This is a genomic window from Pedobacter sp. Leaf194 (assembly GCF_001423945.1).
In the GTDB taxonomy this organism is placed as follows: domain Bacteria; phylum Bacteroidota; class Bacteroidia; order Sphingobacteriales; family Sphingobacteriaceae; genus Pedobacter.
This window is the reverse complement of sequence record NZ_LMPU01000011.1, coordinates 1-115,343: the sequence shown is the minus strand read 5'-3', so window position 1 is coordinate 115,343 and position 115,343 is coordinate 1. Positions and strand designations below refer to the sequence as shown.

Annotated in this window: 96 protein-coding genes and 2 tRNA genes (1 of these 98 running past the window's edge); 40 read left to right on the top strand and 58 right to left on the bottom strand. The window is 39.2% G+C overall.

Translation table 11 applies throughout. The annotated features are described in order from the left end of the window. The 6 genes from ASG14_RS16540 to ASG14_RS16515 form a co-directional block, all read right to left on the bottom strand. On the bottom strand, positions 1–1,249 hold the start of the coding sequence (locus ASG14_RS16540; RefSeq protein ID WP_056872185.1) for a hypothetical protein. Its footprint begins 3,848 nt before the window's first position; 1,249 of the gene's 5,097 nt are visible here — the first part of the coding sequence; it begins with the start codon at positions 1,247–1,249; its stop codon lies beyond the left edge, outside the window. Between the two features lie 290 nt (positions 1,250–1,539). Further along, positions 1,540–1,743 (bottom strand): hypothetical protein, encoded by a 204-nt coding sequence (locus tag ASG14_RS16535; RefSeq protein ID WP_157274968.1) that lies wholly within the window; start codon positions 1,741–1,743, stop codon positions 1,540–1,542. An 87-nt stretch (positions 1,744–1,830) separates the two neighbouring features. After that, complete coding sequence (locus tag ASG14_RS16530; RefSeq protein WP_056872183.1) at positions 1,831–2,892, bottom strand: DUF2235 domain-containing protein; 1,062 nt, start codon at positions 2,890–2,892, stop codon at positions 1,831–1,833. Positions 2,893–3,234: 342 nt separating this feature from the next. Next, positions 3,235–5,226 (bottom strand): OmpA family protein, encoded by a 1,992-nt coding sequence (locus tag ASG14_RS16525; protein WP_056872182.1) that lies wholly within the window; start codon positions 5,224–5,226, stop codon positions 3,235–3,237. A 7-nt stretch (positions 5,227–5,233) separates the two neighbouring features. Continuing rightward, positions 5,234–6,235 (bottom strand): PorP/SprF family type IX secretion system membrane protein, encoded by a 1,002-nt coding sequence (locus ASG14_RS16520; RefSeq protein ID WP_056872181.1) that lies wholly within the window; start codon positions 6,233–6,235, stop codon positions 5,234–5,236. Positions 6,236–6,271: 36 nt separating this feature from the next. Beyond that, a complete protein-coding gene (locus ASG14_RS16515) occupies positions 6,272–15,661 on the bottom strand; it encodes a putative Ig domain-containing protein (RefSeq protein WP_082491656.1) in 9,390 nt (3,129 codons plus the stop codon). A gap of 225 nt (positions 15,662–15,886) precedes the next feature. On the opposite strand from ASG14_RS16515, the gene ASG14_RS16510 reads away from it, so the two are divergent. Further along, complete coding sequence (locus ASG14_RS16510) at positions 15,887–18,469, top strand: hypothetical protein (protein WP_157274967.1); 2,583 nt, start codon at positions 15,887–15,889, stop codon at positions 18,467–18,469. A gap of 6 nt (positions 18,470–18,475) precedes the next feature. Here ASG14_RS16510 and ASG14_RS16505 read toward each other — a convergent pair whose 3' ends face one another. Next, positions 18,476–18,676 carry a hypothetical protein gene (locus ASG14_RS16505; protein ID WP_056872178.1) on the bottom strand — a complete coding sequence of 67 codons (201 nt, stop codon included), beginning with the start codon at positions 18,674–18,676 and terminating at the stop codon, positions 18,476–18,478. A gap of 337 nt (positions 18,677–19,013) precedes the next feature. On the opposite strand from ASG14_RS16505, the gene ASG14_RS16500 reads away from it, so the two are divergent. Then, positions 19,014–20,021: an SDR family oxidoreductase gene (locus tag ASG14_RS16500; protein WP_056872177.1), complete on the top strand. Its 1,008-nt coding sequence runs from the start codon at positions 19,014–19,016 to the stop codon at positions 20,019–20,021. Positions 20,022–20,052: 31 nt separating this feature from the next. On the opposite strand, the gene ASG14_RS16495 is transcribed toward ASG14_RS16500, so the two are convergent. Continuing rightward, positions 20,053–21,585 (bottom strand): SulP family inorganic anion transporter, encoded by a 1,533-nt coding sequence (locus ASG14_RS16495; RefSeq protein WP_056872176.1) that lies wholly within the window; start codon positions 21,583–21,585, stop codon positions 20,053–20,055. Between the two features lie 62 nt (positions 21,586–21,647). Between ASG14_RS16495 and ASG14_RS16490 the strand changes: the two genes are divergently transcribed. Next, entirely contained in the window at positions 21,648–22,307 is a 660-nt protein-coding gene (locus ASG14_RS16490; protein ID WP_162238749.1) for a DUF4142 domain-containing protein, read from the top strand. Positions 22,308–22,309: 2 nt separating this feature from the next. Here ASG14_RS16490 and ASG14_RS16485 read toward each other — a convergent pair whose 3' ends face one another. Continuing rightward, positions 22,310–23,314 (bottom strand): LLM class flavin-dependent oxidoreductase, encoded by a 1,005-nt coding sequence (locus ASG14_RS16485; RefSeq protein WP_056872174.1) that lies wholly within the window; start codon positions 23,312–23,314, stop codon positions 22,310–22,312. Positions 23,315–23,454: 140 nt separating this feature from the next. Between ASG14_RS16485 and ASG14_RS16480 the strand changes: the two genes are divergently transcribed. After that, complete coding sequence (locus tag ASG14_RS16480) at positions 23,455–24,171, top strand: DUF481 domain-containing protein (protein ID WP_056872173.1); 717 nt, start codon at positions 23,455–23,457, stop codon at positions 24,169–24,171. Here the strand turns inward: ASG14_RS16480 and ASG14_RS16475 are convergent. Together ASG14_RS16475 and ASG14_RS16470 are read right to left on the bottom strand one after the other, a co-directional pair. After that, on the bottom strand, positions 24,168–24,848 hold the full coding sequence (locus ASG14_RS16475; RefSeq protein WP_235528609.1) for a competence protein: 681 nt from the start codon (positions 24,846–24,848) through the stop codon (positions 24,168–24,170). The two genes, ASG14_RS16480 and ASG14_RS16475, sit on opposite strands and share 4 nt — an antisense overlap. Then, positions 24,841–25,155, bottom strand: coding sequence for a hypothetical protein (locus ASG14_RS16470; protein WP_056095640.1), 315 nt, complete (start codon positions 25,153–25,155; stop codon positions 24,841–24,843). The genes ASG14_RS16475 and ASG14_RS16470 overlap by 8 nt, the downstream gene beginning before the upstream one ends. A 211-nt stretch (positions 25,156–25,366) precedes the next feature. Here ASG14_RS16470 and pxpB point away from each other — a divergent pair, with 211 nt between their 5' ends. From pxpB to ASG14_RS16445, 5 genes are read left to right on the top strand one after another with little or no spacing between them, the layout of a single operon-like run. Then, the gene (gene pxpB, locus ASG14_RS16465; RefSeq protein ID WP_056872172.1) at positions 25,367–26,095 is read left to right on the top strand and encodes a 5-oxoprolinase subunit PxpB; all 729 of its coding nucleotides are present in this window, start codon (positions 25,367–25,369) and stop codon (positions 26,093–26,095) included. After that, entirely contained in the window at positions 26,092–27,090 is a 999-nt protein-coding gene (locus ASG14_RS16460; protein WP_235528608.1) for a biotin-dependent carboxyltransferase family protein, read from the top strand. The genes pxpB and ASG14_RS16460 overlap by 4 nt, the downstream gene beginning before the upstream one ends. Before the next feature lie 10 nt (positions 27,091–27,100). Then, complete coding sequence (locus ASG14_RS16455) at positions 27,101–27,862, top strand: 5-oxoprolinase subunit PxpA (protein ID WP_056872170.1); 762 nt, start codon at positions 27,101–27,103, stop codon at positions 27,860–27,862. Beyond that, positions 27,859–29,040, top strand: coding sequence for an NRAMP family divalent metal transporter (locus tag ASG14_RS16450; protein WP_056872169.1), 1,182 nt, complete (start codon positions 27,859–27,861; stop codon positions 29,038–29,040). Before ASG14_RS16455 ends, ASG14_RS16450 begins: the two co-directional genes overlap by 4 nt. Before the next feature lie 10 nt (positions 29,041–29,050). Then, on the top strand, positions 29,051–31,618 hold the full coding sequence (locus tag ASG14_RS16445; protein WP_056872168.1) for a M1 family aminopeptidase: 2,568 nt from the start codon (positions 29,051–29,053) through the stop codon (positions 31,616–31,618). A gap of 20 nt (positions 31,619–31,638) precedes the next feature. Here ASG14_RS16445 and ASG14_RS20315 read toward each other — a convergent pair whose 3' ends face one another. Continuing rightward, positions 31,639–31,809 carry a hypothetical protein gene (locus ASG14_RS20315; RefSeq protein ID WP_157274966.1) on the bottom strand — a complete coding sequence of 57 codons (171 nt, stop codon included), beginning with the start codon at positions 31,807–31,809 and terminating at the stop codon, positions 31,639–31,641. Between the two features lie 175 nt (positions 31,810–31,984). On the opposite strand from ASG14_RS20315, the gene ASG14_RS16440 reads away from it, so the two are divergent. Then, positions 31,985–32,185: a hypothetical protein gene (locus ASG14_RS16440; RefSeq protein WP_056872167.1), complete on the top strand. Its 201-nt coding sequence runs from the start codon at positions 31,985–31,987 to the stop codon at positions 32,183–32,185. A gap of 5 nt (positions 32,186–32,190) precedes the next feature. Here ASG14_RS16440 and ASG14_RS16435 read toward each other — a convergent pair whose 3' ends face one another. From ASG14_RS16435 to msrA, 5 genes are all read right to left on the bottom strand, one after another. After that, on the bottom strand, positions 32,191–33,015 hold the full coding sequence (locus tag ASG14_RS16435; protein WP_056872166.1) for an ion transporter: 825 nt from the start codon (positions 33,013–33,015) through the stop codon (positions 32,191–32,193). 118 nt (positions 33,016–33,133) lie between these two features. Further along, positions 33,134–33,221: transfer RNA gene (locus tag ASG14_RS16430), tRNA-Ser, on the bottom strand. Positions 33,222–33,343: 122 nt separating this feature from the next. After that, entirely contained in the window at positions 33,344–33,610 is a 267-nt protein-coding gene (locus ASG14_RS16425; protein WP_056872165.1) for a hypothetical protein, read from the bottom strand. Positions 33,611–34,052: 442 nt separating this feature from the next. After that, positions 34,053–34,211 (bottom strand): hypothetical protein, encoded by a 159-nt coding sequence (locus ASG14_RS20440; RefSeq protein WP_200940360.1) that lies wholly within the window; start codon positions 34,209–34,211, stop codon positions 34,053–34,055. Positions 34,212–34,306: 95 nt separating this feature from the next. Then, the gene (msrA, locus tag ASG14_RS16420) at positions 34,307–34,795 is read right to left on the bottom strand and encodes a peptide-methionine (S)-S-oxide reductase MsrA (RefSeq protein ID WP_056872273.1); all 489 of its coding nucleotides are present in this window, start codon (positions 34,793–34,795) and stop codon (positions 34,307–34,309) included. 218 nt (positions 34,796–35,013) lie between these two features. Here msrA and ASG14_RS20070 point away from each other — a divergent pair, with 218 nt between their 5' ends. Continuing rightward, entirely contained in the window at positions 35,014–35,238 is a 225-nt protein-coding gene (locus ASG14_RS20070; RefSeq protein ID WP_082491654.1) for a hypothetical protein, read from the top strand. Positions 35,239–35,440: 202 nt separating this feature from the next. Here ASG14_RS20070 and ASG14_RS16410 read toward each other — a convergent pair whose 3' ends face one another. From ASG14_RS16410 to ASG14_RS16385, 6 genes are all read right to left on the bottom strand, one after another. After that, positions 35,441–36,874, bottom strand: a complete 1,434-nt coding sequence (locus ASG14_RS16410; protein ID WP_056872163.1) for a TolC family protein — start codon at positions 36,872–36,874, stop codon at positions 35,441–35,443. Continuing rightward, complete coding sequence (locus ASG14_RS16405; RefSeq protein ID WP_056872162.1) at positions 36,867–40,037, bottom strand: efflux RND transporter permease subunit; 3,171 nt, start codon at positions 40,035–40,037, stop codon at positions 36,867–36,869. The genes ASG14_RS16410 and ASG14_RS16405 overlap by 8 nt, the downstream gene beginning before the upstream one ends. Positions 40,038–40,060: 23 nt before the next feature. After that, the gene (locus tag ASG14_RS16400) at positions 40,061–41,143 is read right to left on the bottom strand and encodes an efflux RND transporter periplasmic adaptor subunit (RefSeq protein ID WP_056872161.1); all 1,083 of its coding nucleotides are present in this window, start codon (positions 41,141–41,143) and stop codon (positions 40,061–40,063) included. Between the two features lie 355 nt (positions 41,144–41,498). Beyond that, positions 41,499–41,894, bottom strand: a complete 396-nt coding sequence (locus ASG14_RS16395; protein ID WP_056872160.1) for a LytTR family DNA-binding domain-containing protein — start codon at positions 41,892–41,894, stop codon at positions 41,499–41,501. A gap of 22 nt (positions 41,895–41,916) precedes the next feature. Continuing rightward, a complete protein-coding gene (locus ASG14_RS16390) occupies positions 41,917–42,324 on the bottom strand; it encodes a response regulator (RefSeq protein WP_056872159.1) in 408 nt (135 codons plus the stop codon). A 3-nt stretch (positions 42,325–42,327) separates the two neighbouring features. Beyond that, positions 42,328–45,708: a PAS domain S-box protein gene (locus tag ASG14_RS16385; protein ID WP_056872158.1), complete on the bottom strand. Its 3,381-nt coding sequence runs from the start codon at positions 45,706–45,708 to the stop codon at positions 42,328–42,330. A gap of 423 nt (positions 45,709–46,131) precedes the next feature. On the opposite strand from ASG14_RS16385, the gene ASG14_RS16380 reads away from it, so the two are divergent. Further along, positions 46,132–47,226 carry an AI-2E family transporter gene (locus ASG14_RS16380; protein ID WP_056872157.1) on the top strand — a complete coding sequence of 365 codons (1,095 nt, stop codon included), beginning with the start codon at positions 46,132–46,134 and terminating at the stop codon, positions 47,224–47,226. A 234-nt stretch (positions 47,227–47,460) separates the two neighbouring features. Further along, complete coding sequence (locus tag ASG14_RS16375) at positions 47,461–48,024, top strand: hypothetical protein (RefSeq protein WP_056872156.1); 564 nt, start codon at positions 47,461–47,463, stop codon at positions 48,022–48,024. An 81-nt stretch (positions 48,025–48,105) separates the two neighbouring features. Here the strand turns inward: ASG14_RS16375 and tatA are convergent, their stop codons facing one another. The 5 genes from tatA to proS all read right to left on the bottom strand — a co-directional run bounded on the left by tatA (position 48,106) and on the right by proS (position 52,802). Next, positions 48,106–48,297, bottom strand: coding sequence for a twin-arginine translocase TatA/TatE family subunit (gene tatA, locus ASG14_RS16370; RefSeq protein WP_056872155.1), 192 nt, complete (start codon positions 48,295–48,297; stop codon positions 48,106–48,108). 179 nt (positions 48,298–48,476) lie between these two features. Continuing rightward, complete coding sequence (locus tag ASG14_RS16365; RefSeq protein ID WP_056872154.1) at positions 48,477–49,097, bottom strand: Crp/Fnr family transcriptional regulator; 621 nt, start codon at positions 49,095–49,097, stop codon at positions 48,477–48,479. A 101-nt stretch (positions 49,098–49,198) separates the two neighbouring features. Further along, a complete protein-coding gene (locus ASG14_RS16360; RefSeq protein ID WP_056872153.1) occupies positions 49,199–50,050 on the bottom strand; it encodes a TIGR02757 family protein in 852 nt (283 codons plus the stop codon). A gap of 73 nt (positions 50,051–50,123) precedes the next feature. After that, positions 50,124–51,311 carry a cystathionine gamma-synthase gene (locus ASG14_RS16355; protein WP_255352814.1) on the bottom strand — a complete coding sequence of 396 codons (1,188 nt, stop codon included), beginning with the start codon at positions 51,309–51,311 and terminating at the stop codon, positions 50,124–50,126. Positions 51,312–51,329: 18 nt separating this feature from the next. Continuing rightward, the gene (proS, locus tag ASG14_RS16350; RefSeq protein ID WP_056872151.1) at positions 51,330–52,802 is read right to left on the bottom strand and encodes a proline--tRNA ligase; all 1,473 of its coding nucleotides are present in this window, start codon (positions 52,800–52,802) and stop codon (positions 51,330–51,332) included. Positions 52,803–52,976: 174 nt separating this feature from the next. Here proS and ASG14_RS16345 point away from each other — a divergent pair, with 174 nt between their 5' ends. Next, a complete protein-coding gene (locus tag ASG14_RS16345) occupies positions 52,977–53,936 on the top strand; it encodes a hypothetical protein (protein WP_056872150.1) in 960 nt (319 codons plus the stop codon). A 23-nt stretch (positions 53,937–53,959) separates the two neighbouring features. Then, complete coding sequence (locus ASG14_RS16340; RefSeq protein WP_056872149.1) at positions 53,960–55,498, top strand: OmpP1/FadL family transporter; 1,539 nt, start codon at positions 53,960–53,962, stop codon at positions 55,496–55,498. 46 nt (positions 55,499–55,544) lie between these two features. Here ASG14_RS16340 and ASG14_RS16335 read toward each other — a convergent pair whose 3' ends face one another. The 3 genes from ASG14_RS16335 to ASG14_RS16325 all read right to left on the bottom strand — a co-directional run bounded on the left by ASG14_RS16335 (position 55,545) and on the right by ASG14_RS16325 (position 60,418). After that, positions 55,545–57,962: a hypothetical protein gene (locus tag ASG14_RS16335; RefSeq protein WP_056872148.1), complete on the bottom strand. Its 2,418-nt coding sequence runs from the start codon at positions 57,960–57,962 to the stop codon at positions 55,545–55,547. A 50-nt stretch (positions 57,963–58,012) separates the two neighbouring features. Then, the gene (locus ASG14_RS16330) at positions 58,013–59,848 is read right to left on the bottom strand and encodes a UbiD family decarboxylase (protein ID WP_056872147.1); all 1,836 of its coding nucleotides are present in this window, start codon (positions 59,846–59,848) and stop codon (positions 58,013–58,015) included. A gap of 90 nt (positions 59,849–59,938) precedes the next feature. Beyond that, on the bottom strand, positions 59,939–60,418 hold the full coding sequence (locus ASG14_RS16325; RefSeq protein WP_056872272.1) for a Dps family protein: 480 nt from the start codon (positions 60,416–60,418) through the stop codon (positions 59,939–59,941). Positions 60,419–60,691: 273 nt separating this feature from the next. Between ASG14_RS16325 and ASG14_RS16320 the strand changes: the two genes are divergently transcribed. Both ASG14_RS16320 and ASG14_RS16315 read left to right on the top strand, forming a co-directional pair. Continuing rightward, a complete protein-coding gene (locus ASG14_RS16320; RefSeq protein ID WP_056872146.1) occupies positions 60,692–62,221 on the top strand; it encodes a LysM peptidoglycan-binding domain-containing protein in 1,530 nt (509 codons plus the stop codon). After that, complete coding sequence (locus tag ASG14_RS16315; protein WP_056872271.1) at positions 62,214–62,858, top strand: uridine kinase; 645 nt, start codon at positions 62,214–62,216, stop codon at positions 62,856–62,858. Before ASG14_RS16320 ends, ASG14_RS16315 begins: the two co-directional genes overlap by 8 nt. Positions 62,859–63,268: 410 nt before the next feature. On the opposite strand, the gene ASG14_RS16305 is transcribed toward ASG14_RS16315, so the two are convergent. The 5 genes from ASG14_RS16305 to ASG14_RS16285 all read right to left on the bottom strand — a co-directional run bounded on the left by ASG14_RS16305 (position 63,269) and on the right by ASG14_RS16285 (position 69,020). Then, positions 63,269–63,931, bottom strand: coding sequence for a CoA transferase subunit B (locus ASG14_RS16305; protein WP_056872144.1), 663 nt, complete (start codon positions 63,929–63,931; stop codon positions 63,269–63,271). 155 nt (positions 63,932–64,086) lie between these two features. Further along, positions 64,087–64,788: a CoA transferase subunit A gene (locus ASG14_RS16300; RefSeq protein ID WP_056872143.1), complete on the bottom strand. Its 702-nt coding sequence runs from the start codon at positions 64,786–64,788 to the stop codon at positions 64,087–64,089. A 310-nt stretch (positions 64,789–65,098) separates the two neighbouring features. Then, positions 65,099–66,187: a sorbosone dehydrogenase family protein gene (locus ASG14_RS16295; RefSeq protein ID WP_056872142.1), complete on the bottom strand. Its 1,089-nt coding sequence runs from the start codon at positions 66,185–66,187 to the stop codon at positions 65,099–65,101. A 72-nt stretch (positions 66,188–66,259) separates the two neighbouring features. Continuing rightward, positions 66,260–68,638: an endonuclease MutS2 gene (locus tag ASG14_RS16290; RefSeq protein WP_056872141.1), complete on the bottom strand. Its 2,379-nt coding sequence runs from the start codon at positions 68,636–68,638 to the stop codon at positions 66,260–66,262. Between the two features lies 1 nt (position 68,639). Beyond that, the gene (locus ASG14_RS16285) at positions 68,640–69,020 is read right to left on the bottom strand and encodes a DUF4296 domain-containing protein (RefSeq protein ID WP_056872140.1); all 381 of its coding nucleotides are present in this window, start codon (positions 69,018–69,020) and stop codon (positions 68,640–68,642) included. A 71-nt stretch (positions 69,021–69,091) separates the two neighbouring features. Between ASG14_RS16285 and ASG14_RS16280 the strand changes: the two genes are divergently transcribed. The 4 genes from ASG14_RS16280 to ASG14_RS16265 all read left to right on the top strand — a co-directional run bounded on the left by ASG14_RS16280 (position 69,092) and on the right by ASG14_RS16265 (position 72,817). Next, complete coding sequence (locus ASG14_RS16280) at positions 69,092–69,793, top strand: YggS family pyridoxal phosphate-dependent enzyme (RefSeq protein ID WP_056872139.1); 702 nt, start codon at positions 69,092–69,094, stop codon at positions 69,791–69,793. Between the two features lie 7 nt (positions 69,794–69,800). Further along, positions 69,801–70,268 (top strand): GNAT family N-acetyltransferase, encoded by a 468-nt coding sequence (locus ASG14_RS16275; protein ID WP_056872138.1) that lies wholly within the window; start codon positions 69,801–69,803, stop codon positions 70,266–70,268. 3 nt (positions 70,269–70,271) lie between these two features. Further along, positions 70,272–71,537 (top strand): aspartate kinase, encoded by a 1,266-nt coding sequence (locus tag ASG14_RS16270; protein ID WP_056872137.1) that lies wholly within the window; start codon positions 70,272–70,274, stop codon positions 71,535–71,537. Positions 71,538–71,632: 95 nt separating this feature from the next. Then, complete coding sequence (locus ASG14_RS16265; RefSeq protein WP_056872136.1) at positions 71,633–72,817, top strand: hypothetical protein; 1,185 nt, start codon at positions 71,633–71,635, stop codon at positions 72,815–72,817. 61 nt (positions 72,818–72,878) lie between these two features. On the opposite strand, the gene ASG14_RS16260 is transcribed toward ASG14_RS16265, so the two are convergent. The 4 genes from ASG14_RS16260 to ASG14_RS16245 all read right to left on the bottom strand — a co-directional run bounded on the left by ASG14_RS16260 (position 72,879) and on the right by ASG14_RS16245 (position 75,730). Next, the gene (locus ASG14_RS16260) at positions 72,879–73,076 is read right to left on the bottom strand and encodes a cold-shock protein (protein WP_056872135.1); all 198 of its coding nucleotides are present in this window, start codon (positions 73,074–73,076) and stop codon (positions 72,879–72,881) included. Positions 73,077–73,283: 207 nt separating this feature from the next. After that, a complete protein-coding gene (locus ASG14_RS16255) occupies positions 73,284–73,919 on the bottom strand; it encodes a peroxiredoxin (protein WP_056872134.1) in 636 nt (211 codons plus the stop codon). A 141-nt stretch (positions 73,920–74,060) separates the two neighbouring features. Further along, positions 74,061–75,155 carry a S1C family serine protease gene (locus tag ASG14_RS16250; protein ID WP_056872133.1) on the bottom strand — a complete coding sequence of 365 codons (1,095 nt, stop codon included), beginning with the start codon at positions 75,153–75,155 and terminating at the stop codon, positions 74,061–74,063. 5 nt (positions 75,156–75,160) lie between these two features. Continuing rightward, complete coding sequence (locus ASG14_RS16245; protein WP_056872132.1) at positions 75,161–75,730, bottom strand: RNA polymerase sigma factor; 570 nt, start codon at positions 75,728–75,730, stop codon at positions 75,161–75,163. 202 nt (positions 75,731–75,932) lie between these two features. On the opposite strand from ASG14_RS16245, the gene ASG14_RS16240 reads away from it, so the two are divergent. The 5 genes from ASG14_RS16240 (at position 75,933) to ASG14_RS16220 (ending at position 78,956) form a co-directional block, all read left to right on the top strand. After that, a complete protein-coding gene (locus ASG14_RS16240; RefSeq protein ID WP_056872131.1) occupies positions 75,933–76,151 on the top strand; it encodes a hypothetical protein in 219 nt (72 codons plus the stop codon). A gap of 132 nt (positions 76,152–76,283) precedes the next feature. Continuing rightward, complete coding sequence (locus ASG14_RS16235; protein ID WP_056872130.1) at positions 76,284–76,502, top strand: hypothetical protein; 219 nt, start codon at positions 76,284–76,286, stop codon at positions 76,500–76,502. A gap of 141 nt (positions 76,503–76,643) precedes the next feature. Next, positions 76,644–76,841: a hypothetical protein gene (locus tag ASG14_RS16230; RefSeq protein WP_056872129.1), complete on the top strand. Its 198-nt coding sequence runs from the start codon at positions 76,644–76,646 to the stop codon at positions 76,839–76,841. A 129-nt stretch (positions 76,842–76,970) separates the two neighbouring features. After that, on the top strand, positions 76,971–78,317 hold the full coding sequence (gene purB, locus ASG14_RS16225) for an adenylosuccinate lyase (RefSeq protein WP_056872128.1): 1,347 nt from the start codon (positions 76,971–76,973) through the stop codon (positions 78,315–78,317). Positions 78,318–78,404: 87 nt separating this feature from the next. Beyond that, positions 78,405–78,956, top strand: a complete 552-nt coding sequence (locus ASG14_RS16220) for a NifU family protein (RefSeq protein ID WP_056872127.1) — start codon at positions 78,405–78,407, stop codon at positions 78,954–78,956. Positions 78,957–79,024: 68 nt separating this feature from the next. Here the strand turns inward: ASG14_RS16220 and ASG14_RS16215 are convergent, their stop codons facing one another. The 5 genes from ASG14_RS16215 to ASG14_RS16195 all read right to left on the bottom strand — a co-directional run bounded on the left by ASG14_RS16215 (position 79,025) and on the right by ASG14_RS16195 (position 84,411). Next, on the bottom strand, positions 79,025–79,813 hold the full coding sequence (locus tag ASG14_RS16215) for an inositol monophosphatase family protein (protein WP_056872126.1): 789 nt from the start codon (positions 79,811–79,813) through the stop codon (positions 79,025–79,027). Between the two features lie 57 nt (positions 79,814–79,870). Continuing rightward, entirely contained in the window at positions 79,871–81,022 is a 1,152-nt protein-coding gene (locus ASG14_RS16210; protein WP_056872125.1) for a prolipoprotein diacylglyceryl transferase, read from the bottom strand. A gap of 112 nt (positions 81,023–81,134) precedes the next feature. After that, complete coding sequence (mtaB, locus tag ASG14_RS16205) at positions 81,135–82,457, bottom strand: tRNA (N(6)-L-threonylcarbamoyladenosine(37)-C(2))-methylthiotransferase MtaB (protein WP_056872124.1); 1,323 nt, start codon at positions 82,455–82,457, stop codon at positions 81,135–81,137. Positions 82,458–82,545: 88 nt separating this feature from the next. Next, entirely contained in the window at positions 82,546–83,112 is a 567-nt protein-coding gene (locus tag ASG14_RS16200) for a UbiX family flavin prenyltransferase (RefSeq protein ID WP_056872123.1), read from the bottom strand. A 426-nt stretch (positions 83,113–83,538) separates the two neighbouring features. Continuing rightward, positions 83,539–84,411 carry an OmpA family protein gene (locus ASG14_RS16195; RefSeq protein ID WP_056872122.1) on the bottom strand — a complete coding sequence of 291 codons (873 nt, stop codon included), beginning with the start codon at positions 84,409–84,411 and terminating at the stop codon, positions 83,539–83,541. Positions 84,412–84,608: 197 nt separating this feature from the next. Here ASG14_RS16195 and ASG14_RS16190 point away from each other — a divergent pair, with 197 nt between their 5' ends. Then, entirely contained in the window at positions 84,609–85,025 is a 417-nt protein-coding gene (locus tag ASG14_RS16190; RefSeq protein WP_056872121.1) for a c-type cytochrome, read from the top strand. Positions 85,026–85,227: 202 nt separating this feature from the next. Beyond that, the gene (locus tag ASG14_RS16185) at positions 85,228–85,527 is read left to right on the top strand and encodes an RNA-binding protein (RefSeq protein WP_056872120.1); all 300 of its coding nucleotides are present in this window, start codon (positions 85,228–85,230) and stop codon (positions 85,525–85,527) included. 174 nt (positions 85,528–85,701) lie between these two features. On the opposite strand, the gene ASG14_RS16180 is transcribed toward ASG14_RS16185, so the two are convergent. The 4 genes from ASG14_RS16180 to ASG14_RS16165 all read right to left on the bottom strand — a co-directional run bounded on the left by ASG14_RS16180 (position 85,702) and on the right by ASG14_RS16165 (position 90,241). After that, positions 85,702–85,980, bottom strand: a complete 279-nt coding sequence (locus ASG14_RS16180) for a hypothetical protein (RefSeq protein ID WP_056872119.1) — start codon at positions 85,978–85,980, stop codon at positions 85,702–85,704. Positions 85,981–86,068: 88 nt separating this feature from the next. Then, entirely contained in the window at positions 86,069–86,842 is a 774-nt protein-coding gene (gene xth / locus ASG14_RS16175) for an exodeoxyribonuclease III (protein ID WP_056872118.1), read from the bottom strand. 157 nt (positions 86,843–86,999) lie between these two features. After that, positions 87,000–89,678 carry an alpha-L-rhamnosidase gene (locus ASG14_RS16170; RefSeq protein WP_056872117.1) on the bottom strand — a complete coding sequence of 893 codons (2,679 nt, stop codon included), beginning with the start codon at positions 89,676–89,678 and terminating at the stop codon, positions 87,000–87,002. A gap of 317 nt (positions 89,679–89,995) precedes the next feature. Beyond that, positions 89,996–90,241: a hypothetical protein gene (locus ASG14_RS16165; RefSeq protein WP_056872116.1), complete on the bottom strand. Its 246-nt coding sequence runs from the start codon at positions 90,239–90,241 to the stop codon at positions 89,996–89,998. Between the two features lie 307 nt (positions 90,242–90,548). Between ASG14_RS16165 and ASG14_RS16160 the strand changes: the two genes are divergently transcribed. Further along, positions 90,549–91,217, top strand: coding sequence for an oxygenase MpaB family protein (locus ASG14_RS16160; protein ID WP_200940359.1), 669 nt, complete (start codon positions 90,549–90,551; stop codon positions 91,215–91,217). Positions 91,218–91,365: 148 nt separating this feature from the next. After that, complete coding sequence (locus ASG14_RS16155; protein WP_056872115.1) at positions 91,366–91,584, top strand: hypothetical protein; 219 nt, start codon at positions 91,366–91,368, stop codon at positions 91,582–91,584. Between the two features lie 14 nt (positions 91,585–91,598). Here ASG14_RS16155 and rnhA read toward each other — a convergent pair whose 3' ends face one another. Then, a complete protein-coding gene (gene rnhA / locus ASG14_RS16150; RefSeq protein ID WP_056872114.1) occupies positions 91,599–92,072 on the bottom strand; it encodes a ribonuclease HI in 474 nt (157 codons plus the stop codon). 175 nt (positions 92,073–92,247) lie between these two features. Here rnhA and ASG14_RS16145 point away from each other — a divergent pair. Then, a tRNA-His gene (locus ASG14_RS16145) sits at positions 92,248–92,324 on the top strand. Positions 92,325–92,583: 259 nt separating this feature from the next. On the opposite strand, the gene ASG14_RS16140 is transcribed toward ASG14_RS16145, so the two are convergent. Continuing rightward, on the bottom strand, positions 92,584–92,772 hold the full coding sequence (locus tag ASG14_RS16140) for a hypothetical protein (protein WP_157274965.1): 189 nt from the start codon (positions 92,770–92,772) through the stop codon (positions 92,584–92,586). Positions 92,773–93,561: 789 nt separating this feature from the next. Between ASG14_RS16140 and ASG14_RS16130 the strand changes: the two genes are divergently transcribed. After that, positions 93,562–94,383: an alpha/beta fold hydrolase gene (locus tag ASG14_RS16130; protein WP_056872111.1), complete on the top strand. Its 822-nt coding sequence runs from the start codon at positions 93,562–93,564 to the stop codon at positions 94,381–94,383. A 124-nt stretch (positions 94,384–94,507) separates the two neighbouring features. Here ASG14_RS16130 and fbp read toward each other — a convergent pair whose 3' ends face one another. The 4 genes from fbp to ASG14_RS16110 form a co-directional block, all read right to left on the bottom strand. Further along, entirely contained in the window at positions 94,508–95,587 is a 1,080-nt protein-coding gene (gene fbp, locus ASG14_RS16125) for a class 1 fructose-bisphosphatase (protein ID WP_056872110.1), read from the bottom strand. A 19-nt stretch (positions 95,588–95,606) separates the two neighbouring features. Next, a complete protein-coding gene (locus ASG14_RS16120; RefSeq protein WP_056872109.1) occupies positions 95,607–96,098 on the bottom strand; it encodes a metallophosphoesterase in 492 nt (163 codons plus the stop codon). A 139-nt stretch (positions 96,099–96,237) separates the two neighbouring features. After that, a complete protein-coding gene (locus ASG14_RS16115) occupies positions 96,238–96,954 on the bottom strand; it encodes a tRNA1(Val) (adenine(37)-N6)-methyltransferase (RefSeq protein WP_056872108.1) in 717 nt (238 codons plus the stop codon). Between the two features lie 269 nt (positions 96,955–97,223). Next, entirely contained in the window at positions 97,224–97,607 is a 384-nt protein-coding gene (locus tag ASG14_RS16110; RefSeq protein ID WP_056872107.1) for a VOC family protein, read from the bottom strand. A 217-nt stretch (positions 97,608–97,824) separates the two neighbouring features. Between ASG14_RS16110 and purL the strand changes: the two genes are divergently transcribed. After that, entirely contained in the window at positions 97,825–101,484 is a 3,660-nt protein-coding gene (gene purL / locus ASG14_RS16105) for a phosphoribosylformylglycinamidine synthase (protein WP_056872106.1), read from the top strand. Positions 101,485–101,686: 202 nt separating this feature from the next. Here purL and ASG14_RS16100 read toward each other — a convergent pair whose 3' ends face one another. Continuing rightward, positions 101,687–102,526, bottom strand: a complete 840-nt coding sequence (locus tag ASG14_RS16100) for an energy transducer TonB (RefSeq protein ID WP_162238748.1) — start codon at positions 102,524–102,526, stop codon at positions 101,687–101,689. Between the two features lie 200 nt (positions 102,527–102,726). On the opposite strand from ASG14_RS16100, the gene ASG14_RS16095 reads away from it, so the two are divergent. Together ASG14_RS16095 and ASG14_RS16090 are read left to right on the top strand one after the other, a co-directional pair. Further along, positions 102,727–104,901: a glutamine synthetase III gene (locus tag ASG14_RS16095; protein ID WP_056872104.1), complete on the top strand. Its 2,175-nt coding sequence runs from the start codon at positions 102,727–102,729 to the stop codon at positions 104,899–104,901. A gap of 247 nt (positions 104,902–105,148) precedes the next feature. Beyond that, entirely contained in the window at positions 105,149–106,330 is a 1,182-nt protein-coding gene (locus ASG14_RS16090) for an AIR synthase-related protein (RefSeq protein WP_056872103.1), read from the top strand. Positions 106,331–106,381: 51 nt separating this feature from the next. Here the strand turns inward: ASG14_RS16090 and ASG14_RS16085 are convergent, their stop codons facing one another. Continuing rightward, on the bottom strand, positions 106,382–106,660 hold the full coding sequence (locus ASG14_RS16085) for a hypothetical protein (protein ID WP_056872102.1): 279 nt from the start codon (positions 106,658–106,660) through the stop codon (positions 106,382–106,384). Positions 106,661–106,796: 136 nt separating this feature from the next. Then, on the bottom strand, positions 106,797–110,210 hold the full coding sequence (locus tag ASG14_RS16080; RefSeq protein ID WP_056872101.1) for a TonB-dependent receptor: 3,414 nt from the start codon (positions 110,208–110,210) through the stop codon (positions 106,797–106,799). Between the two features lie 599 nt (positions 110,211–110,809). Between ASG14_RS16080 and lpdA the strand changes: the two genes are divergently transcribed. From lpdA to ASG14_RS16055, 5 genes are all read left to right on the top strand, one after another. After that, a complete protein-coding gene (gene lpdA / locus ASG14_RS16075; RefSeq protein WP_056872270.1) occupies positions 110,810–112,198 on the top strand; it encodes a dihydrolipoyl dehydrogenase in 1,389 nt (462 codons plus the stop codon). A 204-nt stretch (positions 112,199–112,402) separates the two neighbouring features. Then, positions 112,403–113,242: an MBL fold metallo-hydrolase gene (locus ASG14_RS16070; RefSeq protein ID WP_056872100.1), complete on the top strand. Its 840-nt coding sequence runs from the start codon at positions 112,403–112,405 to the stop codon at positions 113,240–113,242. Continuing rightward, positions 113,242–113,808: a GNAT family N-acetyltransferase gene (locus ASG14_RS16065; protein WP_056872099.1), complete on the top strand. Its 567-nt coding sequence runs from the start codon at positions 113,242–113,244 to the stop codon at positions 113,806–113,808. The genes ASG14_RS16070 and ASG14_RS16065 overlap by 1 nt, the downstream gene beginning before the upstream one ends. Positions 113,809–113,881: 73 nt before the next feature. Then, entirely contained in the window at positions 113,882–114,241 is a 360-nt protein-coding gene (locus ASG14_RS16060; protein ID WP_056872098.1) for a hypothetical protein, read from the top strand. Between the two features lie 171 nt (positions 114,242–114,412). Further along, positions 114,413–114,940, top strand: a complete 528-nt coding sequence (locus ASG14_RS16055; RefSeq protein ID WP_056872097.1) for a ferritin — start codon at positions 114,413–114,415, stop codon at positions 114,938–114,940. The last annotated feature ends 403 nt before the right edge of the window (positions 114,941–115,343 follow it).

Below are 115,343 nucleotides of genomic sequence, written 5' to 3'. Positions count from 1 at the left end.
TATCCCAAAGCTTATAATTTTCTTCAATTGTTTTAAAATCAGCTTTAAGTTCGTGGATAAGAAACAAACCCTGTTCTGCAAAAATAAACGGACTTAAAAGTTCTACAGGCAAACGATTATCAATGCCCTGCCAGCTGCAGCTAAGGCCCTGACTACAAAACAGCGCAAGAGCCCCATTATTTCGGATCGAGAACGGTTTAGTTACATCAAGTTCATTCAACGATAACGACCAAAACGATGCTTTTACTGACGATTCGCCATCAAGCTGAAAAAATGTCGACTTTACATCAACTGGTCTAAAGGATAAATTGCCGGTATCGAGTGGAATTAAAAGCTTATCAAGCGGGGCACTAAAAGTTGCTTGTTTATTGGTATATGTAAAACTTCTGCGGTCGCCGTAAAGCTGCCAGCCAGCATCGCCAATTCTCGTGATGGTGAATTTTTTGGCAGAATAAGTCATTGTTAACAGTTCTGGCATTTTGATATCCGCATTTCTTGAGTCAGCGCCATAAACACCATTGCCTTTTGAGGTAAAGGCATTATCGAGGTTTAACTCTAGTGAAAGAGATATCTCTGGAGTAATCTTTATCGAATCAGCAGCGATAGCGGTCGTCTTCGAAAAAATTATTTTGCCGGAAGTGATTTTAAATCCCGTGTATTTCGAGCTGCCTGCACCGGCTGCAAATAAATCGGCTCTTAACCAGATGCTTCCTTTTGTAAGCGAATAGGTTCCAGTCGGCCTGCTAACTAGCGACAATTTTACAGGAATCAGCATTAGTGGTTTTGCTTCGCCATTTAAATAAACGGGTATTAGTTTTTCGTAGTTGAAAAAATCGTACCATACCAAACGTCCATCATTAGCAGTAAATGGGCCTAAAGTTTTTGACGCCGAAGCAAGCGACGCCAGGCCACCTAGTGGTGAAAATGCGGTCCCGGGCGAAGCAGCACCGGATGGAATGGCAATGTTGCTTAAGGCAGAAAACGGGGTTTCCCGACGAACAACTAACTGCTCATTATCAGTTTTAGGGATTTTCGATTCTACAAAATCACTCAAGAACACATTTTTACGGATGTTCTCGGTTATCTGCGTTTTGCTTTCCGTTTTAAGGGGCCTCACACTTAGCGGAGATACATCAGATTTCTTAATCTGATTTAAAAGAGTGTCAATCTTTGCCGCATGAACTTCGGGTTGTGCTTTTAAATCGTGTATGAGCGTTACACGGCTCTTTAATGAGATAGTTTTAGCCATTTCAGGATTAATTATAGCACAAGTGCCAATTAAAAATTAAACGCAATGAAAAAAGAAACAATCGTGTATGTGCCGCTGTAAATAAGGATAGAGCAAAAAAGCAGGAAGCGCACAACCGGGCTTTGGTAGAAGAAAGCCGCTACAATAATCTGAATTTAAGATCCTGCAATGTAATTATACAAATACACGATGTAAATCTGCAATAAAAATCTCTAGGAAGGAATACCCGATTTACGGTATTCTTTGGGAACGGGCGTTAAAATTTGAGAGGTTTAAAAACGACAAGTTGTTTAACCCGCCACCGACCAGGCGTAATCCTGATTGATGCGAAGGGTCAAATCATATTTGGTAAGTTCATAATTAATCGCCATTCGCCTTAAGTTATTCAGCTCTAGAAGGTTATTACTAAGGTTTAACTCACTCATAGTATTTGTAAGAGCAGCGATGCGATTGATAACATTTTTATACTCAGCATCAGTTAAAATAGCTTCCATGTTTTGGCGTTTAATCTTTATGTTTTTATAAAACTCGAAAATTAAACACTTAAAGATTTCAAAAGTTTTTAACAATTGTGAAATAAATTATGGCCAGCGCCCATCTCGTTCGAGCGTATGCATAACGTGTACCAAATTTTTCGGGCGGTATTTTTCATTCAACGCCCATTTTTTAATTACTGAAGCATCTATTGTTGCACAATAATTTTCTTTTGAGCTAATTATGCGGTAAACCGGACCGAATAAATTAAATGGAAAAACAGAAGAATTGTACAACTTCCCGTCAATGCTCGGATGAAGATGGGTTTCGCAATAAGCATTATCTATGGCTAAGCCTACCGCTGCTGCTTTTTCTATTATCCAGTTGAGTGTAATATCGTTTAACCGGGCATCAGGATAGCCTCCTCCAATGTTGGAATGTACACCCGCAAACCAGCGCTGCTCCATAACCTGCGGAATTTCACGCTTGTGGGCATTTTTACTTTGCGACCAAAGCGTTGGTTTAAAGCTCTTTCTTTTTTCATCAATCGCCAGCGCATGATAAGCATAATCTACGTAGCTGCTTAGCGTAGTATCATGAAATTTATATTTGTTGCTGTTAAATAGCCGAAAAATACTCAATGGAATGCCTAGAGAGCCTACTGTGTCCCAAACACCAATAAATTTTACGGCAGTTTCTACGCTATGTTTAGCACGAAATGCTTTTGCATTTTTACCGTCAGGACTCCAATCGCCCTCGCCCCTGTTTCTGTAATGGTGATAAGCTTCGTTAATCAAGCCTAAATCATCATTTCGTATTATGCCGCAATTTCTAATTAGTCCGGCTACACTTCTTGCCGTGTATGCTCCCCGACTGAAGCCAAATAGATAAATTTCATCGCCTTTAACATAGTTCCAAACCAAAAATTTATAGGCACTGATAATGTTGTGATCTAAACCCCAACCCGTTGCACCATCTAAAATCTGCCTGGTTTTACTGCCAGAAGTGCCCACCCCTTCTATGTAATGCTTTATCTGGAATATCCCCTGCTCATCGATGTTGCAAACACCTTCGAACAGTTTTTGAACATTGGTTTTTATGGGCTCGCCGTCTTCTGTATCTCCGGGACTATTCCAGGTACCATCGCAGCAAATAATAATTCTTTTCATTGAGTAGTTAATAATGATGATTAGATGATTTTACCCTAAAGTTAATGTAATCAGTCTGTTATATCCAAATATTTCTTGTAATGAAGAAGCAGGCAACAAAAGTGATTTGCTACAGCGATGTTCCGTGTTGCAACAAAAACACAAAACGTGGCTGGTTATGAATTGCTCGATGAGGATACCGAACATAAGATGCTTCTTTATTTTGATGGGGCGGTACGGAGCCTTTTCGGGCTTTTTAGAGCAATAATGATTCGAGGTGATACTTCACCAAATCAGCAGACGTTAAAAAAGGCAGGAGCTGTAAAGCGCCTGCCTTTCATACTAAACTATGGATTGATAACGCTATTTCTTCGTTACCTTAAATTCTGTTCTTCTGTTTTTGGCACGGCCAGCCGGATTATCTTTGCCGTTTTTAAACTTGTTCGCCGCAACAGGGATACTTTCTCCATAACCTTTGGATGTCATTCTGTTTTGCGCTATATTCTTACTTACCAAATAATCAACGCAAGATTTCGCCCTTCTTTCTGATAAATCCTGGTTATAAACTGCCGTTCCGACATCATCTGTATGGGCACCAAGTTCTATCTCCATTTCAGGATTATCTTCCATAATTAAAACTAAGGCATCAAGCACTTTTTTTGATGGCTCTGTTAATTCCGCACTGTTAAACTCATAATAAATGTTATCTAAAACGATTGGCACATTTACTTTGAATGAATTCAGACAGTAATCGACGTTCATCAGCGTATCGGCTTTGGCAATTTCTTCGTATGTGTAACCCTTATTTAGTGCGAAGTAATTCTCTTTGGCAAAGTTTAGTTTAACTGGTCTCCGGCGATCAATTTTAAACTGATACCGTCCGGAATTATCCGTCACTAAAGTATCTTCAACATCCTGATCAATCATTTTAACCGAAACGCCGCTCAAAGGTGCTTTTGTTTTACAATCTGTAATGGTTCCGGAAATGGTAACATATTCTATTTTAACTTCGAAAAGTTCTAAACAACAAGAAGACTCCCTGTCAGAACTGATATAACCTTTGCTGCCTTCATCGTTTGCAGCAGTGAAATAGACATCATCTTTTGATGAATTTAAGGGATAGCCCATGTTTTTTGGTGCAGTCCAATTTATCAAATCGCCCTTCGATTCAAAAAAATCAAGTCCGCCGAAACCAACACGCCCGTTACTGCTAAAAATTAACGTTTTAGTAGTGGTATTGTAGTACGGTGCTTTTTCATCCGCTTCGGTGTTTACGGTGGCACCCAGATTTACAACATTGCCTACAGAGCCATCGTTACGGATTGCAGCGTACCATAAGTCGTATTTACCAAATCCGCCAGCTCTGTCTGAAGAAAAAATCAGAAATTTACCGTCTTTCGTTACAAAAGGTTGGGCAGAATTGTGATCTTTACTGTTAATCTGTAAGCCTAATGGTTGCGGGTCAGACCATTTTTCATTAATTTTTGATGCGGAGTAAATCGCGTACTTTTCTTGTTCTCTCCAAGCGGTGAAGTAAGCTACGGTGCCTTCCGGATTAAAGGTAACTGCGGCAACCTCCATATCTTTCTGAAAGTTAATATCGACTTTTTTTACACCCACTTCCGCTTCATCGATGTTTTTCTTCGCCTGGTAGATGTTATTAATAAATGGGTTCGCTTTGGTGGAAACAACCGTTTCCCCTTTTACCGCCTTTACTACTTCAGGTTTTCCGGATACGGAAACCGGCCTTGATGAGGTAAAATAAAATTCGCTGCCCATTTTAAAAGGTGCATAATTAGAACCTAACCCATTTAAATCGTTTGGTAATCTTTTCATTTGCACCAACCTTGGATACTTCATCTCTTTAACCGCAAACTTGCAGGAAAGAACTTCAAGCCGGGCTTGTTTTATCAACTCATCCGAACTGTTTTTCTGGATAAAATTTTCGAAAGCAGTTATGGCCTGCGGAAATTTCTTGTTTGCCCTCAAACTTTCGCCATAGTAAAACATTGCCCTTTTGTATTTTGGATTGGAAAATGTGCTGGCAATCGAATAATACTTTTCAGCTTCAGAAAAATCCCGGTACAACCTGCTGGCTTCAGCCAGATTATAGAGTGAACTCTCGTAATCTTCAATCACTTTATCATCGCTGCCCTTCTTTGTTTCATTACCATATGGCAAAACAATTTGTGAGCTATCTGAAGTTATTTTTAAGGCTTTTTTGTAGAAAGTTGAAGCCGCGTAATAATCCCTATTTTGGAAATAAGCATCAGCAACTTTTTTGTAATTAACAACATACTGTGCTTCAGCAGATATTGCTGAAATTGTAATCAGGAAGAGGATCAATTTTTTCATAATACGATTATAAACGAGGACAGAAGAAATTAGGACCGATGATACCATTACGACCGATTAGTGAAATTGACAATTCTAAACCGCCGTTACTATTTGATGCCCGGTTAAAAGTTGAGGTGTTAACATCATAGCTTAAACCAAAAACCATGTTTTTAAATTGTAAGCCGACGAAAGCAATCGCCGCATCTTTTATGCGGTAGTTTCCACCGAACAAGATGTTCGATTGGTTGTTGACCATCAACTGCGCATAGGCACCTAAAGAAACTTCATTGGTATTTCCCTGATACATTACCAAGGCATTTGGAACTACGTCAAGTATTTCTGAGGCCCTTATTCTGGCGCCACCATGACCGGTAAACCGGATTGGTGTACGCGTGCTGTTGTCTGAGAACCGCTCAATCGGCCGGTTTAAATGTGCTGCACTGGCGCCAATAAAAACGTTTACATTCTGGTTTGGGTTTCCGTCGAAATACATTATGCCGGCGTTAATATCCGGTACAAATGAGGAGGTCGAAGAAAAGGTTTCGCCACTCAAAAGTCCGCCGTCGTAACCTGAAACAGGATTAAACTGATTGCCAAATCTTCCCTGCGACAAGTCGAAACTTCTGTTTACAAAGCCAGCTTGCAAGCCGAAACTCACCATTTGCAAACCTTCTAATCCAAATCTTAACCGGTAAGAACCTGAAACCAGCGCAGTTAAATAATTGAAATCCAACTCGCCTGCCCGCTGATTTAAAATTGTTGCACCAAAAGCGAAATTTTTTGTTGGCGCAACATCAAATGATGCGCCACCAGTTAAAAAGGAGTTCGAAAGTGCACCCCATTGTTGTTTAAAATTAACCGAAGCTCGGTAATCACCGTCGATAACACCAGTTAAAGCCGGATTTAGCCATAACGGATATGCATAATATTGCGAAAAATGTGGGTCGGTCTGCGCTTTCAAGTTTAGTGTAAAAACACTAAGCAGAAGCATTGTAGCATATATTTTTAGAGGTGATAGAATTTTCATGGCATGTAGTTTATATCGGTAAATTATATCTGTTAATTATCTGATTAGCGTTACGGTTCCTTTTTTCATTACTCTCGTTCCATCGTTTGATTCAATTTCGATCATGTAAACATAAACGCCACTTGGTTGAGCAACGCCTTTGTATGTTCCATCCCAGCCGGTAGTTGTAGAATTTACCTGATAAATTAATTGACCCCACTGTGTGTAAACGCTCATTTTAACCGATGCGATTGTAGTACCGTAAACTAAGAATACATCATTTTTACCATCATTATTTGGAGTAAATGCATTAGGAATGTAAATGTCGTTTCCTATCGGATTTGATGCTTTTCCTGTTACCGGGATTGAATTTGCACTGGTTTGACAACCAATCTGGCCGAGCGCTCTAACCAGGATTACAGCACCTTGATCAGGTTTTAAACCTGTAACCGCATGACTTGTTGAAGCGGCACCATTTGATGGCGATTGCCAGCTTAAGCCATTATCCATAGATACCTCGTATCCTGTAGCATTAGCAACCGGATTCCACGCAAAGGTTACGCTAGCAGGTGTAGTTGTTTGCACCCTGACAACTGGCGCAGCCAAAACCGGCAGAACGGTAACCGTTGTAGCAGTTCGGGTGGCACTGCTACAACCCGCTGCACTTACGCTTTCCACGTAAAAAATAGTTGTTGTGGTAAGCGCCGGAGTTATAAAACTTGTACCCTGACCCAAAACTGTACCGCCAGAACTAACGTTGTACCACCGGTAAGTTAAACCTGCATCAGGAGAACTTACATTTAGTATTGCTGTGCTTCCTGAGCAGATAAGGCCGTTTGTGGCACTAACCAGAAGTGGTGCAACTGGCAGCGGCGAAACGGTAATTGCAACCGGCGTACGGTTAGCCGATGTACAGGTTCCGGATACCGCTTCTACATAATAGGTTACGTTGCCAGATAAAGCAGGTGTTGTAAATGTACTTCCGCTGCCTACAATGGCTCCGCCTGTGAGTGTTGTGTACCAGTTGTAGGTAACGCCTGGTTGCGTATTTGTAACGGAAAGTGCAGCGGTACTTCCGGCACAGGCACTTACTGAGTTGCTTGCAACAATCGGTACAAATGGCTGCGGATTTACGGTCACCATAACCATTGTTCTTGCCGATGAACTCACACAGCCGCCAGCACCAATTGCTTCTACATAATAACTTACAGAACCATTTAATACACCCGTTGTGAAGCTTGTACCGGTTGTTAAAAGATTTCCACCGGAAGCGGCATCGTACCATTGGTAAGTTACACCCGCCTGAGGATTCTGAATGTTCAACGTTGTCGCATTACCCGAACAAACAGTAGATCCAGCGGCTGCGATTACCGGATTTGCAGGCGCAGCGTTTACCGTTACCGTTACTATTTTCGCAGTTGATGCTGCATTTTCACATTTATTATTGCCCCGAACGGTTACGTAATATGTAGTGTTCGTTGTTAATGCTGGGGTATTAAATACTGCACCAACAAAAGCAACATTTGTTAAAGCGGCGTCGCTGTACCAGGTAAATACTGGATTGGTTACCGTTGTTGAGCTTGCCGTTAACACTGCTGAAGAAGCAGCGCAGGCATTTGTATTTCCGGCTACGATTATATCAGTTGTGGTTGCCAGTGGATTAACATTTACAGTAACTTCTTTAGCATCCGCCGCAGCGTTTTCGCATTTATTTGTGCCCTTAACCGTAACATAAAAACTTGTCGTGGTTGTTACCGAAACGTTGTAAGTTGGACCAGTAAATACCGGAACAGTTAGCGATGCATCGCTATACCAGGTAAATACCGGTTGTGTTACTGTAACGCTCGATGCCATTAAGGTTGCAGAATTACCCGAACAAATGTTTAAGTTGTTCAAAGTGATGTCGGCCGCCATAGCATAATCCTTAACAGTAACCGTTACAACCTTTGCGTCGGCCGGTGCGTTTGCACAACTATTATCGCCCTTTACCGTTACATAATAAGTTGTTGTAATAGCTAAAGCAGGTGTTGTAAATGAAGAGCCAACATATGCTACATTCGTTAAAGCAGCATCTGTGTACCAGGTAAACACCGGATTGGTAACTGTACCAGAAGATGCCGATAAAGCTACAGTAGAATTTTTGCAGATAATATTCAACCCGGTCACGTTAATATCTGCCGCAGTTGATAGCGTATTTATATTTACCACTACGGCTTTCGCTGTGGCCGGCGAATTTTCACATCTGCCATCACCCTTTACAGTTACGTAATAAATTTTTTCGGCTGATAAAGATGGCGTTTGGAATGAAGCACCAGTGAATGCTACACTGGTTAAAGCCGCATCATTATACCAGGTAAACACAGCGTTTGGAATAGCAGAACTTGCTACCAGCGTGGTCGATGAACCTGCGCAAATTGTACTGGTTCCGGTAACATTGATATCCGAAGCTGTCGCAACAGGGTTAATGCTAATTAACACCACTGCTGCATTACCTGAAGTGTTCGCACAGCGATTACTTCCGCTAACAGTAACATAATAATTTGTATTGCCTGAAATTTGAGGTGTGGTAAATGCAGGACCAACAAATAACTGGTTGGTTAAAGCGGCGTCGCCATACCACGTAAATACCGGATTGGTTACCGTTGTACTGCTCGCGGTTAATATTGTGGTTCCGGCTGTACACAGAGATGTATTGCCTGTAATACTGATATCCGATGCCAAAGCATTTGGATTTACGGTAATGGTTACCGGTGTTCTAACCGCATTAGCGCAACCTGAGGCAGATGACGCTTCGACATAATAAACATAAGTACCTGCCGCTAAACTTGCGCTCGTTGTAAACGTATTACTGTTGCTTACCAGTAAATTACCTCCGGTTGCTGCATCATACCACTTATAAATTATTCCTGCAACAGGTTGTATACTTAAGGTAACAGGCGAGTTTAAGCAGGTTGACGCAGGATTCGTTGTTGCGGTAACAGGAACTGCAGGCGGTGCAGAAACGGTAACGACAACTTTTACAGGCGCAGATTCGCAACCATTGTTACCTGTAGCGGTTACAAAGAAATCGTAAGTTCCGGCGGCAAGTGTTGGATCCGTTAAAAACGTTACGCCATCTTTATTGGCCTGATAAACTGTTCCCTGATACCATTTATAAGTTGTATTTGGTTTAGGATTGTTTACTGTTAAAACAGCCGACGAACCTAAACAAGTAGTAGCGCTTGCAACACTTACTTCAGGGGCTGCAATAGAACGCTGCGCATAATTAAAGTCAATAGAATTGAGTATACCCACCAACCCGGAACTCAGCCTTAATTCTACACCATCAAACTGCTTAGCAGGAACAAAAATTAAAGTTGCTTCGCTGCCGTTATTAGCTAAATTAAGCTGAATAAGCTGGCTGTTTAATGTTACACCATCATTATTACTGGTGCTTCCGCTATAGGTTGTTAAAGTAATATTTGGAAGTACAGCTGCAGATAATAAATTACCTGGTGATGAAATTTTTATTCTTAAAGTATCTCCAACGTTTGATAAGCCGCCAGTGAAACCTAAGCGATGATAAACTGAGGTGTTCAAAATCCCGGCAGGAATAAACAGGGTCGACCCGGTGTTTAAATCGCTATCTGTAGCAGAACCTTGATTATAGACTGCGGCTCCGATATTTACTCCATCCACTCCGGTAGCTCCTGTTACGGTAGCAATTCCGCATGGCGTAGTGCCTGGCGTTGCCGGTGTTACAATAACAGTTACCGGAACAGGTGTGCTTGTACCACATCCTGAAACGGTCGTTGTTACATAATAAGTTGTATTTGCTGCTAATACTGGTGTTAGAAATGTGTTGCCGGTGTTTACCAAATTGAGCATTCCGGAATCGCTGTACCAGTTAATTGTCGCACCAACAATTGATGTTGTTGCCGTAAGAAACGCACGTGTACCTGAAACAATTGTTGCAGATGCCGGTGTAATTACAGGCGCATCAGGGATTGCCCCGATATTTACCGTAGCCGTAGCTCTGGCTGATGCTGTTCCGCAGCTGTTTACGGCCTCTACGGTATAAGTAGTGCTTGTTAATGGCGTAACGGTTAAAGTTGTTCCGTCGGCTCCAGCGCTGTTACCATTTACATCGAACCACCTGTAGATTATTCCGTTAACAGGATTTTTAACCTGTAACACGATGGAACTTCCGGCACAAGCGCTCACGGTTGGAGCCAATAATTCTGGCGTGGCAGGCAATGGTTGAACGGTAACATCTACTGCTGTTTTAGCGCTTACGCAGCCTGAGGCAGAAACTATTGCTACATAAAATCTAGTATCAGCAGTTAAAACTGCGGTTGTGTAAGTAGGCCCATCTGCCAATACATTTTGAGCTGCATCAAACCATCTGTAAGTTACACCCGCAACAGGATTTAAAACCGACAATGTTGTTGTTAAACCAGCGCAACCCGAAACGCTTGCAGAAGCTACCTTCGGTGCTAATATAGCACGCTGCATATAGTTAAGGTCTACAGAGGTTAACGCTCCCAACACACCTGAATTTAAACTTAATCTTGCGCCGTCGAATTGACCGGTAGGAATCAGGGTAATCAGGGCCTGAGTGTTACCGTTCAAAAGCCTGACGTTAAGTAGCCCGCTATTTAAAAGTACAGCATCATTATTCGAATTTGCACCGTTGTAAGTGGTAATCGAAATATTATTTAACACGCCCACTGAAGCCAGGCTTTGAGGAAAAGAAACGAGTACCTTCAATGTATCCCCAACGTTAGACAAACTTCCAAAATATAAGTTTTGATAAACGGTTGCGCCAATCGCACCTACCGGCATAACGAGTGAGGATGCAGTTTGCGCATCGTTATCAATTGCTAAATCAGCATTAAAAACACCGGCAAGCAAAGCCACTCCCGAAACGCCGTTAGTTTGAGTTGCGGCAACTTCACAAGGTATTATAGTTGGCGTACCAGTACCATTTACGGTTATTGTAACCTGTACCCTGCTCGAAGATGCACAGCCAGATGCCGAAACAGATTCGACATAGTAGCTGGTGGTTGTTGTTATTGGAGGCGTTACAAAAGTTGAACCCGAGAAAACTGGTGTTGTGGATGATTGTGAATCGTACCAGTTAAAGGTAACGCTGGTTTCATTTGAACTTGCGGTTAACGTTGCGGTTTGACCAGCGTTTACGTTCAATGATGAAGCTGTTACTGTCGGAATCGCCGGTCTTGGAGTTACTGTTACTGCTGCAGGAACTCTGTTTGGACTAACGCAACTTCCGTTGGCAGCTTCGAGAAAATAAGTTATATCAGCGTTCAAAGCTGGTGTTACAAAAGTACTTCCGGTAAAGAGTAAACTACCACCCGTAGCCGCCGAGTACCATCTGTATGTTTGTGCAGGGTCTGGGTTGCTAACCGACAAAGTTGCTGACGAGCCGATGCAGGCATTCGCAATCGGTGCTAATACAGGTAAAGCCACGGCCGGTGTTACCGTTACAACAACCGGCAGTCGGGTTGTATTTGCACAATTTCTGTTTGTAACTTCGATATAATAGGTAGTTGTCGCATTTAGGGTTGGCGTTGTAAACGTTCCGCCGGATGCAAGCAGATTTCCGCCGGTTGGCGCATCAAACCAGCTTAAAGATGTGCCTCCATTTGCTGTTGCTGAAAGTGTGGCTGTAGTTCCTGAACAAATTGTTTGAGAACCACTTGTAAGCGTTGGATTTGGATAAATAACAGTTGCTCCATAAATATCAAGGCTGCTAACCGCTGAAACCAAACCACCGAAACGCACTTCCACCCTGTCGTAAGCGCCACCAGCTGCAAGTGTAGCAGTAAACCTGCTTCCACCTAAAAGCGCTAGTTTAAGTGTTGATGAATTTAACTGGTTGCTGGAAACAATTGTCTGCCCGTTCATAACATTTACGGTTACATTGCTCAAGAGCGATAAATCCAGCAATCCGGTTGGCAAACCCAGATCTAATCGGATACTGTCTGTTGCTACCCCTACTGAAGGAAATATCAGTTGTTGATATCCTGTTGAGGATACGCCAACCGCCAGACTAATTCTTGTAAAATTATTTGGGTTTACATCGGTAGAATTTCCGGCACCACTAATACTGCATAACAGGCAAATACCAGTGATTCCTGTATTTTGATTGTTCGCAGTGTTACAAGCGGTATTTCCGCCTCCGCTGATAACGGTAACGGTTACCGGAACCCTCGCTTCACTTACACAACCATTTGCATTTGTGGTTTCAACATAATAGGTAGTTGTTGCCGTTAATGCAGGCGTGGTAAAGTTAGATCCTGCAGCCAATTGCGCTCCTCCTGTGGCTGCAGCGTACCACTTTATCGTGTTGCCGGCATCGGCTGTTGCCGACAATACCGTACTCTGACCCGAATTTACAACCTGGTTATTGGTGGTTACAACCGCTGGATTTGCCGGTGGGTTAACCGTAACATTAACCGCTGTTCTGCTGCTGACTGCAGTTCCTGAAATTGCTTCAACATAAAAAGTAGTTGAAGAGTTAATGGCTGGTGTAACAAAAACACCCGAATTGTTTGTTACAAGTGGCGTGCTACCTGTTGCACCATACCAATTATAAGTAACACCAGTTTGCAGATTGCCAACTGTCAGAGTAGCCGAACTTCCTGCGCAAACAGCTACACTGGCTACAACAGGCTGATTTACATTGATAACAATTGTGTAATCTGTATTAACCTTATTGTTATTCGCGTCTGTTCCGCTTAAAGAAACAACATAGGTTCCTCCTAGTGTCGGCGTGCCTGCAATTTCCCTGGTAACGGTATTAAAACTTAATCCCGGAGGCAGGTTACTTGCAATGTAGGTATATGGTGGAGTACCGCCGGTTACCGGTGGCAAAGTCTGCGTTGAATAAGCGGTTCCAACAACACCGCTTGGTAAGGCTGCTGTCGGCAGCGATAAAACGCCCGATACGCTCAACGGATAAGTGTTAGATGCCGTTCTTCCCTGACTGTCTGTGGCAGTTACCGAAATGGTATAATTTCCCGCCTGAGTTGGTGTTCCGGTTATTTCTCTTGTGGTTGCGTTAAATGTTAGTCCGGGAGGAATTCCGGTTGCCTGGTAAGTATAAGGCCCAACCCCACCTGTTGCCGATGGAATCGTTTGAGCTGGATAGGCAGTTCCGGCTGTGCCACTGGCAAGGGTTGCGGCTGGTAATAAAAACGGATCAATTACAGCAATACTATAATTTGTACTTACAGTTTTGCCGTCAGCATCTGTAACAGTTACCGGGAAGGTAAAAGTTCCGGAAGCAGTTGGCGTTCCTGTAATTTCTCTTGTTGCTGGGTTAAAACCTAGTCCCGGAGGCAGATTAACAGCTGCGTAAGTGTAAGGACCTGTACCACCTGTTGCACCTGGAATAATTTGTGGTGTGTAAACCTGACCTGTTGCACCATTTGCCAGCGTGGCAGCAGGTAGTAATAATGGATCAGTTATTTTAACCGAATAAAGCGTTGTTACACTACTCCCGTTTGCATCTGTTACCGTTACCGGGATATCATAATTACCAGCCTGCGTTGGTGTTCCGGTAATTTCCCGGGTTGCAGAATTAAAAGTTAAACCCGGAGGCAGATTAACCGCTGTATACGCGTAAGGACCTGTGCCGCCGGTTGCAGAAGGGATTGTTTGCGCAGGATACGAACTACCTGTTACGCCAGCAGGTAAAGTTGCTGTTGCAAGCGCAAGTGCGTCAGTAACTGTGAGCGTATAATTCGCAATCGCTGTGCAGCCTTTGGCATCGGTAGCAGTTACCGAAAAGGTATAATTGCCGCTAAGTGATGGCGTTCCGGAAATTGCGCCTGCTGAAGAAAGGCTTAAGCCAGAAGGCAACGTGCTACCACTGCTTAAGGCATAGGTAAAAGCAGGTGTTCCGCCGGTGGCTGCATCAATTTGTTTCGTATACGAAGAGCCGACAGCAGCATTGGAAAGTGCTGTTGTGTTAAAGGTAATCGCTGGATTTACGGTAACATTAATAGGAACCCTTACTGACTCTTCTGTGCAACCCAAACGCCTGGCAGCCACATAATAAACCTTATTGGCTGATAGTGCCGGCGTGGTGAATGTACCATTATAAGCGGTTGTAGATAAAGCAGTTCCTCCTTCAATTACATCATACCAGCGCAATTCATTTGTGTTTGGAGTTGTAGCAGCTAAAGTTGCAGTAGCGTTAAAACATGTTGCCACATTATTACTAGCAGGTAAAACGAATGTTGGTCTGCCTGCCGACTTCGTTAGTCCGTAAATCCGGATTGTTTGCGTTAAATTTGCATTTAGCAGAGATGAGAGTGTCACACTTACCCGGTCAAAAGGAAGGCCTGGCGAAAATGGCACGGTAACTGGCTGGCCGTTGGTTAACAGTGCAAGCAAATCAACATTCAAAAGTGCCGAGGCGGAAGCTGAGTATACCGAATTGCTGCCGCTATATGCTGTAACGGTAATCCTGTTTAACACCCCTGCAGTTAACAACGCAGAAGAAGTACTAAATCTCAAATTAAAATCGTCGCCTGCATTTGATGGTGTACTAAAATAAAAATTCTGGGTAATTGAACCGGCCACACCCAGTGCACCTAAGCTTAATTCCGAATAATTTGTGGCGCTTGCATCTATGGCGTAACTTGGATTGGTTACACCGGCTTTACCTAAACCTAAAGCATCTACAGTTAAGCCGTTACCTTCAAAATCGGTCGCAAAAGCAGGCGAACAGGCATCGACGCCAGATGTGTAAAAAGCATTAAAAACTTTTGTATTGTTTAATGTACCTAATAATAAAGCGCTTGTTGCATCACGAACGTAAACCCTGTCGTAAGCTTGTGACGGCCTTAACGCAAAGTAGAAAAAGCCCTGCCCGTCTCTAATCAACCGTAAGTTTGGCGATGTAAAAGACCCGGTACTTGAACCGCTAAGAACAGTTGTTCCGCCAGCATTTCTTGCCCCCGCTTCGATGGAGTGGTTACCCAAAGCAACACCTCCTACCACGCCAGAAAGCAGACCACCCAGGTTACCGCCAAGTAACTGGTTTAGCAAAGTTGGATCGGCATCAATTCTTATGAAGGATGTTGTGCCCGCAGGAAGCGTATTTGGAAACTTCAATTCAATCTCGCCCACATAAGCGCCTATTCCGAGTGCTAAACCTCCCGAAGATTTGACCGTTGCAAAAGTGGTTTCATCAGCCGTGGTTGCGTTTATAGCATTATCTACGGTGGGTGTATCAAAACATCCGAAGGCATTAAGTAAGCCACAGCCCGTTAAAGAAGATTGGCCGTTGGCGCTAACTTTACTTACCGTATTTGCATAAATTTTTGTTTGGGCATACGATTCGGTGTTTGTAAGCGTTAGTAATGAGATGATTGCAACTAGTTGGATAATGCAAAATTTCCCGAAACGGGATTGAAGGGTAGCGAATTTCATCATATCAGGCGTTATTAGGTTTGATTCTTCGAATCTCAATAGCACATCCCTCTAAAGGGTGGTTTGGCATTCGTTGTCAAATCTACGTTAGCATATCGCAATAGGATTTATCCATTGTTGTTCATTGTTTTTCAGAAATTTTCATTCATTTTGTTCATAGGAACTTTGTTACGTAAATGATTTCTGCTAATGCATAATTTTGGTGACATTAGCTTTTTATCCTCTAAAATGAATACAAACGAATTGCTCTCCCAGCTCAGGAAATTCGTTCTTATAAAATCGGGTTTGAGAAATATAGACCCGGGACATTGTAAGACGATATCTGAACTCGTATTTAAGGAAACAAAAAACTACGTTAGCGAAACCACCGTTAAACGCTTCTTTGGTTTTGCCCAAACTTTGCATAAATTTTCCCTCTTTACTTTAAACAGTCTTGCCCAGTATATCGGCTATACCGATTGGGATTCATTTTGTAAAGACAAGAAAAATCAAATCGAAGATGTAAATGATGTCTGGTCTGACCTCAAGATAAGATGTCAGGCGGTTACAGATGTATCGCTTATCGCGAAAAAAAATAACTCGGGCGTCCCCTTCATCGCGACAGCGAACAGAAGTTTTTTATACGCTGATTTCGACTACTTTTTAAATAAACCTTACCAGTTTACAACTATCAACGCACAACCTGGTCAGGGGAAATCGATTTTTATAGCGCATTTGGTAGAGCATTTTTTCTATAGTGAACACGCCATTTACAAAAACGACATCGTTCTGTTAATTAATTCAGGAACGATAAATGAAATTATTCAGAACGATTTATCGTTAAAGGAATGGTTTCTAAAAGAGTTTAAATTTGCTGGTATTTCAGAACTTATTGCCTATTTCAAACGAAACCCGAGAGAACGAAAGGGTCGCTTTGTTTTAATTATTGATGGAACAGACCACTTCCTATCAAAAAATAAATACTTTGAAGTTTTCACTGATTTTCTATTCAGTGTTGCAGAATGCGATTTCCTGAAGATTGTTATTGGGTTGAGGGTAAATACCTGGATTAATATGCAACCAGCCATTACGGGCTCTGCATTTTTAACTAAATCGTGGTACAAAGGTTTGTTTTTCGATGATGAAAATGGCACAAATGTACCGCTGTTAAACCAAGAGGAGATTTTCTATACGCTCAGCCACATAGAAGGAAGAAAAATCGATGAGGGGGATTTACATCCGGGGCTTATTAAGCAATTTTCAACTCCATTCTGGCTGCAGGTTTATTTTAAATTAAAACAGGAGCATACCACCATAAGGCTTGATAATTACCTGTTATGCCTCGAACTGATAAACTATTTTTTGGAGAAGAAAATATTTTTGTCAAAAAACAGTACTGAGAAAATTTTCATTCTGAAGCAAGTCAGCAATTCCATTTCTAAAGGGAATGTTTGCCACCGCGTTGCCAAAGAGAAACTCTTAAATTACATTTCAAGCTATCCGGAAGCTTATCAGGAGTTGATTTATGACGGGATTCTTATCGAAGAAAAAAGATTAACAACATCGATTCCAACGGAAATAATCAAGTTTTTAAACGATGATTTATACACCTATTTTCTGTTCCTGGAGCTTACCGAAAAAGTAAACTTTAAGCCAGACAAGGCCTTCTTTGAAGAAATTTTGAGTGTTTACGAATTGGAGCCGGAGCTAAGGGCACTTATGCTAAACTGGAGCATCCGTTTCTGTCTGAACAGAAATGAAATTCAGGCGCTTAAACATATTTTTAGGCTACCATTCAGTAATGATGAAAAAAATAATGCGTTTGATTTTATTTGCGATGTGGCGCTGTTTGAGCTGGAGAAGGGAGATGGAAATTTTAACGCCCAGACTATTGATATACACTTCATAGATATTTTAGTTTTAGGAAAGCTTGTTAGTAAAAACTACAAGGAAACGATAAAAAGAATTTCTGAGAAAGTTTTCAAAGAAGAAATTCAAATTTTGCTGAACGTTATCGAATGCAGCGTTTGTGTGATAGATATGGACAGAAATGCCCTAACTAAGAACATGAACGTTTTAAAAAGACACAGCAAAACCATGCAGGATATGTTTCCAATAAATCCTTATGATTTAATTCTGTATTTATCTAACGTACTGAACAATAAGCTTAACAAGAGCAAAACACTTGATGCAAAGATTTTACACCTGTGTGAAGAAATATATAATAGTGAGCCTAGAAGAAATGAGGAAATTACAAGTGTAGAAATTATAACTTATAGATTGGTTGTTTTAGTGCTATTTACCAATAGAAGTTATGAAGAGTGCGGGCGGTTTTTACAAGCGATTATAAACAAATATCCAAAAATTTTTTACTTGCGATCGTCTATATTCTCGTCGTTTCTGTTGATATTTTCTGTTCAAATCTGCATCAAACTGAATCAGCACAAACAGGCGCAGCGTTTAATAAAATACCTCGATAAACTCATTAATGAAAGCAATACCTATTACACGCCATATATAAAATCTGCATACTATATTGCAAAATCAAACTTTCTTAACCAAACCAAAAATTATGAAGGTGCCTTAACAGAAATAGATAAAGGACTGAATATTACAAATACTAACGAGCTTTATGTCTCTGAAATTGCCCTTCGCTTAGTTAAAATAGATGCGCTTAAGCGCTCCAATAAAACCGAAAGTATTAATCAAAACATTAAAGATCTACTCAACTTTTTACAGGCTCGAAATTTAAATATGCCCGATTTTTCAAACGTAAACAGCAGCGACTTTGATCACACTTTCAGTATTCTTAAATCTTACAAACAAACCTGAGTTTAGTTACATTTGATTTATAATGAGCTGTATTCCAACTGCAACCAGGCCTGCATTTCCCAACTCTATATCAAAACTTACGGTTGCTCCTTTTATACTCTGCAACATATTTCTTTCAAATTCAAAAGGAATTTCCTGATCATTCTCATCAGTAATAATCCCTCTTCCATCATTTTCTATCGATGTGATAGTACCTTTCCTAAGCATACAACAAAAGCTAAATTGTAATTTGGCGCAATAATAAAAATAATTGTAATATTAATTTGTATACGCTATAATACAACTCACAACTTTTTTGATTAAAGGATCAGGTGAATTATTTGGCAATAATACAAACAAAGCCCTTTGCTTTTCAGCTGAAGGGCTACTTAAAACTTAATCAATCCTTCAAAATTACGAACTGACTAAATTCTTACAGCATAATAACGGATTGTTATACAGATAGTTTTATTTTTTTTAAAAAACTTTTATAGGGATTTTTTTTCGAATTATTAAACCTTAAATGGTTTTATAGGTTTTTTAAGTACATCTAGTAAACAAAAACATGAAAGAAGAAAATAAAATTAGCAGACGCAAGGCAATAGGAAGCCTTGGTCTTGGCTTGGCTGCCGTGGCCGCTACCCCGGTTTTTGATGCTTCGGCCAGGACCGGAGCATTTTCTGTTGCTGCAGATGGCTTGGTGGATCCGACAACAAAATATCCAAGGCCGCCATTTCAACATGTTAACGCACCCTGGCCTGCGCTTACCAGCGAGATGAACCCAAAACCAGATCATGGCGAAACCACTTACAAAGGCTCTGGTCGGTTGGCAGGCAGAAAAGCCCTGATTACGGGAGGAGATTCGGGTATGGGACGGGCTGCAGCAATTGCGTATGCCCGTGAAGGTGCAGATGTTGCGATAAATTACCTGCCAAGAGAAGAGCCCGATGCCAGAGAAGTTGTTGAATTAATTAAAAAAGCCGGCAGAAAAGCGGTTGCTATTCCCGGCGATATACGTGACGAATCTTTCTGCAAAAGACTAGTTGATGAAGCTGCAAAGAGTTTAGGCGGACTTGATATTCTGGTAAGCAACGCCGCCAGACAGCAAACGCACGATTCGATTATGGATATTACCAGTGAGCAGTTCGACTGGACAATTAAAACAAACATTTATGCACCATTCTGGATTATAAAGGCAGCACTTCCCTACTTAAAACCCGGGTCGTCTATCATAGGCACTACATCAGTTCAGGCAACAGATCCATCTGGTAATTTATATGATTACGCCCAAACCAAGGCCGCAACAACTAACTACGTTAAATCGCTGGCGAAACAACTGGGACCAAAGGGAATACGGGTGAATGGTGTAGCGCCAGGTCCTATCTGGACGCCATTGCAAATGGGAGGCGGTTCAACGCCAGAAAAGTTAAAAGAGTTTGGTAAAGAAACACCGCTCGGCAGACCAGGGCAGCCTGCAGAGTTGGCCTCTATTTATGTGCAACTCGCTGCAAATGATGCAAGTTTTTCTACCGGACAAATATATGGTGCTGCTGGTGGCAGTGGCCAGCCTTAGCATTAACGTGCCGCGTTTAGCGGCACGTTAACTATTTTACCGCAACAAGGTATTCTGGATCCTCCATAATATTAACATCAATAACGGCTTCTGCATTTTTTAAAAGCAACCGGCAATCATTGCTCAGGCGCTTTAAATGCAAGGTTTTTCCAACGCTAGCATATCGTTCTGTTAGTTTATTTAACGCGTCAATTCCGCTCATATCAGCAACCCTGCTTTCCTTAAAATCAATCACCACTTCGTTAGGGTCTTTGGCGATATCGAACTTTTCATTAAATGCAGTTACGGATGCAAAAAATAGCGGACCGTAGATTTCATAGTGTTTTACGCCTGCATCATTCAGGTATTTCCGGGCCCTAATTCGCTTTGCGCTTTCCCATGCAAAAACTAAAGCTGAGATAATTACACCAATTAGAACTGCCAGCGCAAGGTTATGCAGAAAAATAGTGATGGCGGCAACGATAATGCCAGTGAAGATATCTTGTTTAGGCATTTTGTTTATGATTCTGAAGCTAACCCATTCAAAAGTACCAATAGCGACCATTATCATGACACCGGTGAGTGCCGCCATGGGTACACGCTCGATTATTGGCGCCCCAAAAAGTATAATCAATAAAATGGTAAACGAAGCTATAATACCTGATAATCTCGCTCTTGCGCCCGCCGATAAATTGACAAGTGTCTGGGCAATCATCGGGCAACCGCCCATCCCAAAGAAAAACCCGTTAACAATATTTGCAGTACCCTGAGCAACGCATTCTCTGTTGCCATTCCCTTTTGTAGCGGTCATTTCATCAACAAGATTAAGCGTAAGCAGCCCTTCAGTTAAACCTACGCCCGCCATAATAATTGCGTAAGGAAAAATTATTTTAAGCGTATCAAAATGGAAAGGAATTTTCGGAATGTGAAATGGAGGAAACCCGCCGCTAACAGAGGCGATATCTTTAACAGTTTTGGTATCTACGTTAAAGAAAAAGACAATAAGGAAAACAACAATAATTGCGACTAATGATGGTGGAACTGCCTTCGTGATTTTTGGCAGCAATACAACAATTGCGATGGTTAACAAAACCAAACCGAGCATGATAAACAATGCCGGACCCGCAAGCCAGCTAACCTGGCCGTTCACAACGGTCTTAAATTGTTGCAACTGCGCCATAAAAATGATAACAGCAAGTCCGTTAACAAAACCATACATAACCGGTTGTGGAACAAGCCTAATGAATTTTCCTAGCTTGAACAGCCCAATTATGATTTGTATTGCCCCAGCTAAAATAACTGCAGCAAAAACATAATCAAGTCCGTGAGATTTCATCAAAGCAATTAACACAATAACAGTGGCTCCTGCCCCGCCGGAAATAAGACCCGGCCGCCCCCCAAAAATGGATGTGATCAGGCCCATTATGAAAGCCGCATACAAACCAACAAGTGGCGGAAAACCAGCTAGAATTGCAAAGGACAAGGATTCCGGCATCATCGTCATTGCCACCGTTAAACCCGCGAGGATTTCATTTTTGTAATTAACTTTTTGTTTAAAATCAAACAAATTAAGGTACGATTTCATAGAAGCGACAAAGATAAGCCAATTAACCAATGGATTTTAACATCACAAAACTTTTTAAACGTATGAAGGTTATAATCTTAGAACATCTTAAGGATATGAAAAACTCAACTTTCTTCGCTGCAGGCATTGCATTAATTCTTTCGGCAGGGCAAACGCAGGCCAAAAACCGCGTTGAATATTCACCAATTAAAATTATTTACAAGCAGGATAGTGCGAATACTATTTCTACTGCATACGCCATAAACATTAAAGAAATGGAGGCAGCGGGCCTGGCGCTAAATTCGGGTACAAATAAAACTAAAACGCTGGCTAAAAAACTTGCCGATTACTTTACAAAAAGTAATACTGAACTGAGGGCGCTGGCGAAAAGAAAAAATGTTGCCTTACCCATGAGCAAGCCTTTAGGTGGCATGCGCCCTGATGGCCGGATAGATTCGGCACCTGAAAATATGCGGGATACGAGCCGGAATCAATCTGGAACCGGCGAAGCTGGCAATAATGGAACAAGAAGTCCAAAAAACTTGCCAGCTACTCCAGCTGCAACATCAGGGCTGGCTTCCCTTTCAGGTACTAAATTCGACAGCGCATATTTAGGTAATTTGAAGGAAAGCTTAGCGCAATTAAATTCGATTTACCAGAAAGAAGCACAATCTGGCGACCCGGAGCTTAAAATGTTCGCGAAAACCCAACTGGAACAGCTTAAAAAGTTTTCCGCTAATTAATTTTATTGAAATATTTCAGCAAGTAATTTGTTGGAACGAAGCTTTGCGTCATAATCGTAAATATGGGATGTGGTCATGATTTCATTTACGCCAAATTTTGAAACGAAGCGCTCCAAATCGGCCTTAATTGTACTTTGGCTCCCAATGAATGAATAATACAACATTTGCTCAACGGCTTCTTTTTCTAATTGATCCCAATACGCGTTAATATTTTCTACAGGCGGCTTAAGCATTTCCCGCCTGCCGGTAATTACGCCTAGAAACATTCTTTTTACCGAACTAGACAAAACCTCAGCTTCCGCATCAGTATCGGCGGCTACAACATTTACGCAGGCCATAACGTAAGGCTCCTTCAAAAATGGAGAGGGCTTAAAATTATTCCGGTAAATTGTAATTGCCTGCTCAAAATATGCGGGAGCGAAATGACTTGCGAAGGCATAAGGTAAGCCTTTCTCGGCTGCTAACCTTGCACTATCTGTACTCGATCCTAAAATCCATATGGGCACCTCAAGACCTTCGCCAGGCATTGCCCGAACGTTTGATGTGCGGTTATCTCCGGAAAATAATTGTTGGAGTTTTTCTACATCACGTGGAAAGCTATGCGCAGCATTAAAATTTTCGCCCCGGATGGCTAAAGCCGTAACCTGATCCGTTCCCGGAGCCCGACCAAGGCCTAAATCAATTCGGTTTGGATAAAGTGACGCAAGTGTTCCAAACTGTTCTGCAACAATTAGCGGCGCATGGTTCGGCAACATTATTCCTCCAGAACCAACGCGAATGGTCTTTGTACCACCGGCAATAAAACCTATCAAAACCGCCGGTGCCGAACTTGCAACTCCAGCCATGTTGTGATGCTCGGCAAACCAATATCTTTTGTAGCCCAATGTTTCGGACTGCTGTGCAATTTCTAAACTCATTTTAAAGGTATCTGCAGCAGTATGGCCGTCTAAAACAGTGGCAAGATCGAGAACTGAATAAGGTATATTTTTTAAGGTATTTTCTAACATAGCGGGAATAATAAAGCACAAAAATATTGTTTATATATCCATTCAAAGGTTATCCTAAAACAAATGACGGTATGGAAACAGTTCATACTTAGTTTGATTAATTAGCAAACATCAGGCTGAAAAAATCTGTTAAAGGAGGTATGAAGTTACTTTTGAGTTTTTTGCTTTCCATTGTGGGTTCAAACGCCTTCGGCCAGTTTACGGATTCTACCAATTACCACATCGTGCTGTCATCCTCGGGTTCGGTAAACCGAACAAATAACGAGAACGCATACCTTCTAAATAACAGTTTGAATTTTGGTTTGAAGAAGAAAAGTATCGTTTTAAATAGCAGCAGCACATGGCTTTACGGTAAGCAAAATAGTGCATTAAGCAACAACGATTTCTCAACAACGATGAACTTTAACCTGTACAAAACCTTTCCGCATTTTTACTATTGGGGTTTGGCTAATTACAACACCAGTTATTCCCTGCAGATTAAAAACCAATTACTTGCCGGTGTTGGCATCGCTTACAACTTTATCGATAAACCGAATGCGTACATCAATTTAAGTAATGGAATTTTGTTTGATAAAAGCAGTTTGGTTGAACTGGAAAATTATACAACACTTCGAAATTCGCTGAGGTTGCAATATCATTTTTTAATTAAAGATATCATCACAATAGATGGAAGCCACTTTTTGCAAAATTCTTATGCCAGAAAAGGCGATTACATTATTCGTTCTGCAACAACCTTAGGCCTTAAAATCAGAAAGTGGATTAGTTTAACAACAGCCTTAAATTACAACAAGTTAAACATTACAGGGCGGGAAAACTTAAATTTAACTTACGGGTTAAGTGTAGATAAATATTTTTAACCAAAACAAACATAGCGCTCTATAAAAGTTTTTCGGTTAATCATTTCCAGAAACGGATAATCGCCCGAAAGTTGCTTTCTCACCCGCATGCGGTATAAAAAATGTCCTCCCAAATCAACAATTATTGGTGCTGTTGCGGAAAACCATACAGCATGAGGCTGTTTCCAGCAAAAATGATAAAAATTTGAGGTAATGCTTACACCCTTTATTTCTGGATGGTAGAAATTTAAAACCTTCGGGACTTCAACCGCCCTTAAAACATCAGCCTTCCTAACCATAGAAAGGTGGTCGCTTTTTCTAAATTCGTAGTCTTTTAATTTTGGATCATCCGGGTGAGGCAGGTTCTTTAAAATCTTAAAGCCTTTGAATTTTTTTCCATTCAGTATCCAAATCATCTTTGGATAAAAAGCTTCCCTGCTCTTCATCTCAGCAACGCTTATTGGCGAGTTCTGAAACTCTATTGCGGTGCCGCAAGGTGTATACACATCTGCACGATGTAACTCGCCTGTGGTTTGGCAACAAAAACTTTTTTCCCTATACTCCAGCGGAAAAGCTTTCTTCCAGTTTCTATGCCATACACTTTCTTTATGATATTTCTCCGGAACCCAAAGCGGTGGCAGACTTAACGCAGCAGCATCCGGAAATTCTGTAATAAGATTTTCTTCACTCCTATTCATTTCCTTTAAAAATGTTCACCACATTGGTTTTCCATTTTATATAGCCAAGATTACCACAGGTGTAAGCAACAAAATTTTCAACTTCTTCCGGCACATCATTTACCACGCGAAAACGAATCGTATATTTTGGATTGTAACTTATGTAAATTACCAGATCATCTTTCGGTTGCCCAACAGAAAGCATAGCCTGCAAATGAATATCCTGCAGTTCGGCAGCGGCTTGCTTAAGTCGTTCATTCATTATTTTGGAAAGCGAAATATCCGGTACAAAATCAGTTTCTGTAATGGCAAGTACGGTAACCGTCATATATAATCTTCAATTAATCTTTTTGGAACAATAGCATCAACAAATAAACTACTGTTACAACGGCAAAAATATACTAATATTTTTAGCAAGCAAATATTTAGGATATAAATTTACCCTCCGTGCGGTAACTTACTGTTGATTAATGAAATAAAATTGCACCTAAAAAGGATTGAAATTTATATATTCAGAGCGGAAACATTAATGTATAGCATTGTCGACTTTATTCTCTGAATTTGATTTCAAGATTTATCCGCTAAGCGAGCAGGCAGTTACGCTTACTTTCGGGAGCGAAATTGCAGAACCAACAGCTGCTAAAATCGCCCGCTTCAATTTGCTGCTCGAAGCTAATCCTTTTCCAGGTTTTAAGGGATGTGTTGCGGGTTATACCACGTTAAGTATTTTTTACAATCTATTAGAGGTAAGTAGTAGTGAGCTTTGTGGCGACAACGGCTTTGAAAAGGTATCACATTATTTAAAGTCGCTGAGCGATAATAGTAAGTTGGATGGCCGGAATTTTACTCCAAAACGCATTGTACTACCTGTTTGCTACGTTGCCGATTATGGTTTGGATTTAGATGAGGTTGCAAGGAATGCTAAATTATCTGTTGATGAAGTTATCGACCTCCATACCCGTCAAATTTATAAGGTATACATGATTGGCTTTGTACCTGGCTTTGCTTATCTGGGTGGAATGGATGAACGACTGGCAACTGCCAGAAAATTAGTCCCCAGAGCAAAAGTTGCAGCAGGGAGTGTCGGAATTGCCGGAAAACAAACTGGAATTTACCCCTTGGAAACGCCGGGTGGCTGGCAAATTATCGGGCAAACACCATTGAAAATGTTCGATTCAGACCGTTCACAGCCTTCGCTTTTAAAAGCAGGCGACGAGGTGCAATTCAAATCGGTTAACTTAGAAGAATTTAAAGCGCTGGAGAAATGATGACGATAAGCATTTTAAAACCAGGCATATTAACCACCGTTCAAGATGGCGGACGGAAAAATTACCTTGCCCAGGCTGTACCTATCTCCGGCGCAATGGATAATTTATCTGCCCGGATTGCAAATATTGCTTTAGGGAACGAGGAGGATTCTGCAACAATCGAATTTACTTATGCCGCGGCAGCGTTTAAAGCAGAAACGGATCTTGTAATTGCCTACGCCGGAGATGGTGCAATGCTGGTAGCTGATGGCGTACAAATACCGTCAGAACGACCGGTTTTTATCCCAGCCGGCACCTTAATTAAGTTGACAAACAATCCTGAAGGCGCAACAACTTACTTTGCAATAGCCGGAGGATTTGAAGTGCCCGATGTGCTTAAGAGCAAAAGCACCTACTTACTTGGTGGTTTCGGGGGCTTGGAAGGAAGATGTTTAAAAATTGGCGACAGGCTATCGGGAGGCGAAAATCTCAGTTCCTTATCGCAAAAAATAATAGCAAGTATTAAAGGACCTAAAATTTCCTGGCCTGCGTGGTTCATTCCCCGCTCCTCTCTTTTACCTTCCGATAAAAAAACGATGAGGGTTTTTCCAGCCGGGGAATTTACCTGGTTTAGCCCTGATTCTATTATAAACTTTCTTTCTAAAGATTTTTTCGTCGGTATAAATAGCAACAGAATGGGAATTCAAATTTCGGGCGATAAAATATCAAAGCGCAAACAAGATGAATTGTTAAGTACAGCGGTTTGTCCGGGCACTATTCAGGTTACCGGAAATGGCGAAATGATCTTGTTGATGGCCGATTGCCAGACAACTGGTGGCTATCCAAGAATTGGACAAGTTACCGCAGTTGACCTATCGCTTTGCGCACAGCTAAAACCAAACGACACCATCTGTTTTACCGAAATTAGTTTTGATGAAGCAGAAATGCTGTATATTCAGCAGGAAAAAATATTACAAAAAATTAAACTCGCGGTTAAAAACAAATTCTTAAGCTAAACTATTTTTAATGCAGAGTATTGACCTAAATTGTGACATGGGCGAAGCGTTTGGCAATTACTTTATGCCTAACGATGAGATTTTAATGGATTACATTTCCTCGGCTAACATTGCTTGCGGTTTCCATGCAGGCGACCCGGAAGTGATGCAGCGAACGGTAAATCTGGCCATAAAAAAAGGTGTTGCGATCGGCGCACATCCAGGCTTACCAGATTTGCAGGGTTTTGGCAGACGGGCTATGAAAATTAGCGCAACTGAAGCTTACCAAATTACACTGTACCAAATTGGTGCGCTGCACGGATTTGTTAAAGCTGCCGGCGGAAGACTCAATCACGTAAAGCCACACGGCGCATTATACAACATGGCGGCCACTGATACTGGTTTGGCAAAAGCAATTGCCCAGGCCATTTTTGATTTCGACGCGGGTTTGATTTTCTATGGCCTTGCAGGAAGCGAAATGATAAAAGCCGCCGAAGCAATTGGCTTGCCTTCGGGATCGGAAGTTTTCGCAGACCGCACTTACCAACCCAACGGACAACTTACGCCTAGAAGTGAAGAGAACGCAATCATTGCGGATAAACAGGTGGCTTTGAGCCAGGTTTTGATGATGGTGAAAGATCAATGTGTTATCGCAACAGATAAGCAGAAAATAGCTTTAAAAGCAGAAACGCTTTGCCTCCATGGCGACGGGCAGCATGCAGTAGAGTTTGCAAAACTAATCTCTAAACAATTAAAGGCTGCCGGTATTATTATTCAGTCGCATAAAAAATGAAAAGAAAATACAACTGGAGTGTTTTAGTTGGTGCGGCTTTTTTAATGGCTTCATCAGCCATCGGGCCTGGTTTTTTAACTCAAACTGCCGTTTTTACAGAACAGTTGGGTGCCAGCTTTGCGTTCGTTATTTTGTTATCTATTGTGCTCGATGCCATTGCTCAGTTGAACATTTGGCGTATAATTGCAGTGGCCGATAAACCCGCCCAGGATATTGCGAACAAAGTTTTTCCGGGATTGGGCTACTTTCTTTCCTTTCTTGTTTTTTTGGGTGGCCTTGCATTTAATATTGGGAATATTGCCGGCGCCGGCTTAGGTTTAAATGTACTGTTTGGCATAAGTGTTGGCCAGGGTGCCGTAATTAGTGCGATTATTGCTATCGGCATATTTATATACAAAGAAGCCGGCAAAGCGATGGATGCATTTGCTAAAACCATGGGCATCCTGAAAATCTTTCTGGCTTTATTTATCGCCTGGGTCAGCAATCCTCCGCTTGCAGAAGCCGCAATTCGCTCCGTAAATCCAACACAGTTCAGTTTTACAGCTGTACTCACAATTGTTGGCGGTACCGTTGGTGGTTACATTACCTTTTCGGGTGCTCATCGTTTACTGGATGCCCGTCAAACTGGCATCGATAATCTGTCTGCGGTAAACAAAGGTGCCTTAAGTGCAATTGGTTTGGCTTCGGTAATGCGATTGCTCCTTTTTATTGCAGCGCTTGGTGTGGTGAGCACTGGTGCACGTTTAGACCCCGCAAATCCTGCAGCATCGGTTTTTAAACTGGCGAGCGGCCAATTTGGTTATAAAGTTTTCGGTATCGTTATTTGGGCAGCAGGAATATCTTCAGTTGTTGGTTCTGCCTACACATCGGTTTCATTCATTAAAAGTTTTCACCCGTTAATCTTAAAGTACAACCGGGAAATTATTATCGTTTTTATATTAATCTCCTGCCTTATTTTTGTGATAATTGGAAAGCCGATAAAGGTATTACTGACCGTTGGCGCAATAAATGGATTAATCCTGCCAATTGCCCTCGGCGTAATGTTGGTTGCTGCTTATCGCACAAAAATTGTTTTTGGCTATAAACAACCACTTTGGCTCACAGTTGCCGGCGGCGTAGTGGTTTTAACCATGATTTGGATGGGCTACGGCACAATTGCCCAAATGTTGACTCCATAATTTTAAATTTATGTCGAAATTTTTAATCTGTTTCCTTTTCACCCTGTTGCTGTTAAGTTCAGGTTTATCCGCTCAAAAACTACCAAATCCGCTAGTTACAACTGGAGTTTCCTTATCACTGGCAAAATATCGCAAAGCGATGATTAGCGATATTCAATACAAAATTCATTTCAACATCCCTGCCGACAAAAGCGCTGATATTTTGGCTAATGAAGAAATCACTTTTAATTTGGAGGATTTGCCCCCGTTGCTACAGCTGGATTTTAAGCAGGACGTAACGCACATTAAAAGTGTATCCGTTAACGGTAAACCGAGTGAAATTAGACTGGAACAGGAGCATCTGATAATTGATAAACAACACCTTCGAAAATCATCAAACAATATTGCCGTTCAGTTCATCGCAGGCAATGAATCGCTAAATAGAAATTCTGATTACTTATACGCTTTATTTGTTCCAGACCATGCCCGAACTGTTTTTCCATGTTTTGATCAGCCCGACCTGAAAGCACGGTTTTTATTAAGTTTGACGGTGCCAAAAGATTGGAAAGTGCTTGCAAACGGCAATAAAAAAGACTCAATTGCTACAAGTTTGGGTAATACTTACAGTTTCGATAAATCAGATTTACTTCCAACTTATCTTTTTTCATTTGCTGCCGGAAAATTTAGTGCTTTAAAAAAGGTATTTGGTAACCGGTCTATGGAATTCCTTCACAGGGAAACTGACGACAAAAAGCTCAGGCTCAGTGTAGATTCGGTTTTTATTGCGCACAAAGACGCAATCCAATTCTTAGAAAACTGGACAAGCATACCCTTTCCATTTAAAAAAATTGGCTTTGCAGCCATACCCGACTTTCAGTTCGGGGGAATGGAACATCCTGGAGAAGTTCAATATAAATCATCAGCACTGTTTTTAGATGAGGGCGCAACCCGCGATCAGTTCATTTCACGCTCAAACCTGATTTCGCATGAAACTGCACACATGTGGTTTGGCGATTTGGTTACCATGAGGTGGTTTAATGATGTTTGGATGAAAGAGGTGTTCGCAAATTTTATGGCCGATAAAGTTACCGAAAACCTGATGGGTAAAAATACCTTCGACTTAAAATTCCTTCAAGACCACTACCCTGCTGCTTATGGTATCGACAGAACTGCAGGCGCAAATCCGATTAGGCAAGAGTTGGATAATTTACAGGATGCAGGTTCTATGTACGGCAACATCATCTACCACAAAGCACCGATTATGATGCGACAACTGGAGCAGATTATGGGCAAAGAAAATTTCCAGAAAGGCATCAGAGAATATTTAAAAAAATACAGCTACAATAATGCCGACTGGACAGAACTTATTGCTATCCTGAACAAATACAGTAAAACTAATTTAGAAGAATGGAATAAAGTCTGGGTGAATTTGCCCGGTCGGCCGGTTTTTAACTACAACATAAATTATCAGGAGAATAAAATAAGTAGTTTGACGATTTCTCAAAAGCCAGAAAGCGGAAACGCAAGAATCTGGCCTCAGCTATTTAGTGTTAAACTTTTCTACCCCACCTACAGTAAAACGATTTCTGTTAATATAAAAAATGCATCTATTGATTTAATTGAAGCAAAAGGTTTAGCGAAGCCATCATTTGTACTCTTTAACGCCGATGGAATGGGTTACGGAATATTCCCGGAGGAAATGATGATGTTGGAAAACTTCGATGAACTTAAAAGTCCTTTGGAGCGTGCATCAGTTTATATAAATGCGTACGAAAACACGCTGGCAGGCAAATCCTTAGATCCCAAGAGACTTCTAAGATTTCTAACGATCGGCTTATCGAAGGAGCAAAATGAAATGAATTTGCGCCTTTTAACTGGTTATTTAACAAGTTTATATTGGAACTTTACCCGGCCGAGTGATCGCCTTGCCCTGAGCAAAACCTTGGAAGACGCGATTTGGCAGGCAATGGAACATCAGACTGCGCCCAATAACAAAAAGATTTTATTTAATACTTATCAGAATATTTATTTAAGCGCTTCAGCAGCTAAAAAAATCTATAACATTTGGGAAACGCAAACAGCACCTGTGGGTGTAAAATTGATTGATGAAGATTATACGGGTTTGGCTTTATCGATTGCATTAAAAGCTGACACAGCCAAAAACGTTTTAAATCAGCAATTGCAAAGAATTACGAACACCGACAGAAAAGCCAGGCTAATGTTTTTGATACCAGCCCTTTCTTCGGTGGAGGCCGTAAGAGATAGTTTTTTCTTCAGTTTAAAAGAAAGAAAAAACAGGGCAAAAGAGTCGTTTGTAACTACTGCGCTTTCTTATTTGCACCATCCGCTGAGACAAAATACCTCAATAAAATATTTGCCAGAAAGCCTTAAACTATTAGAAGAAATCCAGAAAACCGGCGATATTTTCTTTCCGCAATCCTGGTTATCTGCAACATTTGGCAGTTATCAGTCGGCAGAAGCTGAACAGGTTGTTACAGACTTTCTAAAAACTCACCCGGGTTATAACCCAAAGCTTAAAGATAAAATTCTGCAGTCTACAGACAATTTATTTAAGGCAAAGAAGTTGTTGAAGAATTAGCTATGCGGAACAAAGCAATGTTATTCAATTGAATCGGTTTCATTATTCAAATGGTCTAAAAGACATTTTAACAATCGTTCCCGCTGTTCTTTTAAATCAGCCTGATTTTCCTGTATCACCTGCATTTTTACATTATCGGCAGCAAGTTTTGTTCCTTTTAAATAACTAGAAAAGTCGAATGTATTTATCATGGTTATTAGTTTTCGTACATAAAAAAGACAAGCTATTTTAAATTTTGTTTGATAAAATTTTGTTACACTGGCAAGCAGCTAAATCCTGTTTTTTTTAATACTGTAAAACAGCTACTTACATTTTTTATGACTACTTACTATAATTAATGCAGTTGGAAGCTATTAATTTTGCAACATGGCAAATCAAAATATTAGCAAGTTATTGCAAAATAAAATAGAACTTTTAAAAGTTGAAGTTGAAAACGCGAAGGTTGAACTTCAGAAATGGCAAACGATAGAAGAAGAATACAACCAAAATCCGGAAAAATTCGAGCTGATGGCAACATTACTTCTCGGAGAAAATTCGGATGTAAAAAAAGCCCGGAAGAAATCTTAAAGACGTTATCTGTATAGCGACGAACCGCAAAACTTACAAAACAACGCATCATTTTCATGTCCTTCCCTACCGCAGGAAGGGCATGATTCGAGAAGTTCCTTTTTCTGTTTGGCGGCCAATGCAATATCATGTGTTATAATTCCGGTGGGTACGGCAATAATTGCGTAACCAATCAGCATCACAACTGACGCTACAAACTTTCCAATAGGCGTAACCGGGGAAATGTCCCCGTAACCAACAGTTGTAATGGTAACAATTGCCCAGTAAATGCTTTCGGGGATATTTGAAAAGCCGTTTTCCCGCTTTTCAACCAAATACATAATCGAGCCTAAAATTACAGTAAGCGTTAGTACTGTTAACAGAAAGATGCTTATTTTTCGAACACTGCCTTTTAATGCTGTAGTTAAAAAATTAATTTCAGTAAGAAAGGTACCCAACTTAAAAATCCTGAAAACCCGCAGTAAACGAAGCGCCCTAAACACCAGTAGCGCCTGCGCTCCGGGGATAAAAATACTCAGATAAGAAGGAATCAGCGAGATTAAGTCAATCAAACCCAGGAAACTGAAAACATACTGCCATGGCTTTTTAATGCTGATTAAACGCAGAAAATACTCAACTGTAAAAAGCGCCGTGAAAACCCATTCTAAAATATTAAAAAGGTTGCCATGGTGTTTGTGTATGCTTACCACGCTATCCAGCATAACCACCATAATGCTCGCAAAAATCGCGAACAACAAGGTTACGTCAAAAGCTTTACCTGCTTTTGTGTTCGATTCATAAATAATTTCATGCAACCGAAATCGTTGCTGGTCTATTTTCGATGCATCCATTTTTAAACATCAGTTTTGACAGACAACAAATTAAATTAGCGTTTGTGTTTATTGGCCATTAAGCTCTGGAAAATTCTAAAAGAAAAAAGGGAAAAAACTCGTTTGAGTTTTTTCCCTTTGGCGGAAAGCGAGGGATTCGAACCCCCGGACCTATGACAGTCAACAGTTTTCAAGACTGCCGCATTCGACCACTCTGCCAGCTTTCCATCGGCAAAAATACGAACTCAGACTGCAATAGCAAATTAAAATCTTAGTTTCGAAACTATTTTGAGCTAACTGAAAGATAACCAGAGAAATTAAATGGCTTTAATCAATTTTGCTTCCGTTATTAAGCAACCCGATTAAATACCAGGCTACTGCTGCCTTCTCCATCGATATTTAAAAAGCAAATTTTTAAAGGGCCGCAGAAATCTACAAACAAATTTACTTTAGGCATTAAGCTTTCAGCAAATTCGGCAGGAGAAATCTCATCCTTCAAATGAATAAAGACCAGATCCTGTGTTTTAAAGCTTATTCGGTCGATTTTGCCGGGCCATTCCAGTTCAATTTTCTTAAAAAACGATTTGATTTTTTGATTTTCGATTACTTCGTCCATGATTGAGCATTATAGCCATAAAAATACGGCTAGATGCGCTATAAACCCACTCAAAAACTGAATTGTTGTTAAAAATGAGTTGACAAAAATCAATTATTCAAAAAAAAAGCCCGTTGCTTTTGCAATGGGCTAAAATGGCGTGGGTTGTTTAACAAAAGGTCAGCCAAGGCATCACTTTTAAGTTGTGGCAATCCACAAAATTGAATAAGATTAACGAATAAAGAACTGTATTAGGTTCGCTTATAGTTTCTCCTAACTCATTATAAAAAAGGTTAAGAAAAAAGTCGGTTAATACGATAGACGATGCTACCCTCTATTACGCTTTTCTGTATCCAAATGTATTTGATTGCTTCGATAATTGCAAGTTTAATTTGTCTGTTCAGAACTAATGGCTGGTAAAGCAAAATAGCAACATCAATGTGTCGCTATTTTGCTTCGCGGATTAGTAGCGATGTGCCGGAACCCAGTAACGCCCGCCATGTGGCCCAACATTATAATGTCCGGGAACCCAATGCGCTCTTGGTGCTCTGGTTCTAACTACGCATGCACTCAAATTAATTACTATAACTAATAAGAGTAACAGATTTACCATTCTTTTCATAACCTAACCGTTTAGTAAACAATAACTTCAGCCTTTCGCTGTGTGTATGTTTTTGACAGTTATTGGTGCGAAAAGTTTAATGTAGTTTCATAAGTTTACAAGGTCCATTCGGGGCGCTCATAATGGCAGGTGTAGCCATAAGGGTTTTTCTGCAGGTAATCCTGATGCTCTTCTTCCGCATTCCAGAAATCGCCAGCCGGAACAACCTCAGTAATAATTTTTCCAGGCCATTTCCCTGACGCATCCATCTCTGAAATCAAGGCGTTTGCAATATCCCGCTGCTCATCGTTTAAATAGAAAATAGCAGAGCGATAAGACATGCCAACGTCATTACCTTGCCTGTTTTTTGTGGTTGGGTTGTGAATTTGAAAGAAATATTCCAGCAATTTCCGAAAGGATAATGTCGCTGGGTCAAAGATAATCTCGATTCCTTCCGCGTGCGTGCCGTGATTTCTGTAAGTTGCATTGGGCACATCGCCACCGGTATATCCAACAACTGTTGAAATTACGCCTGGCTGTTGTCTGAACAATTCCTCTACGCCCCAAAAACAACCGCCCGCAAGTATCGCTTTTTCTGTATTCATATGTTTTCTTTTAAATCTTAAAGTTACATGGATTATAATCGGCAAAGGCAACATAATTGTAATTTAATACACAGCCTTCCGGGTACATCTTACTCTACATATTTTTCCCTCATTAGTTTTTTTAAAAAAAATTTAAATTTTAAAGTATTTTCTCTTTTGACTCGTCTACGTAGATAAATCTTCATGAAAAAAGCTTTCCTGAAGTAAAACCAAAGCTTATGATTTCTGTATTTAAAACTAATGTGCAATCTGAAGTTGAACTGCACAAGCTAAAGCCAATGCTTAACTTTCCAAACGTGAACTGGAACCTGGACCTATACGACTGCGATAAGATTTTGCGCATAGATTCGCAGGAAAACGTTAATGAGGTAATCATATCCCTATTTAAAAAGCTTGGTTTTAACTGTACCGTTCTTGAGGTATTTTATAGTCCGCCGCTTTAAAAAGAAAGTGATTAGCGTTAAGCTGATCTAAAAATATTGGTTTGTAACTCTTCCAGCTAATACAGTTTGCTGCCTTAGCAACCGAGGCCGGAAATTGCGAGATAACAAACTTGCGTTTTAAGTATTTCGATTTTAGTTCTACCATTAAATAACAAAGGATGGCTTGAAAGAGCCATCCTTTGTTGAATAATAAATGTTTTTATTAGTTCCAGCCACCGCCAAGTGCATGGTAGATGTTTACAACAGCATTGAGTTGTTGCTTTTTAGTTTCTATTAATTCTAGTTTTGATTGCAACGCATCTCTCTGAGTCATTAAAACTTCGAAGTAATCTGCTCTTGCGGATTTAAACAAATCATTTGAGATATCGATTGACTGCGTTAAAGCAAGGACTTGTTTCGATTTCAAATCGTAACTTTTTTGAAGATTAGTAATGTTCGAAAGTTGATTAGCGACCTCGATATAGCCATTTAGTACCGTTTTTTCATAATTGAACACGGCCTGAAGTTGCTTTGCATTGGCTGTTAAATATTCAGCTTTAATGGCATTACGATTAATCAACGGCCCAGCCAAATCCCCTGCTAACGAATAAGCTAAAGATTCGGGCGTTCTCAACAGGTATGAAGGATTAAAGGCCTGGTAACCAATTGTGGCAGAAATGCCCAGTGAAGGATAAAATTGGGCTTTAGCAACCTTTACATCTAATTTCGCTGCTGCTAAATCGAATTCTGCCTGTTTTATATCCGGGCGGTTTGCCAATAATTGCGAAGGTAAACCTGCCTGTACTCTTGGGGGAACCAAATCCGTAAAACTTGTTTTATCCCGAACGATTGGCTGAGGATAGCGACCTAGCAGAAAGTTAATCTTATTTGCACTTTCTGTAATGTTCTGTTCAATATCAAACTCCAAACTTTTTGAATTTAACACCTCCGCTTCAAATTTTCTTACCGCCAGTTCAGTTACCCGTGTTGCCTGTTTTTGAATTTTCATCAACTCTAATGCATTGGTTTGTAAGGCAATGTTTTGTTTTACGATAGCCAGCTGGTTATCGTAAGCCAGCAACTCATAGTAGCCATTGGCCACTTCTGCAACCAGGTTGGTAATTACGAAGTTTTTGCCTTCTACGGTAGAAAGGTAGCGATTTACCGCAGCCTTTTTTGAATTGCGTAGTTTGTGCCAAATATCGGCCTCCCAGTTTGCCTGCAAGCCGAAAGCATAATCAGGCAGCACATCGGGCACTTCCTTACCCGGCGTAATGTCGGTAGATGCATCACCAGCGCCAGAACTAGTGTAGCGGCCAACTTTCTCTAATCCAGCACCAACCCTGTAGCCCACAGTTGGTAATAGCTCGCCCTTTCTGGCTTTGATTTCATTCTTAGCGATTTCAATCTCCTGCAGGGTAATATTTAATTCCTGATTATTTTTCAGGGCAGTATCGATTAAACTAACCAGATTTGGGTCGGTAAAGAACTGTTTCCACTGTATTTTGCCAGTATTTGTACTGTCAGATGAGTTGCTGAAACCCATTGGCAGGTTTTTTTGCTCATCGCGTTGTGCAAAATCAGGAACTTTACATGCCGAGTACGTAGCGCAAATAATTAACAGGCCAACGCACTTATAAATATTTCTTTTAAACATTATCTTCTATTTCTTCAGTTAATGGATGTTCTTCTTCAATTTTAATCAGCTTATGTTTTGCTGCAATTGTTCCAAATACGTAGTATAATCCTGGGATGATAACGACACCGAAAATGGTTCCGAAAAGCATACCACCAGCCGCGGCAGAACCAATCGTTCTGTTTCCTATTTTACCAGGGCCGCTGGCAATCATCAGTGGAATTAAACCGGCAATAAAGGCAAACGAAGTCATTAAAATTGGCCTGAACCTAACACCTGCACCTTCCATGGCTGCTTTTAGAACCGTGGCCCCCTGTGCCTGCCTTTGTGTGGCAAACTCAACAATTAACACGGCGTTTTTACCCAGCAAACCAATCAGCATTACCATGGCTACCTGCGCATAAATGTTGTTTTCCAGACCTAGAATTTTGAGGAAAAGGAAGGCGCCAAAAATCCCAACGGGAAGTGATAAAATTACAGAAAGCGGTAATATAAAACTCTCGTATTGTGCCGCCAGCACCAGGTAAACGAAGCCAAGACAGATTAAAAAGATGTATATCGCCTCATTACCTCTCGATACCTCATCTTTAGAAATACCCGCCCAATCGATACCGAAACCTCTTGGTAAAGTCTTTTTGGCAACTTCAGTTATCGCGGCAATGGCTTCTCCGGAACTATAACCCTGTGCAGACTGACCGCTAATTTCGGAAGCATTATACATGTTATGTCTTGTGATTTCTGAAAGACCATAAACCCGTTGCATTTTCATAAAAGCTGAAAACGGAACCATCTCATCCTTATCATTTTTAACCGATAATTTTAAAATGTCTTCGGGTAAAGCTCTGTATTGTGGCAAAGCCTGCACCATAACTTTATACTGGCGATCGTACTTGATGAAACTAGTTTCATAATTACTGCCGACAAATGTAGAAAGCGTGTTCATTGCGTTATCAATGGTAATTCCTTTTTGCTGTGCTATATCATTATCAATATTTAGCATATACTGTGGAAAACTGGCACTATAAAATGTAAACACAGAGGATAGCTCTTTGCGTTTATTAAGTTCGCGAACAAAATCGTTAGCAACTGTTTCCATCTTTTTATAATCGCCACTACCCGCCTTATCCAGCAAACGAAGTTCAAAACCTCCTGCCGCACCATAACCCGGAACTGCGGGTGGCTGGAAAAATTCGATTGTTGCACCCGGAATCGATTTAGATTTTTCTTCGAGTTCCTTAATGATGTCTTGAGCAGAACCTTTACGTTCATCCCAGTCTTTAAGGTTTATTAAACAGGTTCCCGAGTTTGAGCCCGTACCTTCTGTCAGGATTTCATAACCGGCGAGAGAAGATACCGATTTCACGCCATCAATGCCTTCACACATTTTTTGTAACCGCTCTGCAACCTGGTCGGTACGTTCCAAAGTAGATCCGGGCGGGGTTTGAATAATTGCATAAACCATACCCTGATCTTCGTTAGGAATAAAGCCTGACGGTACGCTGCCACTCAAGCCCCAAATACCCAGGCAGAATAAAATTAAAACCCCGAAGGTTACTAATCTCCTGCTAACAACCTTTGTTAAAACCAGTTCGTATTTGCCTGATAGTTTCGCGAAACCGCGGTTAAACCCATCTAAAAATCTATCTACAATGGTTTTCTTTTTAGCATGACCATGATTATTTTTCAACATGATGGCACATAAAGCCGGTGTGAGGGTTAAGGCAACAATACCCGAAAGGATAATCGCGGTTGCCATGGTAATGGAGAACTGACGGTAAAAAATACCAACCGGCCCGGACATGAATGTTACCGGAATGAAAACCGATGCCATAAGGAAGGTAATGGCGATAATGGCACCACTTATTTCCTTCATGGCTTCCTGTGTTGCCCGGAGTACAGACAATTTTGGATCGTTTTCCATTTTTGCGTGTACAGCTTCAATAACAACAATCGCATCATCCACAACAACACCAATTGCAAGCACGAGCGCAAACAAGGTTATTAAATTCAGCGTGATTCCAAAAAACGACATAAATACAAATGTTCCGATAAGGGAAACCGGAACTGCAATAGCCGGAATAACGGTAGAACGCCAGTCGCCAAGGAAGAGAAATACAACTAAGCCTACCAGAATAAATGCTTCCACAAGTGTGTGGATAACCTTTTCTATCGATGCGTCCAGAAACTTCGAAACGTCGTAGCTTACTTCATAATCCAATCCTTTAGGAAACGAACTTGCCTTAATCTCAGCCATTTTGGCCTTAACATCTTTAATTACCTGGCTTGCATTACTACCGTACGATTGTTTTAACACAATCGCCGCCGAAGCCTTTCCGTTTAATGTTGAATATAGGTTGTAAGCAGAAGCACTGAAATCTACATCGGCAACATCTTTTAAGCGCAGCATTTCGCCATTGGCATTTGCTCTTAAAACAATATTCTCATAACCTTCTTTGGTGTTAAATCGGCCAGAATATTTTAAAACATATTCAAAAGCCTGCGATCTTTTTCCAGAACTCTCACCTGTTTTACCGGGCGATGCTTCTAAACTCTGTTCATCAAGCGCTTTCATCACTTCATCAACAGAAATTTTATAGGCCTGCATGCGGTCGGGTTTTAGCCAGATACGCATTGCATAATCCCGGTCACCAAGAATATCGGCGAAACCTACACCATCAATCCTTTTTAGCTCTGCAAGTAAATTAATATCTGCAAAATTGTATAGGAAGTTTTGGTTCATTTTCGGGTCTTTACTATACAAGTTAATGTACATCAACATGTTAGATTCTTCCCGGGTAATTTTAACCCCTTCCCGAACAACCAATGGAGGAAGTTTATTCGTTACCGCAGCCACACGATTTTGAACGTTTAATGATGCCTGGTTAGGATCGGTACCCAGATTGAACACTACCTGAATAGACGCTTCGCCATCATTACCTGCATCGGATGCAATATATTTCATACCGGGAACACCATTTAAGGCCCGCTCCAACGGAATGACAACTGATTTTATTAATAATTCGTTGTTCGCTCCAGGATATTCTGCAGTAATATTAACCTTAGGTGGCGAAATAGATGGAAACTGCGTAACTGGCAGATAGCTGATTGCCAGCACACCAAGAAACACGATTACAAGCGATATAACTATAGAAAGGACGGGCCTTTGTATGAATTTGCTAAACATAAATTAAGTATGAGGGTTTAAGATTATTCGGTTTTCAATCTTAACTGTTTGATAACTTCTTGGGGATTCTGGAATTTATAGGCGATTTTGTCATCATCCTTAACCTTCTGTACGCCTTCGAGCAATATTTTATCTCCAAGTGCTAAACCATCGCTTATAACATACAAATCTGGTAATTCGCTGGCAACAGTAATTGCTCTTGAATGAACTTTATTTTTGCTATCTACAACAAAAACATATGTTTTGTCCTGGATATCGTATGTTGCTTTCTGTGGAATAACAATTGCATTTTTTAAGGGCACAACCATCTGAATTTTGCCGGTTTCGCCATTTCTAAGCAAGTTATCCGAATTGTTAAACCTGGCACGGAAGGCTATATTGCCCGTTTCATTGTTAAATTCACTTTCAATAACTTCAACTTTACCTTTCGATTTTAGCATTTCATTATTTGCAAGTAACAAACCTACCTCCTGCTGTCCTTTGGCCTTTGCAGCCGATTGGTAACTTAGGTATTCTGGTTCGGAAACATTAAAATAAGCGAAAACCTGACTGTTATCGGAGAGACTGGTTAACAGAGCGCCTTCATCTACCATACTTCCCAATTTCAAAGGAATGCGATCGATGGTGCCATCAAAAGGTGCCTTTATTTCTGTGAATGCCAAATGCATCTTGGCCATCGCTGTTTCTGCATTAGCGCCCTGCAGTTTTGCTCTTGCCATTGCAAGTTCATTTTTAGAAACGACATTCTTATCGGTCAGTAATTTTGTATTCTCCAGCTCAATTTCTGCAGCTTTAGTTTCTGCCTGTGCCTTCAAAAGTTCAGCCTGAAGCATTTTAGGCATGATTCTAAACAGAACCTGCCCGGCATGCACATGCTGCCCTTCATCTACATAAATGTTTTGGAGGTAACCCTTTTCAAGGGCACGGATTTCGATATTTCGCACAGATTTAATTTGCGAAACATACTCTTTCGTAAAAGAGGTATCAATTTTTACGGGCGAAGTTACCGCATATGTTGCTACTTCTTCTTTTTCTTCTTTTTTCTCGGTACAACCTGTTACGTAGAGTAAAGCACACAGGCCAAGGAACATGACATTTCTCTTCATCTTTTTACTGATAGTTTTATCTGATTTATTTTTCTTATTAACCTTCAGATAGTTAATCTATAAAAGACGATACTGCAAGTGCAGACGAGAGACTTCAATAAACTAGGGCTATCCGTTGATTAATTCTGATACGAAATAACCATAGAATTATGAAGTTATAATGAAGTTAAAATTCAGGTGTAAATTTTACACTTAGGTTTAGCGTAAAAAGTGTTTTCCAAAGCAGATTTTTGAAGAAATCATTGCAGATTTGGGAACAATGTTTTAATACAGATGAGGTAGGTTTAAAGACATACGATTAAGCGCAAACGACGACGCTTAATCAATAATAATAATTTTGATAAACACAATCTTGTTATTTCAAACGGTTCCTAGTCAGGTTTTTACTAATCAGGTTATTAATCGTTTTTAGCACTGTATCAAAATCAACAGGTTTTATCAGGTATGCATCACCATTTTCGAAGGCTTTCACAGCGTACTCTTCATGCCCGGTTACAAAAATAATATACCTGGCCTTTTTTTTCAGCATCCTTGCTAAATCTAGTCCAGATACCTCCATCCCAATATCAAGAAACAGGAAATCGATTAGCTCAAAATTTTGAAATGCCGCCATTGCAGCCACCGGATCGGTAAAAGTGCCCTTCAAAGCTAGCTTATCAATATTAGTTAAATAACTTTCCAACAGGAAAACACTTAACGGGTCGTCGTCGAGAATTACGCAACTATAGGCTGTTTTTTCAGATGGTTTCATTTTATTTTGAGATTAAAATTTTTTACTGCGCAATAAAATCGGTAATTTCTTTTATTTGTTTCAACTTTTCAAGGTGCTCTTCCTTCAAAGGTTTGCTAATAAAATCGTAAATATTATCGTAGGTATTTGCCTTTTGTTTATCACGTTCGTTTATAGAGGAAGTAACCATTACCACCGAAACATTTTCCTTAAAAACGCTGGCACTTACTTCTTCAACCAAATCCCAGCCGCTTATCATTGGCATATTAATATCCAGCAGAAGCAGAAATTTTTTACACTGTTCTTTTTGCTCTTCCATGTAGAGGAGTGCATCGCCTGCGTCTTCAAAATATTTGCAGGTAGAATCTGGCAGGGCCGATTCTAAAACCGCCTGATGAATCATCAATATGATCGGGTCATCATCAATAACTAAAATTTCTCTCTCACTCATTCCTTATAAATTTGTTTTGTCAGACATTGCTGTAATCTCCCGTATAATATTATCGAGTTCTGCAGCAGAAGTTTGAATGTGTTTTTGTATGTCTTCCTTTGTAATTACGTTTTGCTTTGCTTCATTGCCAAGCATATCCACAAGGGCCATAATTCTTGCTAATGGTGCCCTAACCGTGTGCGACTGTATCCACGCAATTTCTTCTAACCGGGTGTTCTTTTCTTCAATCGCATCTATATACAACAATTCTTTGGTAATGTCTGATGCAACGATAAGTTTTGCGTCTCTTCCTTTAAAAAGCATTGGTGTACTTCGAATATCGATTTTGATAATGTTGCCATCTTTGGTTTGATGACTGTATACCGTTCTGTTGTACAGCAATTGACCACTTCTTATCTGTTCCAAAGCCTGCTCCAGCGCCGGAATTTCAGCTTCAGGCCGGATATCACGGATTGTCATTGAGAGAAATTCTTCTCTGCTGTATCCATAATGTCTTATGGCAGCGAGGTTTACATCTAAAAAGTATAAAGTATTTAAATCGTAAACCCACATCGGCAGCGGACTAAAATGAAAAAGCTCGCTATATCGTTTCTCTGATTCTGCAACCTCTGCCAAAATCTCACTGTTCAACAATTCTGCACGTTTTCTTGCATCGATATCCTGGAAACTTCCAAAAATCCTGAAACACTTTCCATCTACCATTTCGGCTTGCCCTATTGTTCTAATCCATTTAAAGTTGCCTTTAAAAGTTTCAATTTCAAGTTCTTCATCCCAGGGTGTTCCGTGCATCATGCATGCCTGTACCTTTGCCTTTATGGTATCTTTATCTTTACCATCTCTAAAATAATGAATTCCTGTGTCTAAATCAGGTTGGAAATCCAGCTCGGCTTCCCTTATTTCTTTAGTTACATCAGACCAAAAGACCGTCCCATCAACTACATTTATTTCCCAGCTTCCTATCCTTGCCAGACTGTTGGTTTTATGCAACAAATCTGCAAGCATTTTTTTTTCTGTGATGTCTTTTGCAACCGCGAATATTAATCCGTCGACTGAAACCGCATTTGCTGTCCACGAGAGCCACTTCACCTGACCTGATTTTGTTAGATAACGATTCTCGAAACTCATTGCTTTATCGCCTCTGCTAAGCTTCTTTATCATTCTTATCGTGGCAAACCTATCGGCAGGATGAACAAAGTACTGAGCGGGTTTTTTCAGCAATTCAGCTTCCGAATAACCCAACAAATCTGCCGCGGCCGGATTTATCCTTTTAAAGTAACCGTCATAATCGAGCGTTGCTAAAATATCGGGTGCGAACTCAAATACCTCACCAAGTTCCTGTTCTAAAAGTTTCCGCTTAATCTCACCTGCTAAAAATTCAGAAAAGTTATCGGAAAGTATAGCCATACCTTCCAATTTATGGCTGGCCCTTACAGCGAGGACTAAAACACCTACGAGTTTGCCATTATAAATAAGCGGCAGGCCGTAAACATGTTTTATCCCGGCATTTATTGCAGCAGGAATCCGTTTGCCTTCAACTTTTATACCCGATATGGATGTATCTTCGGCCTTCATTTCGTGCCAAACGCGGCCTGCAAGTCCCTCTCCCCTTTTACAAACCATTAAATCTGCAGTTTCCTCGTAAAAACGTTCCATCCTTTCATCTACCTCGCTCCTTGCAAATAGTTTAAGCTTTATTTCATTAGCATCGGGCAGCCAAAGTTCCGCTGTACAAAAATTACCACATTTACTAATTTCATCGAGAACCGAAGCAGCCGTTTTCTTCAAATCAGCCGGGTCGTTAAATAATACACTTATTCCGGATAGCAGGCTTTGTCTTACTGCTTCAACTTTTAATTGTGTAACATCTCGCTGAATGGATATCCAACGATTAAATTGCCCTTTATCATCAGCTATAGGTGTTACCGATAAATTTAACCAGAACTCTTCTCCATTCTTTCTATAATTTATCAATGTTGCCTCGCCAGGTAAACCCATCAATAACTTCTGGATTAATCCCTTTAGCTCTTCCTGGTCTGTTCGGGAGCCTTCCAGCATTCTGGGCGAGTTTCCGATAATTTCATCATAGCTGTAGCCAGACATTTTACAGAAGGCTTCGTTCACATAAACAATTTCACTTATTGGAAATTTTTCCGGATCAACTTCCATAATTGCAACCGAATCCGTTGTATTTAAGACCACCGATTCGAGCAATTTCAGGTGCTGTTCTTCTTTTTTAGTCTTGGTAACATCTTGCATAGCACCTACCATGCGCAGGGCTACACCATTCTTGTCAAAAATCACAAAACCCTTATCGGCTACGAAGGAGTAACTCCCATCTGCATTTAGCAAACGGTACTCATCAAACCAATTTGTTTCCTTATTATCTATTACGAGGTGGATGCTTTGCAATACTCTATCCAGATCGTCGGGATGTATTTTGGCATACCAGGATTGGATTGTAGCTTCCATCTCATCGGCCTGGTAACCAAATTTGGTAAAACCTTCACCCCATGATAATGAGCCCGTTGCTATGTCCCAGTCCCATATTGCCTCAGAACTTGCCTTTGTTACGTAACGAAGTCGTTCGTTTGTGAGCAAAACATTATTTCGGGCATCTATCTGATCGGTAACATCTCTTGAATTAGCAACAATTCCATTTACAGTTGGCTCTTTACGCAGGTCAGTTAAAATCGTTTCTATCCATCGCCAGCTTCCATCACGATGCAAGAAACGAAAAGGCTGTAGAAAAACCCTGCTTTTCCCGGCGATGCTGGATAACGCTATTACTGCTTGTTCTGCATCATCCGGGTGGATAAATTCAAATGCATTTCGACCAATGAAATATTCTGGCTCGAAGCCTAAAACCGAAAGTGATGTATTGCCCACATATTTGTAGTTTCCTGCATCATCAAGGATAGCAATCATGTCTAAACCATCCTGAATCAGGTGATTAAACCGCTTGTTAATCAATTCATCCTCCGGTAACTCAGTGTTCTCTACCAATGACTGACTATTTTGAACAGTAACTAATGAAAAGGAGACCACGATAAAGGAGAAATCCTGCCCTGTAGCATGATAAGGCTCGACTATACAAGTAAATTCACGGCCTTGATTTTCGTGAAAAAAGGGAAAACTTGAAACTTGTTTGGAATGTTTTGCTTCCCTTAGCTGATCTAGAATTAAATTATAGCTTTTCTCATCAGCTATTAAATGAGCAAGAGTGTTAGGTGTAGAATCAGAAGAAATTAGCGGATTGTTTAACCCCATTAACTGTAAGTAGGAATCTGTCACCTCTAACACCCCAAAATAATCGCTTGCCACCTCTATCAGCATTGCAGCCGTTAGCGATTTGCGAAACAATTCCCGAAAGATATCCTTTAACATTTTATTAGAATTTTAGTCACGCTTTTAACTTTCAGCTTTAGAAAAATCAAAACCGTTTGATATAAAGTTTGAAAAATATTTATATTTCAACAGTATTACAAATTAATTACATGTACCTGTAAAACTTTATACAGGAAAGCTTGAAAGGAAATTAGCCAGCGCTAACGGAAATCTTCGGAACTTTTAGGAAATTGTACTGATAATGAAAGCATTGGAATAGTAACAGGTTGGGCAAATCCCCTGTTCATTTTTTGCTTAAAAAAATGTTCATTCTATTCATTTAATTATGAACCGGGCGCAAAAGTGCTAACTGTGGGGAGTGTGTTGAACTTATGTTTGTATAACGCTTATTGTAAACTTTTATTTCATACAATCAGAACATTATCAAGCTGTTTTTGTTAGCAGTGTTACGATTCTGAAAATATGATCAAAAACTATCCATTTTATATCAAGGCGCCGGTAATTTTACTTGGCCTTGTAATAACTGTTTTTATTTTGAGCACCCTGCGGGATGTGCTTGTACCTTTAGCGTTTGCTACGCTGATAGCCATACTTTTAAACCCTTTAACAGTTAGAATTGAACGATTCGTACCAAAAATTGTAGCCATTATATTAGCGATGCTGATTGCGCTCCTGTTTATCGCCGGGCTGGCCTACTTTCTTTCATCACAAATTGCCCATTTCTTTGATAACGTTGAAGCAATGAAGCAAAAATTTTCTGAATTGCTGGTTATTATCCAAACGTGGCTGGAAAGAACTTTCGGTATTGCAACGCAAAAGCAGGTGCAGATGGTGAAAGAAGCTGCGAACAACAGTAAAGCATTGGTTGGCCAAACACTTAGCGGTGCGCTTGGCATTTTGAGCGTAATTTTCCTGATTCCCGTTTACACCTTTTTGATAATGCTTTACAAAACTTTGATATTGAACTTTCTGTATGAAGTTTTTTCTGAAGAAAATCAGAAAAAAGTTGGTGAGATCCTTTCAGAAACAAAGGCAGCCATCCAGAGCTACATTATTGGTTTGCTTATAGAAACCGGTATTGTGGCGGTAATGAATTCTAGTGCATTGTTAATTTTAGGCGTTCCTAATGCAATTTTAATAGGTGTAATTGGTGCGATACTCAACTTGTTACCATACATCGGCGGTATAATCGCGATTGCGTTACCCGTATTAATGGCAACGCTTACGTCGGACGGGTTCACAACTCAGTTGTTGATTATTGCATCTTATGCTTTAATTCAATTTATTGATAATAACATACTTGTTCCAAGAATTGTCTCTTCTAAAGTTCAAATAAATGCGCTGATTTCTATTGTAATTGTACTCTTGGGCGCTGCATTATGGGGCGTGCCGGGCATGTTTCTCTCCATTCCTTTTATCGCAGTGCTAAAAATTATTTTTGATAGAATTGAAGGCTTAAAACCATGGGGTAAACTCCTAGGCGATACGATACCCACCGAACACATGGGCCAATTAAAGCGAATGCGACGAAGAAGAAGTGTAGCTGCCGTTAAGTAAACGACTTTTTATAGCGATCAGCATACATTTCTAGACTTTAAAATAGATAAAGGACAGAATTCGTTCAGAAAGACAAGGAAATATCTTACAAAAATAACGATAAGGTAGTCTTTAGCCAATGCAGTTGCTAATAAATAATACGGAATATTGGGCGAAATGTCATTTTTTCTCACCAAAACAGAAAGTTCTCTTTATTGGCTTAAATTGCATTAAATCCCGTTAAACTAACCAATAATGACCAAATTACTGCTGGCCTTAAGCTTTCTTTGTTTAAGCTTACCATCCTCTGTAAATAAGCTCGCTTTTAAGAAAAATCCTGTACCAGTTGCAATCGACTTATTCGAAAAGCCAGAAGACATTAAGCTATCGTGGCTCGGAGATTTACAGTCGGACAATACAGACAGGCATATAACAAACTTACCGATGTTCATATACCGCGACGGACAATCTACCTATGCGAAAATTATTTGCGTACCAAAATCACTGCCGAAATGGAATGAAAAATTTAAAGGGAAGAATGCTAAAGAGAAAGCATCGATTAATAAAACGCTGGCTCTTGGTATAATAAACCATTCGTTCGGAGAAAAAACATTTTCTATTTATGCTTTTCTTCAACAGGATAATAAAAAAGGCATCCTGGTAGATAAAAATAATAATGTAACGACATTTCCGGCCACAATATTTATTTACAGGAATAATGGAACAAAATGGACGCAGCTTGCACAGAAAATAGTTGCAAGCAGCAAGGCATATCAAAAACTTCAGTACAGCATTGCCCTGGCTTCGGCCGCTATGTAAATGGTTGAGGCCGCATACTATTTCAACAATAGCATGCGGCCCCTAAAATTTTATAAATATTAACTAATGTGCCTTAACACATTAAGGTTTAACAGGTTCTTTTACCGGAACTGGCACTTCAGCACCATCCTGGCCATCTTTAAATTCTTTGATGCCTTTACCCAGGCCTTTCATTAGTTCTGGAATTTTCTTTCCACCAAATAAAAGTAATATTGCTAATGCAAGGATAATCATTTCAGGACCGCCCAATAAGGCTGCGATAGTAGTTGTCATATGATTCAGGTTTAAGTTTGATTTTGCATTTGCAAATCAACATTACATACGAACTTTACGAACCATTGGTTTTTTTCACAGTACTATTAATTCGGATCGCCCGGCAATTGCAATCTTAGCAATAAGGTATTTTTCTTACATATAAACCTCCGAAAAGCAAAAACTTAAAATTTCAATTGCTAGGCCTGAATTTTGGCTCTGATTCTACTCAACGTTTCCAGCCTGATTGCTAAAAAAGAAGCTACGTACTTTAGGGAAACCCGATTAATAAGATCGGGAAAAGAAGATAAAAATCTACGGTATCGCTTTTCGGCAGACGAAATTCGGCATAAATAAGCGCTTTCCTCAGCGGCACGATAATACTGTTCCATCATTTTCCGGCCGACAATATTTGCCTCAGGATAATGCTCATAAAGATAATCTGAAACTGCTCGTGGTAAACAAATTAATTCTACATCTTCAAGCGCCTGCAAGTACTCCTGAAAATCTTGTTTTGCCCGAACGTAATGTATTGTACCAACAATTTCACCTTCACCCGCAATCCACGTTGTAATCTCAGTTTTACTGTCTTGTATAAAGCCCCTTACGATACCTTTTACAATCAAAAAAAGACTTTCATTATGCTCAACCGGTGTGATGATAAATTTGTTCTTTTTAAAATTTACCGGAAAGGTATTTTGATTCAGGTACACTTCAATCTCATTGTTCAGATTGTGAAATTGTTTAAATACCGAAATTAGCGGAGAAGAACCGTTGTATTTTTTCCACCGGTCCTCTTCAGGCAAATTAACTGCAATCATATAATTGTTAGGGATAAATTAAAGCCCTCAGTGCTTTAAACCGCAATTATAAGAAGATGAATTTTAAAGACGAAGTTATTTATGGTGAAAAATTTTTGCAGTTACATCTTTTTTTCCACACCCAAACCAAAAAGTGCAAAATCGTATTTTACAGGGTCAAGGTTATCGAACGTTCTAAGATTCTGGGTTAGTTCCAACGCAGTTTGCCAGTCGGTTTGTTTGCGGTGAATCAGGTTTAACAATCTGCCAACCCGGTCTACGTGAACATCGCAAGGGCAAATTAAATCTGCCGGCTTCAAAGTATTCCATATGCCGAAGTCGACACCGTTTTCATCCTTGCGAACCATCCACCTTAAAAACATATTCAATCTTTTACAGGTTGATTTCTGTTGCGGGGATGAGATGTGTTTTCTGGTACGGTACGGAAAGTCTTTGAGAGAAAAAAAATAACTTCTAAAATGGTTCAAAGATTGTTCAATGCTAAAAGTCAGATTAGATGAAAGGCATGGTGCTGATGCCTGTAATGGTTCAGAACTAGACGAAGCTGACTCTAAATAAGCAGGCAAAAATTCTGTGGCAGTCGGAATAAAGGCACTTTCCAAACTTTGGAACTTAAGGTAATGTGATTTGAAAAAAGCAATGAAATATAGTAAATCAGTATCATTAAAAGTTCGGTGCTTGAAACCCAGCAGCTGCTTTAAATCATTATCCTGATGATTCAGAACGAAATCATATGGCGCATTATCCATACGGGTTAACAACTCTTTACACTTATTGATTATGGTTTTGCGCTGGCCCCAAGCTAACACAGCGGCGAAAAAACCTGCTATCTCTACATCTTGTTTTTTAAGGAACAAATGTGGAATACATATTGGATCATTTTCAATAAAATCGGGCTTGTTGTATTGCTCAACTTTACCATCAAGAAAATTTTTGAGGTCTAAATAATCCATCTTAAAATAAACAAAATCCGATAGTTCAATGCAAAAACCACTTAACTATCGGATTCTTAAAGTTTGGGCAATACTATTTCAATGCGTTTTCCAGGTCTTCGAGCAAGTCGTCGATATCTTCCACACCAACGCTTAAGCGAAGCAGGTTATCTGTAACGCCAACTTTTTCACGTTCTTCCTTGGGTATAGAACCATGCGTCATCGTTGCCGGGTGATTGATTAACGATTCTACCCCACCCAGTGATTCCGCCAAAGTGAAAACCGAGAAGTTAGATGCAATCCTGAAAGTTTCTTGTAAATCTGCATCTTTCAGGGTTATCGAAATCATCCCACCAAAACCCCTCATTTGTCTTTTCGCGACTTCAAAATTAGGATGATCTTCAAATCCAGGCCAGTAAATTTTATCTACTTTAGGGTGATTTTTTAAATAGTGAGCAATCTTTTCGCCGTTTTCGCAATGTGCTTTCATGCGTAAGTGCAACGTTTTAATTCCTCTCAAAACCAAAAATGCATCTTGCGGACCTGGAGTTGCACCGCAGGCATTGTACACAAACCAAAGGTCTTTGTAAAGTGCCTCGTCATTTGTAATTAATGCGCCCATTACAACATCAGAATGCCCGCCAATATATTTCGTTACCGAATGCATTACGATATCTGCACCCAAATCAATCGGGTTTTGCAAATAAGGCGAAGCAAAAGTATTATCAACCGTTAAAATCAGGTTCTTTTCTTTAGTAATCTTCGCAACGCCCTCAATATCAATAATTTGCATGGTTGGATTTGTTGGCGTCTCAATCCACACCAATTTAGTTTTTTCATTGAGGTATGGCCGCATATTCTCTGGATTAGACAAATCCAAAAAATGAAACTTAATGCCGTATTTGGTAAAGATTTTTGTGAAGATGCGATAAGAACCACCGTATAAATCATTTCCGGTAATAACTTCATCTCCGGGTTGCAAAAGCTTCAATACGGCATCGGTAGCACCCATTCCACTGGAAAAAGCCAAACCGAATTTTGCATTTTCCAAAGCCGCCAGGCAATCCTCCAGGGCTTTACGCGTTGGATTTGTTCCGCGGGAATACTCATAACCTTTATTGTCGCCCGGCGATTTTTGCCAGTAAGTAGACGTCTGATATATAGGCGTCATCACGGCACCTGTTGTTGGGTCAGGCTCCTGACCGGCGTGTATAGCTTTTGTTGCGAATTTCATTTTCGTTGTATTTTGATGTGAACTTAGAGATGCGTTACAGACGGATATTTACGTCAATTAGTCAAATTAATATGCCCTGGCAAACAACACACGTTCTTTTGAGGGCTTACCCGAGTAAATGCAAACTCCGTCTTCCAGTTTATTATCTAAAGGAATGCAACGGATTGTAGCTTTAGTTTCCTCCTTAATTTTTTGTTCCGTTTCCGGAGTTCCATCCCAATGTGCAGAAATGAAGCCGGCCTTACCGTCAAGAAGCGTTTTAAATTCCTCGTAACTGTTCGCTTCTGTAATGTGTTCATCACGATAGGCCAATGCTTTGTTAAACATACTGGTTTGGATGTCTTCAAGTAATTTAGCAATGTAAATATCTAAACCTTCCTGAGGTACAGTTTGTTTAGTTTTTGTATCCCTGCGGGCAACCTCAACGGTTTTGTTTTCCAAATCACGGCCACCTATGGCAACGCGGATAGGCACACCCTTCATTTCGTAATCGGCGAATTTAAAGCCAGGCCTTTGTGTATCCCGATCATCATATTTAACAGAAATGCCCATGCCTTTTAAGCGCATTGTCAGCTCATTAACATAGGTTGTAATTTTGGCTAAATCATCTTCGCCCTTGTAAATTGGAACGATGACTACTTGAATCGGCGCAAGTTTTGGTGGGATAATTAAACCAGAATCATCACTATGTGCCATAATTAATGCACCCATTAAGCGGGTAGAAACGCCCCACGATGTTGCCCACACATAATCTAATTTACCATCTTTGCCAGTGAACTTTACATCAAAAGCTTTGGCGAAATTTTGACCCAAGAAATGTGACGTTCCCGCCTGCAGCGCCTTTCCATCTTGCATCAAGGCTTCGATACAATAGGTATCTAATGCGCCGGCAAAACGCTCATTCGGCGATTTTCGTCCACGGATAACCGGAACGGCAAGCCAGTTTTCCGCAAAATCAGCATAAATGTGCAACATACGCTCAGTTTCTTCTATCGCCTCCTGCGCGGTAGCATGAGCGGTATGACCTTCTTGCCATAAAAATTCAGCCGTACGCAAAAATAAACGGGTGCGCATTTCCCAACGCACCACATTTGCCCATTGGTTAATCAGAATTGGCAAATCTCTGTAAGATTGAATCCAACCTTTGTAGGTATTCCAGATTATCGTTTCAGAAGTTGGACGAACAATTAATTCTTCTTCCAACTTTGCAGTTTCATCGACAACAATATTTCCATTTCCATCATTTTTTAAGCGATAATGTGTCACAACTGCACATTCTGTCGCAAACCCCTCAACGTGAGAGGCTTCCTTAGAAAAAAATGACTTAGGTATGAATAATGGAAAGTAAGCATTCTGATGACCTGTATCTTTAAACATTTTATCTAAAACGGCCTGCATTTTCTCCCATATGGCGTAGCCATTAGGCTTTATCACCATACATCCGCGTACTGCAGAATGTTCTGCCAAATCGGCCTTAATCACGATATCATTATACCACTGGGAATAGTCTGCTGCTCTACTTGTAATTTCTTTACTCATATTATGTATTTGGAACGTAAATTGTGTGTTAAATAATGTGAAATTAAGTTACAAATTTATAAATTTATGCCTACAAAACGATTATCAGCACAAGCATTAGGATTATTTATATTTCCTTCTTAGTTTGAGACTGGATTTTTATTTTTTTGACACACACAACTAAATATAAACACAATGAAACCAATTAAATTTTTACCCATTGTTATGATAGCCGCCGCAGGGCTGGTGGCATCATGCTCTACATCAAAATTGGCGCAAAATAACGCCGGTGATGATGTTTATAATACTGTTGCGAAAGCCAGGGAGGTTGAATATGCTGCACCGGTGCCACAACAACAACAAGTTCAAACACAAAACGATCAGGATTACGACGAGTATTACGGAACCAGTAATCCTTATTATGACATGGATTATTCTTCGAGGATAAATCGTTTTTATAATGGCAGTACTTTTAGAGGCTACTTTGACCCATATTACGATAATTACTATTACGGAAACAGCTACGGCAATACCAACTTTTTAGGCTATGGCTTAAATTGGGGAAGCGGTTATGGTTTAGGTGGCTGGGGTGGCTATTTTGGCTACGGAAATATGTGGAACAACCCATACAACTATAATTACTTCGGGTATAATCCATACTGGTATTCTGGCGCTTGGGGACCATACTCTTACTACGACCGTTTTGGTTGGGGCGGTGGTTTTTATGGTGGCGGAGGCGGTTACTACGGTGGTGGCTTAGGTGGTGTGTATTCGAACCGCAATAACAGGGCAAGACCAAACCGAGACGGTGACAACCGCAACGCATATGGTGCATCGGGCTCTAGAACGGCTCCAATTAGTGGAAATTACGGCAGACCAAATGTATCGACAAATAATTCTGGCAGACCAGAAAGGTATTCAAATGGAAATAATTCAACCATCAATGGCCGACCAGCTGGTGTAAGTTCAAGACCATCTCGTGATGACAGTTACAGACCACAACCTCAAACTCAACAATCTCAACCTGCTAGCAGACCAGATCGTGGCAGCTACAGTCCACCTCCAATGCAATCATCTGGAAGTAGCGGTGGTGGCGCAAGTTCAGGCGGCGGCGGCGGTGGCGGCGGCAGACCAACAAGAGGTGGAGGAAGATAATCAGCACATACACATTTTATAAGATGAAACTAAGATCAATTTTTATTGTGGCAGGAATAGTTCTTGCCAGCAACTCTTTATATGCGCAATACACCAGTGATGTGTTAAGATTTTCACAACCCGAACTCGGTTCCTCGGCCAGATTCAAAGGATTGGGCGGTGCACAAACCGCATTGGGTGGAGATATAAGTTCGCTTTCCGGTAACCCTGCAGGTTTAGGCTTTTTTACAAAATCTGAATTTACCTTCACTCCGGAATTCAATAATTTCAAGGTTGGCTCGGAATATCTGGGAAGCACTCAATCTGATAAAAACAGTAAAGCCGGAATTAACCAGGTTGGCGTGGTTTTCTACTCTCCGGTTAACAAACCAAAAGGTTCAGATTTGAATAGTGGCTGGGTAAGTCTAAATTTCGGTGTTGGATATAATAAAACGAATAACTTTAACAGTAGAATCTCATACGGTGGAAAAAACTCCAAAAGTTCTATGGCCGATTATTTCGCTGATTTAGCAATAGCTTCGGGAGGAGGTGATCCTGCCACGAGCACTGATGCTCTGGCTGCCGGTTCGCTGGAACAAATGGCATACAATACTTTTTTGATAGAATATGACCCCGCAGGATATTTTCCTACCACAGCATTAAATAACACTCAGCAAAGTGTTATCAATAGATCTGGTTCGCAATCTGAGGTGAATATTGGGATGGCTGGAAATTACGAAAACAAACTTTATTTGGGTTTATCATTAGGACTCACTAACCTCAATTATACTTCTGATTTAGCTTTTACTGAGTCGGGTAATAACTTAAACTACACAGGTCAGCCAGCCGATTTTTTAAATGGAACATACACTTTTGATTACAATTCCATTCAGGAAACCAAAGGAAATGGAATAAATGCCAAACTCGGATTAATTTATAAACCAGTTAATGAATTAAGATTGGGCTTAAGTTTTGTAACGCCTACGTGGTACAGCTTAACAGATAACTTTTCTGAAAACTTGAACGCGTCTTATAGGAGAGCAAACGGGTCGGCAGTTCCTGAGTATACTAATCCATTATCAAGTTATAACTCTGAATATTCATTAAGAACGCCATACAAAGTTAGTGGTGGAGCGGCTTATATTTTGGGAAATAGTGGATTAATTACCGCTGATGTTGAGTATGTAGATTATAGCAGTATACATTTTTCTTCTAACTTCCCGAATGAGGAAAGAAGGACCAATCTTGATGTAGCAAATCTATATAAAGGCAACTTTAATTATAGGGCAGGTTTAGAATTTAAGGTGGTAGACAATTTTATGTTGCGAGGTGGATACTCATTCGCAGGTTCGCCTTACAAAAACTTGGATTTTACAACGCAAGCTTATAGTGGTGGATTAGGCTATCGGTTTGATAATTATTATGTAGATGTAACTTATAGACATACCAAATGGGATTCTACGAATTCACCCTACACGATTTCTTCAAGCTACCCTGATTACAATGTCACCGGAGTAGGGCCAACTGCAAATCTTAAAAATACAGCAGATAATGTATTCTTAACTTTCGGAGTAAGGTTTTAAATTATCTTTATCCAAAAATAAAAGTCCCGGCAGTTCGCCGGGACTTTTATTTTTTAACCGTTATGGTTTTTTCTGCATAGACAGATCCATTATCAGTTATTCCCTGTATAATAATTTTGAATTCCCCGCTCAAATCACCTGTTGTGAAAGTCAATGAGGTATCTCCGGTTTTACTAATTGCAGTTTGGTAGTTCCAGTAAATAGTTGAAAAGTTTATGGGTTCGTTCAAATTTCTTATGTCAGCAACATAAAATTCTTTCGGCAAGGATATTCCATCCAGGATAAATAAATTTGGTTTATTGGCATCGGCCGAACATCCGCCGTATACAGTAGTTCCACCGCCGAACAGCTTGTAGCTTCGGTTGTTTTCAGCTGGCTTATTTTTCGGATCGTTCCTATGATTCGGGCAATTTAAATAGCCATTACCGCAAACATAGTCGCCGCACTTATTCATGTTACTGGCAAAAAAGATTGAGTTATCTTTCACCTTTTTTATCGTTACATCTTTAAGTTTAATTCCAGAAAGAGCACTTATACCTTCACTTCCCGATTGTAAGACACTTGTATTTTGTGTTTTCTGAGCGTAATGGCTACTTCTTAGTAACGATTTAATTTCGCTAAACGGGTTAAGAATGTTAACATTATAAGCTGAAAAATTTCGATCATTAATGGTTAGCCAAATTTTGGGTTTGTCTTCAGTAATTAAGGCGCTATAGGGCAGAACAAATTTGCCTAAACTATCGGTTGTTATGGCATTGAGGTTAGAACCTGCAATTGTAGTTAGAGAAATAGGTACCTTCAACATTTTTTTACCCTTGGTTATTTCGCCACGATATTCAAATGCTGAAATTGTTTTTTCCTGAGGAAAACCTTCAGTGACTTGGTGAGGCCATTTATACTTTCGCCATCCTTTTATAAGTAATACGTTTTCCAGATAATTCAAATCCTCCAATTTAATCCCTGAAGAACTTGGAGGCAATTCGTTCGTGTGATTTTCCAAATAAGCAAAATCAACAATATTTTTTCTACTTGACAAATTAATCCTGTTTCCTTGCACCACCGCTATTGAAACAAGGCCGTTTAGTAATTTACCGCTACTCGAAACCTTCAGATTAAGCTTCACACTATCTCTGGTTTTAAACTCCTCTCCTTCCGGAAGAATTTCGAGTTTACTGAGTTCGTTGTAATGAGCAAAAAAAATCCGCTCGGCGATGGGTCTATATAAACCATCAAACAATGTAATGGTGTTCAGGCCTTTTGGCACAGAATCTAGCTTCAACAAAACCTTCAAGGGCCGGTTATTCTTCATATCCAATGCAGTTACAAGAAAGATCTTTTCCTGGTTATGAACTACCAAATGTATCGTTTCATCGATGTTGCTTTGCAACACAGCCCGAATTTCATCGTTCCCAATTGCCGAATTTAGTCTGATAACTGTGCCTTGCTTTAAACTTTCCGGCAAAGCGTAACTCCCAATCAGTTTATTTTCGTTAAGCAATTTTACCTTATAGCTTTTACCGGATTCGGGCTTCAAGTAAAAGTTTCCAAGGCCCGATAAATCAGTTGAAATCGTATCTAAAACTTTATCATCCGCAAATAAAACGGCTTTGGCACTTATGGATAATCCATCCCTGTCTTTCACCTCCCAACCAACCTTATTTTGGATACCGGATACCATATATCCGCCTTCGGAAAAAAAACTAACCTGAAAGCGTACCTCTTCCTTAATCGGAATTTCGAAATTTAGATATTCCTTACTAACACCTTTTTTTACCGAGACTGAAACAAGGTTGTTTTCATTCGTTAGTCTGTTTGCAGGAAAGTCTATCATCATCTCGCCTATGACGCTCGTTTTTGCCTTACCTGTTTTCAAAATGTTACGATCTCTGCCAATAGTATAACTTACTTCAGCATCAGCAACGAAGCGATTGTCGCCCGTGAGCGCTTTTAGCAGAACAGTTCCATTGCCAGTGGTTTCATCACCTGCCTTAAATAACGATAAACTCGCAACTAATGGATTTATGGTGGTCGATTTGATTGTTATTGGTTGCAAGAATTCTACATCAGGCTTATCGCCGAATTTGATATTGGTATTCGCAACAAATCTATAGCTGCCGCTTTGCAACGAATCGGGAAGAATTAAACTCCCGAATGTATATCCTTTTTCAATCAGAAATTTTTGTTGCAGCACAACGGAGCTGTCGGCATCACGAACAAGAGATAAGTAGAGCGTATTGTAATGCGCTAACCCCACGATGGTTTTAAGCAAATATCCTGTAAACCAAACCTGATCATTGTTGGTATAAATATTTTTATCGAAATGGACGAATAAAACAGAATTTCGATTATGCAGATCGTAGTGCTCTAAAACATTTGCCAGACTGTCAGTTTTGTTAGTCTGAGCCCGAAGGTTTAACTCCAGAAACAAACTTAAAACCAGAAAAAGCAGGCTTTTTTTAAGCATTATCCATTCATTTTGCTTAAAAATCAGGATATTATTTTAAAAATTCAAACTTAAATGATGCCGGACAACGGCCCGCCTTCTTCAGCAAGTTTATTAATTCGCTTTTCCACTTCATCATTTTTAATTAATTCTGGTGCATGATGTGGCTTTTTCCTCGCATCTATAATAAGTGAACCTTTGCAACCCCAATGCTTATTAATTGTAAAATCGTTAATACCGAATATGTCAGCTGCTGGATTACTTCTTGTAAATGTAATCCAAACGAGGTTATTAATGGTTTGTGCTGCGAATGTGGAATCGTCGCATAAAACAATTAACGGAAAGCCAGATAGATCTAAATCCATCACTGCCATATTAAGTAATGCGATTTCAGCTGCCGTTTTCTCCTGGTTTTGATAAAGCGGTGCGCTAAGTGTAAATATACCTGGGATAGCGACTCTGGCATTTTCAAATCCGGCAGGAAAAATTATTCCTTCTGGCAGTTCGGTCCACAAATTTCGCTTTTTTTCGCCGGCAGCTGCAAAAACCACTTTTGAACCACTATTAAGGCCATCGCCACTATAATCCAGGGTATCAATAGTTGTATTTGTATAAAAATGAAGGTCTGTTTTGAAGTCGATTCTTTCCAAAACATGTTGTAAAAACGCGGATATGTTATGTGTGGTTAATTGCTCATCATCCTCCCTCGCGGCGATAAAGAGGTACTTTGCTAAACTCAGTTGGTTTTTACCCAAAATATGGTTTGCGATTGTTAGAATTTCCTGTGGCTTCCTCCCCTTTAAATAAGGCGTATATCGCTCACTTCCAATCGCAAACAAAAGCGGATGTACGCCGGCGGCATCAACTGCATTAACCTCCTTTAGACCATGAATTTCCTGAGGAATTGCCGAACCCGTTATCTCGTGAATCAAAGCACCAAAACTTGTGTCCTCCTGGGGAGGGCGACCTACCACAGTGAACGACCAGATCGCATCTTTTCTGTGGTAAACATTGCTAATTTTCATCAGTGGAAAAGGATGCGTTAAACTGTAATAGCCTAAATGATCTCCAAACGGTCCTTCTGGTTTATTTTCATTTGGATAAACCATTCCTGTTATAATGAAATCAGCATCTGCAGAAATGCAGAAGCCTTCATCATCGTAAAAATACCTGAACCTTCTGTCGCCCAACGCACCTGCAAAGGTCATTTCAGACAAGCCTTCGGGTAAAGGCATTACCGCTGCCAAAGGATGAGACGGTGGTCCGCCAACAAAGATACTCACCTTTAAAGGTTGCCCTAAGGCATTTGCTTTCGATTGATGAACACCAATGCCACGATGAATCTGATAATGTAAACCGATTTCCTTATCCTGTATGTATTCGTTTCCACCGAGCTGAATTCGATACATTCCAAGATTTGAATTCATTACGCCAGGCTTTTCGACATCTTCGGTGTAAACTTGAGGCATTGTAACAAAAGGGCCTCCATCCATCGGCCAGTTTACAATTTGAGGCAATTTACTAATCGTTGTCTTTAAAAAATTATTTTTGGCTGATGGCGTTTTTAAAGGTAAGGCGGAAAGCGCCGACATCGCTGAACCTGCATATTTAAAGGGATTTTTGAGCGCTTTAATTGGGTCGTTGCGTAAGGAAACCAGTTGCTGCACTTTTGGTAAGGTATCGCGAAAGATGAACTTTGAACGTTCTAATGTTCCAAACAGATTAGATACAGCCGGAAAAGGACTTCCCTTTATCTTTTCAAAAAAAATAGCAGGCCCGTTGCTTTCATAAACGCGTAAATGAATAGCGGCCATTTCCAGATAAGGGTCTACTTCATCCTTTATCCTTAATAAATGACCGTGCTTTTCTAAATCACTAACACATTCTGCTAAACTTTTGTATGCCATGCCCAAAGATATGTGCTCCAAAACAAAAAAGCCACAGAATAATAGATTATGTTAAATCTATTATACTGCGGCTTCATCAATAAGATAATTCTATTTCTTACCTGCAAATGAGCGAAGCATCCAGGTGTTTTTTTCTTTAAATTGCATAAAACGGTTAACCATATCGTTAGAACCATCATCGCCGGCACTCGCAGTTGCATCTAAAATTTCGCGTTCCATTTCAATTAAGGTCGACATATCGTCTAAAATCGCATCAACCATATCAAGGTCTTTCATGCCAATGGTATCAATTTCTTTAATTTTTGATTCCTGTATGTAATCTGCGAAACGGCTATGTGGTGGCTTACCCAACGTTAATACACGTTCAGCTATTTCATCGATGGTTAGTTGCGCATTGGTATATAATTCTTCAAATTTAACATGAAGTGTAAAAAAGTTTTGTCCTTTGATATTCCAATGGCAACCTCTTAATTTTTGATAATGAATATGATAATTGGCCAGGTAATCATTTAATAAGTCTACAACTGGTTTAACTTCCTTTTCGTTAAGGCTGATTTCTTTAGCGTCCATTTTAATTTTTGTTAAAGTATGCTTTCCGAACAAATAAAAATTAAAAAAGTTTGTCATAAAACAACAATTAAACAATACAGAATTTATCCTTCCGTTTAATAGACGTAAATACAATAGAGCAAAAATTATAAACAATTGTTAATTAGCGAAATGTGGTTTCAGTGAACGAATAATCAAACTATAAATATCAAATGCTGGCTTCTACGCGGCTATAGGTTTTATAATATTATTCGTATAATTGCTACCCCTGATAAAAAATTTAGATAAAAATAAATGTATAAAATAGGTTTAACTGCTATAGTTTTGTTTGCTTTAAATGCAACAGGTGCTAAGGCAAATGCAGTAATCGACTCTATCGGAGTAGAAAATAATAATGGAAAAAAATTAATCATACATCAAACAGCTGCAAAAGACACATATTATTCTATTGGGAGAAGGTATAATGTACCACCAAAGGAGATTATGGCTTTTAACGATAACAAATATCTTCAGATTGGTGTTGTGATAAAAGTTCCCACGAATTTCCCTTTTAGCCCTGCAGCCGGAAGTGCCGCAAATCAAACTGTTAGCTCAACAACGAACGTTACGGAGTACGTTGTAAAGCCAAAGGATAATTTGAATATGCTGGCTGAAAAATATGGCACAACTATTAATGAATTAAAAGCGCTTAACAATTTAAGTGGCAATAATTTGAGCATTGGCCAGGTTTTAAAGATCCCTGCAAAAACCGGAGAAGTAACTCAAACTCAAAAAACCGAAACCGTTGTACCGGTAAAATCAGCGGAACCAACGAGCATTCCTCAGCAAGCTGAAAATACACCATCTACATTGATTGAACATACCGTGCAACCGAAAGAATTTTTGGGAAAAATTGCAGAAAAGTACGGCACAACCGTAGAAGAGATAAAGAAAGCAAATAATCTTTCAGGTATTAACTTAAGAATTGGACAGAAACTAAAAATTCCTGCAACAAAAAATATAGAAGATAGTAAGGTAGCGCCTGCCGGCGAAAGTGTAACAACCCAAACAGTAGAAGTTAAGGATGCGCCTGGTACATATACTGTAAAAAAAGGAGAAAGTATTTTCGCAATTGCGAAGCAGTTTGGTATAACCGCATATCAAATCAGAAAGCTTAACAATTTAACGGATAATGGTTTATCGACTGGGCAAGTTTTGAAAATCCCTACCGAAATCACAACGGAAATTCCGAAAGTGACAGAAAAAGAAGCTCCAGTTGCAGTGAAAGAAACTACTAAAGATGAAAGTTTTATTTACACCGTTGGTAGTGGCGAATCTATCTTCAATATTGCGAAAAAATTTAATTTAACAGCTTACCAGATTAGAACGGCCAATAAATTAAGTGATAACACGATTACAACAGGTCAGAAACTTGTGATTCCGAAACCACCTGAGCCGAAATCTGTTAACGATTTAGCCAAACAAGATCAGGAAGAAAATCCGGATAGTACATCGTTTAAAGACCCAAAACTTAAAGGCGCTCCCAGCAAATACGGATTAAACCAGATAGAAGAAAAAGGAACAGCTGTTTCCATTGCCGATGCGGATTTGGATGCGTCGAAAATGCTTGTTCTACACCGTACTGCACCTATTGGTACAATAATAAAATTAACCAACCCAATGACAAATCGAACTGCGCTGGCCAAAGTTGTTGGTAAATTTACAGAGAACGAATCCACAAAAGATGTTATAATTGTAATGACGAAAGCCGTAGCAGACTCGCTGGGCGCTTTAGACAAGAGATTTTTTTGCAATTTAACGTACGGTGTGCATGAACTTGAATAAGAAACCATTTATTATTGGAATTGCAGGAGGAAGCGGTTCAGGAAAAACATTTTTTTTAAATTGTTTTCTTCATCATTTTAAACAAGATGAAGTTACGCTAGTTTCTCAGGACGATTATTACATTCCTGCCGGAGAGATGACGCAGGAGGAAAATAAACTTTATAACTTCGATTTACCATCAACAATAGATAGTGAGCAGTTTTTAAGAGACATTAAGCAGCTTCTCGCTGGCGAGGTTGTTTACAAAAAAGAGTACAACTTTAATAATCCTTTAGCAGTTGTTAAAATACTCGAAATAAAATCGGCACCAATAATAATAGTTGAAGGCTTATTTATTCTTTATTTTAAAGAAATTGCCGCTCTGTTGGATCACATGATTTTCGTAGATGCAGATGAGCAGGTGGCGTTAGACCGCCGCATAAAACGCGATGGATTAGAGCGTGGCTACCCTGAAGAAGATGTGTTATACAAATGGCGAAACCATGTTCTGCCGGCTTATAAAGAATATTTATTGCCTTATAAAAACGATTGCCACAAAATCGTTATAAACAATACAAATGAGCCCGATGAGATAATAGCCATTACGGAGGCCATTTCCAATGACTTGAGAAATAGCATTTTGGTAGATATTTCTTGATGAAAGCGAACTTAATGCCGATATGCACAAACCTTCTGGCTTTTGCATATTGGCTTTACCTACTCGATCCTTTCAAATCCACACCACAAATCAGGAGATACAAATCTTTGCTGCAAACAAAAAATGCACTGGTTACACATTTGCTCGTCGCCACATTTTTTGCACTGTTTGCAACGCTATTAATCATCAATGAAGAGCAAAGGGATATATTTTCTTTTATCCCGCTATTCTTTATAATTCTCGTAGTGGCTTTTAATTAAAATCTGTCGTTATAGGTATCATCGCGATTTCCACCTGGTTATTCGTGGCGACCGCCTTAAAACATCCTGGTTTGACAAGCTGGCGAGCATCCTGGTTTTAATTTTACCATTGCTTGCCAATATTTTCATTTGCATACTATTTACAAAGAATTAATTTAAAGTCATCTCCGGAATTTTACCTTCAATCACCAGCCTGCCGGCGGTAGCTTGTTTTATGAAATCGACACTTACACCCGGCGCTCTTTCCAGAAGCCTAAACCCACCTTCAGGTAAAATATCTAATACGGCAAGTTCAGTAACAACCTTCTTTATGCACTTAACCCCTGTTAAAGGCAATGTACATTTTGGTAAAAGTTTACTTTCTCCTGCCTTATTTACGTGTTGCATGGCCACAATAATATTCTTTGCAGATGCCACTAAATCCATAGCGCCACCCATTCCCTTAACCATTTTACCGGGAATTTTCCAGTTCGCAATATCACCGTTTTCCGAAACTTCCATAGCACCTAAAATAGTTAAATCTACTTTTTGAGCTCTAATCATTCCAAAACTCATTGCCGAATCGAATATTGAAGATCCAGGCAAGGTTGTAATCGTCTGTTTCCCTGCATTAATTAAATCGGCATCTTCTTCACCTTCAAAGGGAAACGGTCCCATGCCCAAGAGGCCATTTTCTGATTGTAATACAATATTTATATCCGGTGGAATGTAATTGGCAACCAAAGTTGGAATACCAATGCCCAGGTTAACATAATAACCATCTTTTATTTCTTTAGCAATGCGCTGTGCTATTTCCTCTTTTGTAAATGCCATAAATCAAATGAATGAAAGTTAATTGAGTAAGTGTTATTGATTAATTTTGTCAGGGAAGAATTTCTTAACTGTTTTCAGGGACGATTACTATTTCATGTTAGCAATCAATAAAGTAATGAAATACCGACTTACAAACGAACTAATGAGCCGATGAACTAATGAACCTTCCTTACGGTTCTTTGCTCAATTCTTTTTTCATAATCTTTTCCCTGAAAAACCCGATGCACATAAATTCCAGGAGTATGAATGTAGTCTGGGTCAAGCGCTCCAACTTCAACCAGTTCTTCAACTTCGGCAATGGTAATTTTGCCGGCCATCGCCATTACGGGATTAAAATTTCTGCTGGTTGAGCGGAAAATGAGGTTTCCTGCAGTGTCACCTTTCCAGGCTTTTACAATTGCAAAATCTGCGTCAAATGCATATTCAAGGAGATAATCTTTACCATCAAAATTTCGGATTTCTTTTCCCTCAGCCACTTCGGTTCCTACACCTGCAGGTGTAAATATTGCAGGCATGCCATATCCCGCTGCCAAACACCGGGTTGCAAGTGTGCCTTGCGGAATTAAATCAACCTCCAATTCGCCACTCAGCAGTTGCCTTTCGAATTCAGCATTTTCTCCAACATAGGATGATATCATCTTTTTGACCTGACGTTGTTTCAGCATTAACCCGATTCCAAAATCATCCACGCCGGCGTTATTGGATATGCACGTAAGGTTTTTGGTGTTTTTTGCTACTAACGCGTTGATACAATTTTCAGGGATGCCGCATAAACCGAACCCACCTAACATAATGGTGGCGCCATCAGGTATATCATGTATGGCTTCTTCAGCTCCTGATACAACTTTATTTATCATTTTATGAATTTTTGGTTAGGCTGCTAAAGTACAGAAACGATACAGTTTTTTAAAACTTAAATGCGAGTCGGTCCTAAATATTATGTAACCCCTTTAAAGAATAATAAATTGGAATTAATCTAAATAACACTACCTTTGTAATCAGATGTTTAACGATAGAGATAACGAGGATTTCAGAATACCAACAGACCCTGAATGTCAAAAAGGAATGGGATTTATTTTCAGCTGTACGGCAGAACATAAAAAATGTTGCGAAAAATATAAAAAAGGAAAGCGTTGCAAAAAGTGTCCTGGCAAGGATAAAAAGTAATTATTTATAAATTTCAATAATTTTATCATCGTTGCCATTGCTGGTGCAAACGTATATTTTACCTTCCGGCGAAATACAAACATCCCGCATCCTGCCATAACTGTTTACAAAAAAATCTTTCGTACCCTCAATTTTAGTTTGTCCATCATCTAGCTTAAGCTGCATTAATTTTGTATTCTTCAAAACAGCAAGAAGTAGTGAATTTTTAAACTGGGGGATATAATCTGAAGTATAATAAGCCATTCCACTTGGCGCAATTGTAGGTGTCCACACAATTAAAGGTTGGGCAATACTATTTGCCGAACAGAAAGACTGCTCTCCTGCTTCATCACAAAATCCTTTAATGTTTGGCCATCCATAATTTCTTCCTTTTTCGATTACATTGATTTCATCGTCAGAATCGGGTCCGTGTTCTGAGGAAAAAACTTTATTTCCAACCTGTACCAATCCTTGCGGATTACGATGACCGAAAGTCCATAAGCGATTATTCGGGTAAGGATTATCCGCAGGAATTGAGCCATCGAGATTAACCCTTAAAATTTTTCCCGAAGTTGAATTTACATTTTGAGGCGTGTTGGTATCTGCCGCATCGCCTGTCGAGATGAAAAGCTTTCCACCAGAAATTAGTAACCTGGAGCCATTGTGATTCGAAGCAGCACCGATATTATCTAATATGGTAAGAGGATTGGTAAGTGCGCCGCCGGTGTAGGTGTAGCGTACTATTTTTTCTTTATAGCTGCTGCCGTAATTGTAGGCTACATAAACCCAGGGATTTGTTGAAAAATCAGGGTTTAACGCAATTCCTAGCAAACCACCTTCGCCATTTTCCCGAACCTCACTGATTGTGAGAAGTGGTGATATTTGTCCGTTAGCAGGGTTTAACCGACTAATTTTCCCGCCTCTTTCGGTAAACCAGATAAAGTTATCTGGTCCGTAAACCATGCCCCATGGAAAACGCAAACCTGAAACGACAACCCTGTTTTTAAGTTCAACATCTGGAAGGTTTCCGGTATCATTACCATCACTTTTGTTTTTTTTGCAGGTTGTAAACAAAAAGAGTACAACAATGCAGGTAAAAATGGCTCTCATAATCGTAACGTTTTAATAGTAACACACTTAGTGAAAATTAGTTTTGGTGCTGCCCTACTGCCTTTTCATATACTAGTTTAAATAAACGTAAGTAATACCATCTCCTCCTCTATCTGCATGTTCATCTTCCATTCTATTTACCTGACTATATTTCTTCAAATATTCACGAATCATTTTCCGTAAAATACCATCGCCCTTACCATGAATTAGTTTTATCGAGGGAAAACCCAACATAATGGCTTTATCTAAATATTTCTCAACTTCAAAAAGTGCATCTTCGGTTCTTTTCCCACGTAGATCCAGCTCCGCTCTAAAACCGGAAACAGCCTCATTCATCCGCCCTGCGAAAGAGCCGGCGCTACTTTGAGCAACTTTCTTAGCTTCTTTATTGCTAATCTTTTGAACACGATTTTTTTTCACGTTAGATCGTAAATCTCCAATCGCTAAAACCAGTTCGTTTCTGTTAATTTCCAAAACGGTTGCAGTTGTTTCGCTATCCACAAACTTTACCCAATCGCCAACTTCAATCTCGCCACCAACTACAACAGTCTGCGTTTTCGGCTTTTCTTTCGGAACCGTATTCTTCACCAATTCTTTTTGCAGATTTTCCCTTAATTCTTTTGTAACGGCTTTATCTGCTTGCTTCTCTTTAATCTCGGCAATGGTATTTTCAACGAGTCTGTTCGCATTTTTTATGATGTTCTGCGCTTCCTGCTTTGCTTCCTTAATCAAAATACGTCTGTTTTCATCAAGGAAAGCCCTGAGTTTTTCATTCTCGGCGACAAGATTTTTGGCTTTATTCGTCTGGTTTGCCAAGCTAACTTTGGTATCGTAAATCGTTTTCTTCTCCCGCTCCAAATCAACCAGCATCGTATCAACCCGATTTTGATTAGAGCCTGTTTTTTCTTTGGCAAGTGCAATAACTTCTTTCGGCAAGCCTATATTTTGCGCAATCTCAAAAGCGTAAGAACTTCCGGGCTTACCCATTTCAAGTATGTATAGCGGTTTCATCTTCGCATTATCAAAAAGCATTGATGCATTTTCAAGTCCGGCAGTATTGCCGGCAAAAAGCTTCAAGTTGGAATAATGTGTTGTAATTACACCGCGAACTTTTTTATTGTTTAAAACCTCCAGAACAGCCTCTGCCATAGGCCCGCCAAATTGAGGGTCAGTTCCTGTACCAAATTCATCAATCAGCACCATCGTTTTTGGCGAAGCATGTTCAACAAAGTAACGCATCTTTTTAAGGTGAGCGCTGTAGGTACTCAGGTCGCTTTCTATTGATTGATCATCGCCGATATCTGCAAAAATATTCTCAAAAATGCCAACCTCCGAATTCGCATCAACGGGAATTAAAAGGCCAGTTTGCAGCATAATTTGTAGTAAACCGACCGTTTTCATACAAACGGATTTACCACCGGCGTTCGGGCCTGAAACCAAAACAACCCTTGTTTCTGCATCAATATGAATGTTTAAAGGCGTTACTGTTTTCTTCTCTGCAGCAAAAGAAAGCATTAGTAACGGATGTCTGGCATTAATCAATTTAGTTTTAGGCTCTTTTAACAGCCCGGGCATTTCGCCCTCTACATCAATTGCAAACATTGCCTTAGCTCTTACAAAATCCAACTTTGTTAAAAAGCCGTGGTACGATAACAATAGTGGCGAATATGGCCTTAACTCATCGGTAAGAGCGATTAAAATTTTGATAATCTCCCTTCGCTTATCAAATTCTAAATCACGAAGTTTATTGTTTAGCGTAAAAACTTCTTCAGGTTCAATGTAAACGGTTTGTCCGGTTGCCGATTCATCGTGAACAAAGCCTTTTAGTTTGCGTTTGTTCTCTGCCAAAACCGGAATACACATCTTTCCGTCGCGAATTGTTAAACTGCCGTCCGCAACCCAGTTATTCGCAATCGCCTGCTTATAAATAGAATCCATCCGCTTACGTACATCCTGTTCGGTTTTCGAAATTGAAGCAGTGATTTCCTGTAGTTCTTTCGATGCATTTGGTTTAATTTTTCCTTTAACATCAATAACCTGCTCAATTTTACGAAGGATATTTTTTTCAATCGGCAAGTGCTCAAATAATGCTTCCAATGTTGGGTACACTTCTGCCCTTTCTTCAAAAAACCTCAATACAGAAAAAACGGTTTGCAACGAGGTGTAAATTTGAAACCACTCTTCTTCCTGTAAGTAAGTTCCTTCTACACGGATTTTCTCAACAAGCGCCTTAATATCGAAAAAGCTATTAATTTGCAAAGGTTCCTGATTTTGAATGATGGTTTTAAACTCATTCGTCTGGCGAAGGAATTTATCAATCTGATCGAACCGGTTCATTACCTGCATCTTCTGCACCATTGCCTGGCCCATTGTACTTAAGCAATGTTTACTTATCAGCTGTCTAACTTCAACAAAGCCCAAACGCTCTAAACAATTCTCGGGATATAACATATTATTTAACTGCTGGAAGTACTTTAATTTTAGATTTAGCTAAAGAATCAGCCTTTTCCATTGCTTTTTGTTGTTTTGATAGCCGCTTGCTAATATATTTATACATCTTATCCAAATCCTGAGGATGCTTATAATAATAGCTCATGCTTTGCGCATACTGTGTAGAATCGATACCAAATTTCTTATAAATGCCCTTATAGTATGATGCGGCTACTTTCTTTGACGAATCTGGCATCGCGATTGTTGAAATATAACCATCACTAACGTGGATATCGTACAATATATTCTGCATCTTATCGGGAGCAATCACATTTGAAGGCCTTTCCTCCTTACAGGAAGCTATCCCAAACACAACCGCTAGCACCCAAATCAATCTTCTCATTCTTAATTTAAAATATTATTTATTGCCCAAATTGCGGCAAGGTTATTAATTTTACGCAAAAATAGTTATAAATGAGCATAGCTGATAATCTTAAACATTATAAAAGTGAAGTAGAAACGGACGGCGTAAAGTTAATTGCAGTATCTAAAACGCAAACCAACGATGCTATTCTGGAGGCCTACCACGCCGGACAAAGAATTTTTGGTGAAAACCAGGTACAGGAGATGGTTGATAAGCAGCTACAACTTCCTAAAGATATTGAGTGGCATATGATTGGTCATCTGCAAAGCAACAAAGTGAAATATATTGCACCATTTGTCACTTTAATTCATGGGGTAGATAGCTTGAAACTGCTTCAGGAAATAAATAAACAGGCTTTAAAAAATAAGCGAACCATAGATTGCCTGTTGCAGGTATATATTGCAGATGAGGACACAAAATTTGGCTTAGGACATGATGAATTGATTGAGCTTTTACGTTCGGAAGAATTTTCCGGTTTGAAAAATATTAGAATAGTTGGATTAATGGCAATTGCCACAAACACCAAAAATGAAAAACAAATTGCCATCGAATTTCATGAATTAAAAGTATTTTTCGACGGCATTAAGGTTAGTTTTTTCCGTAAAGATGATTATTTTAAAGAAATTTCTACAGGCATGAGCGCCGACTACAAAATTGCGATTGAGGAAGGGAGTACGATGGTGCGAATAGGAAGCGGCATTTTTGGAAAAAGAATTATAAAACACTTCAAGGCCGATATTTCGGCAAATTAACAGACCAATGAACGTAAATGTTAGAACAGCCGTTGCAAGCGACTGCACAAGGATATTAGAACTTATTAATGAACTCGCCGTTTATGAGCGTGCGCCTGAAGAGGTAACGGTAACGCCCGAACATTTTGTTGAAGCTGGGTTTGGAGACAAACCGGTTTGGAAAGCTTTTGTTGCTGAAATGGATGGCCTCATTCTAGGCTTTGCGCTTTATTATACACGTTATTCTACCTGGAAAGGCTGCCGGTTATATCTGGAAGATTTTATCGTTACCGAAGAACACCGCGGAAAAGGAATTGGTAAACTCCTTTTTGAAAGGGTGATAGAAGAAGCAAAAAATGGGAATTATAATGGAATGGTTTGGCAGGTGTTAGACTGGAATCAACCCGCGATAAACTTTTACAATAAGTACAAAGCCAACCTTGAGGAAGGATGGCTAAATGCATCCTTTTCTAAAGAGCAGGTTAAGGCATTTTAAACTATGGAGATATTTAAATTTGGAGGCGCTTCCGTTAAAGATGCTGATGGCGTAAGAAATCTGGCCAATATTGTTCGCGATTACAAACAAACAGAATTGCTAATTGTAGTTTCGGCCATGGGTAAAATAACAGATAAGCTCGAAGCGCTTGCCTTTGCCTACCTCGAACAATCCGAGCAGACACATTCAATTTTTGAGGAAGTTAAACATTTCCATTTTAGTTTGATAGAAGAGTTGTTTGAAGGAAAAAACAACACTGTTTATGATGATGTGGCCAATACTTTTGTCGAAATAGATTGGTTAATTGAAGATGAGCCTGACAACGACGCGGATTATATTTACGATCAAATTGTATCAATCGGCGAAGTTGTTTCTACTAAAATTGTGGCCGCGTGGTTAAACGAAACCAATAACAAAGCGCTGTGGGTTGATGCCAGAAATTACATTAAAACGGATAACAGCTATCGCGAAGGGAAAGTAGACTGGGATAAGACTTATCAGACTATCCAAAGGGATTTACTTCCAGAGATGCAAAAAAATATTATTGTAACCCAGGGCTTTATTGGTGGAACCAGCGAAAATTACACCACTACTCTTGGCAGGGAAGGCTCTGATTATTCTGCCGCGATTTTTGCTTCGTGCTTAAACGCAAGCGCTTTAACCATTTGGAAAGATGTTCCAGGCGTTCTCAATGCCGACCCGAAATGGTTTGATGAGACAGAAAAAATTGCGCAGCTTTCTTACCATGATGCAATTGAGCTCACTTATTATGGTGCAACTGTAATTCACCCAAAAACTATAAAACCCTTGCAAAACAAAGGCATTCCACTTTTCGTTCGCTCGTTTATAGAGCCCGAAGGTAGTGGAACGGCAATCACTAAAGAGAGCAATCCTTTACCGGTGCCGTCCTTTATTTTTAAGGTGAACCAGGCGCTTATCTCTATTTTTCCAAGAGATTATTCTTTCATTATTGAGGAAAATCTAAGCACCATATTCGAGCTCTTTCATCAATATAAAATTAAAATAAATACGATGCTCAACTCTGCGATTAGTTTCTCAGTTAGCGTGGACGACGATGAGGAGAAGATTAAAAAACTTATCGCAGCACTTTCAACCCAGTTTACCGTTAAGTACAATAAAAACCTGGAATTGGTAACCATTCGCTACTATAACCAACAAACAATTGAAAGAGTTGCTGTTGAAAAAGACATTTTACTTGAAGTTAAAAGTCGGCATACCTGCCAAATGGTAATGAAAAACAAAGCATAGTTTTCTGGTTCATTAGTCTGTTAAGGTTCGTCAGAAGTAAGTAGTGTTGGAACCCGCATTCAGATAGTGATGAATTCGTTAATCGAGCAACCGGAATGAATAAAAGGATTTTAGATTTAGAGGTGCAGAAATATATCACAGCAAATTTAAGCAGTGATGTAAATAAAATTGCTTTAAGCAAAAGTCCGTTTGCAGGCATAAGTGCAGCAGAACTGGCGAACCAGATTGTATCGAAAAACAAAGCAGAAAAAAAGTTGCCATCATGGTTTAATACCGCTCAGATATATTATCCTCCTGCCCTGTCCATCGAGCAAACTTCATCAGAAATTACAGCAGATTACAAGGCTCGATTAGCGAAGGGAAAACTTTTAATTGACATCACGGGTGGATTCGGCATTGATTCATTAGCATTTGCAAAGCATTTAGACCGCATTATTCACTGCGAAATAAACGAAAAATTATCTGAAATTTCTCAATATAACGCGAACGTGCTCGGCTGTAAAAATATCGAGTTTGAAGCTGTTAACGGGCTCGAGTTTGTAAAAAATTCTACGCAACAAATCGACACAATCTATGTAGACCCTGCGCGAAGGGCAGAAACGCGAAAAGTATTTTTGCTGAAAGACTGCAGCCCCGACATAGTTACTAACCTTTCCGGCTTACTAGAAAAGGCAGAACGGATAATTGTTAAAACAGCACCATTGCTTGATATTTCTGCCGGCCTGCATGAATTAAGTTTTGTTAGCGAAATTCATATTGTAAGTGTTAGAAATGAGTGTAAAGAGTTACTTTGGGTAATTGATAGAGGATTTTTTGGCGAACCGAAAATTGTAGCAGCGGCGTTAAATGAGGAACAAAAAGAATTTTCATTTCACAAAGCTGAAATGAACACTTCAGTTGTGTTTGCCGATCATCTTTATCGTGATGAGTATTTATACGAACCCGATGCAGCTTTATTAAAAACAGGTGCATTCAACCTGATTGGAAATCGCTATCACCTTAAAAAGCTTCATGCTCAAACGCAACTATATACAGCACCTGATTTTCAAAAATCTTTTCCAGGCAGAATTTTCAAAATTGAAAAAATATCAGCTGCAAACGATTTAAAAAAAGAGAAGCAGCTGGCTGGAAACATCATCGTCAGGAACTTTCCAGGCAAACCGGAAGAGCTTTCTAAAAAATATAAGATAATACCTGCCAAAGATGATTTTTTTATCTTCACAAAAAATATAGCTGACCAAAACGTGGTTATCCAGGCGAAAATAATTCAGTTTTACTAAAAAAGCTTCCCAAATTTGGAAAGCTTTTTTGCATTTGGGATGTACAATTTATAAAATTCGCTTAAACTTTCTTAACGTTTACTGCTTGTAAACCTTTTCTGCCTTCAGCTACTTCAAATTCTACTTGATCGTTTTCTTTTAAGCTTTCAATACCGCCTAAAACATCTTTAAAATGTACGAATAAATCTTTATTGTCTTCTTGAACAATAAAACCAAAGCCTTTTTGAGTGTTAAACCATTTAACTTTTCCGTTAGCCATAAAAAAATAAAAAATTGTATAAAAAAATAAAACCCTTATTGTTTTGCTTCTAATTTTCTACAACTAATTGGAATTTAAATGAATAAAACAACCAGAATAAGCGTTAACACCGAAACAAAACTATCAAATATAATAATTAAGAGATATAATGCAAGCTATTTTCGCCTAAGTAATAAAAATTATGCATTAATCCAAAGCAGCTATTATTTAAGTATTCGGCTGGGGCGTTGTGCGCAAATATGGCTTGATCTGTTTAAAACCTTTTGGAAATTTTTTGGGAATGTCTTCCGTTTTAATGCTGTTAAGCACAATCACGTCCTCCCCATTTTGCCAATCGGCAGGTGTAGCCACACTATAATTAGCCGTTAACTGTAAAGAATCGATTACCCTTAAAACTTCGTTAAAATTCCGGCCTGTTGATGCCGGATAAGTAATAATCAGTTTTACCTTTTTGTCTGGACTGATAATAAAAAGTGAACGAACGGTTAGCGTTTCGGAAGAATTTGGGTGGATCATATCGTAGAGATTTGCTACAATCCGTTCAGGGTCAGCAATTATTGGAAACTCCACCGATGTATTCTGTGTTTCGTTAATATCACTTATCCAACCTTTGTGTGCTTCTGCTGAATCAACACTAACGGCCAGAACCTTAACATTTCGTTTCTCAAACTCATCTTTTAAAGCCGCTGTGCGACCAAGTTCTGTAGTACAAACAGGTGTATAATCGGCCGGATGTGAAAATAGAACGCCCCAGTGTTCTCCCAAATAGTTATAAAAGTCGATTTCGCCTATTGATGTATTTGCCTGAAAATTCGGGGCAGTATCACCTAATCTTATGCTCATATGTTAATTCAATTAATTATTTAAACAAACTTAATAAATAGTATACAAAACACATAGATTTAATATATTTAATTTTTTTTCACAAAAAAACCTTGAAGGCATTAGCCAGCAAGGTTTTAAGAAAATTAATCTATTGGGTAGTTAATTATAAACTTTAATCATGAATACGTAATCCTGCAACTTTTCAATTTGCTTTGCACGTCTCATTCCAGCTAAAATACTTTTCTTATTAACTGTTAATTTTTTACCTAAAGAATCTTGAGGAATTGCCCTCATCGCTTCCAAAATGTACTTGGACTTTATCGCAAATGAAGCGCCCTCAGACGAGGTTTCTTTACCGCTGATTATGCCAACCAGGTTTCCGTTATTATCCAAAAGCGGGCCACCACTATTACCAGGATTTAATGGTATAGCAACCTGATATTGAGTTGTATCGCCAATGAAGCCACTTTTAGAACTCACGTAACCTTCACCTAGCACTGCATCATCCTTCGGATATCCCCAGGTGTAAACATTTTCTCCAACACCGGTGCTGTTTTTCTTAATTGTATAAGGCAAGGCCGATAAGTTTTTAAAATGTTTATCATCAATCTTCAGGATTGCAATGTCATATTCCGGGTCTTTCAATATCACCTTTACCTTAAAAGATTCGCCTTCGCTGTTCTGAATATAAACTGAATCTGCATCTTTAATCACGTGAAGGTTGGTCGCGATGTAACCGTTGGTTGACACAGCAAAACCGGTTCCGCCGAAATTACCAGGATTAATCTGCTTATTTGCCGGCAGGTTATCTGAACTGATTTTACGAATTAAATTATTTTGAGTTTTTACAGCGTTGGTTACATTTTTACTCAACTGTACAAATTTATCGGCTTGTTGGCTGCTGTGCTGTATCGAGTAAATAGAAACGAATGATAGCACAATAAAAGATGCAGCAACTGCAATTGCTGATTTATGCTTACGCCATAACTGAACAACCCGTGAAGGATGTGGCGCAAACTTTGTCACCAGCGAATCGACGTCTATCTCTGCATGAATATCGTTGAGCTGCTCTTTTAAAAGTAACTGCCGCGAATATTCTTCCATATTATCTAAAAACAGTTTATGCGAAACAACCTTATGATCTACAGTTGCATCATTACGGCGCAACTGTTCAAAAGCATCGGTTTCCTCTGCATTAAGTTTACCTAAAAGATAATCTTCAATAATTGCATCTAACTCTAAATCGTTTCTCATCTCAATTATTTGTGTTGAAAAAATATTTTCTTTAACCTCTGCAGGCACTTATATTTTTGTGTTTTTGCGTTATCAGTATTGGTGTAACCAAACTTTTCGCAAATATCCTGCATGGATAAATTGTGTATGTAAAAATCCTGAATTATGGTTTTGCAAGGCTCGCCCAGGTGTTCAAGAGCAGTTTGCATTTTAGTAAAAGCTGCGTCTTTCTCCTCGTGTTGCTCTACATCTTCCTCAACCTCAAACACATCTTCGTAATCCGTAATGCTACCTGTCTTTTTACTGTTTTGGCTCAACTTTTTAAGCCAAATTCTACGGCAAACCGAATATAAATATGTTTTTAATTTGCTGCTGAGTTCAAAATTCCCCTCTTTAACTTTGTTATATAAAATAATTATCGCTTCCTGATAAACATCTTTCGCATCGTCCTCATCGCCATTATTATTCAAGATAAATTGCAATACCATCGCAAAGTGTGCCTTATATAACTTATTTAATGTATCTGCAGAGTTATTTAGAATGCCTAAAATAACTTCTCTATCCGTTGGAACTGAACTCTTTAAACCGTTATTCACCAATTAATACGTTTTTCTGTAAATAGTAACCCAATATTAGATAAAAAAATATTTATAACGACTAACAATTGGCTAATACTATCCACACTAGACATCACAACTGCGGATTCAAAAATATTTTCAGTTTTTTTAAAATTATCGGGTTACCTTTTTACCTTTGCGGCATTAATGATAAATTAATTAATACTTAAAAAATTCAAAAATGAAAAATTCATTCAAATTAGGCTTTTTAGCTTTAGCATTATCTTTATCAGTAGCAGCTTGTAACTCAGAGAAAAAAGCTGAAGGTGCTGATACTACAGCAACTGATTCTACTACTGTAGTTACTGATACAACTGCAAAAGATACTTCAGTAACTGATTCAACTGTAAAAGATACTACAGTTAAAACTACTGTTGAAAAAACTGAAGTTAAACACTAGTTTACCTTTACTTATAAGAAAAGGCTTTGGGGTTTCTCAAAGCCTTTTTATTTTATTTTACTTTTTTGGGTTACCTTTTTACTTTTCTGGTATAAAGGGTAATTAATTACTTAAAACAAAAAAAATTCGAACATGAAAAATGCATTCAAATTAGGCTTTTTAGCTTTGGCTTTATCTTTATCAGTTGCAGCTTGTAACTCAGAAAAAAAAGGCGAAGGTGCTGATACTACAGTAACTGATTCTTCTACAATTATTACAGATACTACTGCTGTTGATACAACTGTGAAAGATTCTACAGTAAAAGATACTACAGTTAAAGCAACTACAGAAAAAACTGAAGTTAAACACTAGTTTTTAGTTTTAAATTATAAAAAAAAGACTTAAGCATTTTGCTTAGGTCTTTTTTTTTGATTTGGCGGGTTACCTTTTTATTGTATTTGTATTAATTGATAAGTAATTAATTAAAAGATCAAACCAAAAACAAAACAAAAAATGAAAAATGCATTCAAATTAGGCTTTTTAGCCCTAGCGTTATCTTTATCAGTTGTAGCTTGTTCAGAAAAAAAAGCTGACGGTGCTGATACTACAGTAGTTGACTCTACAGTTGTTGATTCATCAATGAAAGACAGTTCAGCAATGGATACTTCTAAAATGGATACGACTAAAATGGACACTACTAAAAAAATGTAGTCTAATTTTACCTAATTCTAAAAGGCTTCTTTCACAGAAGCCTTTTTTTCTTTACAACAATTCTTTAGGGCACATAGTCTTCAAAATCCCCCAATTGTAGTAAATTTGCGGCAAATTATATTCCGCATAATGAATTTAACATCACTACAGGCAATTTCACCAATTGACGGCCGCTATAGAAAAACGACAGAAAATTTAGCTGCTTATTTTTCAGAAGAAGCACTTATAAAATACCGTGTTTTTATAGAAATTGAATACTTTATTGCGCTCTGCGATATTAACCTGCCAGGCCTGGAAAATTTCGATGGCAGGCTTCATTCAGAATTGAGAAAAATTTACGAGCAATTCTCGGAAGCTGATGCACTCGAAATTAAAGAAACAGAAAAAGTAACCAACCACGATGTTAAAGCCGTTGAATATTTTATTAAAGCTAAATTCGATGCCTTAGGCCTTAATAACTTTAAAGAGTTTATTCATTTCGGATTAACCTCACAAGATATTAATAATACCGCTATTCCTTATTCTATTAAGCTGGCATTAACCGAATGCTATTACCCGGCAATTAGCTCACTAATCGAAAAAATAAATACCCTGGCAACAGAATGGAAGGATATTCCAATGCTTGCCCACACCCATGGCCAGCCTGCATCTCCAACCAAACTTGGCAAAGAATTTTTAGTTTTTGCAGAACGTTTAAGCATACAGCTCGGTAGCCTGAAAGCAATTCCGAATAGTGCTAAGTTTGGCGGTGCCACCGGAAATTTCAATGCCCACCATATCGCCTATCCAACCGTAAATTGGGTAGAATTTTCTAACAAGTTAGTGAATGAGACGCTAGGTTTAACCCGTGCGCAACATACAACACAAATTGAACACTATGATCAGTTTGCAGCCCAGTGCGATGCTTTAAAACGCATAAACAACATTATAATTGATTTAGACAGAGACATCTGGACTTATATTTCCAAAAATTACTTTAAGCAAAGGATTAAGGCTGGGGAAATTGGCTCGTCTGCAATGCCACATAAAGTTAATCCGATAGACTTTGAAAATGCGGAAGGAAATGCTGGGATTGCGAACGCTTTATTTGAATTCTTTGCAGCGAAGCTTCCTATTTCCCGTTTACAACGCGATTTAACAGATTCAACGGTTTTAAGAAACATTGGTGTTCCTTTTGGTCATACCTTAATCGCTATAAATTCTACCCTTCGTGGTTTAAATAAGATTCTTTTGAATGAACCAGCATTGCATGCCGATCTTGATGATAATTGGGCAGTTGTTGCCGAAGCGATTCAAACCGTGTTAAGGAGAGAAAACTATCCTAATCCATACGAAGCATTGAAAGAGCTTACAAGAACAAATTCGAAGATAAATGCGGCTAGTATTGCCGAGTTTATTGAAGGTTTAGCTGTTTCTGATTCGGTAAAAACACAGCTGAGGACCATTACACCTTTTAATTACACAGGCATATTTTAGTGAAATTAAATTGACGATAAACAGACAGCCTGTAAAAGCTTTATTGATGAGTATTTGTTAATTTTGATAATTCTAATTGATTAAGACATGAACATTAACGTATATACAGAACAAACGCCAAATCCGGCGACCATGAAATTCATGGTTAACAAGTTATTAATTAACGGAAGTGAGGATTTCGCAACTAAAGAAAGTGCAGAACATTCTCCTTTTGCTAAAGAGCTTTTTAAATTCAACTTTGTTGCTGGCGTTTTTTTTGCAAGTAATTTCGTTACCATTACTAAAACTGACGATGCAGATTGGGCTGATATTGAGGCAATTTTAAAAGAATTTGTTAAAGGTGCGGTTGAGTCTGAACTTAAAATTAAGGAAGCAACAACAGAAGAAGCTCCTGCATTTGAGGGTTCTGAAACTGAAATTAAAATACAGCAGATTTTGCACGATTACGTTCGGCCTGCAGTTGAGCAGGATGGCGGTGCGATAACTTATAAATCTTTTGATGAAGGTGTTGTAACGGTAGAACTTCGTGGGTCTTGCAGCGGTTGTCCGTCTTCCACAATTACGTTAAAATCAGGTATACAGAACTTGCTTCAAAGAATGGTGCCCGAAGTTACAGAAGTGGTTTCAGAAGCATTGTAAACAATATAAGCTAACAAAAAAAGGCTCTCGATTAAAAACCGAGAGCCTTTTTTTGTTGCCTTCAAACACTAAAAATGCCTTTTAATTGCTTCCAGTAATTCCTTTGTAAGTAGTCCGTTGGTGGCCAAGATTTCTCTTTTTGTAAAATAATCATTTCCTCCTGAAAAATCCAGTACTTCTCCCCCAGCCTGCTGAACGATAAAACAGCCCGCGGCGAAGTCCCACTGTTGTAAATTGTACTCAAAAAAAGCATCGAAACGACCGCAGGCTGTGTAAACTAAATCAATCGCTGCTGCACCTATTCTGCGTACACCGTGACTTTTCTGCATCATTTCTTCCAGCAATTTTAAATATTGAGCTTGTTTATCGAACTGATAGTATGGAAAACCGGTTGCCAGTAAACTTGATTTCAAGTCAGGATTGGCAGAAACATGAATCTCTTTTTTATTAAGAAATGCGCTTCCTCCTTTATAAGAATAAAACATTTCACCGCGATTTAATTCATAAACCACGCCCAGAACTGGTAAATCTTCTTCGTATAGCGCAACACTAATTCCATAAGCCGGAATTCCGTGGATGAAATTTGTGGTCCCGTCAAGCGGATCAATAATCCATTTATAAACTTTCCCCTCGCGACTAATGGTTTTCTCTTCAGTAATAAAACCAGCATCAGGAATGAGTTTATCAAGATTTTGAACAAGTTTCAGTTCTGCAGTTTTATCGACATAAGAAACCATATCATTTAAGCCCTTATATTCAATTTTGTTAACATCAAACAGCATTGCTTCCTTCCTGATAAAATTTCCGGTAAGCTTTACAATTGAAATAACCTTATTGCACAGTAATTCGTAATTCATAATTGATTAACAACAATCATTTAAGGTTGTTGAGATTAAATGAAATAAATGAACGGTTTAGGCGAGGTTGTTCTTGTTTCTAAGTGCATAAACACTTAAGCAAATCCCTCCAAGAACCAGCAATGTCGAAATCATTTCGGCCTGCGTAAACGGTGGCAAACCAAGAACATGGTATTTTGAATTTACCCTAATAAGCTCGATAAAGAAACGCTCAACACCGTTCAATATCATGTAAATTCCGAACATTAATCCGGGTGCCTTTATTTTATCTCTTATGCTCCAAAGAAACGCAAATAGAATTAAGCATATAATTACTTCGTATAATGGTGTCGGGTAAACGCCCTGAGCAAGTTCGTTACAGAATTTACCTGTGCAACCTGGAATCGGAATACCTTCGCCGACAACATTGTTGGGGTATTTGTAAGACCAAAGCCAATCTGGCAACCAAGAAAACGGTTTTGGATTTGGATTAACAATTCCCCAATCACCATCACCTGAAAGATGACACCCAATGCGACCAACTGCATAAGCAAGCATCATACCTGGTCCGCCAACATCAAGCATATGCAAGGGTTTAATACCATGCTTTTTGGCGATGAATAATACAGCTGCGCCTCCACAGATTAAACCTCCATAGAAGGTGAAACCACCTGCAGATAATATTCTTTCGATTGGGTGTTGGATGAAATCGTCCCAATATTCCAGACCATCAAAAATTTTCGCCCCTAGAAAACCACAAACAGCTGCCCAAACCACAAGATTACTCATGATTTGATAAGGGTGAACGGTTACCTCAACTTCTTTAGGTTTGGCAAGTTTTACCTTGTTCTTTTCCTTGTAATCCCAATAGGCAAATAGCCCGCCAAGTGCTAAGCCACCAATTACATTTCCTTTTAGAGAAAGTAAAACCACTTCGATATTATCGGCAGCCAGCTGATAATTAGTAATTAAGTACAGTAGTTTATAACCGATGATAAAGCCGAATAAGCCATTTAAAATCAAATCACCCGTGCTCGCTGGCAAACCAAGGGTTACTTTTTTCTTAAAAGAATGAAGTATACCTAGCGCTTCCTTACGTTTTAACTCCTGAGAAAAAGCCCAGTAACCAGCAACAAACGCCAGGGCAACAAATAAGCCGAACGTTTTAAATGGAAGTGGCAAATTGATACCAAAAAGATATTCTAAGAAGTGCGAAACGGTAGGAAACATACAAATATTTTGAAGCGAAGATAGTAAAGAAAGCGTAAAGCTGAAAGGTTAAAGAAAACAGCAAGTTTGAGAGCAGAAAACGTCGCTAAAACCTTGATGCTAGAAATTTTTCTTAATGGTGCGCATAAACATTTTCCAACTCTGCTACCTCAACTTCGCCATCCGCAGTGAGTTCCAAGAGCTTAACCGCTTTTAATTCGTTTACCATTACCGGATCATACTTGGCCCGAACTTTTACGTAATTTTTAGTAAAGCCATGCATGTAACCCATTTTTTGGTCTGCTTCAAATAAAACTTCAGCCTCGTTTCCAATTTGGGATTGGTAGAAAGCCCTGCGTTTCTTGTCAGACAGGATATGAAGCATTTTACTACGCTCGTTGCGTTCACTGCCCGCAACAACGCCTTTCATTTCCGCGGCAGCGGTTAGTTCGCGTTCAGAGTAAGTGAATACGTGTAAATAAGATATATCCAGTTGATTTAAAAACTGGTAGGTATCAAGGAAATCTTCTTTTGTTTCTCCGGGGAAGCCGACAATAACATCGACACCAATGCAACAGTTTGGCATTACTTCCTTAATCTTCGCCACACGCTCTACATACAAATCTCGGCGGTAACGACGACGCATTAAACCCAAAATCTTATCAGAGCCCGATTGTAGCGGAATGTGGAAGTGTGGAACAAATCTTTTTGAACTTGATACAAACTGTATAATTTCGTTGCTTAAAAGGTTGGGCTCAATGGAAGAAATTCTGATCCTTTCTATTCCCTCTACATCATCAAGCGCCTTAACTAAATCAAAAAACTTATCCTCCCGCTGGCCATTACGGATGCCGAAATCACCAAGATTTACACCGGTTAAAACAATTTCTTTAACGCCGCTCCCGGCTATCATTCTAGCACGGCTTACTACATTTTCAATGGTATCACTACGACTTGCACCGCGGGCCAAAGGAATAGTGCAGTAGGTACAAGGATAATCGCAACCATCCTGAACCTTTAAAAATGTACGGGTTCTATCGCCTATTGAGTAAGAAGCTATAAAATTGTGGTTAACCTTTTCTATGTTCTGTTGATGAACAACCGCCTTAGGATTTTTTGTCAAGTCAGAAATGTATTCTACAATCCTGAATTTTTCTGCAGCCCCTAACACCATATCAACACCTTCAATTTCGGCTATTTCCTGAGGTTTCAGCTGAGCATAACAGCCCACAATTGTTACATAGGCATTTGGCGAATGCTTTAAAGCTTCTTTAACAACCTTGCGGCATTTCTTATCAGCATGATCGGTAACCGAGCACGTGTTAATCACGTACACATCAGCAGCGTCTTGAAACTCAACGACTGCATAACCTGCATCGGTAAATAACCGACCAATAGTTGATGTTTCGGAGAAATTTAATTTGCAACCTAATGTATAAAACGCGACCTTTTTCATTTAGCCAGCAAAGATACAATTTTGAAGCAAGATTGGAGATTTAGCATTTTAGTTTGCGTTAACCTTACAGTAAGATAACAAATTCAGACTATTGCTCCTGCCAACGATAACTCGTTTGCTCAAAACCTGCTAAATCTAAAACCCTGTTTACTACGGTTTCTGCTACTTCTTCAATGGTTTTTGGGAGACTATAAAAGGAAGGATTTGCAGGACAGATAATACCGCCAGCTTCTGTTACGGCTTTCATATTGTTAATGTGTATCAAACTGAAAGGGGTATCCCGGACAACAGCAATCAGTTTTCTTCGCTCTTTTAATACAACATCTGCCGCTCTGGAGATTAAATCGTTTGAAATTCCGTGGGCTATTCTACCGAGGGTACCCATAGAGCATGGCAAGATAATCATCGTATCGTACTTTGCGGAGCCAGATGCAAAAGGTGCATTGAAATCGTTCTTATTGTAAAAAGTAAAATCAAAATTTTCGTAGTCGTGGTTGCCCAATTCAAACTGCCATACAGCTTTCGCGTTATCACTCATTACCACACCAACCGCCGCAATCTGCGCTTTCAAAGCCATCAGCTTATCAAATAAAACTTTAGCATAAACGGAACCACTTGCGCCGGTAACAGCAACTACGATTTTTTTCTTATTCATTATACAAACAAAAATACGGTTAATTAACGATAGAAAATAAAAAAGGGCCGAATACAAGTATTCGACCCTACATCTACCTATGAAAAACATACCCTCGAAAGGGTAAGAACAAATATATATATTTTTTTAAAAAAAGATGATAGTTGAACGGTAAATTGCACTAATCACTAACTAATATTCGAAAAAAAAATACAACTAACTGTTTGCCAAACGATTAAATTGTGAATTTTTTAAAACTTTTTTTAAATTAAAGTGTGCAAATAACACTAAGGTGCATTAATCGTTCTGTTATACAACCTTCAGGCGCTCTTTTGCTACTCTATTTGGGTAATAACCGTCAGAATCGTATTTAAGTTGCTGGGATAGAATTCAATAATCATAATAAAGCCCCAACATATGTTGAGGCTCAAAGCGATTAATGGCGCATTATTGTTTCGGTGTTGCCGATGCTGCCGGTGCTTTGCCGATTAGTTCCATAAACTGATCCAGTTTCGGCGTAATGATAATTTGGGTACGTCTGTTTTTAGATTTTCCGGCCGGTGTGCTGTTGTCTGCCACCGGGTTAAATTCACCCCTACCGCCTGCAGTTAATCTTTTCGGATCTACAGCATATTTTGTTTGTAACACCTGAACCACTGAAGATGCCCTTAAAGCACTTAAATCCCAGTTGTTTCTGATGTTTGCTTGCGCTATTGGAACGTTGTCCGTGTTACCCTCAATCAATACATCATAGGTATCATAATCTTTAATGATTTTAGCAATTTTGCTCAAGGTTTCACCAGCCTTGTCTGATACTTCATAACTTCCAGACTTGTAAAGCATGTTATCTGCAAGCGAAATATAAACTACACCTTTTAAAACCTGCACGTCAACATCGCCTAACTCTTCTCTGCTCAAAGAGCGTGTTAAGTTGTTTGTTAACACCATATTAAGCGAATCGCTTTTGTTTTTGGCATTAATTAATTGCTTAATATATTTGTTTGAGCTGTTAATCTCGTCAACCAATTTTGAAATGTTAACATTACCCTGATTACTAGAGCTTAAGCATTTGTTTAGTGCATCTTGCAGTGCAGCAGTGTTTGCCTTTTCTGAGGCGATTTGCTCTTCCAGACTTTTTACCCTGCTGTTTGCTCCGGTAAGTTCGCGTTGGCTATCCTGGTATTTATTACTGAGCTCCTGATTTCGCTCGCGAAGCTTATCAAAAGTAGATTGAAGTTCTGTGTATTTCTTATTGCTAACACATCCTGAAACTAACAGAACAGATAAAAAAACTAAAGGGATTGATTTGTAAATTTTCATAACTTATTATTTTAATTATAAATTTTCGCTTTTCAACATGCAACAACCGATCCTTTTTAAAAATCGACATTAAAAATTAAGTTTTATTAACTTTTAATCAGCGTTTTAGTCAGGTTTAAATCCACCATAATTTTTACAAAGCTAAGGCAGCAGAATCTCAAAGATTTTTTTTTATATTCGATGACTAACAAACGAACATGATTAACAAAAAAACCATCACAATGGCTATGCTTGCAGGCGTAGTGCTGCTCTTAAGTGCATTTATGCCTAAACAGCAGGAGGCTTTTAAGGCTAAAAATCTTAAGGTTTTACCGAAAAATATCAGCAAAGAAGATTTAGATAAAGTAATGGATGGCTTTAAAGCTTCTTTAGGCGTACGCTGTAATTATTGTCATGCTGCGATGAAAGACAACCCCCGTAAAATGGATTTCGCAAGTGATGACAATCCAAAGAAAGAGGTTGCTCGGGAAATGATGAAAATGACTGCAAAAATAAACAAAAAGTATTTTCAACACGAGATGAAAGATGGAAAAGGCCTGGTAGAGATTTCATGCACCACCTGCCACAACGGTAAGTCTGAGCCAGTATTGAAATCAGACGCTGCAGGCAAATAAAAATCAATGATACATCATTTATCAAAGCCTAATCCTGCTGATTAGGCTTTTTTTTACGCAAAAATGCGTTACAAATTGAGAGTTGCCTTTGGTTTCAATTTTTAATTGTATTATTTTGCAAAAAAAATTAAAACCAGAGCAAAATTTTCTTGTTCAAGAATAAAAAATACGATACGTTACCTGAATTATAACATTAATTTTTATGACTAAACTTTTCATCGGTGGTTTGGCCGACAATATTCAGGAAATGGACTTAGCAATTTTGGTAAGTTTACACGGAGAGATTGACACCATTAAGGTTGTTAGAGACAGGGCAACGGGTAAATGTAAAGGTTATGCTTTTTTAGAAATTCCTAAAATTACCGATGCTAAAAACATCATTTCGATGCTAAATGGTGAAACGTTTAAAGGAAATACCTTAACGATAAAAATATCGGAGGAAGGAGCACCAAAACCTGCACCCCGATTCAACAAATTTGCCACGAAAAAATTTTCCAAATAAGGCTGAAAACCTCTTGAATTGCTCACACCGATTAGACGTGTCTTCATTAGAAATTTTGAAAAAGCTTATCAGCAATAACCCGCAAGTAACCAGGCATCGTTAGAAAGGTTGATTAAAGCTGTGTGTGGAGCAGGCATGACGTATCGGCAACCAACAATTTTCCTGAAGTCTTTTTTATCGTTTTATTGCAGAATACCAGTTTATTGGATGTGAACGTAAACTAACGCCATCACTTTCGACATGGTATAGTATTATCGGTCGCGTAAAGTCGACTAATCTTTCAACCTGTCTTGATAAACTGCTCAAAAAATCCAGACTTGAAATCCCTTCTTTTAGATGGACATAAATTACACTGGCAGTTTTAAACTCAAATCGCTCAATTTTTCCAGGCCACTCAGCTTTAATTTTATTTAAAAAAGCCGTGATTTTTCTTTCATCTTTTGAGGAATCCATAAGCTAGGGTTTTGATAACTCAAATTAATAAATTATTTCAGCAGAGAATAACCTGTAACAGAGACAATACACAAATTTACAAAGGCTATCAGTTTTCAATTTCTATCCAAACCGGCCCATGGTCGCTGGATTTTTCCCAGCCCCGTACATTTCTATCAACTCCGCCTGCCTTTAATCTATCCTTTAAAAGTGGACTTAAAAGAAAATGGTCGATTCGGAGGCCCGCATTACGCCCATACGCGTTGCGGAAATAATCCCAAAAGGTATAAATTACTTCATCTGGATATAACTTTCTGATGGCATCTGTCCAGCCCTGGGCAATTAAGTTATGAAACGCAGCCCGCACCTCGGGTCTGAACAATGCATCGTTTACCCAACGCTCCGGTTTATAAACATCTAATTCTGTCGGCATTACGTTATAATCTCCACATAACACAACCGGCAAATTATAATCTAACAACTTAGCAGCGTGTTGTGTCAATCGCTCAAACCAGGCGAGTTTATAGTCTAACTTTGCTCCGGGCGCCGGGTTTCCGTTTGGGAGGTAAAGACAACCAATTACAACATCATCAATCATAGCTTCGATATAGCGGCTGTGCAAGTCTTCCTCATCACCGGGCAAACCCCTTCTCAGTTCTTTAATTTCTTTGCCTTTTGCCAAAATAGCAACTCCGTTCCAGCTTTTTTGCCCATGCCAAATGGCGTTATAGCCAGCGTTGTTTATGGCTTCTATTGGAAATTTTTCATCTGGCGCTTTAAGCTCCTGTAAGCAAACCACATCTGGCTTGCACTCTTCGAGCCAGCGAAGTAAAACCGGAAGCCTTCCATTCACACCGTTTACGTTATAAGTCGCTATCTTCATATCATTCTTTGTAAGTTAATATAATGCTAATCAAACGAAAAAGTTTGCACGCTTAAGCTTTGTTGTTTATTTGAGAACATCCAAATTTTCGCAAAGCTAAAAACGATTGCATTGTAATCAAAAATATAACAAGCGCATCAATTTCCGTTATAATCCATCAATTTTTCAAATACCTAATTTCGAACAGATATTTACCAGATTTAATATTTAAGTTGTTGGCAACTTTTTTTCCATCCAAAAAAACTTCAGCATCTGTTGTAACCGGGATTTGAACACTTGCTGTTGAGTTTGCAGGTACGATCACATTGTATTTAATACCTTTTGGTGCTCTTTTCCAGGAAGATAGAATCAATCCGTATGGCCCTTCGTGCGAGGCTTCGAAATGGTCGAGTCCTTCAACAAAATGTGGCGTCAGCAAAATATTTTTAAATCCTGGCTGTTTTTCATCAACTTTGATGCCTCCAATTCCTTTAAAAAACCACCCACCGATTTCTCCAAACATCATATGGTTGTCGGAGATGTCTCTGGTTGCCTGCATATCCCAGTTTTCGTGAAGGGTTGTAGCGCCATTTTTTATCCACCAACCCCAACCAGGATAAGTATCCTGCGATGCAAGTTTGTAAGCTACATCGCTATGCCCGTTATCACTTAGGGCATTTAAGACGGCCTTCGCACCCAATACCCCAACATTTATATGCATCCCGTCGGCTTTTACACGAGCCGCCAAATTATTTGCAACCAACTGCCTTGAGGCCTCGGGCACTATATTCCACTGCAAAGCCATCGAAAGTTCTGTTTGTACACCTTTACCATAAATGCCGGTTTTGCTGTCGAAAAACTTTTCGTTAATGGCATTTCTAATCTTCGCAGCCAAGGCGCTGTATTGTAAATAATCATTTTGATTACCAAACAACTTTGCAGCTTTGGCGAGTATATCTGCATCAACATAAAAGTAAACTGACGATGTGTACTCCAAATCGGAAGTGGATTTGACAGGTACCCAATCTCCCCTGCCAAAAGTTGTTAAATAACCTTTACTCGTCCCTTCAACGTAATTTACATAGCTTTTTATGCTTTGATAATTATCGGAGAGCAACTTGCTATCGCCGTAAAACATATAAATATTCCATGGAATAATGGCTATAGTACTGGTCCAGTCGGTACCATTTGCTGTGCCATAACCCCAACCACCTGTAGGAATAATGTCTGGAAGTACACCGTTTGGTTGCTGTTCATCACGATGGTCGGCCATCCATTTTTCGTATACCGTTATGCCATCAAAATTATACAAACCGGTTTCAATTGCAAAATGTCCGTCGCCTGTCCACCCATTTTTTTCTCTCTGCGGACAATCAGTAGGAAAACCATAAAGGTTAGATAAGTATGAGTTGTTAGTTGCCCACCAAAGCTTATCAATTAACTCATTTGATGAGGAAATTTTCCCAACAGCCGGCACATCGCTGTGCATAAAAAAACCAACAAGGCTTTTTTCATTCAACGATATCGGACTGGAGCTTGTTACCTCAACATACTGAAAACCTTTATAGTTAAACAAAGGCATAAATTCTTCCTCACCATCGCCACCCAAAATAAAAATATCAGTTTGAAATGGGTCAGATTTATCTTTTGGCCGGTGGTACACGTCGATGTTAGATAAATCGGTGTGGCCATCCGGGTATAAGCGCTCGGCATGTCGCAGTCTTATTACCGTTCCTTTTTCACCTTTTACCTTTAATCTGCTCACACCGGCAATGTTTCTCCCGAGGTCAAAAACGTAAGAAGTATCTGCAAATTTGCGCAGCTTTTTCACACTGATTTCTTCCGCATTTCGTATTGGATGCATTAATTGCGATACAATATTTTTTGATGGTGTAGCCCTCAAAGTTACCTCACGCCACTTGGAATCATCAAAGTTGATGGTATTCCATCCCTTTTGTTCTAAACGGGCATCATATTGCTCGGCTGTGTAAATGCTATTGGAAATAATGGGGCTCAAACTTGTTTTCCAGTCTGCGCCCGTCTTAACGGTTTCTACTGTCCCATCCGTATAGGTAATTCTTAAATCGAGGCAAAAGGTTGGCCTGGCCCGCCACGGCGCTTTATCAAAGTTCCAAACAGCAAGCGATTGATGATTATACCAGCCATTACCAAGAAGCACACCAACTGCATTGTCGCCCTGCCTTAAATCTGTAGTTACATCATAAGTTACATAAAGGTTTCTTCTATCAAACCGGGTATACATTGGGTCGAGCCGGTGGTTACCAACCTTTTTGCCGTTCAAATAAAGTTCATACAAACCTGCAGCAGCAACATAAGCCCTTGCAGACTTGATAACCTTTGCCGGTTTAAAAACTTTCCTGAAATATGGCGCAGGCATAATATTGATGTCATTTCTGTCGCTAATCCAGGTGCCTCTCCAGTTTTGCATACCCATCATACCTGTTTCGAAACTTGAAATTGACTTTTTTAACGGCTTCGAATCTTTGTCCCAAAGTTCCAGCTGCCAGTAATATTTTGTAAAAGGTTTAAGCGTTGCTCCGTCATAAGTCACCAAAGCAATTGTTGAAGATTTTTTACCAGAATCCCATATAATACCAGCTTTGTTTATAAGCTGAACCGAATCAGTACCCACAACGATTCGATAAGCTTTTTGCATTGCACCATCTCTGCCATCCGACATCTGCCACGAAAGCCTTGGATGAGGGTTGTCGACACCAATCGGTCTAAGCAAGTATTCACATTTCAGCGCCTGGGGCTCTGCCGAGAATACTAGTTGAGCAGCACTAAAAACAAAAATCAGCGTTGCGATGAATAATTTTGGCTTCAGAATAGACATGGTTGAGAAAGGCAGCAATTAAAAAGTAAAACGTTTAACTAAAGGCTGAATTTATGCTATTATTTTTAAGACACAGAAATAATTTAAGAATTATTTAGAATTGTTCGTTCGGAAGCAGTTAGCTGGTGAACAAAAATGAATTCTGTTACAATCTGATCTTCCTTTCGGAATCTCCAGATTCAAGTTGAAGCTAATCTGATCAGAATGTTTTAATGAAAATGAGTTTTATACGAATGCCTGAGCACTTCAACACCGGATTTAGACGGCAAACTTGCGCAGCTGCGAATTAAGCAGAAAGAACGGCATGTACTGAGAACTCAAAGACTGGTATCCGTTTCGCTTTTTAATTCGGATTCAATTTTTTCAATTAGCGCCTGTTTGGCTTTGTTATAGGTTGATAGTTGTGAGAAATCTTTCATAATTTCAGAGATTTCATCGCCAGCTTCATTCGAAGAAATCTTTTTAAAATCAGCTGCTGCTTTGTAAGCATCCATATCACCAAAACCTCTCAGATGCTTAACTCTTGTGAGAAAGGTTTTAAGATCAGTTTTACGTTTTTCCATTGACGAACACAAAATTATAATTCTCACTCATTAATCATACAAAAATTAAAACAATTTTGTTAACATCTCTTGATTATTAACAATCTCAATAAATTCAGGATTAGCAGCTTGAATCGAAAGTTGACTTTAAGGCACCTTCTGTTCAATAATGCACACCTCTACATTTTTAAATATCGAAATCTTTTTTAACTTTGTATCTCAAAGTGCTTTTAAAATATCTTTTATTTTAAACTTGGCCTATTTACGTAATGTTTGTCGGAAAGGTTTTTAGAGTGCGTCATTATGCTTAAAGTTTGTGGATGGAATTATGGATTTTGTAGATAAACAATCGATAGTAAGGAAAATTTGGGGTGATGCAGATGTTGTACTTTTCATTTTCGCCGGGGCCGCCGCAGAATTTAGTCTTAATAAGGCCGTAGATTGGCTTTACTTTACCGGCAAGCTTCCGAAAGACCCGCTTGGACGACTCTTTTCAACGGTTACCTACGCACAAAAAATCGTTTTTTCGGAATTGTCGGCTGCAAATTCAGCGATAGATCAAATTGTTTCTATCCATAAAAATGTTGAAAAATCCAGGCAGAGCCAAATTCCTGACTGGGCTTACCGGGACGTCTTATTCATGCTGATATATTACTCCATCCAATCGTTCCAAGCATTAGAAAGGAAACTTACCTTAAGTGAAAAGGAAGAAGTTTTTCGGACGTTTTTAGCGGTGGGTGAGCGAATGCAAATAAGTGGCCTGCCTAAGAATTTTGAGCAGTGGGTAATTATGCACAACAAGCAACTCGATGAGGATTTAATCTATAGTAAATTCTCAGCGGATCTTTTTGTACAGTACCGGAAAAATTTAGGTTTGTTCAGATTTTCGCTTTTGAAAAGAATTCAAGCGCTTATTGCGCCACAACATGTTAAACAACTGTTGAAGTTGGGGAATGGAAAATCTATTGTGCCAATTCTATTGGTTTACAAGCTTTGAAAACTTTTAAGCTACACCGCTTTGTGAGGAATATGTTACTCCCAGCCCAATACAAGAGCGAAATATTAAATTTGGAAATGATTGATAAAACCACGAACACACCTGGGTAACAAAAGCAAACTGGAGAAATTTTATTTAATTTCGCAGCATGACGAGAGAAGAAATATCGCAGCTTGAGGATTTTTTTGCCAATGCACCTAAACAGGCGACGCCGATTTATTTAAACGAAGCCACGGTAATTGAAAATTACGATCATTTTCTTGAAAGCCACTTCACGCCATTGAGGCTGAATCCGGAGAGCCGCGTGAACCAACCATTGATATGGCGGTTAAAAGCTTTAAAACTGATTGTTGAGGCTAATTTGTAATTAAAGGTGGCTGATTAAAGCAAACTGGTTTTACTTCGTTCGGCTTCGAAAAAAGAGTCGATTAGAAGATTTTGTTTATTCTGTGATGCAGCAACTGCCAAACGGTCGCATCGTTCATTTTCGGGGTGATCGTTATGGCCCTTTATCCAAACAAATTTAACTTTATGTAACTTATAAAGCTCGAGAAACCTTAACCATAAATCCTTGTTTTTTTTATCCTTAAACTGCTTTGTAACCCACCCGAAGACCCATTTTTTTTCAACAGCATCTACCACGTATTTAGAATCTGAATAGATTGTGACCTCTTGATTTAAACTTTTAAGCGCCTCCAAACCCTTAATAACCGCCAGCAACTCCATCCTGTTATTTGTTGTCATCCGAAAACCACCACTTAACTCTTTGTAGTGTTTCCCCGACCTTAAAATTGTGCCGTAGCCACCCGGACCAGGATTTCCGCTTGCTGCGCCGTCTGTATAAATTTCAATCATAAACACTGTAAAGTTATGTTTTTAGGTTTAAACTAAACAGCAGCAAAACCTTTTTTAGAAAATCTCGAAATTCAAATAATTGAATCATAGCCGTTTAAAACGATATTCCCCCATTTTTAAAAAAATATTTGCAAGAAATATTAAAAGTCGTACTTTTGTGACACTAAAAAACACGGTGGTTGTAGCTCAGTTGGTTAGAGTATTGGTTTGTGGTGCCGAGGGTCGTGGGTTCGAGCCCCATCAGCCACCCCAAGTTTTAAAGCAGTTCTTTTCAAGAACTGCTTTTTTGTTTTTCAAGCATTCTTCCGTAAATCTTCTGCATCGCTCCTTGTCAGCTGAATAATAGCTAAACCGTCCTTGTACCTCAAAACAAAAACAACAATAAGTCACCAATGGTGATAAATTCAGGATGATTTTCTGATCTGCTCGGATGAAACTTTTAAACCTCTCCGAGTATGATCAGCCTTACTATCAACAGAAATTATTGCAATCCAAACAAATAAAAAAGTATTTAGTGCTGAAATCGAAGTCTAATCCAATTGAAGGCGAAAAGTAGAAGTAAGATACCCAGGATATAAAGTTCAACCTTATTTACCGAATGTGTTCCAAATTTTTTAACGCAGAGCCTGTCGATAATTAGGAAAAGAACAGCCACAGGAACCCAAAGCAGATTTACCCAGCCCTGTAGTCTTTGGTCCATTCCGTTACTGTTTATCAAAATAATGGAAGAAATAACGATTGCTAACATCGATATCAGGCTGAGTACTAAAATTATGGTCACTTGTTTTGATTGAAGCATTTTATAAACAGATAGTTACGAAGCTTAGGTTCAGTAGATGCTACCATCACCGGGTTCGAAAAAAATTTATCACTATTTAGTGATTTAACTCAAATATAACATTTGTAGTTTACCAGGTGATATGAAAACCAGTAAATTTGATCATGCATTTTACAGGCCCTATGTAAAGTTTAATGGAATGAAAACTGGTTGAAGGCAATGTCAGAAATAAAGACAAAAGCAAAGAAAAGTTTCTGGCTGCTGTTGGAATAATCATAGAAACGGAAGGTTTTGCTGCCTTAAAAGTTAATAACATTGCCGTAGTTGCTGGGCTGGATAAAAAACTGCTAAGTTCCGGCATTTATTACCTGGATATTTATGCCACAACCAATGAAAATACGTTTTGTGAGTTAGATTTTAATAGTAAAGCGGGAAGAGCGGTAAATGAAGAAGGCTTGTCGTTTCTTGTTGACATGAGCTATAAACTCTTATAATCATTGGGGCATTTACTACCGTTAACAGAAACAGTTAGTAACTGCCCGATATACTTTTTGAAGATTGATTCGTTGAATGGCTTCCGCCCCCTATCACAGGCAGAAACTAAATTGAATGAATTTATCATAGATCAAGATTGATTAATTGTATCCACATTATCTTCGCTTAAGAAAAAAAACTCTCTATACAAATTGATCACATTTAAACACTTAAACTATGAGTACTTTAAAATTAAAAGATGGAACGGAAATTTTTTACAAAGACCAAGGTGAAGGACCAACCTTGATGTTTCACCACGGATGGCCGCTATCATCAGATGACTGGGATGCGCAGGTTATTTTTTTCTTACAAAAAGGGTTTAGGGTTATAACTCACGACAGAAGAGGTCATGGCCGTTCGAGTCAGAATATTTACGGACACAATATTGAAACTTATGCAGCTGATGCCGCTGAGCTGGTTGAGCACCTGGATTTACAAGACGTTGTTCACATTGGCCATTCAACAGGTGGCGGCGAAGTTATCAGATATGTGAACAAATATGCCAATGGAAGGGCTAAAAAAGCGGTGCTGATTAGTGCAGTCCCGCCGATTATGGTGCAAAGTGACAGCAATCCTGATGGCGTACCCATCTCGGTTTTCGATGGTATAAGAGAGCAGACATTAAACAACAGACAGCAATTTTATATAGATTTGACGATTCCATTTTATGGCTATAACAGGCCAGGCGCCGATATTAAAGAAGGCGTACAACGTAACTGGTGGCGCCAGGGAATGATGGGTGGTATTGTTGCGCATTACGATGGGATAAAAGCCTTTTCTGAAACAGATTTTAGAGAAGATTTACAGGCCGTTGATATTCCTGTTCTGGTTTTACATGGTGAAGACGACCAGATTGTTCCTTATCAAAATGCCGGTGTAAAATCTGCAAAACTCTTAAAAAACGGAAAATTGATTACTTACCCTGGTTTTCCTCATGGAATGCCAACCACTGAAGCGGCAACAATTAATAAAGATATCCTTGAATTTATTCAGGCTTAACTGACGTTTTTGTGCCGATATCTAAAAAAGAAAAAGGGTTCGCTTCGAAAGATGCGAACCCGTTTTTTCCGGTTCTAGAATCATGTTATGTTATAAACTTGTACTGATTTGGCCATTTCCCAGGCTAATCTAATCCACCAACAATATTTAAGTTTCCGAGTTGTTCCTCCACATTTACGCTCATTGAATTTACTCTATCAGTGTGCATTGACATAAGTTCTTCTGCTTTTTCAACCATTTTTTTCGACCCTATAAAAATTGGAACCCGTTGATGTAGTTCAGTTGGATTGATGTCCAAAATTCGATCGAAGCCAGTTGATGCTTTACCACCGGCCTGCTCAATAATTAAGGCCATTGGGTTGCATTCGTACAAGAGCCTGAGTTTACCGTTTGGCGAACGCGATGTTGTTGGGTAAATATATATACCACCCTTTATCAAATTCCGGTGGATATCGCCAACCATAGACCCAATATATCTCGAAGTATATGGCCGTTTTGTGGCATCGTCTTCCACCTGGCAATATTTAATGTATTTTTTCACCCCATCAGGAAAATGCACGTAATTTCCTTCATTAATGGAATACATATAACCAACCTCCGGCATTTTCATTTCCGGGTGCGAAAGGCAAAATTCTCCGATAGATGGATCCAAGGTAAAGCCATTAACGCCTTTACCGGTTGTGTATACCAGCATTGTAGAGGAACCATAAATGATGTAGCCCGCCGCAACCTGTTGTGTGCCTTTTTGCAACACATCTTCTAAACTTGCCTTTCCTTCTACAGATTTTCTTCGGTAAATAGAGAATATCGTACCCACAGCAACGTTTACATCAGTATTAGAGGAGCCATCGAGCGGGTCGATACATACAATGTATTTTGCGTTCTGCGATACAGGCGATTCGATATGAATGATGTCATCTTCTTCTTCCGTGGCAACGATGCAACACTCACCACCACTTGTTAACGCGGCAATAAACTGTTCATTTGCATAAACATCGAGTTTTTTCTGTTCTTCACCCTGAATATTTGTGGTACCAACATCACCAAGAATGTCAACCAAACCTGCTTTGTTAACTTCTCGATTTACAATTTTTGCGGCTATCGCGATATCACGCAGCAATCTCGAAAGCTCGCCCTTTGCATATGGAAAATCTGCTTGTTTTTCTATAATAAATTGTCCTAATGTTTTTACGCCAAAAGTCATACTTAGTGTATTTTTTACATTATCTACCCGATAACTCTATTACCTCTAATGTATGAATATTTTCGTCAGTTATGCAAAAACGAATTAAGGTTCTAACCTTGTGCCATCCGTGTTTACCGGCAGCACCAGGGTTTATATGCAATAATTTTAGTTTTTCATCAAACATGACTTTCAAAATATGCGAGTGTCCTGTTATAAATAATTTAGGCGGCTTAGTGTAAATATCTGATTTTACTAAAGCTGAATACTTTCCCGGGTAACCCCCAATGTGAGTCATCAAAACATCCACTTCCTCGCAGCTAAATCGATTTTGTTCCGGAAACTCACTCCTTATGGCTATATCGTCTATATTTCCGAACACGCCTCGAAGCGGTTTAAAGGCTGCTAAGGGTGCCACTACATTGGGACCAAAATCTCCCGCATGCCAAATCTCATCACAACTTTCGAAATGTTTAAAAACACTTTCATCGAGAAAGCCATGCGTGTCAGAAATTAAACCTATTTTTTTCATTCCAATTGATAAATTTTAGCTTACAGGTTATTCATTTGCCGTAAAAATAGCTTTTAGATCAACCATTGCAAGCAACAAGAAAACATTAAAACTTCGCTCAGATTCTCCTTCAGCACAGAAAATTTATTGTATGATATTATCATTCCAGCTTGAGGAAAAAATCGCTTAGTAACAAGTTATAATCTTTAGTGTGGCATTTAAAAGACTCATAAATATAAAAGTGTCTTTCTATCAGATCTAACTTTTGCTTGCCCAGCGAAAGCATTACCCTAAATGGGGGCTTGCTTTCGTCTGAATGAATGTAAAGCCTTTCGGATAAAATCAATCCGATGTCCAATCCCATTTTCACAACCTTTTCTGCCTGCGCTAGCGGGAGAATTAACCACAAGCTTCCTGTTTCCGCCAATATCGACGCTGATTTACTAATCAATGTGCTGAAGAAGCTGTCGCTTGTGTGCCGGGCAATCCCCTTCCGGTCTTCCCCACTCCGCAAATCGTTTACAAAGAACGGCGGGTTAGAAACGATTAGGTCGAAAATCTTATCCGTTTGAAAATCTTCAAAAGCAGTGTTGTGAACGGTAATTTTACTGGCAAACTTCGAATTTCTGGAATTACTTGCGGCAGTTTCACTGGCCTGAAAATCAATTTCCACAGCATCAATTTCTGCTTCATTAAACCGTTGTGCAAGCATAAGGGCAATTACACCTGTACCTGTTCCGATGTCTAAAATATGTTTAGCCCGTTTGTTTGTGGCGGTAGCAGCGAGCAGCACACCGTCAGTATTAATCTTCATTGCACAACCAGCCTGGTTCACATCAAACTGTTTGAACTTAAATATCAGCTTGTCGTTACTCATTTATAAAGTCTAGTAAAAAAAAGTTTCCACATTACAAATTGAAAATAAAACACTGACAAACAGATACTTAAAAAACCGTTAGCTATCGCTACAAAGGCTGTTAATAACTTTAACAAACGTTTGTTTTAAAAAAAGCTGTACATGCCCTATGTTTGTTAAAGCAATTTGAATGAACCGCGTTCATACCGGACTTTGAGTTGTTAAAACAAACCATACTCGATCGGTATCTAAGTAGCCAACAACCAAATTGTTGGCTATTTTGTTTAGCCTCATTTTTCGTAAAGTTCCAATGGTAAGCCATCAGGATCCGTAAAGAATGTAAACCTCTTGCCTGTTATTTCGTCGACCCGAATGGCTTCGGTTTCAACACCTTCTTTGTTGAGATTTTGAATTTCCAGTTCGATATCATCCACCTCAAAAGCGAGGTGACGCAATCCTCTTGCCTCCGGTTGAGAAGGCCTTGCCGGTGGATTTTCAAAAGAAAAAAGTTCAATTTGATACAAATCATTTACAGCTAAATCTAACTTGTACGATTTCCGCTCTGAGCGGTAAATTTCATTCAATATTTTAAATCGTAATTTGTTTACATAAAACGCTTTAGATTTCTCGTAATCGGAACAAATAATTGCGATGTGATGGATGCGGTTAAACATTAATTAGTGATTTTGTTGGTGGTTAACGGTTCTAATATGGCAAAGTTGCATAAAATAGCCAAGGTTTCACCCCTGGAATCCGTCATTTTAAATTTCCCTATTCGGTTCCGGCGCCAGGAAAAAATTACATTATCCTCTCAAAATTCTGCTTTTCAGTTACCCATTCCTTCACGCATTAAATTAAAAAAACCTAAATTTGCAACTTCAAAAAAAAAGCATGATTCATTTCTTCAAAAGTCAATCCGATGCGGTTTTTGTTTTACAAACAGACCAATCCCTATCAGCAAATGATACTACCAAGTTAGAATGGTTATTCGGCGGTGCCAAAATACAAAATGAAACTGCCCTGAGCGGTTTTTTTGTTGGTCCACGAGCTGCCATGATTACGCCCTGGAGTACTAATGCTGTAGAAATTACCCAAAACATGGACATCCATGGCATCATTCGAATTGAAGAATTTAAGGAAGTTACAGCAGATTTTTCAGATTACGACCCAATGCTTTCACAGAAGTATGATGGTTTAACCCAGGAAATCTACACGATAAATATCAAACCAGAACCAATCCTGGAAATTTCGGACATTGCAGCTTATAACAAGCAGGAAGGCTTATCTTTAAGTGATGAGGAGGTTGATTATTTAAATGCCCTTGCAAACCGGCTAGAAAGACCTTTAACAGATTCAGAGGTTTTTGGTTTCTCTCAGGTAAATTCTGAACATTGCAGGCATAAAATTTTTAACGGCACCTTTGTAATCGATGGCGTAGAACAGCAAACTTCGCTGTTTAAGTTAATCAGGAAAACATCTGAGGCAAATCCGAATGATATCGTATCGGCTTATAAAGATAATGTTGCATTTATTAAAGGACCTGTAGTTCAGCAATTTGCACCAAAGCGTGCCGATGAGCCGGATTATTACGCAACAAGCGATTTTGAATCTGTTATTTCGCTCAAGGCAGAAACCCATAATTTCCCGACCACTGTAGAGCCTTTTAATGGCGCAGCAACAGGTTCGGGCGGCGAAATCAGAGATAGATTGGCTGGCGGACAAGGCTCTTTACCTCTAGCAGGAACTGCCGTTTATATGACGGCACTATCTCGTCTTGAAGAAGGACGTGAATGGGAAACGGGCGTTGAGGAAAGGAAATGGTTGTATCAAACGCCAATGGATATCCTCATTAAAGCATCAAACGGCGCTACAGACTTTGGAAATAAGTTCGGACAACCGCTTATTGCCGGTTCAGTTTTAACGTTTGAACATGAAGAAAACGATCGGAAACTAGGTTTCGACAAAGTGATTATGCTTGCCGGCGGTATAGGTTATGGCAAAGCAAGTCAGGCTAAAAAGCAAAAGCCGCAAGAAGGCGATAACATCGTGGTTCTTGGCGGCGAAAATTATAGGATTGGTATGGGCGGCGCCGCAGTTTCCTCTGCCGATACAGGCGAGCATGGCTCCGGAATTGAATTGAATGCAATTCAACGCTCTAACCCGGAGATGCAAAAGAGAGCGGCAAATGCGGTGCGGGGAATGGTAGAAAGCGATCATAATACCATCGTTTCTATTCACGATCATGGCGCTGGTGGCCATTTAAATTGCCTGTCAGAACTGGTTGAAGAAACAGGAGGCTTAATTGATCTCGATAAATTACCAGTGGGCGACCCTACCCTTTCTGCAAAAGAAATTATCGGAAACGAATCTCAGGAACGAATGGGATTGGTTATTGGCAACGAACATATCGAAACGCTACAAAAAATTGCAGATCGTGAACGCTCACCAATGTATACCGTTGGTAAGGTTACCGGCAACCACCGTTTTACTTTTCAATCTTCAACCAGCGGAATTAAACCGATGGATTTGGAACTGAAAGATATGTTCGGAAGTTCTCCAAAAGTAATTATGGAAGATAAAAAACTCGACAGAAAATACGAGGCTTTATCTTATCAAAAAGAAAAATTCGACGATTATTTACAACAGGTGCTACAACTGGAAGCAGTAGCATCAAAAGATTGGTTGACCAATAAAGTAGACCGTTGCGTGGGTGGCCGGGTTGCCAAACAACAAACCGCTGGTCCGCTGCAATTGCCATTAAACAACTGTGGCGTAATGGCTTTAGATTTTCAGGGTAAGGAAGGTATCGCTACTTCGGTTGGGCATGCACCGGTTTCAGCGCTGGTAGATCCTGCCGCCGGAAGTAGAATTGCCATCGCCGAATCGTTATCTAACATCGTTTGGGCACCACTTAAAGATGGTTTAAAAAGTGTTTCACTTTCTGCAAACTGGATGTGGGCTTGCAAAAACGAGGGTGAGGATGCGAGATTATACGAAGCGGTTAAGGCTTGTTCTGATTTCGCCATCGATTTAGGAATAAATATCCCAACGGGAAAAGATTCTTTATCGATGAAGCAAAAATATAAAGATGGCGACGTAATTGCGCCTGGCACGGTAATAATTTCTGCCGGCGGCAACTGCGATGATATTACGAAAGTGGTAGAACCTGTGCTTCAAAAAGATGGAGGCTCAATCTATTACATCAACCTTTCTAACGATAATTATAAGTTAGGTGGCTCATCATTTGCACAGGTTTTGAAAAAAATTGGCTCAGATACGCCAGATGTGAAAGATGCAGCTAAATTTAAAAATGCATTTAACACCGTTCAACAGCTTATAAAAGAAAGTAAAATTCAGGCAGGGCATGACATTGGTAGCGGTGGTTTGATTACAACATTACTGGAAATGTGTTTCGCCGACCAGGAATTAGGTGCAATTTTAGATTTATCCGTTCTGGGAGAGCGAGATAGCATTAAATTACTTTTTGCCGAAAACATTGCCCTGGTTTTTCAGGCTGATGAAAGTGTAGAAGCTACGCTTTCTGCGAACGCTGTAGAATTTTTTAAAATTGGAGAGGTGTCTTCGAAACCAACATTGCAGGTTGTAAATGCTGCTGATAGTTTCAGTTTTGATATTGAGCAATTACGCGATGTCTGGTTTAAAACATCGTACCTGCTGGATAAAAAACAAAGCGGAGCTGTTAAAGCAAAAGAACGTTTTGATAACTATAAAAACCAGCCTTTAAAGTACAGCTTTCCAACTCAGTTTGACGGAAAGAGACCGGCAATTGATAACACCAAAGCAAAACCAAAAGCTGCTGTTATTCGCGAAAAAGGCAGTAACTCTGAACGCGAACTTGCAAATGCAATGTTTCTTGCCGGCTTCGATGTTAAAGATGTGCACATGACGGATTTAATTTCGGGCAGGGAAACGCTCGAAGATATCCAGTTTATCGGAGCTGTTGGTGGCTTCTCAAACTCAGATGTTTTAGGTTCTGCAAAAGGTTGGGCCGGAGCATTTATGTATAATGAAAAGGCAAAAATTGCATTAGAAAAATTCTTTGCCCGTCCGGATACGCTTTCTGTAGGTGTGTGTAACGGGTGCCAATTGTTTGTTGAACTCGGTTTGATTAACAAAGAACATGAAGAAAAACCTAAAATGCTACATAACGAAAGTCATAAGCACGAGAGTATCTTCACTTCTTTAACGGTAGCCGAAAATAATTCTGTAATGCTGTCAACGTTAGCAGGAAGCACGTTGGGGGTTTGGGTTTCGCATGGCGAAGGTAGGTTTAGCCTGCCGTACGCTGAAGATAAGTATAGCATTGTAGCAAAATATGCTTACGAGAATTATCCTGCCAGTCCGAATGGCTCTGATTACAATACGGCGATGATGTGTGATGCAACCGGCCGCCATTTGGTGATGATGCCTCACATAGAGCGTTCCTTATTTCAGTGGCATTGGGCGAATTATCCAAAAGGACGCAAAGATGAAGTTTCCCCATGGATGGAAGCATTTGTAAATGCCAGAAAATGGGTTGAAAATCAATAGAATAAAAATGGATGATGCATTTAGCATCATCCATTTTTTTTGCTTCGTTATTTGCCATGAATTTCACGAAAATCATGTTCAATAAATCTCCGCAACTGAACAAAGAACGAGGTTAAAGTATTTATCATTCTGCTGCGCTACAAATTTGAGTGTGTCGATTTAATTTCATGTCTCTTAAACGCGCTCCCATCAAAGTATACCTTTACATTAAATTAAAATTAATTGGCATATTGTACCTTACCCTAACCGGAACGCCTTTGTTTTTTCCAGCTTTCCATAATGGCGATTTCTTGATTACTTTAACAGCTTCTTCATCGCAACCAAAACCAATTCCTTTTATAACCTGAACATCGGTTATAGAGCCGTCTTTTTCTACAACGAAGCTGATGAATACTTTGCCCTGAATATTCGCTTCCTGGGCCTGGTAAGGATACTTTAAATTACGCTCCATATATTTTGCCCAGGCCTTCATGCCACCGGTAAACTCAGGATATTCATCAACGCCGCCGGGAATATAAATATCGGTATCGGCCTTATTACCATCTCCTTCCTTACTCAAGCCCTCAGTATTTCCATTTCCAGTATTCGTATTCATCACCAAGTTGGGTTTAATTTCGCCGTCTTGTGTTTTATTGCTCACAACGGCGTTTTCAATCTCTTTTACCGTTGGTGGTTCTGGCAAATCAACCCTATCTACAACCACAACGTTTGATGGTACAGCAACTGTTTTAACTTTTACGGGCTCAGCCTTTTTGGGTTCCACTTTTTTTTCTGGCTCGGGTTTTTTCATGCTGTGAATAACATCATCGAGAACAATTGTCTTGGTTATAGGTGCCTGAGTAATTTCGGACGGGAACAGCTTATTGTAAGCCATCGGACTAACAAAAAATAAAACGAAGGCACTACTGGCAATCAGCAGCGATTTGGTTAAAATCGACGATGATTGCGACCTAAGCACATAGGCGCCGTAACTTTTGTTTCTGCCTGCAAATACAATATCGAGCCACTCGATCTTGTATACGTTAATTAATGAGTTGAACATAGTTTTGAGTTTATAGCATGATGCGATACCAACATCAATTCCATAAAAAATTAAAAAATCTCCATTTTTTATGAAAATTGAAAAATTTAATCTCGAAAACATTTTTTTATTTCATTTTCTATAAATTTTAATTATTTCACCGAAATGTTTCATAAAAATTAATAAAATATAGTATTTTTGACAAAAAACATAACAAATTAATGAAAAGCTTAAGAACCATCGCATTAAAAGAGGCTCAAAACAGAATTTCACCAGAAGTTAAATCACCATCAGCAAAAATTTCTGACTTTTTTGGCTCTAATGTATTTGATAAGAGAAAAATGAGAGATTTCTTATCTAAAGACGTGTATGAGAAATTAATATCATCCATCAACCAAGGTGAATTAATTAATACTGATGATGCCAACCAAATTGCAACAGCTATGAAAGCATGGGCAATGAGCGCAGGCGCAACGCATTATACACACTGGTTCCAGCCTTTAACAGGAACAACTGCAGAAAAGCACGATTCATTTTTTGAGCCAAGCGGCGACGGTGCAATCGAAAAATTTGCAGGCAGCGCATTGGTTCAACAAGAGCCAGATGCTTCTAGTTTCCCGAATGGTGGCATTCGTAATACTTTCGAAGCTCGTGGTTATACCGCGTGGGATCCTTCTTCGCCTGCATTTATAATGGAAAGCAAAGCAGGTAAAACACTTTGTATCCCTACAGTTTTCGTATCATATACAGGAGAAGCCCTGGATTATAAAGCACCATTGTTAAAAGCATTGGCTGCGCTTGATAAAGCTGCTGTTGATGTTTGTCAATATTTTGATAAAAGCATCACTAAAGTAAACGCTTCATTAGGTATCGAGCAGGAATATTTTCTGGTTGATGAATCCTTATTTAATGCTCGTCCGGATTTATTGTTAACTGGACGTACCTTATTCGGACATATGTCTGCCAAAGGCCAGCAATTAGAAGATCATTATTTCGGTTCTATTCCTGAACGTGTTTTCACTTACATGGTAGATTTTGAAAACGAAGCTTTAAAATTAGGTATTCCATTAAAAACCCGTCACAACGAGGTTGCTCCTTCTCAATTCGAGTGTGCGCCTATTTACGAAGAAATCAACCTGGCAATCGATCATAATCAATTATTAATGGATTTGATGGAAAAGGTTGCACGTCGTCATCATTTCCGTGTATTGCTACACGAGAAACCTTACGCAGGCATAAACGGTTCTGGAAAACACAATAACTGGTCGTTAATTACTGATACTGGTAAAAATTTATTAGCACCAGGCAAAACACCAAAAAATAACTTAATGTTCCTTGCTTTCTTTGTTAACACCATTAAAGCGGTTAGCGAACATGCCGACTTATTGCGAGCCAGTATTGCATCAGTAAGCAATGATCATCGTTTAGGTGCTAACGAGGCGCCGCCAGCAATCATTTCAATTTTCTTAGGCTCTCAGTTAAATGATGTATTAGACGAAATTGAGCACTCACGCATCAGCAAAAAAATTAAGGAAGACAATGCATTGTGGTTAGGTATTCCTAAAATTCCTCAAATTTTATTGGATAATACCGACCGTAACCGTACTTCTCCTTTCGCCTTTACAGGTAATAAATTTGAGTTAAGAGCGGTAGGTTCTTCAGCTAACTCATCTGCACCAATGACTATCCTGAACGCAATTATGGCCGAGCAGTTAGTTAAATTTAAAGCAGAAGTAGATAAACTGATTAAAAAAGGTGATAAAAAAGACATCGCTTTACTAACTGTAATCAAAAAATACATTAAAGAATCTAAATCAATTCGTTTCGAAGGCAACGGTTATAGTCAGGAGTGGGAAGATGAGGCAGCAGCACGCGGTTTATCAAACATTAAAACTACGCCTAAAGCTTTAGATGCTTATTTAACAGAAAAATCTGCAGATTTATTTAACACAACAGGTATCTACAGCAAACGTGAAATTCATGCCCGCCATGAAATTATGCTGGAAAACTTCTACAAAAAACTTCAGATTGAGGCTCGTGTAATGGGCGAAGTTGCAAATACTGCAATTATTCCTGCCGCAATCGCTTATCAGAATTCGTTAATTGCAAATGTTAAAGGCCTAAAAGAAATTGGCATTGAGAATAAAGTTTCTTTAGACATTGTTAAGAAAGTTTCTGAACACCTTGAAATTGTTAAGTCAAATATCGACGCGATGTTGGAAGAACGTAAAGTGACCAACAAAATTGAAGACACTCGTGAGAAAGCTATCGCTTATGATGAGAAAGTTAAAACGTATTTCGAAGTTATCCGTTACCATGCCGATAAATTAGAGCAAATCGTTGATGATAGCGTTTGGCCTTTACCAAAATTCAGAGAATTATTATTTTTGAAATAACATTTAAACCTTAAGGGTTGAATACAGGGCGTAAAGTGTAAACTTTACGCCCTTTTTTTTATCATGATTTAAGGATTCTACCTCTTGGATTTTGTTTGGCGCTCTGAAATATGAAATAGCCCCGAATCCCCAACGAGCTCAGTTGTCGCATATCTTTTAGCTTTCCAGATAGTCTTTTAACTTCCTTCGAAAACCTTTTACCTTTTACCTTTTACCTTTTACCTCTATTCACTATCTTTGCGCCAACATGAGTGATAACAGGTACAATCAACGTGGCGTTTCTGCCTCAAAGGAAGATGTGCACAATGCCATCCAAAACATCGACAAAGGAATTTTTCCAAAAGCATTCTGCAAAATAATTCCTGACATTCTGGGCGGTGATGAAGCATATTGCAACATCATGCACGCCGATGGTGCAGGTACAAAATCGTCTTTAGCTTATGTTTACTGGAAAGAAACTAACGATATTTCAGTTTGGAAAGGCATCGCACAAGATGCTATCATCATGAACATTGACGATTTAATCTGCGTTGGTGCAACAGACAATATACTGCTGTCATCAACCATCGGTCGTAATAAAAATCTTATTCCTGGTGAAGTAATTGCCGCAGTAATTAACGGCACCGAAGAAATTTTAACCGACTTACGCGAACAAGGAATTTCAATTTTTTCTACGGGTGGAGAAACTGCAGATGTTGGCGACCTTGTAAGAACCATAATCGTTGATTCGACGGTTACATGCCGTATGAAACGCTCAGACGTTATCAGTAACGATAACATCAAACCAGGGAATGTTATAGTAGGCCTGGCCTCATATGGAAAGGCAACTTACGAAACGGAATACAACGGTGGCATGGGCTCTAACGGACTCACATCTGCCCGTCATGATGTTTTTAATAAAAATGTGGCGAACAGTTTCCCGGAGAGTTTCGACCCGGCAGTCCCTCTCGATTTAGTTTTTTCTGGAAATAAAAGCCTTACTGATGAGATAGAAGTTGATGGTTTCGGCAAAATTACAGCTGGCAAATTGGTCTTATCGCCTACCCGCACTTATGCCCCGGTTATTAAAAAAATACTTGAGGCTCATCGCAATCAAATTGACGGTATTGTACATTGTAGTGGAGGTGCGCAAACTAAAGTGTTGCATTTTGTTAACGATGATGTCCACGTTATAAAAGATAATTTATTTCCTGTGCCACCCTTATTTGCGTTGATACAGGAAGAATCCGGAACAGATTGGAAAGAAATGTACAAGGTATTTAATATGGGCCATAGAATGGAGCTGTACGTGCCTGAAGAAATTGCTCAAAATATAATTGAGATTTCAAAAAGCTTCAATATTGATGCGCAAATTATTGGCCATGTAGAAAAGAGCGACAAAAAACAAGTTACAATAGAGAGCGAAAAAGGAACTTTCATATATAACTAGTTATGAGTTAAAATAAAAAAATCCTTACAGAGTTAATCTGTAAGGATTTTTTTATGCCCTTTCTACAAATTTGTGAAAAGTGCTTTCTTCGCCATCTGCTTTTTTATCCTGGTATAGGAAATCCAGCTTATTCTTATCAAACGTTTCAAAAAACGTATCCCAATCCGTTTCTTTCAAATCAGATTTACTATCACTGTGCTTAGGGAAGTGGATTCTTAAAAGACCTCCGCCGCCTTTCTCCGTATCTGCCACAACGGACGGTACGCCACCATGTTTTTCCGCCCATGCTTTTATTTCAGCATGGTCATGAGTTTGCTTTGAACTGCTCATCGAATTAGAATTTAGTTATTAAAAAAGATTGTCTAATTATATAATCGTTAAGAACAGAAAAGGTTTTAAGAAAATTTGAGGCACAAAAAAAGTCCCGATTTACATCGGGACTTTTTATTATTCTGACACTTCAGAATTAATTAAAGTTATAACGAACACCAAACTGCATATAGTAAGTTGATGAAATTGTTTGTGAAGTACCGAAAGTATCTCTTACAATGTCACCTTGTGCTGCAGCCAAAATAAATGTTGGTTTTGTTGTTCCGTTGATTTGCGCTGGATTTTGAGGTACCAAAATTGAAGCGTTATTCACGAAGTTTACGTTACCCCATTTACGGTTTAGCAAGTTACCTACGTTGAAAATATCAGCAGTGAACTCAAAACTATTTTTGGTTTTACCGAAGTTTTTAAACACTTGTTGTGTAATTCTTAAATCGAATTGATTTCTCCAAGGAGATTTTGCTGCATTACGCTCTGCATACTCACCTCTGTGTTTACTTAAATAAGGATCTTGAGAAATGTAAGCGTCAAAAATAGAAGCTTGTTCAGCAGCTGTATACGATCTTGGATATGCTCTTGTTGTAACCACACCAGCAGCGTTGGTAGAAGTTACCAAGTTTGTAGGAACAGCTACAAAGTTCATTTCCGAAGCGTCTCTTGGAATATAAATTAAATCGTTTCCGTTAACACCGTCTCTGTTATAATCAGCTCCATAAACGTAAGAATATCTACCTTGCTGAGAACCTTCATAAAATAATGAAATAGAGGTTGAAAGGTTTTTCAAATATTCTTTTCTATAAGAAATGTTTGCAATGATACGATCAGGGTTTAAGTTTTGAGAGTAACTTAAGGTTGGTGTATTTGGATTTGTAGACGTAGCCGGGATTGACCATAAGTTACCTAATTGATCTCCTGCTCCATCACCATAGTTACGTTGGTCAGAACGGGTGTAAGCAATCATTGCAGCAACACCGTTTGAGAACTGTTTTGTTAACTGTGCAGTTGCTTGCCAGTTATAACCACCCTTTGCATTAGTCATTTCAGTAACGTTTAAGGTAGAAGTTGCATTTGCTACTGGTAATCCAGCAGAGTTGATGTCAACTACTTGTCTTCCGGCAACTGAATTTGGATATAAAGGTCTGTTATCCGGGAAACCCGCGATATTAGTTACAGTTGGGTCAACTAAGTTGATGTTTCTGGCAACAGCTACATTTAAATCTTTACCGTAAATACCTTCTAACGTTCCCACGATACCGAATGGCAATTTAACATCAAATGCTAAACTTGATTTCCATGTTTGAGGAAACTTTAAATCAGGAGACATTACACTAATTGTTCCCGGGATACTTGTACCTGCAGCTGGTTTAGTTGCTGTAAGTAAGTTTGGCGCAATGCTTGGATTAAATGATGGAACAGTTCCGCCGTTAGCGCTAGAATAAGTTTGTAAATACTGTAATAAACCAGCATCACTAGATTGTGAAACGATCCACACAAATGGCACGCGACCAGTAAAAATACCCGATCCACCGCGAACTTGTAACGAACGATCTCCGTTTACATCCCAGTTAAAACCAAACCTTGGAGAATAAGAAATTCTATTCTCTGGCAATACGCCAGTATCCACTTTTCTACCTTCTGCAAATGTTTGTGCAGCTACTAGTGGATGTGTTAAAATACCCGGTGAGTTAGGATAGGTTGCTTGTTCGAAACGGATACCCGCGGTTAACTTCAAACGATCAGTTACGGTAAACTCATCCTGTAAATATGCTGAATACTGAGCAAATTTAAAACTTGGAAAAGCTTGAGAACCATCAGCAGTTAAAGGATAAGTAACTGAATATTGTAATGGTTTTAAATTATTTTTGAAATCATCCCATGATCTGAAAGTGTAAAAACCAGTTCCGAAACGTTGGAATCCATTGGTTGTTGTACTTAACTCAGCCTGCAAGCCTAAAGTAATGTTGTGTTTACCTAATGCTAAACTTAAATCATCACTATAAGTGTAACCTTTAACATCTCTCAGGTTACCATAAGTGAATGGCTCATAACCGAAAGTAGTTAGTACGTTACCAGCATTTGCAGAAGTTGCAGTCTGTGTACCATCTAATATATCAACTAACGGAAATGGTGCACTATCAGAATTTCTTGGGTCATTCTGGTGTGAATAGGTAACACGGGCTACGTTAGTAACCTTACTGCCAAAGCTCGAGTTTAACTCGGCTACTGCAGAGTATAAGTTAGCGGCCTGGTAATAGTTAGAATTGAAGAAAGGCAAACCAGCATTATTAGCTGTTCCAGATCTTGAGTTGTTGTAAGCTAAAGTACCGGTTACACCAGAGTTAGTTACAGAAGTACTTGCCGATGAAGGGCTTTGACTTTCTACCTGGTTGTAACGAACGCTGAAACGGTGGTTTTTAGAAATATTCCAGTCTAAACGAGCAAACATTTTCTCGTTATCGCTAACATTTGAATAGCCCTGGTAAGGACCAGTAGCGTATCCATAATTGTTTAATAAATACGAAGAGATTTCGTTTAAAAGAGATGCAGGTGCTTGAACAACAGTATTTGGCGAACCTGGTGCACCATAAGTTAAGCCCGGAGTTGAAGCAATTCTAGTAGTTCCTGGCTGAATGGTGTGTTTCTTCTCGTAATTAACAAAAAAGAACAATTTATCTTTGATGATTGGACCACCTAAACTGAAGCCGTAATTTTTTTCATCTAATTTTTGAATTGCACTCGCAGGAATTCTATAAGTTTCGCCAATTCTTTTACCTTGATTTTCTTCGCCACGCATAGTATAAAATGCGTTACCTTGAAAAGTGTTAGTACCAGAACGTGTTACTGCACTAACAGAACCGCCAGTAAAACCTGTTTGACGAACATCGTATGGAGTAACATTGATTGAGATTTGCTCTAACGCATCGATTGAAATTGGAGAACCGCCGGCAGGGATGTTCTGGCCAATACCAAATTGGTTGTTAAAGTTAGCGCCATCCACTGTAAAGTTATTCGAACGGTAATTACCACCACCGATAGATTGACCATTAGCTTGCGGAGTTAAACGGGTTAAATCGTTTACGCTACGTGTAATGGTTGGTAACGATTGAATTTGTTGTCTGGCAATTACGGTAGAAGTTCCGTTTTTGTTTGAATTTAAAATACTGTTAGCACTTTGACCAACAATTTTTACTTCTGATAAAGTTGAGCTGTTGTCTATTAAAGTAACGTTAACAACATAAGGCTCACCTATTTTTAAATAAACATCAGTTAATTTTGACGGTTTAAAACCAACAAAACTCACTTCAATGGTGTAAGGACCACCAACCCGCATTGCACCAATTGTAAAACGACCATCGTTGTTCGTAGATACGGTGTAAACTGTTCCGGTAGGTGTGTGCGTTGCTTTAATGCTCGCACCAGGAAGCGTTCCTTTGTCATCCTTAATGGTTCCTGTCATAGACGATGTAGTAACCTGCGCATTAACACTAAAGGTAAGGCCTACAACAGCCACAATAACAAGTACTAATCTTAAAAGTAAAGATTTCTTCATACTTTGATTTTTAAATTTGTTTTTTGTTTGAATAATAAATCGGGAAAGATTTTATGGCGCAAATGTACTTATTAATTTTTAACACATTTTAACATCCAATGTTAAATAATTATTAAATCGGGCAAAACTTTTCAACAATTAACATCCAATTAATGGCCTTAACTTTCAGTTTATCAACAGCTTGACAGTTTCTATAAATTTTCAGCAAAAAACGCTCATTTCGCCTGTAAATAATTCATATAAAAACGTAAGAATTTAAAAAATTCAAAAATTTACAGCGCAAAATCCTCTGGTTTTGGGTTATCTCACATCATCTTATGGCTTAATCAATAATAAAATACTTTACTAATTACCATTCCTAACAGACTTCATAATATTTAAAATCTGCGCTGATTGTAATTTTTGGCATTTTTACATTGTATCTTAATAATCACCAACCCAATTAACATTTTTTTTTTAGTTTTGGGGATTATAAAAACGCAAGTTTTAAAAAGTAATGCAGAGATATAATATCGATGCGAGGAAAATCTGATAACAGAGCCTTCTCCTCCCCGGAGATTACAGAAACAAATAATAAAAGAAATCTCTTTAATATAGATATGAACTACGACGTTATTGTTTTAGGCAGCGGCCCAGGTGGCTATGTAGCTGCAATCAGAGCTTCACAATTAGGACTTAAAGTTGCAATTGTAGAGCGTGAATCATTAGGTGGTATTTGTTTAAACTGGGGTTGTATCCCTACAAAAGCGCTTTTAAAGAGTGCTCAGGTTTTCGAATATATTAATCATGCAGCTGATTACGGAATTACAACTGCAGGCGCAACAGCCGATTTTGCTGCTGTTGTAAAACGTAGCCGTGGCGTTGCCGATGGCATGAGTAAAGGCGTTCAGTTTTTAATGAAGAAAAATAAAATTGACGTAATAATGGGCATCGGCAAATTAAAGCCGGGCAACAAGCTGGAGGTTAAGGGTGCTGATGGTTCTCAAAAAGAATTAACTGCAAAAAACATCATTATTGCAACTGGCGCCCGCTCAAGGGAGCTGCCTAATTTGAAGCAAGATGGTAAAAAAATAATTGGCTACCGCCAGGCAATGGTATTGCCAGAATTACCAAAAAGTATGGTTGTTGTAGGCTCAGGCGCCATTGGTGTCGAGTTTGCATACTTCTACGCTACAATGGGAACTAAGGTAACTATTGTAGAATTTATGGAAAATGTTGTTCCGGTAGAAGATGAAGATGTTTCGAAACAATTGTTGCGCAGCTTAAAGAAAGTTGGCATCGACGTCATGACTTCAGCATCGGTTGAGGCCGTTGATACAAGTGGCGCCGGCTGCAAAGTATCTGTAAAAACTGCTTCAGGTATGCAAACTATCGAGGCTGATATCGTGCTTTCTGCTGCAGGCATTGTAGCAAACATCGAAAACATCGGTTTGGAAGAAACTGGCATCAAAACTGAAAAAGGTAAAATTGTTACAGATGAATTTTACAATACATCGGTAAAAGGATATTATGCAATTGGTGATGTAGTGGGCGGACAAGCACTGGCACACGTAGCGTCTGCCGAAGGCATTATCTGCGTGGAAAAAATTGCCGGTCAGCATGTTGAACCGTTAGATTATAACAACATTCCGGGATGTACTTATTGCACACCAGAAATTGCTTCTGTAGGTTACACTGAAAAAGCAGCAAAAGCAGCTGGTTACGAATTAAAAATTGGTAAGTTTCCGTTCTCTGCATCAGGAAAAGCGAGTGCTGCCGGTGCAAAAGATGGTTTTGTTAAACTAATTTTCGATGCTAAATATGGCGAATTATTAGGTGCGCACATGATCGGAACAAATGTTACGGAAATGATTGCTGAAATTGTAGTAGCACGCAAGTTAGAAACAACCGGACATGAAATGATTAAATCTGTTCACCCGCACCCAACAATGAGCGAAGCCATTATGGAGGCCGCGGCCGATGCTTACGGTGAAGTGATACATTTATAAGATAAAGGGTTTATCATTAGGCCAAAGTTAAAACGAAGACCTAAAATAAACACGCCATCATTTACAAAACCCTTTAGTTAATTCTAAAGGGTTTTCTTATTTTTATCCGATTTCAACGTATAATTCTAACTAACTTAACACCTCTGCTGCGTAATATTCAATACGCAATACAGCTACTCAAAAACAGATACTAAATATTAAGAAATGAAACTTCACACCATAAATACAGGCTTTTTTAAACTTGACGGCGGTGCAATGTTTGGCGTTGTTCCAAAAGCGATTTGGCAAAAAACTAATCCGGCTGATGCCAACAACCTTTGTACCTGGGCCATGCGGTGTCTTTTAATTGAAGATGGAAACAAACTTACTTTGGTAGATACGGGAATTGGCAACAAACAGAACGAGAAATTTTTCAGTCATTATTATTTGCATGGCGATGATACAATCGCTAAATCGCTGTCGAACCTGGGTTTCAGCACCTCCGATATTACCGATGTATTTCTTACGCATTTGCATTTCGATCATGTTGGTGGCGCAGTAGTCAGAGATGGCGAACAACTCATTCCCGCTTTTAAAAATGCAACATACTGGAGTAATAAAAAGCACTGGAAATGGGCAGTAGAACCAAATGCCCGGGAAAAGGCCTCATTTTTAAAAGAAAATATATTACCAATTGAAGAAAGCGGACAGCTAAAATTCATTGAAGAAAAAGAGAACATCGAGTGGCAGGAAAACATTAACATCAGCTTCGCTTATGGGCATACAGACGCGATGATGCTGCCCAAAATAAATTATAAAGGAAAAACCATTGTTTACATGGCTGATTTGCTCCCATCTGTAGGTCATTTACCACTCCCCTATGTCATGGCTTATGATATGTTTCCGTTAACAACATTGACGGAAAAAGAGGCTTTTCTGGAAGAAGCAGTAGATAATAATTACATTTTGTACCTAGAACACGATCCAATTAATGAATGTTGCACTTTGCAACGGACCGAGAAAGGCATACGCGTTGCGGAAACATTTAGCTTAAGCGCAATTTAATGTTACGCAGAGCAACTCCGGAAGACGCTAAAGCCATTGCGCCGCTGATTATTCAGGCGATGGGAAAACTGGCGAATAAATTTAGCCGCACCAGCAATAGCACAGAAACACTGGCACTTTTCGAACAAGTTATAGCCGGGCGTAATAACCAGTATAGTTATGAGAACATTCTGGTTTTTGAAGAAAACGGTGAAATTTTAGGCTCGTTAAATGCTTATGATGGCGGGAGGCTTGGCGAGTTAAGGAAAAATTTTGTTGCCTATCTTCAAGCTAATAGCGATGATCAGAGTCTGCCGACAGAAGCGGAAACTGAACCGGGAGAATTTTACCTTGACACGATTAGTGTCGCTCCGGCGGCGCAAGGAAAAGGCATTGGCAAACAGCTAATTGATGGCGGAATTAAATGGGCTTCGGAACTTGGAATTGATAAAGCAGGCCTTTTAGTTGAAGTTGGAAACAAAAAGGCGCTAGAACTCTATCAAAAGAAAGAATTCAAAGTTCAAAATAAGAAAGAATTCCTTGGCGAATTGTTTTATCATATGATATACCAAATCTCCCGGCGGTAGCGTAAAGCGCCTTAAATAAATTATTTACACTTTTATTTGTATTTAATCTAAATAATAGCAATTTTTGCAGTCGATGGACAAAGCATGTGTAGATATTAACGAACTGATTAACGTATTCTCAAATACTCAGGGTTCTATTTACCAATCTGATAAGCTTAATTGCTTCTACGTAGATTTCGGCGGAAAGTTTGCCCGTTACAATTGTATCTCTTTACAAAAGCTAAAAAAAGTTGTTGAAGGCATCGATATCGACGCCTTGCTTTTAAATACCAAAAGAGCAGATTTTGAACTGGTAACTTTTAATGGCTGCGACCACATCTATTTACTAAGTGCGCTAGAAATTATCGCTTTAAAAGATTTGCTTCAAGGTACCTTTACGATGTTTAAACTTAACCACATGGTTAACGATTGTTTGAATAGATTGGTGGTTTAGTAATTTCTCAAATTTTTTTGGCAACACGAGTTTAGCACTCCCCTTCCTTTATTTAAACTCATTACAAAAACTTGCTTCAGAGCAATTTAGACTAATTTCATATTGTAAATATTCCACACAATATGCTTAATAAGGTGTTACATTTGTATCATTAGTTAAGCAAAAGAAATTATGAAAGATTTAATGCGTATAAAAAGTTTGATATCACAGGATATTGAAACACTTTTAAATCAGCAGATTAAGAAAGAGGCTCACTCTTCATCATTATATTTATCAATGTCATCCTGGTGCGACCAAAATGGTTTCGATTTTTCAGCAGATTATTTTGCAAAACAATCTGAAGAAGAAAGAGTACATCAGTTAAAGTTGTTTAAGTATGTTCTTGATATGGGCGGAAACGCGATATCTCCAGAAGTTATGGGCATCAAAACGGAATTTGCCGGTTTTAGAGAAGTTTTTGAGGATGCACTGGAAGCAGAAATTGCAATTACGCAAAGCTTTAAAAACATTTACGCAAGGTGCCAGAAAGAACAGGATTTTGTTACCATGGAATTTTTAAATTGGTTCTTGAAAGAGCAACGTGAAGAAGAATACAAGGCTCGCCGGGCACTAGAGTTATTTGAAGTAATTGGTGAAGAAGGCACAGGAAGATGGGAAATCGACAAACATGTTAATAAAATCTCCTATTCAGAACAATAATTTAGCAATATATATATTTAAAAAGCTACCTTGATTAAAATTAAGGTAGCTTTTTTTGTTTAATCTATTCCGAAAGTTAGTGCATCGCGACTTCGGCTTTCAAGAAATGCTTAAGCATTAAATTAATCTTCATCCTATGATGGATTAAAGTTAGTTCTAGTCAGACAAAACATCCCACTTTTATAATTTCATTCCATTTAAATAAAAAAAGCTTCCTGTTAGGGAAGCTTTTGGTTTAGTTTGTTTGGTTTATGTTGATATTAATGTTGTGTTTAAAAGTCTTATAAAAAAAGCGCCGTTACCAGCGCTTTTTTTAAACCAAATATATAATAATAATTAACGAGCATTACAAATGTACAAACTTATTTGATATTTACAATAATAATTTAAAAAAAATGAATAA

What these genes read in the sequence shown, in the direction of transcription:
- lpdA (WP_056872270.1), top strand. Translation starts at nt 110,810, where the DNA reads ATGAACTACGACGTTATTGTTTTAGGCAGCGGCCCAGGTGGCTATGTA.
- ASG14_RS16470 (WP_056095640.1), bottom strand. Translation starts at nt 25,155, where the DNA reads ATGACGGTTACCGTACTTGCCATTACAGAAACTGATTTTGTACCGGAT.
- ASG14_RS16365 (WP_056872154.1), bottom strand. Translation starts at nt 49,097, where the DNA reads ATGATTGCAGTTAATTTGCCTGAAGAGGACCGGTGGAAAAAATACAAC.
- ASG14_RS16475 (WP_235528609.1), bottom strand. Translation starts at nt 24,848, where the DNA reads ATGAATAGGAGTGAAGAAAATCTTATTACAGAATTTCCGGATGCTGCT.
- proS (WP_056872151.1), bottom strand. Translation starts at nt 52,802, where the DNA reads ATGAGTAAAGAAATTACAAGTAGAGCAGCAGACTATTCCCAGTGGTAT.
- ASG14_RS16445 (WP_056872168.1), top strand. Translation starts at nt 29,051, where the DNA reads ATGTCGAAATTTTTAATCTGTTTCCTTTTCACCCTGTTGCTGTTAAGT.
- ASG14_RS16345 (WP_056872150.1), top strand. Translation starts at nt 52,977, where the DNA reads ATGAAACCAATTAAATTTTTACCCATTGTTATGATAGCCGCCGCAGGG.
- ASG14_RS16250 (WP_056872133.1), bottom strand. Translation starts at nt 75,155, where the DNA reads ATGAGAAACGATTTAGAGTTAGATGCAATTATTGAAGATTATCTTTTA.
- xth (WP_056872118.1), bottom strand. Translation starts at nt 86,842, where the DNA reads ATGAAGATAGCGACTTATAACGTAAACGGTGTGAATGGAAGGCTTCCG.
- ASG14_RS16490 (WP_162238749.1), top strand. Translation starts at nt 21,648, where the DNA reads ATGAAGGTTATAATCTTAGAACATCTTAAGGATATGAAAAACTCAACT.
- ASG14_RS16195 (WP_056872122.1), bottom strand. Translation starts at nt 84,411, where the DNA reads ATGAAAATTTACAAATCAATCCCTTTAGTTTTTTTATCTGTTCTGTTA.
- ASG14_RS16220 (WP_056872127.1), top strand. Translation starts at nt 78,405, where the DNA reads ATGAACATTAACGTATATACAGAACAAACGCCAAATCCGGCGACCATG.
- ASG14_RS16270 (WP_056872137.1), top strand. Translation starts at nt 70,272, where the DNA reads ATGGAGATATTTAAATTTGGAGGCGCTTCCGTTAAAGATGCTGATGGC.
- ASG14_RS16505 (WP_056872178.1), bottom strand. Translation starts at nt 18,676, where the DNA reads ATGCTTAGGAAAGGTACTATCACATCGATAGAAAATGATGGAAGAGGG.
- ASG14_RS16110 (WP_056872107.1), bottom strand. Translation starts at nt 97,607, where the DNA reads ATGTTTAACCGCATCCATCACATCGCAATTATTTGTTCCGATTACGAG.
- mtaB (WP_056872124.1), bottom strand. Translation starts at nt 82,457, where the DNA reads ATGAAAAAGGTCGCGTTTTATACATTAGGTTGCAAATTAAATTTCTCC.
- ASG14_RS16340 (WP_056872149.1), top strand. Translation starts at nt 53,960, where the DNA reads ATGAAACTAAGATCAATTTTTATTGTGGCAGGAATAGTTCTTGCCAGC.
- ASG14_RS16155 (WP_056872115.1), top strand. Translation starts at nt 91,366, where the DNA reads ATGACGAGAGAAGAAATATCGCAGCTTGAGGATTTTTTTGCCAATGCA.
- ASG14_RS16290 (WP_056872141.1), bottom strand. Translation starts at nt 68,638, where the DNA reads ATGTTATATCCCGAGAATTGTTTAGAGCGTTTGGGCTTTGTTGAAGTT.
- ASG14_RS16095 (WP_056872104.1), top strand. Translation starts at nt 102,727, where the DNA reads ATGAAAAGCTTAAGAACCATCGCATTAAAAGAGGCTCAAAACAGAATT.
- ASG14_RS16240 (WP_056872131.1), top strand. Translation starts at nt 75,933, where the DNA reads ATGAAAAATTCATTCAAATTAGGCTTTTTAGCTTTAGCATTATCTTTA.
- ASG14_RS16480 (WP_056872173.1), top strand. Translation starts at nt 23,455, where the DNA reads ATGAAGTTACTTTTGAGTTTTTTGCTTTCCATTGTGGGTTCAAACGCC.
- ASG14_RS20440 (WP_200940360.1), bottom strand. Translation starts at nt 34,211, where the DNA reads ATGAAAAGAATGGTAAATCTGTTACTCTTATTAGTTATAGTAATTAAT.
- ASG14_RS16260 (WP_056872135.1), bottom strand. Translation starts at nt 73,076, where the DNA reads ATGGCTAACGGAAAAGTTAAATGGTTTAACACTCAAAAAGGCTTTGGT.
- ASG14_RS16120 (WP_056872109.1), bottom strand. Translation starts at nt 96,098, where the DNA reads ATGAAAAAAATAGGTTTAATTTCTGACACGCATGGCTTTCTCGATGAA.
- ASG14_RS16495 (WP_056872176.1), bottom strand. Translation starts at nt 21,585, where the DNA reads ATGAAATCGTACCTTAATTTGTTTGATTTTAAACAAAAAGTTAATTAC.
- ASG14_RS16275 (WP_056872138.1), top strand. Translation starts at nt 69,801, where the DNA reads ATGAACGTAAATGTTAGAACAGCCGTTGCAAGCGACTGCACAAGGATA.
- ASG14_RS16485 (WP_056872174.1), bottom strand. Translation starts at nt 23,314, where the DNA reads ATGTTAGAAAATACCTTAAAAAATATACCTTATTCAGTTCTCGATCTT.
- ASG14_RS16055 (WP_056872097.1), top strand. Translation starts at nt 114,413, where the DNA reads ATGAAAGATTTAATGCGTATAAAAAGTTTGATATCACAGGATATTGAA.
- ASG14_RS16320 (WP_056872146.1), top strand. Translation starts at nt 60,692, where the DNA reads ATGTATAAAATAGGTTTAACTGCTATAGTTTTGTTTGCTTTAAATGCA.
- ASG14_RS16455 (WP_056872170.1), top strand. Translation starts at nt 27,101, where the DNA reads ATGCAGAGTATTGACCTAAATTGTGACATGGGCGAAGCGTTTGGCAAT.
- ASG14_RS16515 (WP_082491656.1), bottom strand. Translation starts at nt 15,661, where the DNA reads ATGATGAAATTCGCTACCCTTCAATCCCGTTTCGGGAAATTTTGCATT.
- ASG14_RS16085 (WP_056872102.1), bottom strand. Translation starts at nt 106,660, where the DNA reads ATGAGCAGTTCAAAGCAAACTCATGACCATGCTGAAATAAAAGCATGG.
- ASG14_RS16360 (WP_056872153.1), bottom strand. Translation starts at nt 50,050, where the DNA reads ATGGATTATTTAGACCTCAAAAATTTTCTTGATGGTAAAGTTGAGCAA.
- ASG14_RS16060 (WP_056872098.1), top strand. Translation starts at nt 113,882, where the DNA reads ATGGACAAAGCATGTGTAGATATTAACGAACTGATTAACGTATTCTCA.
- ASG14_RS16065 (WP_056872099.1), top strand. Translation starts at nt 113,242, where the DNA reads ATGTTACGCAGAGCAACTCCGGAAGACGCTAAAGCCATTGCGCCGCTG.
- ASG14_RS16460 (WP_235528608.1), top strand. Translation starts at nt 26,092, where the DNA reads ATGATGACGATAAGCATTTTAAAACCAGGCATATTAACCACCGTTCAA.
- ASG14_RS16400 (WP_056872161.1), bottom strand. Translation starts at nt 41,143, where the DNA reads ATGAAGAGAAATGTCATGTTCCTTGGCCTGTGTGCTTTACTCTACGTA.
- ASG14_RS16380 (WP_056872157.1), top strand. Translation starts at nt 46,132, where the DNA reads ATGATCAAAAACTATCCATTTTATATCAAGGCGCCGGTAATTTTACTT.
- ASG14_RS16450 (WP_056872169.1), top strand. Translation starts at nt 27,859, where the DNA reads ATGAAAAGAAAATACAACTGGAGTGTTTTAGTTGGTGCGGCTTTTTTA.
- ASG14_RS16255 (WP_056872134.1), bottom strand. Translation starts at nt 73,919, where the DNA reads ATGAGCATAAGATTAGGTGATACTGCCCCGAATTTTCAGGCAAATACA.
- ASG14_RS16395 (WP_056872160.1), bottom strand. Translation starts at nt 41,894, where the DNA reads ATGAAACCATCTGAAAAAACAGCCTATAGTTGCGTAATTCTCGACGAC.
- ASG14_RS16520 (WP_056872181.1), bottom strand. Translation starts at nt 6,235, where the DNA reads ATGAAAATTCTATCACCTCTAAAAATATATGCTACAATGCTTCTGCTT.
- ASG14_RS16165 (WP_056872116.1), bottom strand. Translation starts at nt 90,241, where the DNA reads ATGGAAAAACGTAAAACTGATCTTAAAACCTTTCTCACAAGAGTTAAG.
- ASG14_RS16305 (WP_056872144.1), bottom strand. Translation starts at nt 63,931, where the DNA reads ATGGCATTTACAAAAGAGGAAATAGCACAGCGCATTGCTAAAGAAATA.
- rnhA (WP_056872114.1), bottom strand. Translation starts at nt 92,072, where the DNA reads ATGATTGAAATTTATACAGACGGCGCAGCAAGCGGAAATCCTGGTCCG.
- ASG14_RS16140 (WP_157274965.1), bottom strand. Translation starts at nt 92,772, where the DNA reads ATGGACCAAAGACTACAGGGCTGGGTAAATCTGCTTTGGGTTCCTGTG.
- ASG14_RS16215 (WP_056872126.1), bottom strand. Translation starts at nt 79,813, where the DNA reads ATGAATTACGAATTACTGTGCAATAAGGTTATTTCAATTGTAAAGCTT.
- ASG14_RS16435 (WP_056872166.1), bottom strand. Translation starts at nt 33,015, where the DNA reads ATGGATGCATCGAAAATAGACCAGCAACGATTTCGGTTGCATGAAATT.
- ASG14_RS16325 (WP_056872272.1), bottom strand. Translation starts at nt 60,418, where the DNA reads ATGGACGCTAAAGAAATCAGCCTTAACGAAAAGGAAGTTAAACCAGTT.
- ASG14_RS16130 (WP_056872111.1), top strand. Translation starts at nt 93,562, where the DNA reads ATGAGTACTTTAAAATTAAAAGATGGAACGGAAATTTTTTACAAAGAC.
- ASG14_RS16530 (WP_056872183.1), bottom strand. Translation starts at nt 2,892, where the DNA reads ATGAAAAGAATTATTATTTGCTGCGATGGTACCTGGAATAGTCCCGGA.
- ASG14_RS16390 (WP_056872159.1), bottom strand. Translation starts at nt 42,324, where the DNA reads ATGAGTGAGAGAGAAATTTTAGTTATTGATGATGACCCGATCATATTG.
- ASG14_RS16410 (WP_056872163.1), bottom strand. Translation starts at nt 36,874, where the DNA reads ATGTTTAAAAGAAATATTTATAAGTGCGTTGGCCTGTTAATTATTTGC.
- purB (WP_056872128.1), top strand. Translation starts at nt 76,971, where the DNA reads ATGAATTTAACATCACTACAGGCAATTTCACCAATTGACGGCCGCTAT.
- ASG14_RS16160 (WP_200940359.1), top strand. Translation starts at nt 90,549, where the DNA reads ATGGATTTTGTAGATAAACAATCGATAGTAAGGAAAATTTGGGGTGAT.
- ASG14_RS16535 (WP_157274968.1), bottom strand. Translation starts at nt 1,743, where the DNA reads ATGGAAGCTATTTTAACTGATGCTGAGTATAAAAATGTTATCAATCGC.
- ASG14_RS16180 (WP_056872119.1), bottom strand. Translation starts at nt 85,980, where the DNA reads ATGGATTCCTCAAAAGATGAAAGAAAAATCACGGCTTTTTTAAATAAA.
- ASG14_RS16200 (WP_056872123.1), bottom strand. Translation starts at nt 83,112, where the DNA reads ATGAATAAGAAAAAAATCGTAGTTGCTGTTACCGGCGCAAGTGGTTCC.
- ASG14_RS16100 (WP_162238748.1), bottom strand. Translation starts at nt 102,526, where the DNA reads ATGTTCAACTCATTAATTAACGTATACAAGATCGAGTGGCTCGATATT.
- ASG14_RS16440 (WP_056872167.1), top strand. Translation starts at nt 31,985, where the DNA reads ATGGCAAATCAAAATATTAGCAAGTTATTGCAAAATAAAATAGAACTT.
- ASG14_RS16185 (WP_056872120.1), top strand. Translation starts at nt 85,228, where the DNA reads ATGACTAAACTTTTCATCGGTGGTTTGGCCGACAATATTCAGGAAATG.
- ASG14_RS20070 (WP_082491654.1), top strand. Translation starts at nt 35,014, where the DNA reads ATGATTTCTGTATTTAAAACTAATGTGCAATCTGAAGTTGAACTGCAC.
- ASG14_RS16375 (WP_056872156.1), top strand. Translation starts at nt 47,461, where the DNA reads ATGACCAAATTACTGCTGGCCTTAAGCTTTCTTTGTTTAAGCTTACCA.
- ASG14_RS16525 (WP_056872182.1), bottom strand. Translation starts at nt 5,226, where the DNA reads ATGAAAAAATTGATCCTCTTCCTGATTACAATTTCAGCAATATCTGCT.
- ASG14_RS16115 (WP_056872108.1), bottom strand. Translation starts at nt 96,954, where the DNA reads ATGAGTAACGACAAGCTGATATTTAAGTTCAAACAGTTTGATGTGAAC.
- ASG14_RS16330 (WP_056872147.1), bottom strand. Translation starts at nt 59,848, where the DNA reads ATGGCATACAAAAGTTTAGCAGAATGTGTTAGTGATTTAGAAAAGCAC.
- ASG14_RS16235 (WP_056872130.1), top strand. Translation starts at nt 76,284, where the DNA reads ATGAAAAATGCATTCAAATTAGGCTTTTTAGCTTTGGCTTTATCTTTA.
- ASG14_RS16070 (WP_056872100.1), top strand. Translation starts at nt 112,403, where the DNA reads ATGAAACTTCACACCATAAATACAGGCTTTTTTAAACTTGACGGCGGT.
- ASG14_RS16170 (WP_056872117.1), bottom strand. Translation starts at nt 89,678, where the DNA reads ATGTCTATTCTGAAGCCAAAATTATTCATCGCAACGCTGATTTTTGTT.
- fbp (WP_056872110.1), bottom strand. Translation starts at nt 95,587, where the DNA reads ATGACTTTTGGCGTAAAAACATTAGGACAATTTATTATAGAAAAACAA.
- ASG14_RS16500 (WP_056872177.1), top strand. Translation starts at nt 19,014, where the DNA reads ATGAAAGAAGAAAATAAAATTAGCAGACGCAAGGCAATAGGAAGCCTT.
- msrA (WP_056872273.1), bottom strand. Translation starts at nt 34,795, where the DNA reads ATGAATACAGAAAAAGCGATACTTGCGGGCGGTTGTTTTTGGGGCGTA.
- tatA (WP_056872155.1), bottom strand. Translation starts at nt 48,297, where the DNA reads ATGACAACTACTATCGCAGCCTTATTGGGCGGTCCTGAAATGATTATC.
- ASG14_RS16090 (WP_056872103.1), top strand. Translation starts at nt 105,149, where the DNA reads ATGAGTGATAACAGGTACAATCAACGTGGCGTTTCTGCCTCAAAGGAA.
- ASG14_RS16265 (WP_056872136.1), top strand. Translation starts at nt 71,633, where the DNA reads ATGAATAAAAGGATTTTAGATTTAGAGGTGCAGAAATATATCACAGCA.
- ASG14_RS16285 (WP_056872140.1), bottom strand. Translation starts at nt 69,020, where the DNA reads ATGAGAAGATTGATTTGGGTGCTAGCGGTTGTGTTTGGGATAGCTTCC.
- ASG14_RS16510 (WP_157274967.1), top strand. Translation starts at nt 15,887, where the DNA reads ATGAATACAAACGAATTGCTCTCCCAGCTCAGGAAATTCGTTCTTATA.
- ASG14_RS16190 (WP_056872121.1), top strand. Translation starts at nt 84,609, where the DNA reads ATGATTAACAAAAAAACCATCACAATGGCTATGCTTGCAGGCGTAGTG.
- ASG14_RS16280 (WP_056872139.1), top strand. Translation starts at nt 69,092, where the DNA reads ATGAGCATAGCTGATAATCTTAAACATTATAAAAGTGAAGTAGAAACG.
- ASG14_RS16080 (WP_056872101.1), bottom strand. Translation starts at nt 110,210, where the DNA reads ATGAAGAAATCTTTACTTTTAAGATTAGTACTTGTTATTGTGGCTGTT.
- ASG14_RS16210 (WP_056872125.1), bottom strand. Translation starts at nt 81,022, where the DNA reads ATGTTTCCTACCGTTTCGCACTTCTTAGAATATCTTTTTGGTATCAAT.
- purL (WP_056872106.1), top strand. Translation starts at nt 97,825, where the DNA reads ATGATTCATTTCTTCAAAAGTCAATCCGATGCGGTTTTTGTTTTACAA.
- ASG14_RS20315 (WP_157274966.1), bottom strand. Translation starts at nt 31,809, where the DNA reads ATGATAAATACATTCGACTTTTCTAGTTATTTAAAAGGAACAAAACTT.
- ASG14_RS16300 (WP_056872143.1), bottom strand. Translation starts at nt 64,788, where the DNA reads ATGATAAATAAAGTTGTATCAGGAGCTGAAGAAGCCATACATGATATA.
- ASG14_RS16425 (WP_056872165.1), bottom strand. Translation starts at nt 33,610, where the DNA reads ATGGACGAAGTAATCGAAAATCAAAAAATCAAATCGTTTTTTAAGAAA.
- ASG14_RS16295 (WP_056872142.1), bottom strand. Translation starts at nt 66,187, where the DNA reads ATGAGAGCCATTTTTACCTGCATTGTTGTACTCTTTTTGTTTACAACC.
- ASG14_RS16385 (WP_056872158.1), bottom strand. Translation starts at nt 45,708, where the DNA reads ATGTTAAAGGATATCTTTCGGGAATTGTTTCGCAAATCGCTAACGGCT.
- ASG14_RS16230 (WP_056872129.1), top strand. Translation starts at nt 76,644, where the DNA reads ATGAAAAATGCATTCAAATTAGGCTTTTTAGCCCTAGCGTTATCTTTA.
- ASG14_RS16335 (WP_056872148.1), bottom strand. Translation starts at nt 57,962, where the DNA reads ATGCTTAAAAAAAGCCTGCTTTTTCTGGTTTTAAGTTTGTTTCTGGAG.
- ASG14_RS16405 (WP_056872162.1), bottom strand. Translation starts at nt 40,037, where the DNA reads ATGTTTAGCAAATTCATACAAAGGCCCGTCCTTTCTATAGTTATATCG.